The following is a 115,343-nucleotide window of genomic DNA, read 5'->3' as shown; positions in this document are numbered from 1 at the left end:
TGATCTACTTGACGATCCATCCATTCGGGAATGGCATGATGTCCATGCAGACTATTCAAGATTTGCTGCTTATTACTGTGTCTACTGGTATACAGCCCCGACAATATTTCCTCAGTAGGATACAACCCCAGTTCTTTGCCAAGTTCTAAATCGTGACAATGCCAATATCCCGACAACGTTGGCATATCATGGGTGGTTAATGTTGACATAGATTGAACCGGATAATCTGATGGAGAATAAAAACCGCCGTCTTTAGCTTGTTCAAAAAAGAACACACGGTAAGAGTAAACACCGTTATCAGCTAATTTACTGCGGATTTCTTCAGGTACGGTTCCTAAGTCCTCACCAATGACTAAACTTTGATGACGCTGGCTTTCAAGGGCTAAGATACCTAATAAATCATCTACAGGATAATAAACATAGCCGCCATCTTTTGCATTGTCACCTTTTGCTACCCACCACAAACGAAGTAACGCCATCACGTGATCAATTCTTAACGCTCCGGCAGACCTCATATTTGAATCAAACAAATCAATAATAGGTTGATATTGCTGATGATAGAGTTTCTCTGGATCCATTGGAGGCAAGCCCCAGTTTTGTCCTAACGGACCAAGCACATCAGGCGGCGCGCCTACGCTAGCATCTGTGCAATACAAATCTTTATTTCCCCATATCTCTGCGCTGCCTTCACTCACACCAACAGCCAAATCACGATAAATACCAATAGACATGTTATTTTGTGTTGCGACTTGATTAGCTGCTTCTAGTTGCAGCGCGGCTTGCCATTGCAAAAACAAGTAAAATTTGACACGTTTTGCATTCTTTTTAACAAATTTAGATACCGCTGGCGACTGAAAATCAGCATATTCTTTGGGAAAAACAGGCCATCCCCAAGAGGGTTTTCCTTGGTTAGCCAAGTGCTCTTGCAAAGCATCATATGTGGCTAACATTTGCAGACTATCCCCCCCCTCTTTCACAAACTGTTTAAAGGCTTTATTCTGCTTAGTATTTTTACTTAAAAAGTGGCTATTTTGATTATCAAATACACGCTCAAGGGCACCTAATTTTAATTGAGTGACCGCTTCGTAATCCACATATTCCAAACTGCGCACATGATCTAGGCGCGATTGAAATTCTGCATTATTCACCAATTCTTGTACATCAGGACAGTTATAACCATCAATAGCTGTCACATCTAGATATATAAAATTAAGCCAACGTCTGGAAGAAGGTCCATAAGGGCTGCACGCATCTGGATTTGCTGGATAAAGTGCATGAATAGGATTCAAACCAATAAACTGTGCACCGTTTTTAGCAGCAGACGCAATCAATTGAGCCAAATCAGAGAAGTCTCCAACGCCCCAGTTATTTTCGCTTCGAAGGCAGTAAAGCTGTACGCTTAACCCCCAGACTTTGCGGCCATCTAGAATCGATTGAGGATGATAACAAGAAGAAGGTGCCATTATCATTCGCATTGCTGCAATCTGATCACCGTCATCCGCCAACAGTTTGAGTTGATGGTAACCTAGTGGTAAAGAATGATTTAGTTTAATTAGGTATTCTTGAAACTCTATATCTTCAATAATAGTCGCGTTGATTAAATCACCATCTATAGGTACAAACTTTTGTTGTAATGTACTTTTGTCTTCACAGTCGATGGCGATGACAAAGTCATCATTAACTAATTCTATTGGAAGCCTAACCGTAATAAATAACTCATCCGTATCACGATTTACTTGAACTGGATTAAGTGGAGACATCCAAATTTGTTGAAACTCTGTTTCTACCTGAGCGATTAACGATTCCTCGTCATCAACTTGGTAACCCATGGCGCTCAATAATTTGCGTTTACTTTGTTGTTTAACTATTTCGGGTTTGCCCCATGCATCAATGTAGTTCGATTCTACACCTTTTATATCTACAAGCTTGTCGATAAGAGGAGAAGTCATGCCGCTTTGTGTCCTATTAATATAGTACTTTGACGAGTTTTAAGAATAGCCTCGTCTCATATAAAACTGAAATTTTACTTAATAAGTGGTAAATGTGCGTTGATATATTGTCAATTTTTTCATTTACTACCTAAGTAGCGAATTTAAAGACTCACCATCATGCTTGATTAAATCCCTATTCATTGATCTTCAAAGACTATTAAATAGAACTTCGTTTCTCAAGTCTATATGAAGTTAACAGACCAACAAGGTACTAATTTTACCCCACAGACTCTGTTATGATGGTGTCTACATTATCCGTCATAATGTTAATAAATCGTTATTGAATACGTTTGCAGTGAATATATCGTAATAAAACAACAAATTTCAGGGTTTTTTTTGCCTTATAGGCAATTATGATCCATAATTTTTGTAATTATCTTACAACCAAATGTGAAATTGAGGAACCTTCATGGCAATCAAAATTGGAATTAATGGCTTTGGCCGAATTGGACGGTTTGTATTTAGAGCTGCATGCGAACGCTCTGATATTGAAGTTGTAGCAATAAATGATCTTCTAGATCCTGATTATATGGCTTATATGCTTCAGTATGATTCTACGCACGGAAAATTTAATGGCACTGTTGAAGTAGTTGACGGTCATCTAGTCGTAAATGGCAATACAGTACGTGTAACTTCAGAGCGTGATCCTGCTGACCTTAAATGGAATGAAGCGGATGTTGATGTGGTAGTGGAATGTACAGGTTTATTCCTTACCGATGAAACTGGACGTAAACATATACAAGCCGGCGCTAAAAAAGTGGTCTTTTCTGCACCGTCTAAAGATGCGACTCCTATGTTTGTTATGGGTGTTAATCATGAGACATACGCAGGTCAGGACATTGTTTCTAACGCCTCTTGTACAACCAATTGTTTAGCGCCATTAGCAAAAGTACTGAATGATAAGTTTGGTATTGTTGACGGTCTAATGACCACTGTTCACGCAACAACAGCTACGCAAAAAACGGTAGACGGTCCATCGCACAAAGATTGGCGTGGCGGACGTGGTGCAAGTCAAAATATTATCCCATCTTCAACTGGTGCTGCTAAAGCAGTGGGGAAAGTAATTCCTGCATTGAACGGTAAATTAACCGGAATGGCATTTAGAGTACCAGTGGCTGATGTTTCAGTAGTTGATTTGACAGTTAATTTAGAAAAGCCAGCTACTTACGATGAAATTTGTGCCGCAATGAAAGAAGCTTCTGAAGGTGAACTAGCCGGAATTTTAGGTTACACCGAAGATGCAGTGGTATCGCAAGACTTTATTGGCGATGTTAGAACATCTATTTTTGATGCTAAAGCCGGTATTGCTCTAACCGACACTTTTGTAAAAGTCGTTTCATGGTACGACAATGAAATTGGCTACTCCAATAAAGTGCTTGATTTAGTGGCTCACATCAGTAAATAAGTTTAATAAAATTTTTAAACGTAATAAAGCGACCTTATGGTCGCTTTTTTTATGTTATTCCAATCTACTTTAGTTAATAATTCTTATAGATCATATTATTACCCATCCCAAGGGTATTAATAATTACAATGTTTAAAATAGGTATTTGAGTATGAACACACCATCTAGTATCTCCACCAGTAAAAGAGGTGAGAACGATATATTGGAAATCAACAATGATTTTGCGAAAGCGACAATTTCTTTATTTGGTGGGCATATTCTAAGTTACATTCCCAAAACAGATAATATAGACAGACTTTGGGTCAGCGACGCTGCGATATTTGATAACAAAACAGCAATACGAGGTGGGATTCCAGTATGCTGGCCTTGGTTTGGCGATGGGCATAAACAAAATAGAGATGACCTGCCCGCTCATGGATTTGTCCGCAACCAAATTTGGTCTTTGGACTCAGCCGAAGAAAATGACCAGGGTACACAATTGGTATTGACGCCCAAATCCACACAAGGGCCTGGATGGGCATTTAAAACCACTTTAAAACTCAAGGTTACTGTGGGTAAAACCTTGGTGCTAGAATTGATTACACGCAACATGGACGCTGAAGATATTCATCTTGGGTGTGCACTACATACGTATTTTAGTGTGGACGATATTGATGGGGTAACGCTAGCCGGATTAAGCGGTCCCTATTTAGACAAAACTCAAAACTATGAACAATTTGAAACACCAGAAACCTACCGAATAAAAGAAGAAACCGATCGTGTCCATTTACATCCAGCGGTATTGGTTGAAATCAACAATGGCCATCATATCAGCGTACGTTCAACAGGACACGACAGTATTGTAGTTTGGAACCCTTGGAAAGATAACTGCCTAAGGATGAAAGACATGCAGCCGGATAGCTATGAAACCATGATTTGTGTTGAAACAGCTATTACACAAGGCAAAATACTTAAAAGCAAAGAAGAAGTTATTATCAAGCAGCAAATAATTTAACTAACAGACTGGTAAGTAATGTTGTTGCTAAAAGGATTTGAGACTAAAACGGATTTAATATTAGAAAGGATTGTTCTTAGATGTGATTGTGCTTAGATGTGATTGTAACTAGATGTCTAGTGTTGTTTTAAATGGCGGAGTGGACGGGACTCGAACCCGCGACCCCCGGCGTGACAGGCCGGTATTCTAACCAACTGAACTACCACTCCGCATTTTAAAACAGAATAAATTTGCTGGCGGAGTGGACGGGACTCGAACCCGCGACCCCCGGCGTGACAGGCCGGTATTCTAACCAACTGAACTACCACTCCATTCGCAAATTTTCTTCAATATGTTGGCGGAGTGGACGGGACTCGAACCCGCGACCCCCGGCGTGACAGGCCGGTATTCTAACCAACTGAACTACCACTCCGCTGACCTATTGAAGCGCTGTTAACTAGTTTTGTATAACCCCCTAGTCAACCGCGGCGCAGATAATAAGGGTTCACTATTGGCGAGTCAACCAGTTTTTTCGTATATCCTAACCTTATCCATCTATTTGTTTTAATTTTGTGCAAAAGTGTCGAAGTTGCTCAATAATTACACGCCATTTATCGACCTACGGCGATAACGCATTTATTGGTTTAATCCTTTTTGGGAATAGAAAGATCGATAATTCCGCTTTCTTCACTATTCTCCTTGTTTGGAGTAATTTCTGGCTGTTGAACGTTTTTCTTCGAAAACTTATTTTTAATTTTATTAAGCATACCGACTTTTTGACTTTCAACTTGGGTGTTTTCTGGGTCTTTCGGTTTTTTAGGCGGTTTTAAATATAACCACAAAGTCACACAGCCAATAACAATGATGATGAAATTAATTCCAATAATTAGCCCCCAGAACATCAATTGTGACATTTGCTGTTCTTCAGGCTCTGGTTGACTAGATGGCGGAGATTGTTCTAACTGTGAGCTTGCATCAATATTATTTTGACCATCAGCCCCAGTCGTTTGCATTTGCGGCTCAATTACCACCTCAGGTTCTTCTACTAAATATGTATACTCTGGTACATCTAAGATGAAGTCCCGACCACTTTTGGTATTGCCATAAGCAGTTAGTTTGATGCGGTAGACGCCAGACTCATAATTAACAATTAAATATTCTCGTGCATTTGGCGTTTGTTCTGTTAATGAAAAGTTTTGTACATCACCATTTGGGAAACGTACTTTGCCATCAATCAACAGCGAATTCATATCTACGTATTCTCGCTCAGCATCAATCACCAATTTGTGATATCCATCCCCTCCTCCATCTTCGATCATACTAATCTTTATTGGATTTGGATAAAGCATCAGCGGCGGATCAACCTGTTCTCTGGTGAGCATGGGGGTATTTACCACAAACACCGGTGTCCACTCACCGTTGGCTACCGATAAATTAAATTGTCCAGTAAAGACTCCGTCTAGCGGCGTTTCATCCATACCGCGACCATTATCTTCAAAGGTCGCAATAGTCGCGACTTCAGCACCAAAATTGTTGTAGTTGGGATTATTTGTACTTACAAATTTGATTTCCAAGGAAACAACATCGCGAAATTCAGTGCTGTCAATAGGTTCACCGCCATTGGTTAAATGCGCGCTTTGCTTTAAGATTTCCCCTGAAAATAGCACATCAGGAAGCGGTTTTGCGTGAAGTTCAATATCGGTTATCACCATCACTCGGCTATCAGGCAATATTTGCCCTACAGCCTGCCATGGACCGGGAGTGGGATTTTTGATGTTGACCAGATCATAAGTCGCCGCGTCATACCAAAAAATATTCTCGCCATCGGCGTCCGCTTCAAATATTTTTGAGCCATCGGGTTTTACAAGAACAACAGGAGCGCTGCCAAATTCACGAAAAAATACCATTGTGATTTCATCTACTTGGTAATCTATCCGGAAGCGATTTTGCAATAGCTTTATACTATTGTGATATTGATCACCTAATTCATGAAGTGGTTGCTGATTTTCTGCCGCAGGGGTTTGGGCATAAATTTGAGTTATGCTAAAAAGTGACAGCAATACAATTGCTGTCCAATGACCGATTAACTTAATTTGGCTGACGCCAGATACAAGAACCACTGCTGTCCTCTACAAGTTTTAAACGTGCTTGATGTTGTTCTAATTCATCGGCAGATGCTTGAATAACCTTGAATGGTTTTCGGTTTGGATCTAGACGTTGAATGATGTTTGCATTGTTATTGTTATTTTCATTTGCTTTATTGCCACTTAAATTTAAATCTGTTTGCCCGCCGGTCATCAACAAATAAACATCAGCCAGAATTTCTGAATCCAGCAAAGCGCCGTGCAATTCACGATGGGAATTATCTATTCCATAGCGCTTACAAAGAGCATCCAAATTATTTTTTTGCCCTGGATGTAACTCTCTGGCCAAGGCTAAAGTATCCAGAACAGTACAGATTTCTCTGCTTTTAATTGGGTTGATAGCATTCATCAACTGAAATTCATGATCCATAAAGCCGATATCAAAAGGCGCATTATGAATAACTAACTGGGCACCACGAATAAAATCAACGAAGCCTTGGCATATTTCTCTAAATTTGGGTTTATCTGCGAGAAATTCATTCGTTATACCGTGAACTTCTATGGCTTCTGCTTCTACAATACGTTCTGGATTTATGTACACATGAAAATGGTTGCCGGTAAGTTTACGGTTAACGAGCTCAACACAACCTATTTCAATTACCCTGTGACCCTGTTTAGGATCGATACCGGTAGTTTCCGTATCTAAAACGATTTGACGCATTTATATCAACTCAAGTGGAATTAGTAGTAGCAATCATTATACTTGCCTGTAACTTTAAATCACGAATATTTCTATGAAGCATATTACAATTTATACAGATGGCTCTTGTCTTGGTAATCCTGGCCCTGGCGGTTACGGTGCAGTTCTTAAGTTTAATCAGCATGATAAAGAAATAAGCCAAGGCTTTAAGCATACAACGAATAACCGTATGGAGCTATTAGCCGCAATCGAAGCCTTGAACACCCTCACAGAGCCTTGTCAAGTGACGCTCACTACCGATAGTCAGTATGTTAAAAACGGCATAAATCAATGGATAAAAAACTGGAAGAAAAATGGCTGGCGCACGTCAGACAAAAAACCAGTTAAAAATGCAGATTTATGGAAGAGACTTGATGAGCAAGCGCAAAAACATACGATAAAGTGGGAATGGGTCAAGGGACACTCAGGACACCCAGAAAACGAACGCTGTGATGTGTTAGCCAGAACCGCTGCCGAATCCTCGAATTTACTGGAAGACAGCGGTTTTCAATAACCTAATGCGAATTGTCTAAGAAGCAGGGGCCGTCCCCTGCTACCAAGTACAAATTAATTTGCCAATAGTGTCATTGTCTTCCATTCGAGTATGCGCCTCAGTAATCTTCTCAACGGCATAAACGGTATCAATTACAGGCTTCAATTTTCCAGTCTTAAATTCGTCTAAAAATCTTTGGCTAAACTCCGTAATTAACTTCGTTTTATACTCATCGCTGCGATTTCTGAGAGTAGACCCTTGGATTTTCGCTCGCTTACCTAATAATAAGCCCATATCCAAGTTATCGCCAAAGCGACCATTTAGCATGGCTAACTGAATAATACAGCCATCCATATTTAGCACTTTCAAACTGCGATTAGTGTATTCAGCGCCGATAAAGTCGATAACCACATCGGCTTTAAACCCCGTAGACGATAGCGCATCGGCAAAGTCTTGCTGCTGATAGTTAACTAATGTACTTGCACCTAAATCAGCGCAGACTTGTAACTTTTCAGGAGAAGACGCAGTTACCGCAATGCTGGCACCGATCAAATTAGCCAGTTGAATTGCAGCAAGTCCTACTCCACTTGCGCCAGCATGGATTAATGCAGACTGACCTTGTTTAAGTTGACCAATATCACAAAGACTTTGATAAGCCGTTAAAAAGACTTCAGCAATGCCCGCCGCTTCAGCACAACTTAAGTTGTCAGGGGTTTTAAACACATGGTCACTCAGAATTTTGGCGTATTGCGCATAACCGCCACCTGCCACTAATCCAAATACCCGCTCACCTTCTTTTACCGTTGTGACATTACTGCCCACGGCCACCACAACACCGGCAATTTCCAAACCTAAAATTTCACTTTCACCTTTAGGCGGTGGATATTTTCCTTGGCGTTGCAAAGTGTCAGCTCTATTTACGCCAAAAGCATTAACTTTAACTAACACTTCGTTTGATTCAATTGTGGGGATAGTAGTGCTATTCATTTTAAGGGACTTCGGTGACTCACCTTTTTCAAAATCCACAAATGTCATGCTCTGTTGACTGTTCAAAAATTACTCCATATGTAAAAAATAGAATCGAATTTAGCTATCATATAGTGACTGCTGTACAATCTCAAAATTAGTCAATTTTGGAATTTTTATGAGTGCATCTGTCATTCTACACCCCGGCCGGGAAAAATCTTTATTACGTAGACATCCGTGGATATTTAACAGTGCTATCAAAGAACACAAAGGCGTTGTTCGTAATGGCGACACCGTAGATATATTCAGTGGTGAAGGTGAATTTCTTGCCAAAGGAGCATGGTCTACTGAGTCGCAGATCCAATTGCGGGTTTGGACATTTGATCGCCAAGAAGTGGTCGACAACGGTTTCTTTTTGCGAAAACTAGATCAAGCGATAGCATTGAGAGAGTCAATTGTATTAAAACACGGTTTAACCGGATATCGAATAGTCGCGGCTGAATCCGACGGTTTGCCGGGTATCACTATCGATAAATATGCCAACGTTATCGTCTGCCAATTACTCTCAGCTGGTGCTGAAAAGCACCGCAAAAAAATAGTTTGGGCATTAAACAAACGCTTTCCTGATTGCAGTATTTTAGAACGCAGTGATGTAGCAGTTAGAGCAAAGGAAGGCTTGCCAGAAATTGTTCAAACCTTACATGGTGATGTACCCGATGAGGTCATTATTGAAGAAAATGGGGTTAAAATCATTGTCGACCTCATTCAAGGACATAAAACTGGGTTTTATCTAGATCAACGAGATAACCGCGCCATTGCCGGAAGTTATGCTGACAATAAGAGTGTATTAAATTGTTTTAGTTATACTGGAACATTTGCCTGTTACGCCCTCAAAGGTGGTGCTAATAGCGTAGTCAATATGGATGTATCTGAAAATGCGTTAGCGACAGCCAAGCGAAATCTTGAAATAAATAAGCTAGATATATCTAAAGCGAGTTTCGTTAAAAAAGACGTGTTTGAAGCCTTGAGGGAATATCGTGACAATGGCACAACCTTCGACATGATCGTGCTTGACCCACCTAAATTTGTTGACTCTAAAGCATCTTTAAATAGAGCCTGTCGAGGATATAAAGACATTAATATGCTGGCAATGAAAATTCTCAATCCGGGCGGCATACTGTTAACCTTCAGCTGTTCAGGACTTTTGTCTTCCGATTTATTTCAAAAAGTGGTGGCAGATGCTGCTTTAGATGCGAATAAAACCGTACATTTTTTGGAAAGATTAGGGCAAGCTCCCGATCATCCAGTTGCCAGTAATTACCCAGAGGGTTTTTATTTAAAAGGGTTGGTTTGCAGAGTAAGTTAACTAAATTTGCAATATAAATAGCTAAAAGACCAAGTACATTATGCTGCTTGGTCGTTTAGCCAAAATGCTTGTTAATTCATTTCGATGATTTCAACACCAATAATACAACTACTATCTGTGCTGCTATCACAGCGAACAACTTTCGCTTTAGCACTTAGAGAAGGTATTTGACTGCTGGTCGATTCAATCGCGACGTCAACAAGTGTTCCTATTTCAACAGACTCTTCCTCAACTTCAAAAGACATGCCTGTGGCACTAATGTCCTTGCAAACTGCAGGCATAGAACGAGTCGATTCGTCATCGTGAACTGTCAACTCACAGGGTGAGTTCAACATCATCCGAAAAAAGTTTCGCTTGTCATCGTATCCCAACATCTTTTACCTCATCCTAACTATAAACACCTATCACTTTTATAGGGTGCATCTGCTATAAAGTCAACGAACATCGTTTAAAATGATAGCAATTGGTTTTCAATGCGCTTCATAGAAATCGGCATCGGTGTACCAAGTTGCTGCGCAAAAAAGGAAATACGCAACTCTTCTATCATCCAGCGAACAAATGCTAAGTCAGCAGGCACGGGTTTACCGTCTGGTATTTTGCTCAATGCGGCATTAAATCGAGATTGCACTTTTTCGATATTAAGCTGGTGCAACCGGTCTTTGTTAGGATCTATCGGTAATTTTTCCAAACGCCTAACAATACCTTTGATATAGCGATTCCAATCGTCAATTTTCTCAATACCAAATTGCGTGATAAAACCAGGGAAAACCAAAGAATTCAAATGTTGTTTTATATCCCCATGGGCACTAATCATATTAAGCGCTACATTACCTTTTAATTTCTTTTGGACCTGATGAGCTTGGGTTAAACCGACTTCCACTTTTTTGGCAATATCCAAGACTACATCATTGATGTCTTTTCTGACGTAATCTCGAGCTTGATTAAACACCTCGGGTGAACGGATTTGCACATTATTATCACTCTCAAAACGCGTTATCAGGTGATCTACTCCGGCCTCGATACAATCGTTAATTAGCGCTTGTATTTGCCCAAAAGGATTAAAGTACAAACCCAACTTAGCTTTATTTGGTAGTTTTTCTTTTAGATAACTTAGCGGCGATGGAATGTTCAACATGATTAAACGTCGAAGACCTTGTCGATGCATGTTTAATGCCTTTTCGGGGCTTTCGAACAACTTAATGGCGACACTCTTTTTATCATCCACTAATGCCGGATAGGCCTTTACTTCGTACCCCTGAGAGTTATCGATATATTCTTCTTCAAGCGCTGTAAAATCCCACTGAGTTAGTCCGCTTTTTTCAATTTCTGGAGAAGCCGCCTGTTTTAAGGTGCTACTTATCTTTTCTTGCAAACCATATTTGAGAACGTGTAAATCACGCCCCTGTTTAAGTAAATTCCCCTTGCCATCGACCACTTTGAAATTGAACTTTAAATGATTAGGCAACGACTGCCATTGCCATTCTTCTTCAGCAACATTCACCCCGGTCATTTTTAGTAGTTTTTTGCTTAACGCGGTCAAAAATGGCAATGGATGGCCTTTATTATCTTTTGACTGCATATCTAACATACAAGCATCGGCAAAATTAGGTGCAGGCACAAAATTACGCCTTAACCGTTTGGGGAGCGATTTAATTAATGTCACAATTAATTCATGGCGAAACCCAGGAATAAGCCAGTCGAAGCCATTTTCTTCAAGCTGATTTAAAATCGGTAATGGAATGATTAAGCTAACACCATCATCAATTTGATTGGGTTCAAAACAATAGGTTAATTTCAGATTTAAATTATTTTGCTGCCAACTATCAGGGAAGTTGAGCTCATTAACTTGTTCCGCTTGGTGTTTTTTTAGTTGCTCAGGATCGTACTTCAAACTTTCTTGAACGCTAGACTCAGCTTTGTTCCACCATTTTTTGAAGCCGCTTTCGCTACACACATGCTTTGGAATAGTTTGTTCGTAAAATGACACCAACTCTTGTTCATCGACTAATACGTCGCGACGGCGGGATTTTTCTTCGAGTAATTGTATGTCCTCGATTAACGATTGGTTATAGTGAATAAAGTTGTAAGACAACTTTGTATCCGCATTCACTAATGCTTCTCTAATAAAAATTTCACGACTGATATCAGGATCTATTTGACTAAAATTAACATGTCGATTGCTTACTATAGTCAAGCCAAACAGTAGCACTTTTTCCAGTGCTTGCACTGCCCCACGTTTTTTCGACCAGACAGGTTCACTATATTGATACTTGGTTAAATGTTTAGCTAGGGGCTCTATCCATTCAGGTTCAATTTTAGCGGCAACACGCCCAAATAATCGGGAGGTTTCCACCAGTTCAGCGACCATTGTCCATTTAGGTGGTTTTTTCGATAAGTTTGAGCCAGGGAAGATTAAAAACTTAGATCCCCTAGCCCCCTCAAATTCTCGTTCTTTATCTTTAAAACCAATATGAGATAAAAGCCCAGAGAGGATAGCTTTATGAACATCATCAAAATCAGCTTCTTGTTTATTTAACCTAAAACCAACTTCGACTATGGATTTTTTAAGTTGGCTGACGACATCTTGCCACTCACGCATTCTAAGATAATTAATAAAATGTGTGCGACACCACTTACGCAATTGATTCGCGGTTAACTCTTTTTGTTGTAATTTGAAGTCTTGCCATAAATTTAACAGAGCAACAAAATCAGACTGCTTATCTGCATACTTCTCATGTTGTTGATCCGCCGCTGCACGTTTATCTTGTGGTCGCTCTCTTGGGTCTTGAATACTCAAGCCTGCAGCAATGATGATTAACTCAGATACACAATTATTGTGACCTGCTTCGACTACCATTCTAGCGTAACGAGGGTCTACTGGTAACTTTGCAATTTGACGCCCAGTCTCGGTCAAACTCAATTTACCGTGACGCTTTTCAACCGCAGTGAGCTCTTCTAAGAGACGAAATCCATCGTTGATAAACCGATTATCTGGAGGCTGAACAAATGGAAAATCTTGTATATCTCCGAGCTTTAACGATAGCATTTGCAAAATGACGGATGCTAGATTGGTTCTAAGAATTTCCGGATCGGTGAACTCCGGACGCCCATTAAAATCGTCTTCTGAATATAAACGAATACAAATCCCTTCGGAGACTCGACCACACCGACCAGCACGTTGATTAGCAGAGGCTTGAGAAATGGCTTCAATTGGTAATCTTTGTACCTTGCTTCGGTAACTGTAGCGAGACAATCTTGCAAATCCGGGATCAATCACATATTTGATACCAGGCACAGTCAACGAGGTTTCAGCCACATTTGTCGCCAGAACTATTCGACGATTGCCATGAGATTGGAATATGCGATTTTGTTCCGCCACCGATAGTCGAGCATAAAGAGGCAGTATTTCTGTGGCTTTGTAATTCTGTTTACTCAGGGCGTCAGCCGTGTCTCGAATTTCTCGCTCACCACTTAGAAAAACCAGGATATCCCCTCGCTTTTCGCGACTTAATTCATCAACGGCTTGGATAATTCCTTGAATTTGATCACTGTCTTCATCATTGTCTTGAAGTGGGTTATAACGTATTTCAACTGGGTAACTACGTCCGCTAACTTGGATAATAGGGGCATTGTTAAAGTGTTTTGAGAAACGCTCAGGGTCGATAGTGGCTGAAGTTATGATTAATTTGAGTTCAGGGCGTTTGGGTAATAATTGTTTCAAATACCCCAAAATAAAATCTATGTTTAGACTGCGCTCATGAGCTTCATCAATGATTAATGTATCGTATTTACTTAAAAACCTATCCGCTTGCATTTCAGCAAGTAAAATACCATCCGTCATTAACTTGATGTAAGTATCATCACCAACCTGATCAGAAAAACGTACTTTAAATCCAACTTTTTCACCGACAGTCGTCCCCAACTCCTCGGCGATACGTCCGGCAACAGTTCTGGCAGCTAAGCGCCTTGGTTGAGTATGACCAATAAGGCCATCTACTCCGCGACCGAGTTGTAGACAAATCTTAGGTATCTGGGTGGTTTTCCCCGACCCTGTTTCGCCAGCAATAATAACAACTTGATGATTAGCAATAGCATCACTAATCGCATCTTTATGTTCGCTCACCGGCAAATCTGGATACTCTATATCCGGAATATTCTGCAATTTGAACTGGCGAACGCGTTTGGACTCCTCAATGGCAGTAGCAATTGCTTGCCACTGAGAGTCATTACTTTTGCCTGAAACTAAACGATTCAATCGTTTTTGAAGTCGAAAAATATCACTACCAAGGCAATCTTGTAACTGCTTTTGCAGCTCCTCGCGATTTGGAACGGCTGTATTTTGATTATTGGACAATATATTCTCAAAAAATTCGATGCTTTAAAACGCAACGGATCCTAGAAGAAACGCCAACAAATTTCCAGCAAAGTGAGCTATAAAACGGTTTTAAGCTCGTTTATATCCATCTCGCAGTTGCACATCGATAGCATAAAGGACATCAGCACGACTTATGGTGCCGATAAAATAACCATCATCGTCAACCACAGGATACAATTTAGTGCCTTCATTCAAAAAGCGTTGCGCCACTTCAATAATCGAATCATAGGATTTCACCGCCAAAACATCGGTTTTCATAATGTCTTTTACACGGGCTACTTGTTCTCGGTAATAACTCGAGGTAATCATACGAGCAATACAGTCTTTTTCCGACAAGAATCCGACTACTTTGTTGCGAGGATTGAGCACTGCCCCACCAGATTGCTTGCCTGTTAAAAGGCGTTCAACCGCCTCAGCGACAGGCATTTCATCGGTGAATGTAACAGGCCGCCGATTCATATAATGATTTACTTTTAATGATTCCACCCTTTCTCCTTAGCTTCGAAAGTGTTTTGTTTAGTTATCAATTTAATGATTAAACCGATCGCCTAATATAAAGATAGTCATAACCAATTAAAAAACATAACTTTTTTAATAATATTTAAATCTTTTTATAGTGAAAAACGAAGTAACTGCATTCTGCATAGCAGAACCTATTGGTTTCTGTATAATTCTTATTTTTCATATCTCGAATTCGACTCAAATAAAAACAGGTTGAAAATACGCCTTGTTTTAACGGTAGTTTCGAGTGAATCAATATTAGAGAGTGAGTACCTTGAACCCATCAATCCTTTGGCACGATTACGAAACATGGGGGGTCAACCCGCAAAAAGACTTTCCTTGTCAGTTTGCTGGGATAAGAACAGACCTTGAGCTAAATATTATCGATAAGCCGGTGAAATGGTACAGTCAAATACCCAATGATTATTTGCCTAATCCTCATGCAGCTTTAGTCACAGGTATTACTCCGCAATTAACCTTAAGAGACGGTTTGGTTGAAGCTGAATTTATCAAAAAAATTCTTCAACAGATGGCCACTCCAGGAACCTGCAGTGCTGGTTATAATAGTATTCGATTTGATGATGAAGTCACACGTTACACCCTGTATCGAAACTTATATGACCCTTACGCGCGAGAATGGCAAAATGGCAATAGCAGATGGGATATCATTGATTTAGTGCGAGCTTGTTATGCGCTAAGACCAGAGGGGATAAATTGGGTATATAAAGAAGATGGCACACCAAGCTTTAAATTGGAAGACCTTACCCAGGCGAATGATATTGCTCACGCAGATGCCCATGATGCCCTATCAGACGTATATGCAACTATTGCCATTGCCAAACTAATTAAACAGGCCCAACCTAAGCTTTATGACTACATTTTCAGTCTGCGCAATAAACGTAAGGTGGCTGAGCATATCAACATTGATGCACAAGTTCCCTTAGTGCATATTTCATCAAAATTACCGGCCAAAAATGGATGCTGTACCTGGGTACTGCCAATTGCTTACCATCCAACAAATAAGAATGCGATTATATGTTTGAATCTTGGGTTAGATCCCAGCCCCCTCTATGATTTAGATATTGAAGAAATAAAAGCTCGATTATACCAACGAACTGCAGATATGCAGGAAGGTCAGCAAAGACTTCCGATAAAGCTTATTCACTTGAATAAGTGTCCCATTATCGCACCAGCTAAAACCCTTACCGAAGAAAATGCAGAGCGCTTGGGCATTGATCGCAATCTGTGTTTGCAAAATTTAGCTAAGTTGAAAAATGAACCCAGTTTATCAACAAAACTTACTGCGGTATTTGATGAAGAACGTCAATCTGATCCAACGATTGATCCGGACTACGCACTCTATACTGGTGGTTTTTTAAGTGATTCGGACCGACAAAAACTCGATCAAATTCATCAAATCGACCCAAGCAATCTAGGTCCAAAAGATTGGCAGTTTAGCGATCCAAGACTTAACACCCTAGTATTCCGTTACAGGGCCAGAAATTATCCTTTAAGCTTAAATGAAGAAGAAGTCATCAAGTGGCAGCGACATAGACAGTACCGCCTGACAGATCCAGACTCGCCGGCGAGTATACAGCTTCCCGAATACCTTGATTTATTAGAGCAACTCACTTTTGAGTATCAGAATAATCCTGAAAAAAGAGCGATAATTAGAGCACTACACCATTACGCTGAAAGTCTGTAGTTATGAAAAACAGAAAACATTTTTTAGCGCCAAATATAAATTTGGCTAATGCGCAGAAAAATCAAAGTAAGCTGACGAACCTAATGGTATATTTTGTCTATAATTAATATATTCATAAATATAGTCGATACAGCAGTAACAAATAGATCGGATTAATTTCAGGTGGTAGTAATGAAAGGCATTAATTTTAGGCTTGATGACAGTGGAACGTTTTTAAGCTTACTCATAAATCCAAGCGAAGTAGCGCCCAATATAGACGTGAAATCCCTTATTAATAGTTTTAATAACAGCAACTATTCAGCTTTGTATTTATCTGATGAAAATGTCATTAATGCCAATGATTTATTGACCAAAGCCCGAAAAGAAGGCAGCTATGAGGTTATTAGCGAAGTTATTGCGGAGAAAAAAGATGCGACAGTGAAATTTCGCATTGAAGACAATGACATGGTGGCTTTTATCTCTGTCACTGCCGCATATGGAGGTCATTCCCCTACGGCTAGTGAATTAGTCAAAATAGCAAATGATAAAGGGGTTGTAAGAGGCCTAAGTGATAAAACCATCAATGAAATTGCAACAAAAGCAAAAGCGGCAAAACCGGGTTCAATCATTGAAGACTTAGTAGCAAAAGGCCTGCCGGTGAAAAATGGCAAAGATTCTAAATTGAACCCATTGGTCCCTAATGCACTAGAAAGAATTCTTAAACCACAGTCAAGTGGCTCTACTCGCGTAGACATGCGTAATTTAGGTGATGTCATTTGTGTCAAAGCCAATACAGAAGTGTTACGACGAATCGCTCCTACTAAAGGCCGCAGTGGATTTACCGTTAAAGGTGGAATAATTGCCCCTAAACCTGGCAATTGGATTAAATTCAAACCAGGTGAAGGTATCAAGAGTAGCGATCAGGATGAAAATTTATATCTAGCTGCTATAACCGGCATGCCAAAGTTTCAAAACGGCAAAATGTGGGTTGATGATACCTTCATTTGTAAAGGTGTAAATGTAGGCACAGGTAATATTAAATACGATGGTGCGGTGCTGGTAAATGGCGATGTTACTGAAAAGATGGAAATTACCGCCAGCGGTGATGTCACGATCAATGGCTTTGTTGAATCAGCAACCATCAAAGCAGGTGGCGATATCATCATAACGGAAGGAGCCATGGGCAAAGTCAATGAACATAGCACCGAATTTAGTACTAAGTTAATAGCCGAGGGCAGCGTCCATGTGCAACATGGTCAAGGTCTTAATGTGCAGTGTAGTGGAAATGTCACCATTGGTCGTCAATTGGCTTACAGTAAAATCAATTGCGGTGGTAGTGTCACTGTTGGTCCTATTGATAAACCAAATGGGAACTTATTCGCCTGTGATATTCAGTGCAAAGGTGCAATAACCGCAGGCACTCTTGGCGCTGTATCTGGAAGCCACCTGAATATTGATTTCAGCCACGGCTTTAATACTCTGCTGGAAAGAAAAGACACTGTTGATGAGCTTTTATTGCAACTGCGCGATAATAACCTTCGCCACAGGGGTAAATTCGAGTTAATGCGCGGCAAAAAAATCCATCCAGAATTACAACGTAAGTTTAAAGAAGCAGAGGAAATGTTCAAAAACGAGTCTCAATTATTGGAATGGTTAGAGGCTAAGTGTGAAAAAATGAAATTGGCAAAAGAATCCTATCAGCAGGATATTAAACTCATTGCCAATAAACGTTTGTACGCTGGTGTAGTGGTTAAACTCAATAACCGCACTTGGCGTGCTGAACGAGAATATGCAAAAGCGAAGGTCCATTATGCGGGACATCAATGGAATTACGAACCTCTTGTGTAATTCACATAAAAAGATGATTTAGGACGTTACCTAAATCATCTTTTAGTACGATAAAAACAGTACAAAATTAAACCTAAATAAAAATGCTCTATTGATCTGCTTCCTATCTATCACCATGATATATTACTTAAACAATGCTAGCTTAATACGCGAAATTTCAACCTAAGTATCCAATCCCTAGCGACATTAAAAATATAAACGAGAAAATTATGCCAAATACGATTTACGACTTTCAAATGCCCATGAATAACGGTGAAATAAAAGAGCTTTCCGATTATAAGGGCAAAGTTCTATTGATAGTCAACACCGCAAGTAAATGTGGCTTCACTCCTCAATATGATGGATTACAATCACTTTACACAAAATACAAGTCACAAGGATTAGAAATTCTTGGATTTCCATGCGATCAATTTGGTCATCAAGAGCCTGGTTCAGACTCTGAAATAGAACAGTTTTGTAGTTTAAATTTTAATGTCGACTTTCCGTTATTTAAAAAGTCAGATGTTAATGGTAAAGACGCATCACCACTTTATGAATTCCTCAAAGCTGAAGCTCCTGGGGTGTTAGGAAGTAAAAGTGTCAAATGGAATTTTACAAAATTTTTGGTCAATAAAGAAGGCAAAGTACTGGCAAGATACGCTCCCAAAACAAAACCCGAAGCGATTCAAAAAGACATCGAAGCATTATTGTAAATCGCTTTTTGTCATCCCAAAATCACAACTTGCGCACAAGGGACTAGCAGAATGAAAACACTTTTTTTCAGTAGTAAATCGCATGATATTAGTTACTTTAACAAACAAAATACGCTGTATAATTTCACCTTAGACTTTCAAGAAGCGAGGTTATCCATTGATACCGTTGCTTTATGTCAGGGATACGAAGCAATATGTGTTTTTGTGAATGACCAAGTTGACAGTCAAGTTATTGAACAGCTAAAAGAAATGGGTATAAAACACATTGCATTGCGCTGTGCTGGTTTCAATAATGTTGATCTACAAAAGGCAAAACAACTTGGAATAAGGGTATCTCGCGTTCCTGCCTATTCTCCTGAAGCTGTGGCTGAACATACTGTTGCGTTAATGATGACGTTAAATAGAAAATTGCATAAAGCTTACAACCGCGTTCGCGAGAACAACTTTAGTCTTAACGGATTAATTGGCTTCAACTTTCATGGCAAAACTGCAGGTATTGTGGGTTACGGAAAAATAGGAAAATGTACTGCTAACATACTTTTGGGACTGGGCTGCAAAGTAATCTGTTATGACCCCATCACGCAAACTAGCGACCAAAAGGACATCACTTTTGTTTCCCTCGACACCCTGCTGTGCGACTCAGATATCATAAGTCTGCATTGCCCGCTAACAAATGAAAGCCAACACATGATAAACGATGATTCAATTAGCAAAATGAAAGATGGTGTTATGCTAATTAATACTTCTCGTGGCGGTTTGGTAGATAGTAAAGCTGTGATCAGGGCTCTAAAGTCGCGAAAAATTGGTCAATTAGGCTTAGATGTATACGAAATGGAATCAGACCTCTTTTTTGAAGATAAATCTTGGGAAATAATGCAAGACGACGTATTTGATAGATTAGTAGGGTTTCCCAATGTTCTAATTACTGGCCATCAAGGTTTTTTCACCGACGAGGCATTACAACAAATTGCGCAAACGACCCTTAACAATATTGCGCTAATGGATAAACAACAATCAGATCCCCACACATTCTTAGTCTAAATCCGATTCATTGAGCATGGATGCTTAACATATGTGTTTTTGTTAAAGCCAACTTTAACAACGAACAATAAGGTGGAAATATTTACCTAACCATTTGTAGGGTTCGGTATGGCCATATTTTATTTCCGCTGCTTTTATATTTTCATATTCGTCTTGCTGTTTCGTTGTATCTTTCAAATAATCATGAAAACACCGAATCCCTGCACTGCTTATAATCTCTACTGGCAAGTTTTGTAAGTGACTTATGACTTTTTTTGGTTCTAACGCATTGTTAGGATTCAATCTCACTGTGTTTTTATTTTTCATGTCAGCAGCAACATAATCAAAATTACCATAAAGGAGATTACCGAAGCGGTGCGCATCTTTATTAAAAAAGCTTAACGACAAAATGCCACCTGGCTTGACTTGAGACACCAATGCGGTAATAGCTTCAAACGGTGAATTCAACCACTCTAAAACAGCGTGGCAAATCACCAAGTCATAGGTTTTGTTAGGTGGTAAGTCATTTAGAGAACCACAAACAAAAGTCACATCATCAAATTCAGCCAAGTTTTCCTTTGCCATTTCAACTGCTTCAGCCGACAAGTCATTAAACGTAAGGGTATGCCCCAACTCTAGCATTACCTTACTCATAATCCCTGTGCCACCACCAACATCGATTATATCGAGCGGTTTATTTGCAAGCTTGATATAATCGTGCAGGTTATTAACTAACAATTCATGGCGCAGTTTACCTTTACTCGAACCATAAATATTGTTGGCAAATTTATCCATCAACGAATCAAAGCTTTGATCTGAATTTTTACTCATAGGATTATAATATTGGGGTGAACGAGTTGCGTTCACTCTTAGTGACTTCATTGGAGATCATTTTACGTGGATTTGTTCTTAATTAAAAAGTTTATCGGTGTATTCTTAATGCCACTTCCGATTATTCTATTGCTTTTGTTAATCGCTATTTTCTATATCTGGCGGAAAAAATACGCTAAAGCCAATGTGTTTTTGAGTGCGGGAGTCATCGGTTTTATATTGGTTTCTTTTGCGCCATTGCCAAATACGCTATTGCATTCCTTAGAACGTCAATATCCACAATACGATCTTGCTAAAAAGGTCGAATATATCGTCGTACTCGGCTGTGGCCATGTCAATGATAGAGCTGTCCCTATTACGTCTCAACTTTCTCCTTGTTCGCTAATAAGAGCGACTGAGGCGATTAGAATATTGCAATATAATCCACAGGCAAAAATAGTGACGTCGGGAAATGTAGGACGCCAAACATTCAGTAACGCCTATATGAATGCACAATTTTTGATTGCAATGGGAGTCCCTTCAAATCGCATTATCGAGGTTTCGTTATCCAAAGATACCGAAGAAGAAGCGGCAAATTTGCGCGCCACCCTAAATAATAAAGCATTTGCCTTAGTCACATCAGCCTCTCACATGAAACGGGCAGTTAATTTGTTTGAACAACAAGGTTTAAAACCTATTGCCGCGCCAACGGAACACCTGGTGCGTGATTCTGAGGATGGCGACAGCGGATACTTGCTACCAAACGCCCAAAACGTATACAAGTTTGAGCGCTGGTGGTATGAATGGATGGGAAATACTTGGGTCAAAGTAAAAAGTTGGTTCTAACCTGTTGGTGACTATACCGGATTATCAATATCCACAAAAGTCACGTCTAAATCAAAGGATTTGGCCAAATACTCGCCTAAGGCTTTGGCTCCATAACGTTCCGTTGCGTGGTGGCCGGCGGCGATAAAATGGATCCCCATCTCCCTGGCGACATGCACCGTTTGTTCAGATATTTCGCCACTGATAAACGCATCTATGCCCTGCTCTGCTGCCATTTCAATATAACTTTGGCCGCCGCCTGTGCACCAACCAATTGATTTTATACTGTGCTCACCAGCACTAATGATTTGTGGTGTACGTTGTAATGACTGCTCAACAGTTTTAGCCAATTGCTGCAAGGTTAATGGTGTTTCGAATTGCCCATGCATGGCGACGCTTTGCGGATTTTGTTGTTCCAAACCTCCGATGACTTCTATATTTAACCTTTTTGCTAATTGCGCGTTATTACCTAATTCTGGGTGAATATCCAGCGGTAAATGATATCCGTAAAGATTAATATCGTGATTAATAAGCTGCTTAATTCTTTGACGTTTCATGCCAACAATACAGGGATTTTCACCACGCCAAAAATAGCCATGGTGAACAAAAATTGCATCTGCGTTCAACTCAACAGCACGGTCAATTAGTGCCTGACAGGCCGTTACCCCAGTAACAATCTTGCTAATTTCAGACACGCCTTCTACTTGTAACCCATTAGGACAATAATCCTTAACTTTTTCTGGTTTTAGCAGCTGATTAAGGTGGCTTAACAACGTTTGATTATTGATGCTCATATTCACTCTTTACAATTTAATAGCATTTTATACACATAAATGTCGAAATTAGACATCTTTCTGAAAACACGGTATAAAAGCATTTCAACAATATCAATTATTTTTAGCAAAAAAGGTGTAGACCCTACGATGAGCAAACTGGACAAAGAACAGGTTATCGAGAAATTTACCGAAGCATATAAATCCGCCCACGGCAAAGCGCCGACAATAGAAGCAAAAGGCGGTTGGTACAGTGTCGACGGCGGTAAAAATGTCCGTTTGTCAGCTCTCGAAGAAATGATTACTGAACTTGAATCAAGTGACTCTAAAGTTGAACCGGTTGAAAACAAAACGGCTAAACAACAAAAGCAACCTGCGGCAAAAGCAAAGGCAACCAAGAAAGCTAAATCAAAAAGCAGTTTCTCTGTTAAACAATATTGGCAAGATCAGATTATGGCGCAAAATCCTGGTTCAAAACTGCCACGTTAATTTGTACAATGCTAGGTGATAAACGATTTAGGCGGCTTATTAGCCGCTTTTTCATTTCTGTTTTTAAAAGGAAAAACACATGACTTTCAAACGCACTCAAAGTGCACTATTTGTTATTGCTGCCTTAGGTTTGGCTGCATGTGGGGATAAACAAGAAGCCTCCTCACAGTCTGAACCTCAAGCTTTAACTAAAAAAGATGCGCAGCAGTTTGTTGAAAAAGCGCAACAAGATCTTGCAGAAATGTTAGTACCTGCAGCTCAGGCTGAGTGGGCCTATCAAACATACATTAACCAAGATACTGCTGCGTTAAGTGCCTATTTTAACGAAAAAGTTACTTCCAAAGCGACCAGTTATGCCAAAGAGGCTGCAAAATTTAATTCTGTTGAAGTTGATGCAGATACACGACGTAAGCTTAATTTAATGTCTAATATCTTGGTGATGCCTGCCCCTGGAGATCCAGAGAAGTCTGCGCGTTTAGCCCAGATAGGGTCTGAGTTAGGAGGCATGTACGGCGCAGGTAAATATTGCCGTACTGAAGATGAATGTTTCAGTCTTCCTGAAATGTCTAACATTATGGCAACTGAGCGTGACCCTAAGCTACTTTTAGAAATGTGGGAAGGTTGGCGCCAAGTGTCTCCACCAATGAAAGCACTTTATGCGGAGCAAACTGAACTTGCGAACTTGGGTGCCCAAGAACTGGGTAAAAAAGATTTAAGCGAACAGTGGCGCGGCAGCTACGACATGGAAGCGGATGCATTTGGCCAAGAGCTTGACCGTTTATGGGGGCAAGTAAAACCATTCTATGAAGCACTTCATTGTCACGTTCGTGCAGAATTAGGCGAGAAATATGGTGAAGACATTGTTCCTCAAAATGAACCTATTCCAGCACATTTATTAGGTAACATGTGGGGGCAATCTTGGGGCAATGTTTATGACATCGTCAAACCCGAGCAAAAAATGGACGTAATTGATATAACCAAAGCCTTGGAAGAGCACAATTACGATGAAATTAAGATGGTTAAACAAGCAGAGTCTTTTTTCTCATCGTTAGGCTTTGATCCCCTACCAGAAACCTTTTGGGAACGCTCTATGTTCAAACAGCCAACTGAAAGAGATGCAGTATGTCATGCTTCGGCTTGGAACTTAGATAACGTAGAAGATCTGCGTATTAAGATGTGTATTCAGAAGAATGGTGAAGATTTCTCAACAATACATCACGAGTTAGGCCATAACTACTATCAACGAGCCTATAATAAGCAACCAGCGCTATACCAAGGGGCTGCCAATGACGGCTTTCATGAAGCAATTGGCGACACAGTTGCTTTATCCATTACCCCAAAATATCTAAAGGAAATCGGTTTAGTGGATACTATTCCAGATGCTTCGAATGATATAGGCATGTTACTTAAACTGGCCTTAGATAAAATAGCATTCGTACCTTTTGGGTTAATGGTTGATCAATGGCGCTGGAAAGTATTCTCAGGAGAAGTCACGCCAGAACAATACAACACAGCTTGGTGGGAACTACGTGAAAAGTATCAAGGTTTGAAGGCACCAGTTGATCGCCCTGCCGATGCATTTGATCCAGGTGCTAAATACCATGTACCAGCCAATACTCCTTATACACGCTATTTCTTAGCTCATATATTACAGTTCCAATTCCACCGAAGCTTGTGTGAAATTGCCGGTGATAAAGGTCCTATTCATCGCTGTTCGATATACGGTAGCAAAGAAGCCGGAGCAGCTTTGAATAATATGTTGGAAATGGGTCAAAGCAAACCTTGGCAAGAAGCCTTGGAAACCCTAACCGGCAAACCTGAAATGGATGCCACCGCCATTCTTGATTACTTTGAGCCTCTTAAAGCTTGGTTAGATGAACAAAACCAAGGTCGACAATGTGGTTGGTAACAGTTAAAAATTAAGCATAAAAAAGAGCGACCTAGGTCGCTCTTTTCATTTCCATCTCTGTACGATTATAATTTTAAGCAACTAGCTCTTATTTAAAAAGGGTCTGGCTTTTTGACCATAGCTTTACAAAGGCGGACTCAATCCCAGTAGATGCGGCTTTACCTAACTTTTCAGCTAGACCCTTTTTCTTACTATACTTAACTGAATAAATATTTCGGCTCTCTAATTTACTCATTAAAAAGTCATCAGAGGTTTGAATTGCATCAACCAAGCCTAGCTCTTTTGCACGACTACCATACCAGTATTCACCAGTAGCCACTTTATCAATGTCTAGCTCAGAGCGATGAGATGATACAAAGTCTTTAAACATCACATGCACTTCTTCAAGTTCTTGCTTAAACTTGTCTCTTCCCTGATCAGTGTTTTCGCCAAACAACGTCAATGTGCGCTTAAAATCCCCTGCGGTATGTTGTTCAAATTCAATATCGTTTTTCTTTAAAATCTTATTAAAGTTCGGTAACTGAGCAATCACACCAATTGAACCTATGATCGCAAATTTAGCACTTAATACGTTATCCGCCACACAGGCCATCATATAACCACCACTTGCCGCCACTTTGTCGACCGCAGCGGTGAGATGAATATTTTTATCTTTTAGACGCTGTAATTGAGATGCTGCCAATCCATAACCATGCACAACTCCACCACCACTTTCCAAACGCACCAACACTTCATCCTTTGGCTGAGCAGCGCATAAAATAGCCGTAATTTCTTCGCGTAAACTATCCACTTCGTGGGCATCCATTGAGCCTTTAAAATCCACTACAAATAAATTCGCCTTTTGGTCAGATTCATCTTTCTTTTTAGCGACTTTATCCGCTTTTTTCTGTTCTTTTTGCTTTTTCTTAAGTTGTTCTTTACTTAAAAGGAGATGTTGAGCATGTTCCTTTAACTCTTCAAACTGCTCAGAAACAGATTTAATTTCTAACTGTCCATTGCCCTGTTTTTGCTTTGAAGCAAGGGCAACGATACCGCCTACTGTCAGTAAAATTGCGACCACAATGGTGACTGCTTTGGCCACAAATAAACCATATTGAAATAAAAACTCCAAGCGTTACTCCTTTATCTTGATACAAGTATCAACTGAATAATATTACTAATTTGGGGATCAGCTCAAAAGCCGATCACAAGGTAATCCATCTATGTGGGGACAAAATGTGAGATTAAAAGCGCTTTATTTCCACATTCAGACACAGACCACGTATTTACAATTATCAGAATATAGCTGAGTTCGCAATTTAAGATAAGAGCAGGCAAAAAAAAAGCCAAGTCATAGACTTGGCTTTTCTAATCACTTTGGCTTAATTGGCAACCACCGATGTGTCAGTGACAACAATAGTCCCGCCGGTTGCAAAAAACGCAGCGGCTTGTTTTTGCATTTCAGTTGTTACATCTGCACTAGGCGAAGGGCTCAATAAACTGGAGTGAACACCAGCAATAAAACGCACCAGTCCATTACCATCTGTGGTAGTTGAAACTCCGCTCAAGCCAGCGAATTTTGCCAATGGCTCAGTTCCCGCAAAGGTCGGTGAATTTACCGTTGAATTAGGAATGACCTGATCTGGCAATGCAGTTGAACCATCATCATTAGTCCCGCCACCAATCACTTCTTGGAACATAAAGTTACTATTAGAAGCAAGTAATGCCGCAAAGTTATTAGGATCCGATGCATCTGTTATCGTTTGTGCTGCAAACACGAAACTCGCAAATGTAGCATTAATCTCAGCTAAACCAGCCTCATCAAGTTGCGCTTCATAAGCAATAAAGGCAGGAATGATAGCTTGCTCTGCTGGTATTTGATTTTCCGTTGCATATTCAACTAAATACCCTTGGAATTCAGCGGATGATGAAGCTAATAAAGAACCTTTAATTAGATTGCTAAAGCTAGGCGACTCGATTAAGAAACCACCAGTGCCACCTCCAGGTACATTGAATACCGCTGTTTCAAATGCATACATAGAATCAAACGCAGCAAGAGGACTGGTTTCCCCAAATGATTTATTTGACGAGGCTACGGATGGAATACCCGTTATAGAACCTAAGCTCTGTCCAATATATGAGACTTTACTGCTATCTAAATCAACGCTACCACCAGTTAAATCTACAACAGCGTTAAGTCCTAAACGCAATCCCATAGCATCTACAATACTCTGACGGTTGTTATCACGTGTGGTTAATAGCGACGCAAGATTCAAATAATCTGTGGTTGAACCACCAAAACCGGTGGAGGTATTCACAATTTGTCCGTCAATGGTAAATCCACGACTACCATGTAATGGATGGTCTATTGCTACTGTTGCGAAACCAGCTAGTGACAAAGCGCCAGTGATAGCTAAGAAGTCTTCTTTCTTAGAAGTGATACCATGCTGTAATATAACAACAGGCCAACCAGATTCCGGCTTACTAATAGCAGTTACACCAGAGTTAGGTAGCGCCGCTAACACAGCAATCACATTGGCATCTGGTACAGTAATCTGCACATCAAGAGTTTCAGTTCCATCGTCGTTAGACCCCTGTCTTGCAGGAATAGGACTGTAACGTGTTACGTGTCTTAAATCGTTCATACCTAAATTACTTAGGTCTAAATCTAATAACTGTCCGCCAGACGCAGCCTGACAAAGCTCATTATTAGGACCAGTGCTAATAGTACCATTGGCTAAAAGCGTGGCAATTTGCTCACTGCCCAAGGTTTGTAGCGCAAGACCATTGGTACAAGCAGCTTCCCATCGACCATTTAAAGGATCAGCCGGATCACTGTAATAAGGAAGGTCAATACTTCCTGTTTTCATGGATGCGGCACAAAACGCCCCTACCTGCGGAAAAACGGCAGCAGCTGTGGAGAATAGCGGAGATGAAGGATCAGAAATAGCAGAAATCATACCATCACAAGTATTTAATCCTACAGCAGTTAATCCCGCCAATTGATCTTCGCCCAAAATACTCGGCGCTAACATATCAAATGCCGTGGACACAGATGCTTCTGTTACTGGAATGACTGGCAAATATGCAGCGGCTTCGGCAGGTGAAAGACCCGCTTGCAGAGCTTGTGCAAAAGGTGCAATTTGCAGTTGTTTAACGGTATCAATAATTTGCGTAGTAGATTGAGTAGTAAAAGTATAGCTGAATATTATCTCGTCTTGACTCAGGCCTGCTTGACTGGTTAACACGGCTTCATAAGAGTTTATAATCCCTTGTAAGCTACGTTGTGAATCTGTTGCTAAAGGTAGCGTTGTCAGATCCTGACGAACCAATTCATAGGTGGTTGAAGGTTTCAACGCCTGTCCACCAGCAGTTAATTTATTTGTTGCCACCACATAGTAAGAAGTTGATTCTTTCAACGGTTTAAGTGGAATAATTGCAACGTCGTTACCACTTGCTTGAGTAATAAAGTCAACACCAAAGGTTAATTCATCGCCCACTTTACAACCGGTTATTGGTGGTGCAGTGGTGCAGTCGGGGTCATTCAAATCACCACCAATTGCGCCTTCAAATATACGCACAGCTCCGGCACTAGCGGCTGAGCTAGCATCTAAACTAACACCTGTAGGGTGTGAAGTAGAAAAAGTAAACGGATGTTGAGTAGACCAACCATCTAACGCGCCTAATGCAGCGGAAGGGTTTCCAAAATCAGGGGTAGCACCATTTGCCTGACCTGCTATCTCATCAGGCATTTCCAATGTGCCATCGTCAGTGATTTCCACTAAAGCGAAAAATAAGTCACTTGGAACATTCAATACACTATTGGCGGGGTCAAACATAATACGTGAAGCGGGAACTGTTTTAGTTGTATCCTGTTGGATTTCTTTCAGTTCGTCGCCACCACCGCAACCAGCGAGCACAAACACTGCAGCGATACTTGTGCTGATTAACAGTTTTTTCATTATTTCTCCCAAATACAGTTATTTCATTGATACACTTATAAAATGTGTTTTTTTTAGTCAACCTTCGTTCAAAGCTTGAACTGTCCACTATCTAACAAGTATGACCAGTTGTCATTGCCCCCATAGTATTGGCTTTGTTAGTTTTTTGCAAATAGGTTTGTTAATATTTTGTTAGGTAATAATTGCGGTGAACATGTAGGTTATAATTTTTGAATATAGGTCACCAAGCTAGAAACCTAGACAATATCGAAATCCCCCAGCCTTTCCCAATGCTATGCAGTTAACTCAAAAATGAATACCTCAAAAAGCCCTTAAATGTTAGAATTCGTTATCTTTGGTTTAACTCAATTTTTAAAATGCTCAATTATTCTGCACCATTAAATGCCTTACAAAATAAAACAATATTAATCACCGGCGCCGGCGCTGGTATCGGTAAAACAGCAGCAATAACGTTTGCCAAACATGGGGCAACTGTCATTCTGTTAGGTCGGACGGTAAAAAAACTGGAATCGGTTTACGATGAAATAGTCAATGCAGGATACCCAGAACCCGCCATAGTGCCCTTAGATATGCAAGGTGCCACTAAAAAACACTACCAAGATATGGCCAATACCATTATTAGTCAGTTTGGAAAGCTTGATGGTGTATTGCAAAACGCCAGCGTGTTAGGGCATTTAGAACCTTTTAAACAGATTGAAGAAGATATTTTCAATCAAGTAATGCAAATTAATTTAAACAGTCAATTTTTGATGACACAAGCATTATTAGAAGTCCTTGAGCTCGCTCCTAAAGCTTCAGTTATTTTTACCAGTTCCAGTGTTGGTAGCCAAGGCAGAGCCTATTGGGGAAGCTATGCAATATCAAAATTTGCAACAGAAGGAATGATGCAAGTCTTAGCTGATGAATACGCAGGCTCAAGTTTACGCTTTAACTGCATTAATCCAGGGGCTACTCGTACTTCAATGCGTTCAAAAGCATTTCCAGGAGAGGATGCAAGTACACTTAAAACGCCGGAAGATATTATGCCATTGTATTTATATTTGATGTCAGATGACAGTCAAGAAGAGAATGGAAAAACCTTTGTAGCCCAACCTAAATCGTAGCAAATTGAACTTATGCTTGGATGAAAATGAGTTTAAGCGAAGGTTCAAAAACAAAAGTGCGGCTAATGAAAGCCGCACTTTTAATACTGACGTTGAAACAAAATCAATCGCCGATTTTAGCCCAAGTATCACGTAAACCCACTGTACGGTTAAATACTAGATTAGATTCATTGCTGTCCTTGTCTTTGCAGAAATACCCCGTACGTTCAAATTGTACGGTTTGATTTATTTCAGCATCTAATAAGCTTGGCTCTACCCATCCATTTTTCACAATTAAAGAATCAGGGTTGATACAATCAACAAAGTTTTCTTCAGCTGCAGGATTAGGCACCGTGAACAAACGATCATAAAGTCGTATTTCAGCCGGTAAGGCTTTACTCGCACTTACCCAATGAATTACTCCTTTTACTTTGCGTCCATCAGCAGGGTCTTTACCTAAGGTATCGGGATCATAACTACAGTAAATCGTTGTGACCTCCCCTGCGTCATTCTTTTCAACTCGCTCAGCTTTAATCACATAGGCATTGCGCAAGCGCACTTCTTTACCCAATACTAAGCGTTTAAATTTCTTATTCGCTTCTTCACGGAAGTCATCGGCTTCGATTAGCACTTCTCGAGTAAACGGAATAGTGCGAGTTCCTTTACTTTCATCATTAGGATGATTAGCTGCGGTAAGTTCTTCAACCTGATCAGAAGGATAATTTTCAATCACGATCTTAACGGGAGCTAATACTGCCATAGCGCGATTGGCATTTTCATTAAGATCTTCACGTATACAGGCTTCAAGCATTCCCATTTCGACCATATTATCCATTTTGGTCACGCCAATACGCTTACAGAATTCACGCACTGAAGCAGGTGTATACCCTCTTCGACGTAATCCAGCGATAGTAGGCATCCGCGGGTCATCCCAACCGTTAACAAAATCTTCTTCAACTAATTGAATCAGTTTACGCTTACTTAAAACCGTATATTCTAGGTTTAAGCGTGAAAATTCGTATTGACGTGGTTGTGATTGAATATCGATATTGTCAATAACCCAATCATACAAACGACGATTATCTTGAAACTCTAGCGTACATAGTGAATGGGTAATCCCTTCAATGGCATCAGATATACAATGGGTAAAATCGTACATTGGATAAACACACCACTTATCACCCGTTTGATGATGATGGGCAAATTTAACGCGATAAATAACCGGATCACGCATACACATGAATGCGGAAGTCATATCAATTTTAGCCCGCAAAACACAATGGCCTTCAGCATATTCTCCGGCTGTCATTTTGCCAAACTCAGCTAAGTTTTGCTCAATTGTGGTGTCACGATAAGGACTATTTTGTCCAGGCTGAGTTAGCGTACCACGCATTTCTCGCATCGCTTCTTGACTAGAAAAGTCTACATATGCCAAGCCTTTTTCTATCAATTGCGTGGCATAAGCATGCAACTGATCAAAATAGTTTGAAGAATAACGGGCATCGCCTTCCCAATGAAACCCCAACCATTGAACATCGTTCTTGATTGAATTGACATAGTCGATGTCTTCTTTATCTGGATTGGTATCATCAAACCTGAGGTTACAGGTGCCTTGATAATCTTGTGCAATGCCAAAATTCAGACATATCGATTTCGCGTGGCCTATATGCAGATAACCATTAGGCTCAGGCGGAAAACGAGTATGTATTTGTTGGTGCAACCCTGCTTGCAAATCTTTATCAATAATTTGACGTATAAAGTTGGTCGGACGAATGTCTGTCTCGGCCATTAATAGTTCCCCTGTAACACATGTATTAGACACGAAAAAAGAAGGCATTATAGCACTTTGATACAAAGGCAAAATCTTTTTAATCAAATAATTTATAAAGCATTCACCTGAAAGCTGGTGTATAAAAGTAACGAATATAAGGTTTTCCATTTACCAGCATCGCTAAAGAATAATAAAAAGTTACCACTATGAAAGTAAAAGCGACCTCTTTTGATATTGCCCACCTCGCCGGCGTATCACAATCTACTGTTTCCAGAGCCCTTCGGGATAGCCCTCTGGTTAACCAACAAACTCGAGATAAAATCAAAGCGATAGCCACTGAGCTAAATTACAAGGTGGATAAAAATGCGAGTAATTTACGCCAACAACAAAGTAGAACCCTAGCCTTATTATTGTTTGAAGATCTGACCACCGATGACTCTCTAATTAATCCGTTCTTTTTATCGATGATAGGCAGTATTACCAAAGCAAGTTCAAATGCAGGTTATGATCTGCTCATATCTTTTCAGAATATGAGTGATGACTGGCACGCCGAATTCGAAGACACGAATAAAGCCGATGGTATCATTTTACTGGGGTACGGCGATTTTGTTGATTATCGAGATAAGTTAACTCAGCTGGAAGAACAACAAACCCATTTCGTCAGATGGGGAGCCGAAGATAAAGCTCACCCTGGACTTTCCATTGGCTGTGACAACTACCAAGGCGGATTTGATGTGACACAACACTTGATTAAGTCTGGACGTAAAACCTTTGGCTTTGTTGGTGGCGCAGATAACCATGCCCCTGAATTTCAGGCCCGTTACTTAGGTCATTGCCAAGCGTTAAAAGATGCCCAGCTGAAAGTAGATAAAAACTACCAAGTTGAAGCATTTTCTACTGAAAACTCTGGGTATGATGCCGCCAAACAACTTTTGACCGCTAGTCCAGAAATAGATGCAATCTGTTGTGCCAGTGATTTAATTGCGATTGGCGTAATGCAAGCCTGTAAAGATTTAGGTAGACACATCCCCAATGATATTGCAGTCGTAGGCTATGATAATATTCCGGTATCACGATTCACTCACCCTGCATTAACTACCGTTTCGCAAAACACGATTCGTGCAGGTGAATTATTAGTCGCCAGTCTATTGTCGCTTATAAACGGCGAAGAACCTAAGACACAATCCATGCAAGTAGAAGTGATTCAGCGTGAATCATGTGGATGTAAGAAGTAGATATAACGGCTTTAACTTGTTGCAGAAAGTAAAAAAACGCGCTAAATAAAGTCTCATATTATAGTAATAAGACGATAGATAGCGCGGCTAGCTGCTCATAAATTTATATAGTGTTATTCCACCGCGGTCACTGTTACCACAGCCGCTTCAGGGTCAGGTCCTGACACCTTAAATTGATACAAACCTGCACTCTCAATTTCTAACATTAAATTACTCGCATTATAAAACAGGCCTAAGGGTGTCCCTAAATCGATTGAAGTACTTTCTTCTGCAGCACCTAAATTAACAGTAGACCAATCAGCAGAAGCCACTTTAAATTCATAGCTTCCAGCTTCAAGGTTAATTTGCACGGAGTATTCTCCAGCACCGTCGTAGCTTAATACATCTACTTCGCCCCACCCATTCATGCTACCTCGAATATAAACAGACGTATCTGCAAAAAACTCCGTAGAAAACACAGAAACAGTGGGTTCCTCAATATTGCTTACATCAAAAACAAAGCTATATTCACCTTCCTGCTCAATCGTTAGCGCTAGATTACTACCACTTTTAGCTAAAAACTTTTGTTGGCCAATTACGATAGAAGTATTTGCCTCGGCACTACCGTAATCAACAGTCGACCAATCAGCTGATGCCACTTTAAACTCGTAATCTCCGGCGGCAATATTCATTGTAGTAGTGTAGATACCGCCAACATCATAAGACATTGGGTTATCTTCACTCCAACCATTCATAGCGCCACGAACAAATACCGTTGTTCCGAAGAAAGGTTCTTCGTGATCAACACTAAATACAGGAGCTTCTGAGTCACTTGCATCAATAACAAATTTCAAGGTAGCGTCTTGGGTTAGTGTCAATTGTAGATTCGAACCGCCTCTTGATAAGGTTTTTTCATCTCCTAACAACACAACTTGATCGGAAGAACCAAAATCAACTGTAGACCAATCGGCAGACGCCACTTTGAATTCATAAGTTCCGGCAGCAACAGCGATAACAGCTTCATAAATACCGTCACCGACATAGTTCATGCTATTACTTTCCCCCCAACCGTTGAATCCACCGCGGACAAACACGGAAGTACTGCCGTAGGGTACAACATCAGGAGCACCTGATGTGGCGTAAGCAGATAAGCCTGTGCCTTGAGCGCCCATTTGTGGTTTAACAAACACAGCAGTGGTTAAGGCTGGCACCGTAAAGGTCCCCTCTCCCTCACCTGCAGTAAAATAAGCGCCGCGAACCACAGGATCTGTAGAAGCCATTTGCACATTGTGCAATTCAAAATCAGTAGCAGTTGGGACAGTGTGGCTTTGCTCTTCGTAGCTGGTGTTAACTACCACCACTAAAGCATCGACCATAGGATCAAGATCAGCTCTGGGCATATCAGGATCGGCAGATACTCCATCATCAATACTCACCACAATCAAACCGTTAGTTTGACGGCGACCTATATTGTGAAACCCAAGACGGTCTATTATCTGTTCGCCAGAGGTTAATCTAAACAAAGGACTGCCCGAGCGTATCATTAACATCTCATCAAATATTGCAGAAGCAAATTCAATTTCAGTCATGCTTGCAGCACGTTCAGGTGCAGCAAAGAAAATTTGCATTTGCTGCCATTTATCTTGATTGTCCTCGGCTAATGGTAGACCAACATTCCAGTTATTCGATTGCATGCTGAAATCTACGTAGTTAAACCAATCTCCAGCATCATAGGTATTGCGGTCCATTGATTTAGAGCGTAGGAAATCACCGCCCATTTGTAAGAACGGGATACCCTGAGACATGAGTGGTAAAGTAGCACCTACATTTTGAGCACGCACACGCTCTGCCAATGTTAAGTCATCAGGCAAGGTATATTGGAAATTATCCCATAAGGTTTCATTATCATGCTTAGATACATAATTGATAATATCAGCAGGATCTGTCGCGTAGCCACCAATGCTGCTAGTGGTAGAAGCAACACCATTAAAATCTTCCAGGACGTAATCAGTTAAGGTGCCTGCCAATGACATTTTAATTCTATCCTGGTCGAGCATCGCGGCATTATCAGCTTCGCGCTTGAAGATGTGACCTTGTCGAACCGCTTCACGTATTCGGTCATTGTATGTACCTATTTCTGTACCAGCCATATTCCCTTGATTCGCTTGCTCGTAACCACGATCTTCACGAGTCCAGCCTTCACCATAGAAATAAGTATCTTCATCCACACTTTTAACCGCTTCAAACAACCGTACCATCGTATCTTTGCTGGCTTGACTCATAATGTCGAAACGGAAAGAATCAAACTTATATTCAGACGCCCACAACGTAAGTGAGTCTTGCATTAATTTTTCCATCATCACATTGCGGGGTTCTGTATCATCGCAACAGGTTTCACGAATAATCGCGCCAGTATCTACTGCATACCTGTGGTAATACCCAGGAACAACTTTATCTAAGACAGATTTTGTGCTGAGTTCTGACGCATTGGTATGGTTGTATACAACATCCAGTGCCACACGCAATCCTAGCCCATGCAATGCCATATTCATTGCGCGCATTTCCTTAATCCGAGCAACCCCTTCAGGGTCAGAGGAATAGCTACCTTCTGGCGCATTAAAGTGAAACGGATCGTACCCCCAATTAAACTGGTCGTGATTACGCATAGCTTGAGTCAACTCTTGGGCTTTTTGCCCTTCCCCAACACCAAAACTTTCAAATAGCTCAGCTAAGGTCATATCTTCACTAATTGAGCCATCTTTACAAATATCGGCACTGGTATTTAAACGACAAAGTTGACCAAAAGTACTGTTTAAATCCACGACTTTAGTTGTGTCTTCCTCGATTGAAGCAATATCGTTAGCGGGTAATAAATGGAAATGAGTGACACCCGCTTCAGCTAACTTGCGTAAATGCTCTACGGGCAAACTGCCGTCTTCAGTAAAGGCTAAGTACTTGCCACGATTAGCTGCCGAAGTACTTTGGTCACGCACACTAAAGTCGCGAATATGCCCTTCATAGATGACCGCCTCTTCAAAATTTTCAATAGTAGGAATCACATGTGAATCCCACCCATCCGGTTTAAGATCATCATCCTGCAAATTCACAAATTGAGAAAAGCGACTATTTGTGGAAAGACTAACCGAATAAGGGTCAGTGACATTTAATACCTGTATGCCGCTTGCCTTTGGATGATAAACAGTCACTTCATATCGGTATAATTGTCGATCTAATTCCGCACCGCCGGTATACGACCAAACACCAGTATCATCATCTACTGACATAGGTATGGTTGACGCCAGTGTTTTGTCCTGGTTATACAGTTTTAATTGTACATTTTGCGCAGTTGGCGCCCATACTGAAGCAGTGATTGTATCGCCATCATAGATTGGACCTAGCGTTGCTTCATCCGCATCCATATCCCCTGACGTATACACCTGATCAATTGCATTGGCCATTTGAATACCCGTTGCAGCAACTATCAGTCCCTCAGCGTTATAACCGGCCAAAACGGCTTGGGTTTTAAATACAGATTTAGCATCCTCTACAGACCAATCACCATAAAACGCGCCTAAATTCGCTAAATGAGGGGCAATGGCTTGCTGTTCATCGGTTAAGTCAGTTGCCGTCAATTCGATAGCAGTACCATTTAAACCAGTCTCTAAAGAAGCGACCAAATCAGCATCAGCCGAATAATGTAACTTCACCACAGCAACCGCGTCACTGGTATCCCAAAGTAAGGTATTAACGTCTAGCCAGTGAGCTTGTTGGCCTTCAATTTTAACTGGTTGAGGACCGAGCGAAACGATCGGATACTCGAATACGGCCTCTTCACCAGAGAACGTAAAATTCATGCGTGCGAATTTGGGATCATCTTGAGACAGCGGCATTCTTTTATCTGAGCCGCCCATTTCTTTACCGGCGTCATCAGTCCCAATATGGATAATGAAGTTTCCACACGCTCCTGCGCTACCCGCGTAGTTTTCAACAAGATCAATAACCCAATATGCACCATAATTAGGATCCACTCCGTCATGCACGCGACCATTAGCCCAATCGGTATCAGAGTCAGCATATGCACTACAAGTATCATTATTCCACGTGTGTAAACGATAGCCTTCATAGGAGGGATCAGTAGAGGAATTATCCGCTCCTACCGCTGCTCGGTTATAATACAAAACCGCCTGATCCGCTTCCGGGGTCACCATAGGTTCAGGAGCAGTTGGGTCAGCTCCCACCACACAGGCATCATTGGTCTCATTAGGTACAGTGGGCGCATCACACTGAATCGGCGGTGGTGCCACGCATGCAGTGCCCGTTGAATTAGGTACATTAGGGACACTACAGGTCAGCAAGTTATTGCTTCCCGATTTAACATCAGCTCCACCACAGCCAGTTAAAATCAGTGCGGTTGCTAGCAGCATCATCTTTATTAATGCGCTTAAATTAGTAAACATAGGTCTATACTCCAATGTTATTTTCTTTTGACAGCGACGATTCGATTTAAAAAGTTTGGTTAGTTTCATAGCGAGTACGTCACCCCAAGGAAGTATTGGGTTCCAAAGTATTGAATAGTGCCGGTTTGAGATTCTCGACCGAAATAACTTTTGGTGGGTGCATCCGTTAGATTATTAATTTGAAACAACACACCTAGATTGTCATTGATGTCGTATGATGCTTGATAGTCAATAATGAGTTCGTCATCGAAGTTAACAATTTGCTCATTTACAGCAACTTGTTTTGAGACAAACGCATCACGCCAGCGCACATTCACGCGAGTTTCGAAGTCTTCGTATTCCCAGAAAAGTGTGCCATTTACTACCGTTTCAGATAATCCGGGTAATTGTTGCGGAACACTTGTCCCACCTAAATTGGTTTGAAATTGAATTTCACTTTCAGTGTAGGAGTAACTCGCACTCACCCCTAAGCCGTCCCAAGGTGCAGGTAAATAGCTATAAACTTGGGTGTAAGCCAATTCGATACCACGAATATAACCGCCTTCTCTATTGTTAACGGCCGTTGTGTAGGGTCCATTCGTGGTTGGAACCGTAATGAACAATGGCTCACCATTGGCATCTGTGGCTTGCGTTGCTTCGGCGCTTGGATCATCAGAATCTAAGAACACAGGTACTTCAATAGAAGAAGGGGTTTGGAAGCCATTGCCAGCGAAATCAAAGGGGTCGATGGTAAAATCATTAATAAATGACTTAATATCTTTGTAAAATAACGCGACAACAATTGCTCCGTCGGTTTCATCAAAATAATGCTCATAAGAGATATCATATTGATTAGCATAAAATGGACGTAAATAAGGGCTGTTGGTTGAACTACCGGATAGCTCGGCATCACGATCAACGGAAATTTCCCCAGAATCTGGATTCATAGTCGCGTTGACATCAGCTACACGAACATTTGAATTGGCGAATAAGCGATTAATCGGAGGTCTACCCATCACTTTTGCCGCTGCAAATCTAAGTTGGTCTTGCTCGGTCAATTTAAAATTCAAGTTGAACGAAGGTAAATAGTCTGTGTATTTATCAACTAACAACTCTGGACGGTAAAAATTATTGATCAAGCCAACTTCATCGGTGATTAACTGCGCACCTAACTCAGGATCTCCCATAACTACATCAACTAAGATAGTCTCTCCGGTATCAGGATCAGTCCCTTCAATTTGAATACTGCGACTTACATCTTGTAAAAACGTAGATGATTGTTCTGTTTCAACACGACGAATACCAATGTTTCCTGTAATGGGTAAATCACCGACTTCAGTGTCAATATTTGCCATGATGTAGGCAGACAACACTTTTTCATAGACTTCGCCACTTTCTAACACCGACCATGCCGTATTAGTAGTGCCGCCTGGACTGTTGATCACACCAGGATGACCTGCTCCCCAGGTTTGAACTGGCTGTGGTGTTCCTTCGGGGAACCAAGCTGACAATGCGCTATCAAGATCCACAGAGAGATAACTTGGGAAATAACCAAAATCCCCTTCCCAATTGACCACAGAAGCCAACTGATCATTCAACGCCAAAGGTGGTTGACTGGCGGAAAATGAAGAGTCGCTGCCATATTCATATACTGAGCGATCATTAGAGTATTCGCGATCTGAATAACGAACCCCAACCTCAAATGAAGAAATAAATGGATTATCAACTTCATATGTAAGATCTAAACGATATGCAAATAATTCATCTTCATTTTCATAAGGATAGATACCATATTTGGTCACATAGACATTATTTACATCTGAAAAATCATCAAATTGACTAAAGCCGATATCCGGTAAATCCAATCCATTGAGCAAATATGAAATTGAAATATCGGTATCAAATCGAGGCGTTCCACTTTCATCTTCGGCCCCTACTAATGACCACAATAGACCGTTTCTAAATTCACTTTTGGCCTTTGAATATGAAAAATCGGCTTTGATATTCAAATTATCCGTAGCCTGCCAATCTGCATTTAATCCGAAATTCTGAATTTCATCAAAATCCTGATTGTCATCATTCACCAACTCAACACGAGTAAATGAATCTGTACCGCGACTAAATGTGCCGCCGATAACCGTATTATTATCCACAACAGGGTTAGTAATGACTGCGGTACCTGGTTCTAGCTTAACTCGAAAACCACGGGCAAATTCCTCAGAATCGAAACGGGAATAAAATGCATCGGTTTTTAATACAAAATTATCAGTGGGTGCCCATTCGATAGCGGCCATATAGCCATCACGGGTTTCTTCGCCACCTTTGTGCTGCATCTCGAATCCTTCGCTGACGAATTCACATTCGATACATTGCTGATCTTTAGGCACATCAGAGGTAGGGTCATAATTTTCCTCATCACCTTCGAGGAAATCTACATCACGCTCAGTATTGTAGGCCAAACCTATAAACTGAGTAGATACACTAGGCTGAAATAACCTTGCGTAACCTAGCGCCAGCCCTAAAGTGTCATCTAGCATTTTAGTTTGGAAAGAAAAACTAATGCGGTGACCAAATTCTTCTGCATCGGACACTTCACCTGCCCGATCGTTATACATGCCTCGCACATTCATATTGAACTTGTAATCTTCTGAAATAGACAATGGACTAGCTGTTTGCAACTCAACTGTGCCTGCTACTCCACCTTCAATTAAGGATGCTTTGGGAGATTTGTATACCGCTGCAGAGGAAATTAATTCAGACGGGTATTGATCAAATTCGATTGAGCGAGATCCGCTAGTGGATACTTGTTCTCGACCATTTAAAGTTGAAAAAACAAAATCACCAGATAATCCTCGGATATTTATTTCAGCAGCTTGCCCTCCCGTTCTCACCGCTGAAATACCGGGTAAACGCGTCAATGCATCTGCCATAGATACATCTGGTAAACCACCTAAATCATCAGCTGATAATTGCTCTGAAACAGTGTCACTGAAACGCTTTTGGTTAAGGGACTTTATTAGACTTGTTCTGAATCCTTTAACCTCTATTTTTTCGATTTGATCCACCTTTGCATCAGGCTGTTGCAACTCTGTTTCCTGAGCAAGGGCACTTATACTTGTGAGTGTCATACCGCTTGCAAGCAAAGCTGTTGTAATCAAACTGGGTCTGAATTTTTTCATGTGTGTTTCCCGTTCCCGTTTGTGGTTTCTATTTGAAAATTTTATCGACAATCTAAATACGATTGGCCAATAACACCAAAATTTACGATCATACAATGTTACATCTGTGTTAACAGAACACTCAATGCTGTGCATACGTATTCAATGCAGTGATGCATAGATTTTGGCTAAAAATGAAGATCTAATCAGGAAAGTTGGAACGAATGAAATGATCTTAAGCTTCTGTATTTATTTATAATATTTGAACGAGAAGATGGATTACTAGGTAACTAAAACAGATTTACTCTCATATTTAGGCACAATAATAGCAAAGGGAAAGTCAAGATCATGATTAACATTGAGACAACAGGATATTATTTAATAACGAGATTATTGTTAAATATTTGTGTTTTTTAGACGACTTTAAATAGCCATAAAAAGGTCGTTTTTTAGACTAAAATAAATAAAAAAAACCCGCCAAATGACGGGTTTTATCTAGCAAATTAAACGCAGATTACCAACCAGTAATTTCGCGTAGCCCTTTACCAATATCAGCAAGTGAACGAACCGTTTTAACACCGGCATCTTCAAGTGCTTTGAACTTCTCATCAGCTGTACCTTTACCACCGGCGATAATTGCGCCAGCGTGACCCATACGCTTACCAGCAGGTGCAGTAACACCAGCAATGTAAGATACAACAGGCTTAGTAACGTTAGCTTTGATAAATTCAGCAGCTTCTTCTTCTGCAGAACCACCAATTTCACCAATCATAACAATAGCTTCTGTTTCTGGATCTTCTTGGAACAATTTCAGGATGTCGATGAAGTTTGAACCTGGGATAGGGTCACCACCAATACCTACACAAGTAGATTGACCAAAACCTTCATCCGTAGTTTGTTTAACGGCTTCATAAGTCAATGTACCAGAACGAGAAACAATACCTACTTTACCAGGCTTATGGATATGGCCAGGCATGATACCGATTTTACATTCTCCAGGAGTGATCACACCTGGACAGTTAGGACCGATCATACGAACGCCCTTCACGGTCAAGTATTCTTTTACGAACAACATGTCGATTGTTGGAATACCTTCAGTGATACAAATAATCAATTCGATGCCCGCATCAGCAGCTTCGACAATTGAATCTTTACAGAATGCAGCAGGTACATAAATAACAGAAGCAGTTGCGCCAGTTGCTTCAACAGCTTCACGTACTGTGTTAAATACAGGCAAATCTAAGTGAGTTGTACCACCTTTACCAGGAGTTACACCACCAACCATTTGAGTACCGTAAGCAATCGCTTGCTCTGAGTGGAAAGTACCTTGACCACCAGTAAAACCTTGGCAGATAACTTTAGTATGCTTATTAATTAATACAGACATTATTTGCCCTCCGCAGCTTTAACAACTTGCTGAGCTGCGTCAGTTAGACTGCTTGCAGCTATGATATCTAGGCCAGAAGCAGCTAATACTTCACGTCCTAGTTCAGCGTTAGTACCTTCAAGACGTACAACTACAGGTACGTTTACACCTACTTCTTTAACTGCACCAATAATACCTTCAGCGATCATGTCACAACGTACAATTCCACCAAAAATATTAACTAATACTGCACTAACGTTGCTGTCAGAAAGAATAATTTTAAATGCTTCTGCTACACGTTCTTTAGTTGCACCGCCACCAACATCAAGGAAGTTAGCTGGTTTGCCACCGTGAAGGTTAACAATATCCATAGTTCCCATTGCAAGACCGGCACCGTTAACCATACAACCAACGTTTCCGTCTAGTGCTACATAGTTAAGTTCCCATTTAGCGGCTTCAGCTTCACGAGCGTCATCTTGTGATGGATCGTGCATAGCTTTAACTTTAGGCTGACGATATGCTGCGTTACCATCGATAGCAACTTTAGCATCTAGACAATGAATGTCGCCGTCAGCTTTGATTACTAGAGGGTTGATTTCGATCAGGGCAATATCAAGGTCAACAAACATTTTTGCTAAACCTAAGAATATTTGCGTGAACTGTTTAATTTGTACGCCTTTAAGGCCCAATTGAAATGCCATATCACGAGCTTGGTATGGTTGAGCACCAACGATAGGATCGATTTCAGCTTTTAAAATCTTTTCAGGTGTTTCTTCAGCAACAGTTTCAATTTCAACGCCGCCTTCAGTAGACGCCATGAAAACGATACGACGAGAAGTACGGTCTACAACCGCACCTAAATAAAGTTCATCGGCAATATCAGTACAAGATTCAACTAAGATCTTGCTAACTGGTTGGCCGTTTTCGTCTGTTTGAAATGTAACTAGGTTCTTACCTAACCATTTTTCAGCAAAAGCTTTTATTTCGTCTTTAGATTTAACTAATTTAACACCGCCAGCCTTACCTCGGCCACCCGCGTGTACTTGGCACTTAACTACCCATTCGCTTCCGCCAATTTTATCAGCCGCCGCTGCAGCTTCTTCTGGAGAATCTGTTGCAAACCCTTCAGATACTGGCAAGCCATATTCTTTGAATAATTGCTTACCTTGATATTCATGCAAATTCATGGTGTTTCTATCCGTTTAATTTAATATAAAAGCCGCACATCAGCGACTTGATTAAAGGTGTCGATAATATACCGACATTCGGATAGATGATAACTTCCGTTATCATCTATCAATTCGATTTAGACCAAGGTTTTAAACGTCCAATAATAGACGAGTTGGGTCTTCTAGCATTTCTTTTACCGTAACCAAAAAGCCTACGGATTCTTTACCATCAACGATGCGGTGGTCATAAGATAACGCCAAATACATCATAGGTAAAATTTCAACTTTTCCATTTACCGCCATTGGACGATCTTGGATTTTATGCATACCAAGAATCGCACTTTGTGGAGGATTAATAATTGGAGTTGATAACAATGACCCAAAAACACCACCGTTAGTGATAGTAAAGTTACCACCTTGTAGATCATCCATAGCAAGTTTGCCATCACGACCTTTAAGCGCAAGAGATTTAATACCGCTTTCAATCCCTGCCATTCCCAATGCGTCACAATCTCTTAATACTGGCGTTACCAAACCGCGAGGAGTAGAAACCGCAATAGAGATATCAAAATAGTTATGATAAACAATATCATCACCATCGATTGATGCATTTACTTCAGGGAAACGTTTTAACGCTTCAGTTACTGCTTTTACATAAAACGACATGAAACCTAAACGAATACCATGACGCTTTTCGAAGCTTTCTTGGTATTGCTTACGCAAATCCATAATTGGCTTCATGTTGATTTCATTAAATGTTGTCAACATTGCAGTAGAGTTTTTCGCTTCTAACAGACGAGTTGCAATGGTTTTACGCAAACGAGTCATTGGAACACGTTTTTCAGTGCGCTCACCGACTAAAGCAGCAGGCGCAGCTGGTGCGTCTTTGGCTGCAGGTTTAGAAGCACCTTTAAGATGTTTTTCTACATCTTCTTTAGTGATACGTCCGCCTTTACCAGTACCTTTGATGTTAGCCGCGTCTACGCCTTTTTCAGCTAATAAACGTCTAACCGAAGGACTAAGTGCATCATTTTCTTCTGCTGATTCTGCTTCTGCAGACTCTGCAGCAGTTGGGGCTGCAGCACCCGCACCTTCGATGAAATTAGCGATGACTTGTTCACCAGTAACTGTCTCGCCTTCAGGTGCCAATATGTCACTCAAAGAACCGTCTGCTGGAGCAACGACTTCTAACACTACTTTGTCAGTTTCGATATCCACTAGATTCTGATCCCGAGAAACAGCTTCCCCAGGTTGTACATGCCATGTTGCTATTGTTGCGTCAGCTACCGATTCTGGCAGCACAGGAACTTTAATTTCCACTGATTTACCCTTTGTACTTGATGTAGATGGTTGACTAGCGGCTGGAGCTGCAGATGCTTTAGTACTGCTAGCGCCATCGCCTTCTTCTAGTTTTGCAATTATTTGTTCACCAAGGACTGTATCACCCTCAGCATCCATAATTTCTGTGATTATACCCTCTTCTGGGGATACAACTTCTAGCACTACCTTGTCGGTTTCAATATCAACAAGATTTTGATCACGACTGACTTTGTCACCAACTTTGACATGCCATGTGGCAATCGAAGCATCTGCTACTGATTCTGGTAGCACCGGTACTTTAATTTCTATTGTCATACTGGTTCCTAATTATAAAGTAAGTGCATCATCAACCAACGCTTTTTGCTGTTGATTGTGAACCGCGTTATAGCCAACTGCAGGAGAAGCAGATGCAGTTCTACCCGCATAGGTCAATTTTGCGCCTTCTGGGATAGATGCCCAGAAATGATGCTGGCTACAATACCAAGCTCCCTGATTTTGTGGTTCTTCTTGACACCATACCCAATCTTTTACATGTGCGTATTTCTTGGTTATGTTTGCCACCATTTCCTCACTTGGGAATGGGTAAAGTTGCTCAATTCTGACTATAGCCACATCGTGTTGTTCATTTTTACGACGTTGTTCTAACAAATCGTAATATACTTTACCTGAACACATCACAACACGCTTAACGTCAGCTGGCTTAATTTCATCAATTTCGTCAATGACATTATGGAAGATACCATCGGTCAATTCATCAAAACTAGAAACAGCCAAAGGATGACGTAAAAGTGATTTTGGTGACATCACGATTAGAGGTCTACGCATCGGACGAATAGCTTGACGTCTGATCATATTGTAAACCTGTGCAGGTGTAGAAGGCACACAAACTTGCCAATTGTGATCTGCACATAATTGTAGAAAACGTTCTAATCTAGCTGAGCTATGTTCCGGACCTTGTCCTTCATAACCATGTGGCAACAATAATGTTAGACCACATAAACGTCCCCACTTAGCTTCGCCAGAACTTAAAAACTGATCAATAACCACTTGCGCACCGTTGGCAAAATCACCAAATTGTGCTTCCCATATGGTTAATGTGCCAGGTTCAGCGGTTGCATAACCAAATTCAAATGCGACAACTGCGGCTTCAGATAAAACCGAGTCGTAGATTTCCATTTTACCTTGAGATTCATCAATGTTTTGTAGAGGCATAAACTCAGCCCCATCAACTTGATTGTGCAATACAGCATGACGATGGAAGAATGTGCCGCGACCTGAATCTTGCCCTGTTAAACGAATATTCGTACCTTTAGATACTATATCAGCGTAGGCCAAATTTTCTGCCATACCCCAATCTATCAGTTTTTCTTCTTTTAACATGGCTTCACGATCGCCATATAGTTTCTTAACCCGAGATTGTAATTTGAACTCTTCAGGATATTTAACTATTGAGCGACCTAGCTCAAGTAACCTTTCTTTCTCAATTGATGCGTCATATTCAGCAGTCCAATCGTGCCCTAAGTAAGGAGTCCAATCAACAGAGTGCTCGGTCATTGGACGCCATTCAGGCACAACACATGCACCGTGATCTAACGCTGCTCTGTATTCACTGACCAATTTTTCCACTTCATGCGCTTCAATGCTGCCCTCAGTCGTTAATTGATCAGCGTACAATGCGCGTGGCACAGGATGCTTTTTAATTTTTTGGTACATCAACGGCTGAGTTGCATTCGGCTCATCGGCTTCGTTGTGGCCATGACGTCGATAACATACCAAGTCAATCATCACATCACGTTTAAATGTGTTGCGATAATCTAATGCTAATTTTGTCACGAATAAAACCGCTTCAGGATCATCAGAGTTAACGTGAAAAATAGGCGCCTGAACCATCTTCGCAATATCAGTACAATATTGAGTGGAACGAGTATCTTCAGTTTTAGAAGTGGTAAAACCAACTTGGTTATTTATCACTATTCTTACTGTACCACCTACTTTGAATCCCCGTGTCTGAGACATATTAAATGTCTCTTGCACAACGCCTTGTCCAGCAATGGCAGAGTCACCATGAATAGTAATTGGTAGTACGGTAGAACCATCAGCACAGTTGCGGCGATCAAGTCGCGCTCTTACTGAACCGATAACAACTGGGTTTACGATTTCCAAATGTGAAGGGTTAAATGCCAACGCTAAATGAACGTTGCCACCGCCGGTTGCGAAATCAGACGAAAAACCAGCGTGATATTTAACATCACCAGCGCCAAGCGATTCATCGTGTTTACCGGAAAACTCATCAAATAAAACTGATGGATTTTTTCCTAAAACGTTCACAAGTACGTTTAATCGTCCACGGTGAGCCATACCAATAACAACTTCTTTAGCGCCACTTTCACCCGCGTGGTTGATTAACCCTTTGAGCATAGGTACTAAAGCATCGCCGCCTTCTAACGAAAAGCGTTTAGCTCCAGGGAACTTAGCACCTAGGTATTTTTCCATACCATCTGCAGCAACTAAGCCTTTAAGAATATTGATTTTTTCATCACGACTAATTTCAGGTTTTGCCTGTACCGATTCGATACGTTGTTGTAACCAACGTTTTTGTTCGGTATCCGTTATGTGCATATATTCAGAACCAATAGAACCACAATAGGTTCTATTTAAAGAAGTGAATAAATCCTTCAATGTCATCGTTTCTTGACCAATTGCATAAGACCCCACATTAAAATGTGTGTCGAAATCTTTTTCGGTCAAATTATGATGAGATAATTCTAAGTCGCGAACTCTAGGCTGCTTCCATAAATCCAATGGATCTAAATTGGCATGTTGATGCCCTCTAAATCGATAGGCATTAATAAGCTGGAGTACTTTGACTTGCTTATCATCACTTGTTGAAGTTTTTGAAGGTGCACTGCTAGTTGCTCTAGCCGCTGGGCCTAGTGCTGCCAACGCTTTAAATTGTTCTCTAATTAAAGAATGGTTGGTATCTAATTCAACGCCTTCTACTTTAGGCAGGCTTTCGAAAATACTTCGCCACTGCTCTGAAACACTGTTGGGGTCTTCCAAAAATGTTTCGTAGAGTTCTTCTATATAAGCAGCGTTGCCGCCAGCCATGTGTGAAGAATCCCACCATGCTTTCATCACGCTTTGTTGCATTATTGTCCCTTTAAAAAGTAAGGCTAACAACCGGATATCTAGTATGCGTAAATATCCAAAAAATAAAAGTAAATAAACCTAAAAGGTTTGATTTTTTAAGTAAAAAAGCCATCCTGCAAAGGATGGCTATTTAGACTTGCTGTCACGAATAACACCACTGGTGTTAAATGACTAAACTAAACAGCCCGTTGTAGTAGCATCGACTTGATATGGCCGATGGCTTTCGTCGGGTTTAGTCCTTTGGGACAAACACTAACGCAGTTCATTATACCGTGACAACGGAACACGCTAAAAGCGTCGTCCAAATCACTTAGTCTAGCATCAGTTGCTGTGTCACGACTATCAATTAGGAATCGATAAGCATGCAGTAATCCAGCAGGTCCAATGAACTTGTCAGGGTTCCACCAAAATGACGGACATGATGTAGAACAACATGCACATAGAATACATTCATATAAGCCATCCAGCTTAGCACGCTCTTCAGGAAGTTGAAGATGTTCACGGGCTGGCGGATGATTGTCGTCATTGATCAAAAATGGTTTAATTTTTTCATATTGCGTATAGAACTGACTCATGTCAACGACCAGATCACGTACGACTGGTAAACCAGGTAATGGACGAACCACAATTTTACCTTTTCCTAAAGCGGAAAGCGGCGTGATACATGCCAAACCATTTTTACCATTCATATTTACGCCATCAGAACCACAAACACCTTCACGGCATGAGCGACGGAATGACAACGTAGGATCTTGTTCTTTAAGGGCGATAAGCGCATCAAGCACCATCATATCTTGCCCTTCTTCCACTTCAAGCGAGTATTCTTGCATGCGTGGTGCGTTATCAACATCCGGGTTGTAACGATATATTGAGAAAGAAAGATTCATCTTCGTTACTCCAATTAATAAGTTCTAGCTTTAGGTGGAAATGCTTCGCGTAATTTAGGTGTCATGTTCACATCACGTTTAAGCATTGATTCTGACTCTGGTAAATAAACAGAGTGACATAACCACTGTGAATCATCACGGTCAGGATAATCGAATCGGCTATGAGCACCACGACTTTCCGTTCTAAAGTTCGCTGCAACTGCCGTACTAAATGCAGTTTCCATTAAGTTATCTAGTTCAAGACACTCAATACGTTGAGTGTTGAAATCGCTACTCTTGTCATCTAAACGAGCGAATTTCAATCTTTCTCTAATTTCTTTCAATTCAGCAAGACCTTCGGCCATCGCATCACCTTCACGGAATACAGAGAAATTAAGCTGCATACATTGCTGTAAGTCTTTCTTAATTTGTACTGGATCTTCGCCTTTACCAACTTCTGAGCTTTCCCAGCGATTGAAACGAACCAGCGCTTCTTCAACATCAGTTTGCGATGCTTCAGCAAAATCAATCTTATCGATAGCTTCACCAAGGTGAAGACCAGTGGCACGACCGAATACAACCAAGTCTAATAGCGAGTTTCCACCAAGACGGTTTGCACCGTGGACAGATACACATGCAATCTCACCACAGGCAAACAACCCACCAATTGGTTTTTCGTTGCCATCTTTATCGATGCTGATAGCTTGGCCATCAACATTAGTTGGAATACCACCCATCATATAATGACAAGTTGGAATAACTGGAATTGGCTCTTTAACTGGATCCACGTGTGCAAACGTACGAGACAACTCAAGGATACCTGGTAATCTAGATTCTAGAACGTCTTTACCTAGGTGATCTAGTTTAAGTTTAATATGCGTACCCCAAGGACCTTCACATCCGCGACCTTCACGAATCTCAGTCATCATTGAACGGGCAACAACGTCACGACCAGCCAAATCTTTAGCATTTGGTGCATAACGTTCCATGAAACGCTCACCGTCTTTATTAAGGAGGTATCCACCTTCACCACGGCAACCTTCGGTTACTAGCGTACCAGCACCGGCTATACCTGTTGGGTGGAACTGCCACATTTCCATATCTTGAACTGGAACACCAGCTCTTAATGCCATACCAACACCGTCGCCAGTATTAATGTGTGCATTAGTGGTTGAAGCGTATATACGCCCTGCACCACCGGTAGCCAATACTACCGCTTTAGATTTAAAGTAAACGACTTCACCACTTTCAATGTCAATAGCAGTACAACCGACTACATCACCATTTTGGTTTTTGACGAGATCAAGGGCATACCATTCACTGAATACTTTTGTTTTATTTTTAACATTTTGCTGATAAAGCAAGTGCAATAATGCGTGGCCTGTACGGTCAGCCGCTGCAGCTGTACGAGCGCCTTGCTCACCGCCGAAGTTTTGAGATTGACCACCGAAAGGACGTTGATAAATGCGACCGTCTTCAAAACGAGAAAATGGCAAACCCATATTTTCCATTTCAATGATCGCTTCAGGACCAGTCTTACACATATATTCGATAGCGTCTTGGTCACCGATATAATCAGAACCTTTAACCGTATCGTACATGTGCCATTCCCAGTTATCTTCATGGGCGTTTCCTAAGGCTACAGTGATTCCGCCTTGGGCAGACACTGTATGTGAACGTGTTGGAAACACTTTTGAAAGTAACGCACAGGACTTGCCTGATTGAGAAATTTGTAAAGCTGCTCGCATTCCAGCGCCGCCAGCTCCTACTACTACTGCATCGAACTCATGAACCGGAATACTCACTTCACACCCCACAAAACAAATAAACCAACTGCAACATAAACAAAAGCAATAATGTTAAGTACATATTGTAACGTTGCTCTTAAACCTGGAGCCTTGACATAATCGGTTAAAACTTGCCATAGACCAATTCTTACATGGTACATAATTGCGACTAGCGTAATGAAAGTGAAAACTTTCATAAATATGCTAGAGAACAAATCTCTCCATACTTCAAAAGTCACCACAGGAGTGGCGATAAAGAAATATGTCATGTAAAAAGAAAATAAGGTAATGATAAGTGCCGTAGCACGCAGAGTAACAAAATCTTGCACTCCATTACGTTTCAAACTCGCTTGTTCCGTTACCACAATATCACTCCTATAACGATAGTCACTAACACCCACAAACCAATAGTGGCTTGTGCGCTTAAATTACCTGACTGAATTTCTTCCCAATGACCCATGTCCATAATCACGTGACGGATACCGCCAAGGATATGATAGGTCAATGCGGATAAAGTACCGATAGCCACGAATTTACCAAGGGGCCCTGCCATAACTTCTTGCACTGTATTAAACCCATCAAGGGAAGATACAGATACAGCCCAAGCCCAGATTACGAAAATCAGAGCGAAGAACATTGCGACACCGGTTGCCCGATGTAAAATAGAAACTATAGCTGAAGGGGGAAAACTTATCGTATTGAGTTGCAGATTGACTGGTCTTTGTTTTTTCACTTTATGTGCCTGTAATCATTGTTGAGGTTTGACGCATTTATTTAAAGTTATTTTATTGTATAGTGCATAAACGAAAACTGAGTTGAACAAGTTCAACTGTTAACACTTTGTTAATTAACTATTAAACCTTTAACAACTAAGCGTTTTTTTTCATTTAGTGGCACAAAGTATATCCAGCGTTGAGCTTAATTACAATTTTTGTTCTAGATAAAAAAACTGTTTATTCAAAGTTTTCGATATTAATAGGTATTCTGAATACATTATGAGAATAAATATTAAACATTCATGTATTAAAATTGACTTGCAGCAACTTTCTAAGTACAAATAGCACACTTTTTTTCATGGCTGTTATTATTTAAGATATTTATAACAGTTTAAGAACTTAGTCTAAGGAGAACATCTTATGGCAGAAACTAAAGCCATTTTAAAGGTAGGCGACAAAGAGGTAGAACTTCCGGTACTTTCGGGAACTGCTGGGAACGACGTAATAGATGTTCGAGCTTTAGGCTCTAGCGGTTACTTCACTTTTGACCCTGGTTTTATGGCTACTGGTTCTTGCGAATCATCCATCACGTTTATTGATGGAGCTAAAGGCGTATTGCTTCATAGAGGTTATTCAATCGAAGAGCTTGCCAGAGACGCTGATTATATTGAAGTTTGTTATATGTTGTTACACGACAAAACGCCAACTTCAGAAGAATATGCTGATTTCAAAAACACTATTACACGTCACACATTGGTTCACGATCAATTAACAAATTTCTTTAGAGGTTTCCGCAGAGACGCGCATCCTATGGCCATGTTATGTGGAACAGTAGGCGCACTTTCTAGCTTCTATCATGATGATTTAGATATTTCAGATCCTGAACAACGTCTTCGTAGTGCATATCGCTTAATCGCTAAAATGCCTACTTTAGTAGCCATGTGTTACAAATATAATGTTGGTCAACCCTTTGTTTATCCTCGAAATGATCTAAGTTATGCAGAAAACTTCTTAAACATGATGTTTTCTGTACCAGCTGAAGATTACAAAATCAGCCCTGCTGTTGCTAAAGCTATGGATCGTATCTTTACGCTGCATGCTGACCACGAGCAAAATGCATCGACTTCTACAGTAAGACTTGCAGGTTCTTCAGGTGCTAACCCATATGCGTGTATCGCAGCTGGTGTTGCATCTTTATGGGGACCAGCTCACGGTGGAGCTAATGAAGCTTGCTTAAACATGCTGCAAGAAATAGGCAGTGTTGACCGTATTCCAGAGTTTATCGACCGCGCTAAAGACAAGAATGACCCTTTCAGACTAATGGGATTCGGGCACCGTGTTTATAAAAACCACGATCCTCGTGCAACTGTTATGCGTGAAAGCTGTCACGAAGTGCTAGAAGAAATGAATATCGATGATCCTTTGCTAAATGTAGCTATGGAACTTGAAAAAATCGCCTTGAGCGACCCCTATTTCGCAGAGAAGAAACTTTTCCCGAATGTGGATTTTTATTCAGGTATCATTCTTAAAGCAATTGGCATTCCTACTAACATGTTTACTTGTATATTCGCATTAGCAAGAACTGTTGGTTGGGTTTCTCATTGGCATGAAATGCTTAGTCAACCTGGACAAAAAATTGGGCGTCCTCGTCAGCTTTATACTGGTGAGAACTTAAGAAAATACACCCCAATTAAAAAATAACTTTTAGTTATGTTCAAAAATAGCGCCTTTTTTGGCGCTATTTTTTTGTAAACTGAACAATCAATAAACAACTAAACAGGCATTAACTATAAATTTACACAATGTTGCCTAAATGTTTAATGATTGACAGTTTAAATAATCGATTGTTTTTTGAAAAACGATTGAACTAGCTAAGTTAAATTTACGTAAACATCGAATAAAACGAGTATAAGTGATAAAAAATGCTTAAATACCACGCCAAAATATTAGGGTACGCAGGCCTAATTCCATTTATCATGTTGCCTTTTTTCATTCTATGGGAAACCGTTTCTTACTTTGAAGGGGTCGGTTTCTTCATTCAATACTCCGCTATAATACTGTCGTTTTTAGGTGGGGTGTTATGGTTTGACGGAATTAATAACGAACGTTCTATTAGCTTGTTGTATATTGCCATGTTGCCGTCAATTTTAGCCTGGTTAAGTGTTATTTGGTTACCTCCAAAGATAGCCCTGATTGCTTTAGCCTGTGCTTTTACTGTGGTTATTTTCTACGAATTTAAACTTTCCACCTTGGCCGTATGGTATCGATCCTTAAGAATACGCTTGACCTCGATTACCGTTGGTAGCCATTTAATGATGATTTGGTTAATTCAGCAAACGTCTCAATAATTAAAATTCAAAATCCCAAAACAATTTTGAACATAAAAAAATAGCCCTAATGGGCTATTTTTGTTGTTTATATTATCAAAAATAAGAGGTTTTAAGCTCGAATGAGCTCCAATAATTCCGCTGTTTTTTGCTCCATCAAGGCAATATCACCTGAGGATTCAACATTTAGGCGAATAACCGGCTCTGTATTCGATTTACGCAAATTAAATCGCCAGTTGCCAAATTCCAAGCCAACACCATCGGTATCGTCAATAACCTCAGCCAGAGGCTGATATTTTGCGATAACTCTTTGTAAAGCAGCATCAGCGTCTTCAAGCAAGCTATTAATTTCACCCGAAGAAGGAAAAGCAGCTATTCGCTGTTTAACTAATTCAGATAAAGGTTGAGAGCTTGTGCAGATTAACTCAGCAACGAGTAACCATGGGATCATACCTGAATCGCAATATGCAAAGTCTCGAAAATAATGATGCGCACTCATCTCACCGCCATAAACAGCATCTTCTTTTCGCATTCTTTCTTTAATGAACGCATGACCCGTTTTACTCTTTATCGGGGTCCCGCCAGCTGCTTTAACAATATCTTCGGTATTCCAATAAACACGCGGATCATAGATGATTTTACTGTCTGCATTTTTATCTAAAAATGCTTTAGCTAACAAACCTACAATGTAATAACCTTCAACAAAGTCACCTTTTTCATCAAACAAGAAGCAACGGTCAAAGTCGCCATCCCAAGCGATACCCATGTCAGCTTTGTGGGCGATGACGGCATCGGCAGTATCCGCTCGGCTTTCTGGTAATAATGGATTTGGTATACCATTTGGAAAGTCACCATCTGGTTGATGATGAACTTTGATAAATTCAATGGCAACATTTAGCTCTTTGAGTTGTTGTTCAATGGCATCTAACGCTTTTCCTGCCGCACCGTTACCCGCATTTACAACTAGTTTTAAAGGCTTAAAGTTTTTCAAATCAACGTAAGACAACATATGTTCAACATAAGCGGGTAAACAGGTACGTTGAGAATACTTTCCTGAAGTGGCAAGCTTTTCTGTTGAAACACTACCCTGCCCCTTTAAAAATGCGTCGTCGCTACAGCGCTTATCCGAAAAAAAGTTTAAACGCTCATCGACAATGGCCTGCTCATATTGTTCTGCAATATCTTTTATTGCAAATAAGCCAGTATCACCGCTGATTGGACGAGATTCGCTTTTGACTAATTTCATACCATTATAATCAATGGGGTTATGACTGGCGGTAACTTCGATTCCGCCATCCACTTTTAAATGTTTAGTGGCGAAGTAAATTTCTTCGGTCCCTGTCATCCCAAGGTCAATAACGTTTGCCCCGCCATCAACTAAACCGGCGCTAAGTGCTAACTTTAATGGCGCAGAGGTATGACGAACATCTCCACCAACCACCACGTCTTTAGCTTTTAGGTATTCGGCATAAGCTCGACCAATACGATAGGCAACATTTTCGTCCAACTGTTGCAACAACTTGCCGCGAATATCGTACGCTTTAAAACAACTAATTTGCATCTTGATAAATCCTTATTTACTTAGCAGTACGACCATATCTATCGGAAAAGCGAACAATATCATCTTCACCTAAATAACTACCTGATTGCACTTCAATAAGCTCAAGAGGCACTTTGCCTGGATTTTCTAACGCATGAACAATACCAATTGGAATATATGTCGATTCATTTTCAGTAACTAAGAAGGTTTCTTCGCCATTAGTCACTTTTGCGGTACCTGAAACTACAATCCAATGTTCCGCGCGGTGATGATGCATTTGAACTGACAATTTTTCACCAGGATTAACGGTAATTCGTTTCACTTGGAAACGGCCACCATTATCTATGGAGTCATAACTTCCCCAAGGTCTGAATACTTCACGATGAAATTCAAACTCAGGTCGATGCTGTGCTTTAAGTTCGTTAACCACGGTTTTAATGTCTTGAACTTTATTTTTGTTGGCTACCAAAATTGCATCTTTAGTTTCTACAACTACCACATCGTCCAAACCAACCACTGCAATTAAACGCTGCTCTGAATTAATGTAACTATTATTCGTATTGGTTAGCATCACATCGCCCACACAAACATTGCCTTGGGAGTCTTTTGTATCTGAGGTTTCCCACAACGACGACCAACTGCCAACATCATTCCAACCTGCATCAAGTGGAACCATAGCGGCATCGTCAGTTTTTTCCATTACCGCGTAATCCACCGAATCATCTGGACAGGTAGCGAAAATGTCAGCATCGACTCTAACGAAGTCCAAATCTTTAGATTCAGATGAAATCGCGTCTTTACATACTTTAAGCATCTCAGGTGCGAATTTTTCCAGTTCCTGCAAGTAACGACTTGCTTTGAACATAAACATTCCGCTGTTCCAATAGTAATCACCATTAGAAACGTACTTTTTAGCGGTTTCCATATCTGGTTTTTCTACGAATTGAGAAACCGCAAATCCGGTTTCAGAATGGTTTAATTGCTCGCCTCTGCGAATATAACCGTAACCAGTGTGTGCACTGTCTGGAACAATACCAAAGGTGACTAGTTTACCCTGTTCAGCCAATGCATTGGCATGTTGTATCGCTTTGTGGAAGGCTTTATTGTCTTTAATTAAATGGTCTGCAGCCAACACTAATAAAACCGGATCTTGACCTTCGCTACATGCTTGCAACGCAGCTAAAGCAATAGCAGGCGCGGTATTTCGGCCAACAGGTTCAAGTAAAATACCACCATGTTTCCTACCTTGTTGACGTAACTGTTCAGCAACTAAGAAACGATGGGCTTCATTACAAATGTAAATAGCAGGCTCTACTTGCAAACCATCGAGTCGGCTAATCGTATTTTGCAGCATGGTGTTTTCATCGGTTAATGCCAAAAACTGCTTTGGTAATGCAGCTCGAGATTTTGGCCACAATCTACTTCCAGATCCGCCGGCGAGTACAACTGGTTTCATGTATTTTTCCTTTTTTATATTTTAATGATGTCTAGATTAGCAACTCGCTAATATTGGATACTTTGAAGCTCGCCTAATTCTAGAAATCACCCGTTCCACAAACATAGTTAAACGCATGCTATAAAAGCTGCGCTTAGTAATCAACAACTGAATGTCTATTAACTGTAAATCGTCCATTTAAAGCCAATTACAAGCACAATATTAACTTTTGCCTTTCATTTTTTTAACTTCTAAACAGTGTCATAAATTAGCAATATTGATAGTACTTGTTATACTGCGCGGCAATCGAAATATCGCGAACAAATTTCATCTATGCAGGAACAAAAATCTCGCTTTGGCGGCACTGAAAGACTTTATGGTTTAACCGAAACACAGCGTCTAAAAGACGCTCATTTTTGTGTGGTTGGCATTGGTGGTGTGGGAACTTGGGCAGCTGAGGCTTTAGCCCGCACAGCAGTAGGTAATATCACCTTAATCGACCTAGATGATATTTGTACCACTAACACTAATCGCCAAATTCATGCCCTAACCGACACCGTTGGCGAAGCGAAAGTGGAAGTAATGGCTGCACGAATAAAGCAAATTAACCCTGATTGTAATGTAAATTGCATTGAAGATTTTGTCACCCCAGACAACTTAAATGAATATATGAACAATAGATTTGATTATGTCATTGATGCAATTGACAGCGTGCCTGCAAAAGCCGCTTTGATAGCCCATTGTAAACGAAATAAAATTAAGATAATTAGCACCGGAGGGGCTGGCGGTCAAATCGACCCAACCAAAATCACCATCGCAGACTTGTCAAAAACCATTCAAGACCCCCTTGCGGCGAAACTTCGCAATCAGTTAAGGCGCTTTCACAATTTCAGTCAAAATCCCAAACGTCGATTTGCCGTAGAGTGTGTCTATTCCACCGAACAACTGCGCTACCCTCAAGGTGATGGCAGTGTGTCTTGCCAAAAATCTGAGACTCAAAATAGCGCAAGACTGGATTGTAATAGCGGCTTTGGGGCATCCGTTTCAGTGACCGCATGTTTTGGTTTTTTTGCTGCATCACGAGCAATTAATAAGTTTTTATCAAGCTAAACTGCTCATGTTAGCCGGTTGCTCACTCGGGCTTTTTTAATATCTAAAATAATAGCCACGAACAACCAAATTAATACAATCGACACCATTAACCAGGTGCTCTCCGCGACCTGCATTATTTCTTCGCTTAATAGTGCAGTTGAGGTTATCAATATTAAGTAATAGGGTAAATTAAGCAATCCCGCTAACCAAACCACTTTTGACGGTCGTTTGTTAGCGCCTTGATTAAACATAAAAAATGCCAGTGAATTAATATGTACCATGGCCAGTAATAATGAACGTAAATTAGTCGCGGAATCAGACGAACTTGACTTACTATTTAAGCGGCCTAATTGGTAGTTAAGAAAAGAGCCCAATGTTGCGGCTAAAACCATTGCTATGGTCAAATATAGAATATCCTCTAAATTAGGCTTGGATAAAATAACCAACACCACCGCGAAAAATTGACCTGGAAAATAGAACCCCACATAGACAATTGATTCAGCTAAAATAATGAAGAAAATGAGGGTGTAAAAGTACTCTCCAAAAGCTGATTTTAGATTTTCAAGAATGGTAATTCCCGCCGGAATAATATCAAAGTGCACTAGGCTAGCGATTAAACCTAACGCGAATAAAGCGGTTGTTGGCAATATAAAGGCATATTTCATATCAAAGATACGCCATCTAATCATTTTGAGATCAACACAACCACATTTCACCTTGATAAATGTTGGAATTCATTACTATTAAAGAAAAGAAATTAGGCATGTTGCCGATATCTAGATAACCGATGCTTAATTGGATTGGAAAATTAGACAAAAGGCAATTATGTCGCCACAATCAAGGTATTAGTTTAGCGACACGAATAATAATTAAGGATACTTCATGCGTATGACCCAAGACGAACTCAATCAATTAATGGCAGACAGTGCCCAAAACGCGATTGATACAACATTGGATGAATTTAAACTGGTTTTGGATGGCACAGTTGAAAGTATCGCTTTAGTGGACGATGTGATTTTAGCTTGGATTGAAAAATACAAAGATCAAGCATTGGAAAATGATGCTGTATTCACAATATCTAATATTTACGGTGCATATATAGGTGAAATATTTAAACAGCTTGTGGGTGGAAATTGGCGCTATGATGAATCTGACAAAGATGCCCCTTACGTGGTTATGGAATATTCAGGTAAGTCTTATGCATTTGCCGGCATCTGTTATCAAAGATTGGTCAATGACAGCCAAATCAGTGTGCAAGACTACTTTCAACAAGCCGTAGGAAATAGCGTACAATAAAATAATAAAGAAAGTCAGTTTAAGAAGATACGGGCTGGTTATCGGCCCAATCTGCAATCATGTAACGTAAATGACGACTTTTGAAAATCCAATATAACACCACTAAATCAAATAAAAACAAGGTCGCTACCGCCCAAGAAAATTGCCAATGTTGGCTCAAAGAAATTTGTATTTGATGGAGCAAATCCAAAGTCACGGTTAGAATCAAACAAGGTTTAATTAGTCGTCTGATAAATTGCCATTTTGTGTCCCACCACTTTTCTCTATAAGCCACAATAATTATCGCGAGCAGCGCGCCACCACCAATTCCGAAACCAATAAACAGTTCATTCTTTTGCGGGTAAAATATTTCTAATAAGCCATCAGCATCGCGGAAATTACTTAGAGACAAAATAAAAATCACGTAGCTTTTGGCAAGAAATAAACAGCACCACCAAAAGAACCGTGGAGGTCTAATGCGTCCAGCTTCATCGTATTGACTCAAGGGTAATAATAATTTCGACATGTTACCTATCTTTAATGCTAGACACAGGCATCGCAGCCAAATGCAACAACCCTTTATTCATTCTCAGTTTGAATACCCAATGACAGAAGCATGTCATCAAGCACTTCATCTAAATCATCGAAGGTGCCGCTAGATATATATATACTCATACTTGAACGTATACTCACTTGCTGACCTTGTTGATCACCTAAAATTGTGCTTTCCAAAGCGTATCTCATACGTTCAAAAAATGATTTGGCTGAATCTTCCTCTATGTCAGTTAAACACACAATAAATTGTTCAGGTGCAAACCGACCTAAAATATCTCTATCGCGAGTTACCTGACTAAGGGTTGACGAAATTTGTTGTAACGCCAATTCACTATTTGTCGCACCTATTTGACGATTTACATCTCGGAAGTTACCTAAATCAAATAACGCTAAAGCATTAGCGCGGCCAGGCGAAGGTTCAGGTACACGACGAATTTTTGCCAGCGCAGCTTTACTATTTAATAAATTGGTAACCGAATCAAAGGACAAACTATTGAGGTATCTGCGACGTAACCAAAACACAATTGCGATGACCACGATCAAAAGCACACAGACGACTATGACGATTGTTTGAATACGTTCGTTTCTCGATTCTTGTAGACTGGACTCCAAACTTTGTATTTGACTGTGTAAATTAGCCACACCCAATATTTTGCCTGATTCTTGCTGCTCAATAGTCTTATTAATCATCACATCTGAAAATGCTTCAAAGGCTTTTTGCGCGTTTTCAACATCACCTAAAAACAACTGTATTTGCACAATAAATTTTAAGTAATCTTTGTTTCTATTGATGAATATTTTATAGCCATCGCTGGTGTTTTTTTCATCTTCTAAAAACTGTTTTAAGCAATTGATATCTTCATCTTCATAACACACCACAGCACTATACCAACGAAATAAGCTGTTAAATGTTGAGCTGTTAATTGAGTCTAGGTAGATTTTCCACTTCGCCAAACTATAACGTAACTGCTCAATATTATTAGTTCTATAATGATATCCGGCCTCAGCAAAGTGCAACCATACGTTAGAAAGCGCGGTATCCACAGAGATATTTACTCTCTTAAACTCTTGGATTGCTTGTTCGGCTTTTTCAAAATTCCCGCTCGCCATTTGTGAAGAGATCACACTCATGAGAGTGGCCAACAAATTGGAACTGGTGTACGTGCTTAACCCCAATTCATAAGACTTTTGAAACTGTTCAGCGGCTAAAATTTGTTGTCCGAGTGAGGCATATAATAGCCCGATATTATTGTGAATATGCGCTAACGCCGCCTGATCATTCTTTACAGCATAGGTTTCTAATAAGGCATACATTTTACCCAGCTTTACACCTTCATCCATGTCAGCATGACAGACCGTAATCAAGCCTAATTGCGCGCTTAAATGAATGTCCTTAAATTTATTTTTGGAAAGTTGCTCCGCGCGTTCGTAAAGTTCGCATCTCTCCAAGTTTTCTTGGACATCATAGATAAAGCCCAACTGATAAGTAGCGGATGCGTAATAATCCATTTCTTCATTCACATCGGCATTATTAATCAGTTCGATTAACGCTTGTTTGGCTTCCTCATGTTTGCCAACACAAATTTGCCAATGAGTCTTCATAACGGTTAATTGAAAACGTTGTGTGTCGTTTATTTCAGGAAGGTTTAAGTGCTCACCAATAGAAATATTTGCATCGTCTTCAGGACAATCATATGTATTGACTTTTGAGGAAAAAATAAAATCAGCGACTTGTTTATTTTGATCAGCGAAAACGACAGCGGAATTAAGCAGGCCAAACATGAAGAAATAAAAGCACACGGATTTTATAATCAAGATAACGTCCAACCCGCACTCTTTAAGGGAAAAGCAATTTAGCATGATTCAATTATTCTTATTACATTCAACCCTGAATGTTCAGGTGTATGAAATCAATAACGCGAGTTTAAGTCTTTCTAGTTTTAAGCACAAGACAGAATGAATTAGTAAGAAAAAACCAGCCAAACAGAAATACAAAATTGAAACGAAAATGGTTATTAGCAAACCTAAACACTTAGGCACATATACTGGCCTAAAGCTTATAGCGATGATTGAACGCTATCACTATCACGACCAATGACATTCCTGTATAATCCCGCGTATTAAAGTACCGACTCGTCGAGACGACGTTTAGTCAGCTAAACATGAGTTAATCCACCATTTATTAGTCTTAAACCGAAACGTTTAAGCAATACCAGCTATAGCACAAGGCACAAGATGACCGTAGAAATTGTTAACCCCAAGCAAACCACTACCCTAGAAACACCAGTGAAAGTCTTGGAATCAAATACCGTAAATAAAGTGACTTCGGGAACGAAGATAGGGTTTGTTAGCCTGGGCTGCCCCAAAAATTTAGTTGACTCAGAACGTATCTTGACGCAATTACGCACCGAAGGTTACGACGTTGTACCAACCTACAATGACGCTGAATTAGTGATTGTAAATACCTGTGGTTTTATCGATTCAGCTGTACAAGAGTCATTAGATACCATCGGTGAAGCATTAGCTGAAAATGGTAAGGTCATTGTTACCGGTTGTTTAGGCGTCAAAGAAGACGAAATTCGCGAAGTGCATCCTAATGTTTTGGCTATTACCGGTCCCCATGCATACGAAAGTGTGGTGGAACAGGTGCATGCGCATCTGCCAAAACCCCAACACGACCCTTTCATGCAATTAGTGCCAGATCATGGGATTAAATTAACGCCAAAACATTATGCCTATTTGAAAATATCCGAGGGCTGTAATCACAGATGCACCTTTTGCATCATCCCATCCATGCGCGGTGACTTAGTCAGTCGTCCTGTGGGAGAAGTGTTAGATGAAGCCACACGCTTAAAAAATGCAGGTGTAAAAGAGTTATTGGTTATCTCCCAAGATACCAGCGCTTACGGCGTTGACGTTAAGTATCAAACAGGGTTCTGGGATGGTATGCCGGTAAAAACCGACATGTTGGGGTTATGCAAAAAATTAGCTGAAATGGGAATTTGGGTACGATTGCACTATGTATACCCCTATCCTTCTGTTGATAAAGTGATCCCGCTTATGGCTGAAGGCAAAATACTGCCTTATTTAGATATTCCTTTTCAACATGCGACGCCGCGAATTTTAAAGCTGATGAAGCGTCCTGCGGCTGCCGAAAAAACCCTCGAACGGATCAAAGCTTGGCGTGCTATATGTCCACAATTAATTATACGCTCAACCTTTATTGTCGGTTTTCCAGGTGAAACAGAAGAAGAATTTCAACAACTTTTAGACTTCTTAACCGAAGCTCAGCTAGATAGAGTTGGTTGTTTCAAATACTCCGACGTAGAAGGTGCCAAGGCTAACGATTTGCCTGATCCAGTTTCCGAAACAGTTAAACAGGAGCGTTTTGAACGCTTCATGGCGCTTCAGTCGCAAATTAGCGCTGAAAAACTACAACAAAAAATAGGTCTGGAATACCAAATTCTGATTGATGAAGTGACAAGTGAAGGAGCTGTAGGTCGCTGTTTCGCCGATGCTCCAGAAATAGATGGGCAAGTTTATTTAACAGATGAATTTGACGTCAATCCTGGCGATCTAATTTGGGGCCAAATTATTCACGCAGACGAGCACGATATGTGGGCAGTAAAGGTAGAAGACTAACCCTTCGAACGTAGTAACATTCTGATCCCAACAAAATTTTAAAATTAATTTGCGGGCTGTAAATCAGCCCTATCTATTTTTAATATTCATAAAATCTTGCGGTTAACTCAGTCTAATTAAATTCTCGTGATAGTGTTAATACTCGCCCTCCAAGCATATACCAAGTGTCATTATTTCAGCTAGATTGGCAGGCATTGCTTTCGTGATCAGACTCTCAGCAAAGTGCCTTGAGTAACACAGTAAATAGTGGTTTAGGATTATTTATTTTCGCAGACAGTAGCTAAATTAATGTCCCACAACAACATGCAAAAACATTATCAAAATTGCCATTTTGGTGGTTATTCATTATTGTGATTTCGCTACTCTGGATTGAGCGTAAATTCCAGCTGTAAACCTATCGCTAAAGTGCTTTGTTGCAACATTTAGGTTTCGTCTAAATCGTCTTCTGCCTGTTCTACTAATGCTTGATTGAGGCGTTTATTGGTTTGTACTCCAAGATGACGGAACTGTTCGATTTGGCGAACAAGGTTGCCTTTACCAGAGACTAACTTATTGGTTGCTGCATCAACGTGTTTTTGCACAGTCTCTACAGACTTACTAATTTTTTCAATATCGTCCACAAAGCCATGAAACTTGTCGTAAAGCTTACCAGCTTGAGTTGCGATTTTTTGTGCATTTTGGTTTTGGTATTCGTATTGCCAAATGTTATTTATAGTGCGCAGTGCCACCAATAAATTAGTTGGGCTAACTAACATAATATTATTATCCAGTGCCAGTTTTACCAGCTCTGGCGCTTGGTCGATGGCCACTAAAAATGCAGACTCTATGGGGATAAACATCAACACATAATCGAGTGTGCGAATGCCTTTTAAATCTTGATAATCCTTTTTCCCCAGCTCCTTAATATGATTACGAATAGAATTAGTATGAGCTTGCAAAAATTGTTTACGGGCAACCTCATCATCTTGACAATTAAAATAGCGTTCATAATCTGCAAGGGACACTTTAGAATCGACAACAATGTCTTTGTCGTTGGGTAAGTGCACCACTACGTCTGGCTGATACAGTTTTCCCGACTCATTTTTGAGGCTAACTTGGGTATCGAACTCGTGTCCCTCACGTAAACCAGATTCAGTCAAAATGCGCTCTAGAACAACCTCTCCCCAATTACCCTGTTGTTTATTATCGCCCTTCAAGGCCTTGGTCAAAGCTGCTGCTTCTTGGGTAATTTGTTGATTGAGTTCTTTGAGTCCTAAAATCTCAGTTTTAAGGGAAGCTCGCTCTTGCCCTTCTTTTACATACTGATCGGAAACTTGCTTTTTAAAACCTTCGATTTGCTCTTTCAGTGGCGTTAAAAGAGCGTCCAATCCGGCTTTACTTGATTGTGTAAACTTCTCTTGTTTTTGTTCAAATATTTTATTCGCCAAATTTTCAAATTGTTCCTGCAAACGCTTTTCAGCACTGGCAAGTAAATCTAGTTTGTCTTCTAAGGCTATACGTTCTTGAGCAAAGCTAGCCGCTTGAGACTCTAGTTGTGAATAGTACTTATTTGACTTGTCGTTGGCTTTTTGGGCATTTTCCTGCCAAGTAGCAAGCTGTATAGTTAATTGTTCTATTTGCAGGTTTTTTTGTTCGAGCTCACCAAATTTTCGTTGTGCCACAAGTTGTTGTTGGTGGGCCTCATCAATTCTTAACTGCATTTTTTCTAATTCGTCATGCTGTTGCAGTATTTGATTTTCTAGTTGTTGTCGATTTTGATCCTGTTGCAGTTGCTCTTGCTTCTTTTCAGCTAAATGCTTTTGACGATTAATAACATTGGTTATCAATGCCCCTAACAATAACCCTAAAAAAGCGGCACTGATTAACAGTAAAATGGTATTTTGATCTAAATCTAAATTCATATTAATGGATTCTAACTCTAAATGACTGGCTTAAATGACGAAGTTTTTGACAAGGTAGATTAAGTGCATCCTAGACAGGATGCACTTTTGTAGCTTTTATTTAGAGGATTCTAACTTCTTGTTTAAATCTTCTATTTTCACTTTCCAAATTGCAGGACCAGTCTCGTGAGCATTAGCTCCGGTACTATCCACGGCAACGGTTACTGGCATATCTTCAACATCAAATTCGTAAATTGCTTCCATTCCTAAGTCTTCGAAAGCAACAACACGGGATTTTTTGATCGCTTTTGATACCAAATAGGCCGCGCCGCCCACTGCCATTAAATAGACAGCTTTGTGTTTAGCAATACTATCAACAGTAGCAGGTCCTCGTTCGGCTTTACCTATCATCCCCATTAAACCGGTTTTTTCCAGCATCATGTCGGTAAATTTATCCATACGGGTGGCGGTTGTTGGTCCTGCAGGACCAACAGCTTCATCGCCCACAGCATCAACAGGGCCAACGTAATAAATAAAGCGATTAGTTAGATCTACCCCTTCAGGTAAACCTTCACCGTTATCCATCATAGTTTGAATACGCTTATGAGCCGCGTCACGGCCTGTTAACATTTTGCCTGAAAGTAACACGGTTTCACCGACTTTCCAGTCCAAAATATCTTCTTTAGTGACAGTATCCAGATTTACTCGGCGAGTATTTTCACCCACTTCCCAAGTAATATCTGGCCAGTCTTCTAATTTAGGTGGAGTCAACTCCGCAGGGCCGCTTCCGTCTAGATAAAAATGAGCGTGACGAGTAGCTGCACAATTGGGGATCATGGCAACAGGTTTTGATGCGGCGTGGGTAGGTACTGACTTGATTTTGATGTCCACCACTGTGGTCAATCCACCTAAGCCCTGTGCACCAATACCAAGATCGTTAACCTTTTTGAAAATATCCAAACGCAGTTTTTCTTCTGTGGTTTGCGCGCCCCGCTCCATCAATTCTTGAATATCCACGGGATCCATCAGGCTTTCTTTGGCTAAGACAGCAGCCTTTTCAGCAGTACCACCAATACCTATTCCTAACATTCCAGGTGGACACCAACCAGCTCCCATAGTTGGGAGAGTTTTAACCACCCAGTCAGCGATATCATCGCTTGGATTGAGCATAACCATTTTCGATTTGTTTTCAGAGCCGCCGCCTTTGGCCGCTATCATCACTTCAATACCTTCACCTGGCACCATATCGATGTGCACTACAGCGGGTGTATTATCTTTGGTATTTTTACGAGCACCTGCGGGGTCAGATACAATAGAAGCTCTAAGTGGATTATCAGGATTAAGATAAGCACGACGCGTACCTTCATCTACCATTTGCTGTACAGTCATGTCTGTTTTATCCCACTGCACTCCCATTCCAACTTTAACAAAACAGGTGACAATACCTGTATCTTGGCAAAGTGGACGTTTTCCTTCTGCAGACATACGAGAGTTAATCAGTATCTGAGCCATGGCGTCTTTTGCGGCCTGACTTTTTTCTCTGTTATAAGCAGCTTCAACTGCTTTTACGTAGTCTATTGGGTGGTAATAGGAAATAAATTGTAATGCATCTTCAATGCTATCAATTAAATCTTGTTGACGAATGAGTGCCATAGGTGCCTCTAAATCAATTGTAGGGAAGTTTTTTGTGTCTTAAATATCCGCCAATATGATACCCTCTTGGAAACAATTGCTCCATCGCTAAACGCGTATAATTTAAATTTGTTGGTAAAATTTCCATGCAGCATAGCGCTTGTAAAAGCTCTCGTATTCAAACACTTGCTATTCCTCCTTCTACAGACATAACGGAATTGTTTGCGCATTTCTGCCAATCTAAATGGTCGATTTTGCTGGATTCATCGAATAGCACACACAAAAATGCCCGCTTTGATATTTTTGTTGCCAACCCTATAGCGGCGATTACCGCCAAACAGCACTTGTGTGAAATAGAATACTTTTATGACCAAGAAAATGGGTATTCTGCTATTCAAAAAGTACTGAAAATTGAAGGTCAGCCAATTCACATTTTGCGTACTTTGCTAAAATCCACACTCCCCAAAGCGCTACCGATAGAGACTGAAACGCCAATAAGCTTACCTTTCACCAGTGGTGCTGTGGGCTTTTTCGGCTATGATTTAGGCCGATGTTATGAATCTTTGCCTAGCTTAGCGAAAAATAGCTACAGTAATTCTGATATGGCCGTGGGTGTGTACGGTTGGAGTGTTATAAAAGATAATCAAACTGGGCTTTTTTATCTGGCAGATATTCCCGGCTTACCAGCGCCTAGTAAAAGTGAAATAGAAAATCTGCTCAACACCCCAGCCCATCCTGAAACCCAGCAAAAATATAAGTTGGAAACACGCTGGGAAGCAAATATGTCGAAGGCCGAATATGTGACTAAGCTGCAAAGGATTCTGGATTACTTGCGCGCGGGTGATTGTTATCAGGTCAATTTAGCACAACGTTTTAGTGCCCGATTTAGCGGCTCTACTTGGCAAGCATATTTAAAATTAAGAAAATCCAATCAAGCTCCTTTTTCTGCTTACATTCAACTTTTAAACCGCACAGTTTTAAGTATTTCTCCTGAACGATTTTTAAAAGTGAAAGACAATCAGGTCGAAAGCCAACCCATCAAGGGCACTCGGCCTCGGGCAACGGAGTTGAAAACAGATCTACACAATATCGAAGAATTAAGAAACTCCGCCAAAGATCGTGCCGAGAATTTAATGATAGTAGACCTATTGCGAAATGATTTGAGTAAAACCTGTGAAGATCATTCTATTCAAGTACCTGAACTTTTCGCCATCGAAACCTTCGAAGCGGTGCACCATTTAGTCAGTACCGTAACTGGCACTCTAAAAGCAGATAATGATAGCTTGAGTTTATTAGAAGGTGCGTTTCCAGGTGGTTCGATTACCGGAGCCCCGAAAATCCGGGCAATGGAAATCATTGATGAATTAGAGCCAGATAGACGCAATATCTATTGTGGTAGCATTGGTTATATAGATAGAAACGGTGATATGGATACAAGTATCTGTATTCGCACTTTATTATGTGAAGATTCACAGATATATTGTTGGGCAGGCGGTGGAATTGTACTAGATTCAAATCCTCAAGATGAATATCAGGAAAGTTTAGATAAAGTGTCGAAAATTTTACCTATTTTGGACAACGACCAGTGAACAAAGAAGAGTTTATTCGTCGATTTCAACATATTAGACAAGTCAAACCTGAAGCGGATTTTCCCTTACTGAAAGCCGGTAAACCCGCTGCTGTGCTGATCCCGATTATTGAACGGGCTGATCAGTTAACCGTATTATTTACGCAGCGCGCGATGCACTTAAAGAACCACCCTGGACAAGTTAGCTTTCCCGGCGGAAAGCTAGAAGACAGCGATATTAATTTAGCACATACAGCGCTGCGAGAAACGCAAGAAGAGATAGGACTGACGTCCGATAAAATCACTTTGATTGGCAGCCTTCCCAAATTTCGCACCGTTAGTCGTTTTGAAGTGACGCCCTTTTTGAGCTTTGTTGAGCCTGAGTTCGACCTTGTTTTAGACCGAAACGAAGTAGACAACGTGTTTGAAGTACCGTTGTTGCACCTTATGGATAAACAAAATCATCTTATTCATTGGGTTAAACGTAACAATGCTAAACACCCTATTTATTTCATAACTTGGCAAGACAAGACCATTTGGGGCGCTACAGCTTCATTTGTGAGACTGCTGTCAAATCACATCGACTACTAGCACATTTAGCAAGCTGTATAAGTTTTGTTTACGCCCTCATTAACAATTCTCGGTTAAAAGTTGCCTGTAAACACTTGCCCTCCAGAGTAACTATCAGCATAGTAATATGACATTCATATTAACTAGGAAAATACAGCAATGATCAGCGTTTTTGACATGTTTAGCATTGGTATCGGTCCATCGAGTTCACACACTGTGGGCCCCATGCGTGCAGCAAATGCCTTCTGTCAGCAACTATCTTCAGACAATTTATTAACCAACGTTGATCAAGTCTGTGTGGAATTATTCGGCTCTCTCGGACAAACCGGTAAAGGTCATGGTACTGGAAAAGCGGTTATTTTAGGATTAATGGGGTTTGATCCGGAAACCGTCGACGTATCTAAGGTGGAGGATTGGCTGTCCGAAATTGCGAGCTCACAACAAATAAATTTGAACGCTACTCACAAAGTTAAATTTCCCCGTGAAGGCGCAATTGTTTTTCATCGTCGTAAAACCTTACCCTTGCATTCAAATGGCATGACCATTCATGCCTATCAAAATAAACAACTAGTACTAAGTCAGACTTATTATTCTATTGGTGGCGGGTTCATTGTAAAACAAGAAGACTTTCAATCAGTTAAAAACATGTCCCTTGAAAAAGAACAAAAACCTTTACCTTACCCGTTCGCAAGTTCTTTGGAATTGATTAAACAATGTAAAGATAACGGCCTATCGATAAGCGCATTAATGTTAGAAAACGAGTCGACAGTGCAGCCGAAATCGGAAGTCATTGATAAGCTCTGGAATATTTGGCAGGTTATGTTGGAGTCTGTGCACAACGGAATTCAAACAGAAGGTATTCTGCCAGGAGGCTTGAAAGTGACTCGTCGAGCTCCAGCCCTTTATCGTCGTTTAGAGACAGAACAAACGGCGGATCCGATGCAAGCAATGGATTGGGTTAACCTATTTGCGTTGGCTGTTAATGAAGAAAACGCGGCCGGAGGAAGAGTTGTAACCGCTCCGACCAATGGTGCTGCTGGCATTATTCCTGCGGTTTTATGTTATTTTGACAAGTTTGTTAGGAAAGTAGAAAAACCCACGGCGGCTCGTTATTTACTCACCGCTGCTGCTATCGGCATTTTATATAAGAAGAACGCGTCCATATCAGGAGCTGAAGTTGGATGCCAAGGAGAAGTCGGTGTTGCCTGCTCAATGGCTGCAGGAGCGTTGACGGAAATAATTGGTGGCTCAGTGGATGCGGTTGAAAATGCAGCTGAAATTGGTATGGAGCATAATTTAGGGCTTACCTGTGATCCTGTTGGCGGCTTAGTACAAGTACCTTGTATTGAGCGCAATGCGATGGGAGCCATCAAAGCAATAAATGCGTCAAGGCTGGCCCTAAGAGGCACTGGTCAACACAAAGTATCGTTAGACAAAGTGATTAAAACCATGTGGGACACTGGTAATGACATGAAGTCCAAATACAAAGAAACCGCACGAGGCGGTTTAGCAGTAAATATTATAGAATGCTGAAGTAATTTTCTAGCTTGTAATGCTTTACCCGTTTACTTAACGGGTAAAGTTAGTCCTTTAAACATTTTCTCTACTTCATCGTTATTCTTTTGCATCATCGCACGTTCAACAACATCTTTGGTTAGATGCGGCGCAAAACGTTCGATAAATTCATACATATAGCTACGTAAGAAAGAGCCTTTTCTGAAACCAATTTTGGTTGTGCTATATTCGAATAAGTGGCTGGCGTCTATTTTAACCAAATCACTATCTAATTTGTCATCGACTGCCATAGAGGCAATTACACCAACCCCGACTCCAAGCCTTACGTAGGTTTTAATTACATCGGCATCCGTAGCGGTAAAGACAATCTTCGGCTCTAATCCAGCACGGTCAAAGGCTTGGTCTAATTCAGAACGGCCAGTAAATCCAAAAACATAAGTCACTAAAGAATACTCAGCAATGTCTTGAATGGTGATCGTTGTCTTCTTAGCTAATGGATGATCACGATTGACAATAATACTGCGATTCCAGTGGTAACACGGCAACATCACTAAATCATTGTACAAATGCAGTGCTTCTGTAGCTATGGCAAAGTCAGCCTCACCTTTTGCTGCCAAGTCACTTATTTGTGAAGGTGTACCTTGATGCATATGCAGTGACACTTTTTTGTATTTACCCATAAAGCCTTTTATCACATCAGGCAACGCATAACGTGCTTGAGTATGAGTAGTAGCGATATTCAGTTTACCTTGATCCGGCAAAGTGTGCTCTCTCGCTACCGCTTTTATGCTTTCTACTTTCGCCAAGATTTCACGTGAAATATTGATCACATCTTGGCCAGCATCGGTGACATGAGTTAGATGTTTACCACTACGTCCGAAAATCTGGACGCCGAGTTCATCTTCTAACATGCGAACTTGTTTGCTTATCCCCGGTTGCGAGGTGTATAAATTTTCTGCCGTAGCCGAAACATTCAGATTGTTGTTTAAGACTTCAACAATATATCTTAGTTGCTGTAATTTCATTTTTATTAACCAAGTGCCTTTAAGTACATATGCATATATTCAAAATATATATACTGTAGGTTACATTAATTCCATAAAATTTTAATAAAAATCTGCTTTTTTATTCCAGTAATGCAAAAATTTTGGTAAATATCCCCTAGTTCAGGGATACTTAATTTTTTGTAGCCCAGTTCAACGAGTATTACAGTGACAGCAAAAGAGCAACAATTGATTGACTTTTCGACGGTACTGGCTGCGGCAGTGCACGATATGAAAAGCTCACTAAATCTTTTACAACAATCTATTGATGGTCTTAATAAAACCATCACAGCAGATAATCACTCAGCTCAGCAATTTTTATCGACAGCTCACTATGAATCTTCACGCTTAAATACGGGTTTAGTACAACTTTTGTCTTTATATAGGGCGGAAATGGAAAATCTGCCGATAAATGAAGATGAGTGTTTTATTGACGATTTATTAGAAAATATTTTTATTACCCATGAGCACTACCTGGGACATAGAAATATGACGCTGGAAATCGAACAAACTCCGGGACTAGTGCGTTATTTAGACCAAGATTTAATTACTCTTTTGTTAAATGACATTTTGGTCAATGCTATACGATACGGCAGTAAGAAATTGCGAGTTTCGGCTTATGAACAGGATGATTGGTTATACATCAAAGTCGAAGACGATGGTGAAGGTTATCCTTGTAAAATGTTAGCCAACAATGAACTCAAAATGCAGGATTTTAAAATAAGTAATGGGCGAACAGGTTTAGGATTGTTTTTTGCCAGATTGATAGCTTCTGCTCACCGTCGAGGTGATAAAAAAGGCGAAATAGCGTTATCTAATGGCGGAAATTTAGGCGGCAGTGTATTTACACTTAAGTTGCCTTAACATCCGGTTTTATCATTCAAAAAGTCAGTTGTTACAGGATTTAAAGGCTAAATGATTTTTCCTATCATAATAATATTAATTGTTTCATTAGTTGTGGTTGCAATTGTGGTGAACGCATTGCAACAGCACAAAGAAAAAGTTGAGGCTGAAAAACGGACTGAGATTGCCAAACAAAAATCGGTAATTGATGAGACTGAAGATATTTTAATGACGGTGGATACTATCCCAGTATCGCAACGCTTAGTTGCCGTGCTGCAAAACCGTATTCTTAACGCCTTGAAAGTTATTTATGAATTAAATCCAACCATGCCTGAATTAAAGCAACGGATTAAACAATCCCAAGATCGCTTAAAAATGGTTGATATGGACACACCTCCTCCGTCACACGAAAACTTCGTGTTACCCGATAGCGATAAAATGGTGATTCAGTATATTCAAGCGGTTAAAAAGTTTCGTTCCTTATTGCGCTCAGAACATGCCAAAGGAAAGGTAGATACTCAGTTATACACGTTAGAAGATCGACAACTTTCGGCTCTACAAATTAAAGTAAATGTTGAAACTTTAGCGAAACGAGGAAACTCGGCCTTGCAATCGAATATGTTGGGATCTGCTCGTCAGTATTTTGAAAAAGCCATTGCCGCTCTGGAAGCACAAAATCAGCCTGATCAATACAATATTGAGCGCAAAGCTTCCCTTGAAGAACGATTAAAAGTTATTCAAGACAATCTGCGCAACGCCAATGCAAAAGATAGACAGAAAAAGCAAGAAGAAGAACGAGACGAATTGGACGAATTGTTCGCCCCCAAGAAAAAGTGGTAAATCCCCTTTTATTATTTTTCAACCAGCAGTTGCCACAACGTTTCAGCAGGCACCGACAGGGACTTTCTTGACGCTTTAACCATGCCGATTCGGCGCACTAAGTTTTCTCCTGCAATGGGTAAACAGACAAGTTCGTTGTGGCTAAATTGCTGCTGACAAATTCCCGGCACTACTGATACCCCAAGATCTTGTTTAACACATTCGCCTAAAGTCGCCAGTTGATTCGCTTCAGCCACAATATGTAAATCGATTCCATTGTGTTGGGCAAAGGTTTCAATCCACTTACGCACAGATGATCCCCTGTTCAACACAACAAACGGATATTCACACAACTGCTGCCAAGTCACATCTGCACAACTTGAAAGAGGATGATTCGAGGCGACAACGGCGACAAATTTGTTATTCATCAAAGGATAAAAATCTAAACCATCCAATTGTTCATTTTCAAAGGTAAATCCAATTTCGGCGCGACCTTCTCGCACCGAATCAATCACATCTTCCATTACTACATCACGTATTGTCAGATTAATATCTTTCCACTTTTGGTGAAATGACTTCAAAACCCCAGGTAAAATGCTACTTGCAAAAGACGGCATCGCGGCAATAGTTAGTCGCCCCCGCTGCATAGCAAAGAGGTCTTGCATATCTGCAATGGCCGTTTCCCAATCATGCATTAAGCGCTTAGCCATAGGCACAAACTCGCGACCTTCATGACTTAATTGCACTTTACGTGTTGTTCGTGAAAACAACGCACCCCCTAAAAATGTTTCTAATTTTTTAATCGAGGTTGATAAAGCAGGTTGCGAAAGGTGCACTTTTTCTGCGGCTTCTGCAAAAGTGCTAGATTGGGCTAATGTTATAAAACACTGGAGTTGTTTATAAGACAACATGATTTACACCAATTGATAAATTTAATTTATTAATATGCATATTAAATCAATTTTACTTTAGTTCAAGTTGGATTAATACTAAGTTAAATTTATGTAAAAAAGAGGCTTTTATGAGCGGATTTAATAAAGTTGTTACCAGCTATGAAGACGCATTAGCCGGCTTAAAAGACGGTATGACCGTGATTGCTGGCGGATTTGGTTTGTGTGGTATACCCGAAGGGCTAATCGCACAAATAAAAGCGATGGGAACCAAAGACTTAACTGTTGTTTCCAACAACTGTGGAGTAGACGGTTTTGGTCTTGGATTGTTGCTTGAAGACAAACAGATTAGAAAAATGGTTTCCTCTTATGTTGGAGAAAACGCCCTATTTGAAAAGCAATTATTAGACGGAGAGTTAGAAGTAGAATTGACTCCACAAGGGACGTTAGCTGAAAAGATGCGTGCCGGCGGAGCTGGAATCCCTGCATTTTATACTGCTACCGGCTACGGCACTCCCGTAGGTGAAGGCAAAGAAGTCAAAGAGTTTAATGGGCGTCCTTATATTTTAGAAGAATCTATCACCGGCGACTTTGCCATCGTCAAAGCCTGGAAGGCTGATATTTTTGGTAATTGCATCTATCGTCATACAGCTCAGAATTTTAACCCTATGGCAGCAACAGCGGGAAAGATTACGGTTGTTGAAGTGGAAGAAATCGTTCCACCCGGAGCAATTCCACCCAGCCAAATTCATACTCCCGGTATTTACGTAAACAGAGTAATCCAAGGCAAATTCGAAAAACGAATTGAACGCCGTGTAGTTGCTAAAACCCAAGGAGAAATCTAATGGCTTTATCTCGAGATCAAATAGCTATGCGCGTCGCTCAAGAATTTCAAGACGGAGATTACGTGAATCTTGGTATTGGTATTCCAACACTTGCAGCCAACTATGTGCCTGAAGATATTGCTGTAATGTTGCAATCTGAGAATGGTCTATTAGGAATGGGGCCAAATCCAACTGAAGAGCAATTAGATGCCGACATGATCAATGCAGGCAAAGAAACTGTAACCGCAATTACTGGAGCATCCATTTTCAATTCAGCTGAAAGTTTTGCGATGATCAGAGGCGGTCATGTAGATTTTACGGTATTAGGTGCATTTGAGGTAGATACCAGTGGCAACATTGCTTCTTGGATGATCCCTGGCAAGCTAATAAAAGGCATGGGGGGAGCAATGGATCTTGTAGCGGGAGCGAAAAACATCATCGTCACTATGACCCACGCAGATAAATACGGTAACTCAAAACTGTTGGAAAGCTGCACATTGCCGCTGACTGGAGTGAACTGTATTAATAAAATTATTACTGATTTAGCTGTGGTTGAAGTGAAAGACGGTGCTTTTCATTTATTAGAGCTCGCTCCAGGGGTTTCGGTTGATGAAGTTAAACAGAAAACAGCTGGAAAACTCGTTGTGAGTAACGATGTAAAAGAAATGACATTTTAGTTTAGTTTTAGTGTGTAGTTGAAGGATATGTTCCCTGCCCTCAACTACACAGTTTTATTCGTATGAAACGTTTTTTAGATTTTTATATATCAGCTTTCAAAATTCCAAATAACTTTAAGTCATCACACTGAATGACAATTCCCCAGACTTTTTTAGACTTCACATAAAACTCCCCTTCAGTTGTTTGCATTTGTAGATTGATAGATTAAAATCACTTCAACTTGCTTCTCTATTTGTACAACACTGTTAATCAGAGATTCAAAGTAAAGAATGGCATTTTAAGCGCTGTAAAAATAACTCCGCGAACCGATTAGGATTTATGGTTAGCTTGCAATGACATAATCAAATAGGGTAACTGAGCACGGTAAGCGCATTCGCAAACTCAATACCCTAATTATCATTGAGATAAGTTTTCAGATGAAAATTACATCTGTGTGTTAATATCTCCATTTGATCAATTCCAAGCCCTAAAAGAGAACAAACTTTGCAATTTAATGACTTTCCCCTAGACCATCGAATTTTAAAAGCCCTAGAAATAAAAGGCTTTCAAGAAGTAACTGAAATTCAGGCGAAAGCCATTGGACAAGGCCTGCTTGGCAAAGATTTGCTAGCATCTTCTAAAACGGGTTCGGGGAAAACGCTCGCGTTTTTAATTCCTGCGCTACAACGGGTACTTAAACAACGAGCCCTGAGTCGAAAAGACCCAAGAGTGCTAATTTTAGCGCCGACAAGGGAATTGGCAAAACAAGTATTCATGCAGCTCAAATGGTTAATTGCCAATCAGAATATTTTTGCGACTCTCATTTTAGGTGGTGAAAATTTTAATGATCAAGTTAAGGCGCTAAAACGAAACCCGCAGTTTGTTGTAGGTACAGCTGGCAGAGTAGCTGATCATGTAAAAGGGAAAAGTCTATATTTGAATGGACTAGAGTTACTTATCCTTGATGAAGCAGATCGCATGTTAGATTTAGGTTTTGCGGAGGAATTAAAGTTAATTGACCGTTGTGCTGATCACCGCAAAAGACAGACAATGATGTTCTCTGCCACATTAGATTCAGCAGAATTACATTATCTAACCGAAAGAATGTTGAATGCGCCACAACGAATAAGTGTGGGTGACTCAAGAGAACAACACCTCGATATTGAACAGCAATTTTATTTGGCAGATCATTTAGATCATAAAATTTCATTGCTCAAAAAATTGCTGGAAAATACGGATAACAAACAAGTAATTGTTTTTACCGCAACCAGAGAAGACACTGAGAAACTGTCTCTATTATTAGCGGCAGATGGCATAGATAGCGCAGCTTTGAGCGCTAGTTTAACCCAGTCTCAACGAAGTAACATTATGAATGCCTTTAGTCGTGGTCAACATCAAGTATTGGTCACCACCGACGTAGCCTCACGAGGTTTAGATCTCCGAAAAGTCGAATGGGTAATCAATTTTGACTTGCCCAAATTGGCAGACGAGTACATACATCGCATTGGACGCACTGGACGAGCTGGTAGTAAAGGCAATGCAGCATCTCTTGTTGGTCCTAAAGATTGGCAGAGTTTTATTACCATCAAAGGAATTTTACAACAAAGTATTAGTTTCAGTGAGCTTGAGGGACTTGAAGGCAAATTCAAGGGACTTAAACCGCTTAAACAACGAGCTTTAAAAGGTGCGCCACAGAAAAAAGCCAAAAAAGTCGCGCCGCAAAATGCCCCTAAACCGCAAAAACGGATCCGCGCCCAAGAAGGGGTTGATGTGGGTCATATTCCCATGCGTAAGAAAGCTAGACCCGTAGAACCTGAAGATGAATAAAGCAGGAGCCCTATGCAAGTTGAAGATATCAAAGTATTTATACCCAGTTTAGATTATCAAAAATCGGTCAGTTTTTATAATCAATTGGGATTTACCAGTGAATACGTTACAGATGATCTCACCTTGTGCAAAAATGGCGAATGTGAATTTTTCATACAGCGTTTTTATAATCAACAATTAGCCGAAAATTTGATGTTACAGATATGCGTATCTGATATTGAGGAAGCCTACACTTTAGCCAAAAAGTCACAATACAAAACCAAATTATCAGAGATTCAAGCCGAATCGTGGGCCAAGGTTTTTTATCTGTGGGGCCCCGCTGGAGAATTACTGCACATAACTCAACTGAATCATTAAAGGGAATAGCTTAACCTAAATCAGTCCGTCGAAATTAATGCTCTTTGTCTGTTTTCGCAGCCAGTATCCTGCCAGAAACAGTCTTTCAAACTTAATTATTTATAGCTAGGTTGGTAAAGTTGGAAGAACATAGATCCCTCAAAGCTCCCTTTTGCACTCAAGCGACTGATACAACAATTTATTTCTACTTTGTGGCGTTTATAATTTTTGAAGCTTTGCGTTGCGAAGCTTTTTAGGGAAACCCATAACGTAACTAAAAAGAGCACACGCATATTCCAGCGTGTGCCCTTTGTCACTATCAGACTAACGTTTACTATTTACGGCGTTTAAGCATCAATAAACCGGATGCTAACAGCAATAAAACGCCTGGTTCAGGCACTTGACCTGGGTCCGATGGTGCAGCACCGGCTGGTAAATTCACATGAAAGTGAACAGCGCTCAGTGCATCTTGAAAGCCACTATGGGTCAAGTTAATAGTATTGCTGCCTAATGATAAGAAAGACGTTATATCAATCTCAACTAAATCCCAAAGACCGCCATTACCTACCGATGAGCCAGGTGTAGCGGGAACTGAAGCGCCATCGAAAAGACCTGCGATATCAACGCCATTAATGAAAAATTGGCCATCGTTGCCTATCCCAAAATCTTGTCCATCACTTACCCCCATTACTAGAGAAGCGGTTCCACCAGAATAATTAATACCAGGCAAAGTCACGTCCCATCCATCAGGATCATAAGAGTTTGGGAAATTCGCATCATTGCCATCGAATGTCACTATATCTCTGTTGTTTGTGGTATCACCATCGTCGTAATAAACGACCAAAGATGCTCCATTTGAATTGTCAGGCGAGAATCCTGACAAAGCATAGGTACCATCGCCACTGACTAAGCCAGTCACATCCGCGCGGTAGGCTTGGCTGTTATCCTGTCCCCAGAAATTATCATCAGAAAAACCGATATTAGTGCCTGAAATAGCACTGCCATTGAACATAACGTTAGCATTAAATGTTGAATCGCTTGATGATGTAGGACCATGCCAGTATAGATAGGCTTGACTGACCGTGCCTGACACACCAGATAGTGCAATATCACCTACTCCTGTGCCACGCAATCCCCCTACGCCAGCATAGGCGAAATCGGTTTCACGTTGAGTTTCGAATAGGTTGATTAAATTAGCTGAAGCAGCCGTACTGCAAGCCAATATAGCCCCCCCTATACTGAGTTTAGAGAAACGATTTATCATATTTTTATTCCTTGTTAATTACATAGGCTCACTTAGATCTACTACTTAACATTTGTAAAACTACGTAATTGCTTCAGCATACCTTGTGCCAAATTTTCAACCATGTTGAAAACTAAGCGTTTTAATTCCCCACTAGTTAACAAATTGTAAATTTTGTAAAAAACCCTGACAAAAAGAAGGGAGGAAAATATCTCAAATCTGGACAGCCACCTTTTTTCAAATATCTCAAATCTGGACAGCCACCTTTGAAAGTATTGAAAGATCGTGGCTCATAACTATTAATGGATTTTATCGAAAAGGTTTTAATACGCTCATTATCTAGATAAATACCTATGGAATCATCGGTTTCTGGGAAATGGGCGCTATTGAGCTGAATTTAGTGCAGGGGGAGGCCTGTCTCTTGTGCAAAGAAACAATTGAAATGAAAAGCGGCTTTAGTGGAATCGTTAGCCTACAGAATTCTTTTGCCGACGTTTTCGCTTATAGCGTTTCAAGGTGTCTGATTGCCCTGCAGCCACGCTAAAATTGGTTTCAAAGGTCAAAAACATATCTTGCCAGGTGTGTTCATCCACCCCTAAACGTTGCAATATGGGTGATTCATTCATATCAATTGCACCTCGTTTGTGAGGATTAATACTGCGACCAGATAGGTCAACCAACTTAAGATATTCGACTAAATCGAACATTAGCCCCTGCGGTTTTGGGTTGCCAACAAAGGGCATTAACGTAGAGGGCTGATAACCTTTCTTAAAATCATGAATACGGCGTTTAATACTGGTGTGGTTAGAAGACTCTGGGGTTGTTGCCATTTTTGCCCGGATAGGGTTTAAGTCTACGTACACCATACAGGCTGCTAAGGCATGTTCATCTAACAGTGCTTGTGACTTGAATCGCCCTTCCCAAAAGTGACCGGTACAGTCATCCTCTTGATTAGCTTGTCGAGCAATCGGCTCATTCAATTCTCGCATAAACCAGCTAATGTCGGTTAAGCGATTATGATAAACGGACAAGGTTGACTGGAGTGTGATTTGTTCAGCGTCTGTGAACACGGGAGCTTCTTTTGAGGTTAACCTTTGTGAGAGCAAGGTTCCTTTGTGAAGCTTGTGCCAGCGCTGAGCAATCTCTGTATCCGTCCAATGTTTAGCTTTGTCAGCATTCACATGTAACACCACATGGGTGTGATTGCTCATCACTGCATAGGCACAAACTTCGATGGCAAAGACGGTGGTCAAAAACAATAACCTGTCTTCTACCCACTGGCGACGATGCTCATAGCTTTTCCCTGTCAGTTCATCTTCACCACACAAAAAGGCACGCCGGACACATCGGGATACACAATGATAATAAGGGGTATCTGAAAGATTGATTTGTCGCTTCCTTGCCAGTGGCATAATTCACTCCCTGAATTAATCATACTAAAGCATAGTTGATTCTATTTTCCTAAGAGTCTAGTTCTAGTCTAGTTTGTGGCTGTCCATGTTGGCTCATGCTATATGGCTGTCCATGTTTAAAATATTGGCTCATGCTATATGGCTGTCCATGTTTAAAATAATATGGCTGTCCATGTTTAAAATAGTAAACCAAAAGGGATTTACTGCTGCCTAATCTCTGCGTATTTTGCATTGAGTAAGGTGATGATATCATCAGCAGCCAATTCAATTTCCAAGCCTCGACGGCCTGCACTGACATAGATTGTCGAAAACCTTTGAGCACTATCATCAATAATGGTTTTTAAGCGTTTCTTTTGACCTAAAGGGCTGACACCACCCAATACGTAACCGGTGGCTCGCTCCACATCAGCTTTGTCCGCCATGTTTACCTTTTTTGCACTTAACGCTTTTGCCATCAACTTCATACTCAGGCTAGTATTAACCGGTAAAATGGCCACTGCCAATTCCTTTCCATCAAATTCAACAACCAAGGTTTTAAATACTTGTTGTTGGGCTAATCCCAGCTTCTCTGCAGCCTCTAAGCCAAATGATTTAGTGTCTGAATCATGCTGATATTGATGGACGGTATATTGAATTTTACGTTTTTTGGCTAGATTAATTGCAGGTGTCATTTTTCAATACTCATTAATTAAAAGGTTTAGGTCTCACCATTACCCAGACTGCGTTCTTCCATGTATTCAGCCAATAGCTTAGCAACAGGATCCGCGCTATTATTTAAGCTCGAAAAGACCCCGAGTTGATCCTCATGTTTACGATGTTGGCCAAGTTTTTCTTTTCCCTGAATGTCATCTATTTCCAGTTTGAAACCTACCACGGCCTGACGAAGGCGTTGCTGGTAATCTTCAGGCATTGTGCTGTCATCTTTTAACAAACTAGGCTCATAGTGAGAAATCAATTGGCGCATTCTTAAGGCAGTATCATCTTCATCTAATAACTGCACCACCCCATAACAATGAACAGCCACATAATTCCAAGTAGGGACAGCGGGTTTTGTCGCATACCAGCTAGGAGAAATGTAAGCGTGCGGCCCATTAAAGACAACAAGCGCTCGGTTATTGTCGATAGTTTTCCAGTGAGGGTTGGCTTTGGCCATATGGGCAAACAAACATAGTTTACCATTTTCATCCACATCACAAACAAATGGCAGATGGGTAGAATTCAAATCAGTAGATACAATTAATCCAAAACTATTTTGTGCGATAAAACTTCGCATCGCATCCAAGTCTGATAACTGAAATTTTTTCTCAACATACATGGGCTTCTCCACAAATATCATCTTTGAACATAAAAAAGCCCCTTGCGGGGCTTTCAAAAACTGCAATTTGTAAATGGAATTAATATTCCCACCAAGCCTCTTGCCACCAATCTAGAAATTCTTCGAAGTCGATGAATCCATCATTGTTCTCATCAATCAATGAGAAGCCTTCTTGAACGTGACTCGCTTTTGTTTTTGGCGAAAGGATGGTTAAAAGCTCTATAAACTCAGGTAAATCAATTTGACCATTTTTATCGTGGTCAAAAAAGTCAAACTCTTTGCGAATCTCAGCAATTTTGCTGTCATCCAATGGTGTTTTGTCGGTCATATTTAAGTCTTATAATACTTTCTAATTTAATTCAAACGGCAGTTTAACGCGTTATAAGTGTGTCTGTCTACGCTGACTTACCTGCAGCTAAACGTCTTTCTCTGCGCTCAGCCGCTTTACGTTGTCGACGCAACTTTGTCGCCTTTCGAGCTTCAGATCCCACATGTTCTTCGTTGCGCTCTCTAGCTAAATTCACCTGCTTTTCACGTTCACGAAAACGCGCAATCTGCTCATCTGTGTGTTTACCAAAACATTTAGGACAACTCACGCCTGGTTCATATTCTGGTGTTTGTTTATCTTCTTCAGTTATGGGTAGACGACAAGCATAACAAGCTTCGTAGTGACTTTTTTGTAATTTATGATCAACTGCAACACGGTTATCAAATACAAAACAATCGCCTTTCCACATAGTATTTTGCTCAGGGACTTCTTCCAAATATTTTAAAATCCCCCCTTCTAAGTGATACACCTCTTCAAATCCCTGCTCCTTCATAAATGCAGTGGATTTTTCACAACGAATTCCCCCCGTGCAAAACATCGCTACTTTTTTATGCTTTTTAGGATCGAGATTATCTGCTACATACTGGGGAAACTCCCGAAAAGAGTCAGTTTTAGGGTTGACTGCATTTTCGAAAGTACCAATTTCAATTTCGTAATCATTACGAGTATCAATCAGTAAGACTTCAGGGTCAGATATCAATGCATTCCAGTCCGCAGGCTTCACATATGTGCCTACAGTTCTTTTTGGATCAATACCTTCTACTCCCATAGTGACAATCTCTTTTTTGAGTTTCACCTTGGTACGATAGAATGGCTGCACGTCATCTAGAGACTCTTTACAGGAAATTGGATTGATACGGGGATCACTGTTGAGGTACGCAATTAGACTGTCAATTGCTTCACGGGTCCCAGAGACAGTTCCGTTAATACCTTCACTAGCAAGTAACAAGGTACCTTTAATATTGTGACTTTCTAACACGTCAATGAGTGGCTGACGCATTTCTTTATAGTTTTCAAGCGCAACAAATTTATACATTGCGCAAACAATGAATTTAGACATATTTAACCTTTTTGCGAATTGGAACGTAAAACCAAAGCATTTTTTGCGGCGCGGATTATACCAACTACAGATAATTTTGCAAAAACCGTAAATTAATTAGGGTTAATAATTAGCTAATTAACTCATCTCATTTAAGATATCGTAGAGTTTGGTTTCATCTACATCTATTGTGTTGGCCGAGTGTGCAGCGTGGAATCGTTGTTGGGTATAATAACCACAATTAATTTTCACTTCAGGTTCAATTCGTTTGGCATCATTGAATATGGATAATGGTTGGGGATGCATTCGCTGCCAGAGGATAGCGTCACTCACATTTTGCGCCATTAATTCACTTGTTGTGCGTGCTAATGACCAGTCTTGCTGCTCTGCTTGGAGTGGAGTTTGTGGGTAGTAGTGTTTTGAAATGCTACTGGGAAAATGGCTAGGTTCATCAGCGCCACCGTTTACATTAGGCCGTTGCAGGTAGTCATCTTCCAACATCGCCAATAACAATGCGAATTTATCCCCTTGCTCTAGAGCACGATTAAGGGTTCCCGACCATTCGAGGTCAGAAATGGCCACTTTAGATTGTGGGGATATTTCAGCAGTCAAAGTATTTTCCTTTTAATCTATTTTTATCGTTAATTAAAAAAAAATCTTTAATTCTATTTACACACTGAAATTTCCTGTTAGTATACGCGCCTCTTTGGAGGGGTACCCAAGCGGTCAACGGGAGCAGACTGTAAATCTGCCGGCTCAGCCTTCGCAGGTTCGAATCCTGCCCCCTCCACCACATTTCTTTGAACGACATCCGTTCAAATCTAAACTCAATATAAAATAATCCCTGAAGGGGCTGGACGAGAAGCTGCGATTCGCAGTTCGACTATGTTGTCTGGAACAAAATAGAACATGCGCAGCATGGCCCGAAGGGCGAAGGACAGGATGTCCGAAGTCATCCTGCCCCCTCCACCACATTTCTTTGAACGACATCCGTTCAAATCTAAACTCAATATAAAATAATCCCTGAAGGGGCTGGACGAGAAGCTACGATTCGCAGTTCGACTATGTTGTCTAATAAAGGTAAGTTTTTTATTCGATAGCTTTTTGTACGCCACTCGGTTATGGTTAGTTATCGTGAAGTTTCTGATTGAATTCAATCAGCTGAGAGAACCCCATGCTTAATTCCCATGCCATTCAAAAAATGATTAAAACAGTAGGAACATGTGTTTGTTTCGTTTCACTATCAGCCTGTGTGAGTAACGATAATCCTTGTGAAGAAGTATTAGAAGTCAAACAACAGCATCAAGAATGCGAAAGATTACGTAAGACTATGCTTAAAACGGATTATCCCCAACAAGCACTTACCGCTAAAATCCAGTACGAAGAAGCATGCGTAAATTTGCGGTATTACCGAGATGAATTCGATACTATTTGTAAGAAAAACGAAACACCGATTGGTCAGAAACCCAAACAGAACTAATTAGGATTAGTTGACTATCTGCCAAATCTATCTAACAACGCGATGGTAAGTTAGATAGACCGGCAATTTAGCTCATTTGTGAGTAGCGCTAGCTAGGAATAGTAGTTACCTTCCCATCCATCCCCCATCGACTAATAATATTGAGCCATTCACATAACTAGAGGCATCTGACGCTAAGAATACCGCAGGTCCTTCGAAGTCCTCAGGCGTTCCCCAACGGCCCTGTGGAATGCGTTCTAATATGCTTGCTGCTCGCACAGCATCGTTGCGCAGAGCCTCGGTATTATCGGTATCGACATAACCTGGCGCAATGGCATTGACGTTAACACCTTTGCCTGCCCACTCATTCGACAAGGCTTTTACTAATTGTCCAATTGCACCTTTACTGGCAGCATAACCGGGAACCGTAATTCCACCTTGATAGGTCAATAGTGATGCAGTAAAGATAATTTTGCCTTTACCACGGGCAACCATCTCTTTTCCAATTTCTCGGCTTAGAATGAATTGCGAATTTAAATTAACATCTATGACTTTATCCCAAAGTTCATCACTATGCTCAGCGGCCGGTGCGCGCAATATGGTGCCCGCATTATTAACTAATATATCTATTTTAGGAAAATCTGCTTTGACCTCCTGAATGAATGCATACAAAGCTTTGCGGTCAGAAAAATCACATTGGTAACCTTTAAACTTTTTACCAAGGCCATTTACTTCCTTTTCTACTTCCGAGCCTTGTAATTCTAAGCTCGCTGAAACGCCAATAATGTCTGCCCCAGCAGCCGCAAAACCCAATGCGATTGCTTTACCTATCCCACGTTTGCAGCCGGTAACTAAAGCGACTTTTCCTTCTAAACTAAATTTATCTAACATTTTCTATTCCTAATAATAAGTGTAATCACAGGTAATACTTTCCAGAGATTTTGCTCAAACACCATCGTAACTTGTTGTTTTAACGATTTTTCCGGCCTTATCGCGCAAGATGGATATCCATTTCGATTGAGCATTAATATCACCATACTCGATTTTATTTTCACTGGAATATAAGAAGGTTTCAGCGAACTGCGGTGAGCTAATTTCAACACCTATGCAATTCTCACCTTTAAGGGATTGAACCGAAATATCCTTGCTCTTTTGTGATTGAATTGCGTCTTTAGGCTGAAAAACATTGAGGAAGTAAGTATTTTTCGTTTTTTCAGGATTTTCAATTAACAGTGTTTTTAAACTAATCCGACGAATATCATCTGGCCGTTGCGGGGTCATTATCTCTTCAACTAAGGTTTCATCTATTTTCGTTTGCCGTGCTTCAGGAAACGCGGTAAATACATTAAGTGCGCCGTTACCATTAACAATTTCAAACTGATTTTGACTTATTTTTTTAGCATATTTTTCAGAATGGATGCGCCAAGTATAAGTATGCTCTAAATGACTTTCCAATTCATCTAACAAGATAAAATAGCCACATTCACTATTAATAATATGCCTAGCATTACGGGTTAACTGCATTTCTGGATAGTACATACGACTTGATTCGCCAACCACATAGCAATAACCATCTTGATTAGAGAATGCCTCAACTTGGGCGACCGCACTTTCAGGAACATCGCGCCATACGTTATGAATACCTTTGCAGTTTAGGTCAAATAGTACGGGATCACTTAAGTCTCCCTCGTCCCATATTTTCTCACCAACACAGCCGGTACCATCAACGGTAACCAAATTATGAATTTCCGCTTTAGAAGTTCGGTTATAGCCTTCGTCGATGACCAGTGATGCGCCTTTATGAACAAGGATAAATTGATTAAAGTCTACGTGATAATGAGTAAGACTGCGGGTTTTCCAATCGTTCTTTTTATCCAGCTCCCAGCTCACCTTCCATTGTTTGTGGCCACCAGCAGGACTGCATTTAAATGATAAATGAGTCGCATCTGTATCCCAACTTGAACGCATTACCACTAAGCCAAGATCAGGGAAATATTTGGTGAGGGGTAAATTCTCCGGGGATTGCTGTTGTATTTCAGGGTTATACCAAATTAACTCAAGAAAGGCTTCTGGCAAGATACCTGGAAAAATTTTACTTTGATAGGCTTCTCTAAACAGGAATTTGGTGCGAACCATCTCCCCTAGCCACTGTGCCTGACCGTTGTTATACTCAGATGCTATCTTGTAGTATGCACAAATTGAATGAGAGCTGCGTTTATCGTGTACATCCGCAAAGTTAATGTTCTCTTCCCAATTCGGTGCAGACTGATAAAGTCGATAATCAAACGTATTCTGCATAAAGCCAGTTTTAAAATGATCAGTACCACCATCTTTACGAATCAAGTCTGCAGCAACTAAAAAGAAATTCATCGCAAAGCGCCAATACCCGGTGCCTTCGTAGTTGGAACCATCCTTAGGCAAATAATCAAATACTTTGTCAAAGTTATCTTTAATTTCGTCAATCCATACCTGTGCGCCCTCATGTTCAGAGCGAATCGCATAAGCGGTGGTTAACAGGCCAGAATAATTTATCCAATTATGGTTCTGCCAATAATTAGTAGACCAGCAATGTCCGAGGTTTTGTTGTCCATAGTCAAAAATTTTATTGCCTTGCAGGATCAATTTATTTAGAAACTTAGTGCGTTCATCGTCCGTGAGATCATCTTTGAGCCAGTCGTAAGATAAGCCTAAACCAAATAGCATCCATGAAGCACTGAGATCAACGTCCACCAGAAACCCATACCCCCAAACGTCATAATCAACTGCGGTAAAGATCCAGCGTTTAGCCTCAATCAAATAATGTTCTTGTTCAGTGAGTAGATATGCCAAACTTAAATTTGCCGCGGCCATCCCCATATAAGTAATACTAGTATGTGGATGCTCTTTTGAGAGCACTTCGTCTTCATATAAACGACACTGCTCAATAAGCCGAGTTAAATGCTCTTTGCGGGTGGTTTTAAGCTCCGCTTTAAGCACTTCAAGTTGGTCGTTAATAAGTAAGTAGTTCATGGTTAATCCCTGTATTCAAAAGTCATAATCGTTAATAAATTGCAATTCTTAGAGTAAATGAGTGCCATAATTTGAATTACGGTGTTACTGATTTAATCTCGGCTGCGGGCGGCTTACCGGCTTTTAGCATTAAGACACTGATTGCTCCTATTATTAGCGCAAGTACCAGTATCGATATTCTGCCTTCTATCGGATTAGGAATTATCAACATTAAGGCGATGAATCCTGTTACTGCCGCGCCAAACTGGCCAATAGCGGTTAATTGGCTAAGATCATTCCCCTCACCTATTTCCTTTTCAAAATCGATGGGGGTTTTCATATTTTTAAAGAACCTATCTACCATTTTCCGATGGGCGGAATTCGAAGCTGGTGCAAATAGCATAGATACCAAAAAGCCAAATGTGCCTGTACCTAACACACCAAAAAATTGTTGTTGAAAATTCCATTCAAAGGCATCGCTATAAGACTGCGAAAACCCTAAGTAGCTCAAAGGAACTTCGAAGAAAGCTAAACAAGAAAATAGCAACGCACAGGCGATAGATAAAAGCGCTGCCCACCAAGGTGTTTGCCGTATAAACATGCCCAATAATAGTGGAATCGTAATTGGCATTGACAACAACGTGCCCACTTGCAACATGATTTCGAATATCCCAGAACCATCTTGTTGGGCAAAATAAAGCGCCAAAAGTACAATTAAGAAACCCATAACCCAAGTTAAGGTGCGGCCATAATTTAAAAGCTCTGATTCGCCTTTAGATTGCCAGCGTAATTTGCGTGAGACCTTGGGATAAATATCTTTTATCAAAATCGCCACGTTGGTATTTAAGCCAGTATCCATTGAGCTCATAGTTGCCGCTAAAATAGCGACCACGATCAACCCTACTAGCCCCACAGGTAATAAGCTGATACTGGCAACCGCATAACTCGCTTCAGCGGGCTTAGCTATATCAAATGCCATAACTAGTTCAGGGTATAAAAGTCGTGCGGTGATTGGGGGTAAAAACCAAATTAAGCTACCTAACAACATTAATATTGAGCAGAACAAAGCGGCTTTGCGCGCTTCTCGCCCATCTTTTACCGAAAAGTATCTTGGTGCTGCATTCATGGAATTGAAAACGATGAATTGTTTGGCCATCATTGCGCTCGCCCAGCCCCAAGTATAAGCCCCTCCAAATAAGGTCGCAGAATTGACCATACTGTATTCTTCGGTTAAACCTTGCGCCTCAATCTCAGCAAACAAATTGTTGATTCCACCTAGGGCGTCCAAACACAACCAAGCAACGATTAAAGTTAAAGGAACGAGGATTAATCCTTGCAGAAAGTCAGTGGCCATCACAGCCCAACGTCCGCCGGTAGCAGAATAAAGCAGTACAACGACACCGCAGACTACAATCACATAGTTGATGTCATAACCAAACACTGCGGAACAAAAAATGCCAAGTCCATACAGCGCCATAGCAGAATACAAAATACGAATAGGCACTTCATAATAGGCGTAAAAATCACGGGTTGTTTCACCAAAGCGACTGGCAATGGCCTCAGGAAATGTTGTCACTCTCATTTGCCGTAACCAAGGGCCCATAAACAAAAAGTTTACGAAGAACCCCAGCACGTTACCGAAGAAGATAAACATCGCAGAAAATCCTGATTCGTAAGCAATGCCAGCAGCACCGGTAAAGGTCCACGCACTAAAAGCACTCATGAAGGCACTGCTACCAACAAGCCACCAGGTGCCCTTACAACCGCCTTTAAAATAGTCATCGGTATTAGCTGAGAATTTTTTAAAAACAAAACCAACGATAACAATCAACGCTAAATAGCCAATGATGACTAAGTATTCAATATTAGAAATTTCCACATTTTGCCTCTTGTTAGATTACCTAATATTATCAATAGGATACAAAAACAAAAACGTTTTACTAAAACGGTTTAGTTGATTAAGTTAACATATTGTTGCAGAATGTCAATATTCGACTAATCAGAACCTTTCAAGAAATATTTAAATGGCAAAAACTAAACTCATTGATGTGGCTGAACGAGCTGGGGTGTCAAATAGTACTGTCTCTCAGTACTTAAATGGCCGTTTCGACTACATGTCTGAAAAGACAAAGGAACGGATAAAAATAGCCGTTAGCGAATTGGATTATGTGCCTAACCCTATTGCTCGTAGCCTGAAAATGAATAAGACAAAAACCATTGGGGTGATAGTTAGGGACATAACAGGTTTCTATACGAGCCGTACCATTCGAGGAATTGACGATTTTTGTAAAACCAGTGAGTACAATTTATTAATTTATAACACTGACGTAGATCCAAAAGTTGAAGCGAAATCATTAGAGACATTATACCAACTGCGGGTTGATGGCATTATTATCGCTTCGTCGGGAAAGAATACTGATTTAATCAATAGATACAGTGACGGTGGCTTACCGATCGTGCATTTTCAACTTGAACATGATGGTAATGAAAAAAATATCATTATATCTGATTATCGAAAAGCGGCTTTTGAGGCAACTGAGTACCTAATACAATTAGGCCATAAGCGAATTTGTTTTGTCACTCAAGATTTTAAACATGTTAAATCACGAAAAGATCGTTATTTAGGATATTCTGATGCGCTGCAAAAACATGGTATTCCACTCGATGAACAACTCATTCAGTATTGGCGCCGTGAAACTGGATTTGAACACTCCCCCACCAGCTTACTAGATGCAGATAATCCACCAACTGTGTTTTTCACTCAACATCTGGCGATTACCACAGATATATTAACTGCGTTGAATGCCGAAAATATATCTATTCCCGATGACGTGTCGATTTTAGGTTTTGATGACATTCCTATGGCCGACTTCTTTAAAGTCCCCATCACAGTAATTACTCAAAATCCTTATGAAATAGGTCGACAAGCGACTAAGTTATTGTTGAACAACATCAACAATAAAGAGCCATCGTCAGAGAAGATAATGATCCCCTGCTCGTTGATTAAAAGGTTGTCCTGTAAACAGATTTAGAGTTCGAACTAATTCGACTAATACTGTTTAGTCAAAACCCTTAGTTAAACAACTGGTTTTACAACTTTACGTTTTGCTAAAGCCGTTGTCATGGAACCGCATACAACACAAATAGCCCCAAAAATGACATAACTATCTAGCTCAATTAAGCTAAATTGCTCAGGCAGAAGTTGTTGAGCGATCACCACACTCAAAAATGTAAACAATGGCCCTGTTGCAATCACTGCGCTCACTTTTGCTGCACTCCAAATATTCAATGCTTCGGTGAAACAGCCGTAGGCAATTACAGTATTCAAACAACAGAATAGCAAAGCGTAGTATTGCAGCTGATTTAAATCCGTGATGGCCGATAAGTGGATAAAAGGAGTAAGCGCAAGAATACCAATTAAATAAATCAGTAAGGTTAATTGCTTGGCAGTAAATGAGCGTAACAAGACTTTTTGCATCAGAGCATAGGCGACCCAAGTTACCGCGGCTAGAACAACCAACATGATGCCTGAATTATAAGAATTGATAGATGAAAAGAGTAAATCTAACTTGGGACTAAAAAATAAACCCAAACCCAAAAATAAAATTATCGCTCCGGTGATTTCAAGTCGATTAAGTCGTTCTTTGAAAAAAACGATGCCCCCTAACATCAATAAAATAGGAGCTATTTGCATCACCACTTGAACCGTTTCGGGATTTACATAATCTAGACTTTTTACATTAGAAACATAGTTAACAACCAGCGCTAATGCAGCGACTATTAAAATAAATTGTGCTCTAGGCACTTGTTTCCATATGCTCGGTAACGCATTTGTACTAAGTAGAAAGACAAAAACCACAAGCCCGGCGAATAAAAAACGAATCCATGTGATCGTCATACTATCCAAAGCTTGTAGACATATTTGCAAGAAAACCGGTAGAACACCCCAAAGAACAGCCGTAATTAGAGCTAGGAAAAATCCGTTTAACCTAATTCTCATAATTTTATTACCGTTGGCTATTCTTCGAGTTTCAATTTCACTATTTAACCGTATTATTATGGAAATTTACAGTTTAATTCTAATTATTAATAGTTTATTGAAAAGTCTATTCCGAAGGTTCTAGGGTCACCAGGATATATGGCTAAATTACCGGTAGTGCCTGATGCAGCGAACTCTTCGTCCAGTGCGTTTTTAGCCCATAATGCAACATTGTACTCTATGTCTGTACCCCACTTGTAAGCTACTCGCGCATTTAAAATGTCCGTTGCTTCGCGCTTAATAAGTTCAGTTGTAGCTAAATCGTTATACTGATCATCTGTATACGCATATTGCACATTGTAAATTAGTTGACCATCACCTACTTCTTTAACATAGTTGAAGTTAACACCATAACTAACTGGTGGCGCTTGTTTTAAATCAAAGTCTTCTTCAACAAAGAATGTTGCTTCTTCAGTAAGTGAAACATACTTAGCTTCTAACAATCCAACAAATGCATCTATGGTTAAATCTTCCGTAGCTTGCCATGTAATATTGGTTTCAATACCGTAAGTTTCTACGTCACCCGCATTAATTCGGGTAAAGCCATTAGCGGTTGAACCACTGGTTTGTAAATCGGTATAATCGTTGAAAAAAGCAGTTACGTTTAAACGAAAAGATTTAGATAAATCGCTTTTCATACCCATTTCATAAGTAATTACCGACTCTTCTTGTACTGGGTCAAAACTATCTGGTGACCAACCACCTGATTTGAAACCAGTGGTTATCGATGCGTAAGTCATCATATCGTCATTTACATCGTATGAAACTACCCCTTTCCATGAGAATTTACCCCATTGATCACTTTGTAGCCCAGCATTTTCTTGACCAAGTGAACTCCAATAATCTGCAGTTGGTGCGGCATCAAAATCTTTTTGTTCCCACGTATAACGAACACCACCAGTCACATGTAACTTGTCAGATACGTTATATGTATATTGACCAAACAAACCAGCCGATTCAGTTAACAAGTCGATATCTGCACCACCGAAAACAAATTCAGTATACTGATCGGCTTCTTCGCGGAATAAATAAACACCTGTAACCCAACTGTAATCTTCAGCGTCTTTAGCAAATCTAAATTCTTGACTCATCTGGTTTTGATGAACATCTTGAAAGAAAGGCAAAGTTACAATGGTTAACATTCTTTGATCTAAACGTCTGTAAGAGGTGATTGAATCAAACGAAATTTCATTGCCAAAAGTACGGTGTGCTTTAAAACTGGTGCCGCTTTGATATAAGTGATTATAATATTCACCCAACTCTGTTTCACCATTAACTAACCCACTTGTTGGAAACTCAGCTTGATTAATGGTGAATATATCACCATCATCGTCTAGCACTAACGAAGAGTAACCAGGTTCTGAGTTATCTCTCATGAAATCTGCTGACCAAGATAAATCCCAAACATCGCCATAGTAAGCAAGCGCTACACGCGCCCCTAGTTTGTCTACATCACCTAGGTATTCGCCGTTATCTGTGTTTTTTATGAATCCACGACGACTTTTACTGAATACTGACACTTGACCGGCTAGCTTGTCTGTTAGACCTTTGTTGACCATTAAATAACCATCGGTTAATTGATCTGAACCCAATGACATTTTTAAAATAGTTCGATCTGAAATACTCGGTTGTTTAGTGGTGACTCTGATTGCACCACCATTGGAGTTTCGACCATATAGTGTTCCTTGAGGGCCACGCAATACTTCTATAGATTCAATATCCGCTAAATCTAACAATGCCCCAGTCTGACGACCAATATAAACACCATCCACATAAATACCTACCGCAGGATCAACCCCCACACGAGATTCGTCTTCTCCGATACCTCGAAGGAATACTTTCATACCACTTGCTGAACCAACATTTTTAGCAATGTAAATATTAGGTACCGCTTCACCAATCGAAAGCGCGTCAGTCATATTACGCAATTCGATTTCTTCTTCATTCAATGCCGTAATCGCAATGGGAACTGTCTGTAAATCTTCTTCTTTGTATTGGGCACTTACTGTGATCCGTTCTAATTCCTGAGCATGAAGCGTTTGGCATGCAAAGATAATTGACGAAGCCAATAGCAATTTACGACCCGTAAAACTAGATTTTTTATTATTGTACTCTCTCATTTTTGAGTTCCCGTTGTTATGTTTTAGTGGAAGGTTTTGGATAGATATATAGATGTAATGTCATACTAATATAACATTGCAACTGCAACATCAAGAACTTTATAAGAAACTGGCTAACCAGTAAGTTAAGAAGAAAATCAGTCAAGGGTATGAAATTTCACCGCTTATTTAACAACTGTATACATTTGAAAAATAAGCAAAAAGACTACTCAAAGCAGTAAAAACACGACCTAAGGATTAAAATAAACACATTTTACTTTCAAAAAGTTAACACTCTAATCTTGAATTAGATCATCAATATCTTCGATTAAATCATTTAATTTATTTTTCATATGTTTCTTTTGTTTTTCAGTTAAGGTCATATTTAAGGCATTTAACAAATTGGCATATTTGATTCGATTATATTCGTTTGCTTGCAGATATTCGGAGCTTTTAAATTGATCTGGATTTTGCATCAACTGATTCAATTTACTCGCATAGTCATCAACTTGATGTCGAGATAACATTAAGGTTTTTGTAACGTTCTGAATTTCCCGTCGATATGACATCCAGTATTCAAAAGTAGGCTTAAAATCACTGACATATTCACTTATTAGCACTTTCTGAGGATTCGACAACTTGCCTAGCCACTCTTTAATTTGCTCTTGAGTATTTTCTATAGAGTCTTCTATGCGCTGCTGCTTAGACATTTTGTTGCGCTTTTTCTCTTGTTTCAGATTATCCTTTTCCAATGCAGCGAACATGTCATCGATTTGTTGGTCATTTAAGTGCAACGACAATTCTGACAACTCAGGGCTAATTTCACCTCTAAAGCGCTTCCAGTGGGCACTTCCTCGGTCGAAATGAGTTAACCACTGCTGAGAACTTAAAACGCCATTTTGTATGTCTGTTTTTAAATCTTCTAAATGTTGCCGATAGCGCAAAAGCTCATCTTGTCGATGCCAAAGCAACCACTTTTCTACTTTTGCGTCTAACATTTGCTTCTGAGACTTATCTAGATCAACATAATCATCCACGTACCAATACAACAACCAATCAATATTGTTATATGCGAATTTTGAAGTACAACCAGTGAGTAATAACACTGCCGCTAAGCAAAAAGTGCAAAATAAACGTTTAAACATAGTAAGTAACATCTCTAGTAGTACTAAGTATCTTTATTCTTATTTGCATCATTGCTTACTAGTGACAGTGAGGCAATAGTGAAACATCAATTCTTACAGTTTTAATAACTATGTCACTTATGACACCTGCTCTGCTAAATCTTTATAGTTTTCAATAAAAAGGCTATGTTTAGCAAAGGTTTAAATTATTAAGTCAGCTAAGGGGTATTATACATGCGTAAAATCGCGCTTCTCACTTCAGGCGGTGATGCACCCGGCATGAATGCTTGTATCCGTGCAATTGTTCTCACCAGTCTACGTTATGGACTAGAGGTTTACGGCTATCGTCATGGATACAATGGGTTGCTAGAGCAAGAATATTTAAACCTAAGAGCCAAAAATGTATTAAATATCATTCAACGAGGCGGCACGATTTTAAACAGCGCAAGGTGTTTAAGCTTTAAATCCAATGATTCTGCTAAAACGGCAGCGAAAAATTTGGATGCGCTTGGAATTGAAGCCTTATTGGTAATTGGTGGTGATGGCTCTTTTCGCGGAGCAAAGCATCTTGCTAAACATTGGTCAGGTCAAGTAATAGGATTACCTGGCACAATAGATAATGATGTAGATGGGACAGACGCCACTATAGGCTATTACACCGCAATCGAAACGGCCTTAGACTCCATCGATAAAGTTAGAGACACAGCCGATGCCTTTGAACGGATTTTTCTCATCGAAGTGATGGGACGTCACGCCGGTTTTATCGGTTTAAATGCCGCCATCGCCTCTGCCGCTGATCATATTATGCTGCCAGAAATATCCCGCAGTTGTGAGGATGAACTAGAAAACCTTATTGCCCATATCGAAGCGGTGAAAAAGCGCAGAGGGAATAGTAGTTATATTGTCGTAATAGCAGAAAACTTGTGGCCAGAGGGGGTAACAAAGTTAGCTGAGATACTGAGCCAAAAAACCCAAATAGAATGTCGCCCAGTGATTCTCGGTTACGTACAACGAGGGGGCTCTCCAGTGTCACAGGATCGAGTTCTAGCTACCAAACTCGGGGCTTTTGCTGTTGAAATGGCACTGGAAGGCAAGACAGGCGTAATGGTGGGCGAAATTAATCAACAGTTGGTATGCAGTGAATTAGAGACGAGTTGGCAACAGAAAAAACCATTAGATCCTTATTTAGTTAAAATTCAACAGGATCTATTCGACATATTAAAGCGACCTTAACTGATAATCGCCGTGTTCGACTTAGCCACATTTCACAATGTGGCTAGCTCTTCCAACTGCTCAGAAAAACGTACTTTCTGACCATCTTTTAGTCTTTCTGCGCCACGCACAACAACTGGCGAAATATGGTTAAGATCACCAAACACTTCAACCCTTTCTCCGACACCAATACCTACAGTTACTGCCACTTGTTTAACTTCATTGTCTCCGGCGATTTGATACACAAACGCCCCTGACTTTCTTAAAACTAACGCATCTCTTGGAACAGTCAATGCTTGATGAAACTCACTATGAGGCAATGCAACACGCACCGCACCACCAATTGCATATTCATCAGGGGTAAGTTGAACTCGAATTTCCATCATCCGCGAACGGGCATTTCCAACAGGTACAATGGCCCGAATTTGATGTGATTTTTCAAACTCTCCGACAACAACCTTCACCGCTAAACCTTGTTGGATAAAAGGAACAGCTGAAAGCGGTGCTTTAATAGAAGCTTCAATATTGCCTGTGTCGACCACTCTAAGTACTGTTTGCCCAGTTGAGATATATTCACCTGGGCTTTGGATTCGTTCCACTACCATTGCTTTGAAGGGGGCTTTGATTTGACTTTGTGTAATCCGATATTGGGTTAATTTTTGATCGACCTTAGCTTGATTTAACTCCTGTCTTGCAACTTCTAGTTCAGACACGATTTCATCAAGTTGATCTTTGGATGTATTCGCCTGTTGCGCCATACTACTGAACCGTTGTTGTTTACGACTCAAAAGATCGACTCGCGACTCCCACTTAGCAACGTTTGCTTGATTTTGCTCTAAATTGAGTTTCAGCATATGATCATCTACTTTCGCTAACACCTCTCCGACCTCAACTAAATCACCCACTTCGGCCATCCAGGTAATTCGTCCAGGTACTTCCGTAGCAATATTTGAGTCACTGCGACTGACCACAGTCCCCGGTACCCAAATTTGTTGTGAGATCATTTCACTATAAACCTCATCAACTTCCACTAAGGTATCTGAATCTTGCTGTGCCAATGTGTGACCGCTAAAAGTGAGTAGTAGCGAGAGCAAAAGCGCTTTATTATTTTTTATTATCATTTTGTTTTCCAATAAAATTGAGTATGGTTAATGACTGACTATCGGCTGTTCATCAGCCATTTTAGGATTGATTAAAAGCCTTTGGCTGCCCTGCCTTAAACACAACAATGTTGGTAATAGTAATAATGTAAATATTGTACTAACACACATGCCCCCTACGATAACGGCAGCAAGGCCTCTGTATATGACACTGCCAGCACCAGGCAGTAACAAAAGGGGCAACATGCCAAAAATACTGGTTAATGTACTCATGAAAATGGGTCGTAAACGCATTAACAAAGCCTGATGCACAGCTTGTTGTCTAGCTAGGCCTTGGCGCTCACCATTACGGGTTTGATGAACTAACAAAATGGCATTATTCACCACCAGACCAAGCAAAATAATAAAACCAATCATAGTGAGCAAATCCATAGGTTGGAAGCTAATCATGTTGAGCAATCGAACCGCTATCACGCCACCCACAGTTGCCAAGGGAATACTCAAAATCACCATTAAGCTATCGATGAGCGACTTAAATAGTCCAGCCATCAATACAAAGAGTAGCGCCATTGCAAATAGAAAATTCTGACTCATCGTTGCGATTGCTTTATTTAAACTATCCGCACTTCCGCCATAATTAATCGCGCCGTCAGAGGGCATCATTGCCATCAATTGAGGTTCTACATCCTGTTTAATTTTTGCCATAGCTTCTTCGAGCGACATACCTTCAGGAGGATTAACCGATAACGTTAGGGTACGACGCCTATCAACACGTTGAATTTGGCTTGGACCAACCGATCTCACTACATTGACCAATTCTCCTAACTGCACCATCTCTCCGCTAGGCGTGATGATTGGGGTAACGGCTAATTGTTCAGGGTTGCCCCAATCTTGGGATTTAAATATGATATTCATCCGTTTGATACCATCAAAATACTCCCCTACATACATACCATCCCCCATAGATCTCACAAGGCTGGCAACGCGTGTTAGATCCATTCCCACTTCCATCATTCTGTGATCGTTAGGGTAAAGCTGGAGCTCAGGCTCTGCTTGCTCAAGACTTGGGTTAGCTCGTACATTCGCATCAGGAAATGCTTCTCGAAGTAGATCTAATCCATGTTGAGCGGCAGCGGTAAGCCCTTCATGGTTAGTTGCTTGTAAGCGCATATCAATACTTCTACCATTACCAAAACCACCGAACAAGTTGCCTTGCATTGTAAAAGGCTCAGTATCCGGCAGATCTTTCAAAATTTCGTCTCTAACTAAACTCTCTAACGCTCTGACATTGTTTTGGTCTTTTGCTCGAATTCCCAATGTTCCGCCATTCGGCCAGGTAATAATGTAGTAATTTTTAAGTGCGGGCTCTTTCTCACCAGCCATATAAGGTTTGAGTCGCTCAACCACAATTGACATCACTTCTTGTTGAATAAAATTGTCACTTGCCCCTGCCGGAAAGTTAAAAAATGAATCAATGGCATCACGCTTAACTGGGGGTAAATAATCTAATTTTGGCATCAACACTAAAGTAAACGTGATTGGTACAACCATTAGTAAGCAAATGGTTATATAGCGCTTCTTAGCCGTTGCATTTAGCATCATGATTTTGTCAGTTATTTTAGCCCACACATTCGTTAATCTATCTGGTGGTAAATCAACCTGCAGCCAGCGGCTCGCAGCAACAGGCAGTACAGTAACTGCAACCACAAAAGAAATTATCACGGCAATGGCAATGGTAAGCGCCAAGTCGGCAAACAACTGGCCTTCTACATCTTGCAAAAAAATAACGGGAATAAAAATTGCGACCGTAGTAGCGGTAGATGCTAACAGCGCGCCAAAGACCTCTTTGGTTGCTCTTTGAGCGGTTTTTACAGCGTGTTCATTTTTCTGTTTGTGTCTAACAATATTTTCTAACACCACTATGGCTGCATCCAACACCATTCCAACGGCAAATGCTAATCCTGCCAATGAAATAACATTTAGCGAACGTCCAGTTAAGTGCAAAACGACAAAAGTACTGAGTAGTGATATAGGAATGGCTAACGCAACTATCAGTGTTCCGCGAACTTGTCCCATAAACCACCATAAAATAGCTATCGATAGCAAAATCCCAATAACTAAGTTACTGGTGACTAAGTTCACTGCGCGGTAGATAAAAACAGAAGCATCAAATGATTGTGCCATTGTTAGTTTTTCATCAATCAAAACCGTTTGATTCAGTTCGTCTACTTTTAATTTCACAGCTTCTAAAGTGGCTAAGACATTCGCTTCATTTTCCCTGTCTATGCGAATTGAAATAGCAGGGTTACCATTTTGCACACTGAAATTTGAAGCTTGCGCTCGTTGAATTTTTATTTCGGCAATATCGCTTAGCTTAATAGGACTGCCATCCCGCCACTCTAAAATCATATCGCCCATTTCTAATGGTGAATATTTACCTCTAAATCGAATGGTATATTTACGTCTGCCAACATCAACAAAACCACCAGAAACATCATTGGACGATCCTAAAATTCTGGAAATATTGGTAATATCCACACCTAACTCGGCGGCTAAATAGGGATCAAATACAATCTGGAACTCTTCATTGCCACCTACCCCACTTTCCATGCGAACTCTAGCCACGCCATTAATGGACTCAAGAGAAGGTCGAATAACATCTTCAAAATAAGTTACATATTGTGAAATTTCACGCTCATTTCCAGGAAGTTTTTGTAAGAAGAAATAAGTAAGTGCGGGAGTCCCACCACCGCCGCCACCCATCATTATATTTGGAGACAGTGCATCCCTAGGTAAAGGTGGAATGCGATTCATACGGCTAATCACTTCTATCAAAGTACGCTGCATGTCAGTTTCTAAACCAAATTCCAAGTTGATCCAAGCATTACCCTGGTTAGCCCATGCACGCATATTTTGTAATCCTGGAATACCTTGCAACACCTCTTCTTGGGGTTCTAGTATCTCAGACTCAATTTCTTGAGGAGAGGCTGCTCGCCAAAATGTTTGGATGGAAATAGTCGGCCGTTCTATATCGGGGAATAACTGAATCGGTAACTTAAATAGACTATAAAGTCCCAGGAACGCGATAATACCCACTAAAATAGCGACACCTGAGGCGTTTTTTAACGCAGATCTGGTTATGTCCATACACAAAACTTTTACATAATTAACGTACCGTTAACTATAAGTCGCTTTGATAGTGTAAAAAGTTTAAATCTGTTAGTAACAGAAAAAATACGACCAACAACAAGGCTAAAAATGAGCTACTTGTCAGTGCGATGAATAGCAGTATATGGGTAAAAAAAGCCTTCACTAAACGATGATTGTTTAGAATAGATTTAAAAATATTTAAAAGTAGTTTAGCCAAAGGTGTTTTTCTAATTGCGATAGCGTCGTGAATGTTAATTTCCGACAAAATATTTTACCCTTTACGAATTGCGACAAACCTTTGAATGATTGTCACTACATTCTATATAAATCATCTTTTACCGGTGGTTTAAAATTTATTAATGTTTTTGGAAAGGTTTAAGCGTATTTCTGGGCAGAGCAGAGTTTTAAAAATAACATAGGCAGCAAGTCTGTGCGCATTTTACTACGCCACTTAACGATAAAGTCAATTACTTATAAAAAGTCCTTTAACGAACTGCCGCTACATAAATTGTGTTTGAAACCAATAGAGCTGACGATTAAGCAAAAAGTGTCGTTATTAAACCCTGATCATTTCCTTCACTTTATCTCTATGACTGCGACTCACTTTTAATTCAGTGTCATTACTCAGTACGAGATGATACTCACCACTAACATGACTGACCATTTTAGTGACATATTGAATATTGACGATTGCTGAACGATGGGCCCTGACAAACTTTCTGGGATCCAATTCTTCCTCTAGTTCCTTCATAGTGCGGCGCATTATGTGAGTACCATCAGAAGCATGGACACACATATAGTCCCCTGCTGCATCAATCCATTGAATATCGTCAACGGCAACTCGCGTCACTTCGGAACCGTCTTTTATGGCTAAAATAGAAGGATAACGCTTGTTATCAATAGTTTCGCCTGATGCCAGACGTTGTAAAATATCTTCACAATCGTCTCCGGTAAATTCAGCGACGAGTTTAGCTAACTTAACTTTTTGTTCACCTTCACTATTTTGTCCAAATACCGCAGATACTTTTTCGATTGCTACCCGCAAGCGTTTTTCATCGATAGGCTTTAAAACATAATCTAAAGCATGAATATCAAAGGCTTTTATGGCGTAACTATCATAGGCGGTAACAAACACAATAATAGGAACCGGTTGCTGCAATTCTCTGAGTTTATTGATCACTTGAAAACCGTTTAAGCCTGGCATTTGGATATCCAAAAATACCAAATCGGGACGAAGTTGAGGTATCACTGAAACAGCTTCGAGGCCGTTTTGGCACTCCCCTAATACTTCAATATTATCAAATTCTTGCAACCTAACTGCCAAGCCTTTTCTTGCTAATGGCTCGTCATCTACAATCAACGCTTTAATTTTGGTTGTCATGTTCATTCACCTCAAAAGGAATTCGAATGCTCACTTTTATACCCGTAGGCTGATTGTGAGATACGACATAAGAAAAGTTATTTGAATACAATGAGTTGAGTCGTTCTTGGATATTCGGTAATCCAACACCATTGCTACGATTTAATTGACCATTTTCAATATTAGCACCTGGGCCATTGTCACTTACTTCGAGCATCAAATCGCGGCCAAACGATTTAGCGACAACTTTTATTTTACCGCCCTTTTCCATTTTAGAAATAGCATATTTAATCGCATTCTCGATGATTGGTTGCAAAATTAAACTGGGAACCAAGGCTTGGTTACAATCTTCAGCGATATCCCATTCAACGTCTAAGCGATCATCAAAACGTACTTTTTCTATCTCTAAATATAGCTCTAAGGCTTGTATTTCATGCTTAAGTGAAATCTTTTTAATCGGATCTTTATCTAGCGAATAACGCAAAAAGTCACTTAACCGGCTGACCATTGCCTCAGCAGTTTTATTGTCTTTAATTAAAATTAACGTGCTGATCGCATTTAAAGTATTAAACAAAAAATGCGGATTCAATTGATACCTGAGCATTTTCAAATGTGCTTGGTGGGCCATTGTTGACGCTTTGAGTGCATTTTGCTTTTCTTTTTGCAGCATTTGGAAGTTCTTAATCCCAAAATACAATCCACTCCAACATACCACCATGATCAATGAATTAATGGTGTTAGTGAAATACATAAACCAAGCTTCAGGTCGATAACCGTGTTTATAAATTTCCCAATAATTAATATTTTTCAGAACGGCCCAGAATAAGGCAATAAAATAAGCACTGACGGCTACAGTAAGTAGCATTTTCCATGCAGTTTGTTGATGAGCCCAACGGTATATGTAGCGCAAAGGTATGGTTAACAACCACCCTGCCATTGCATTTAGTGCAATGACAAAAATCCATATTCCGCGTACATCATGTAAGAATGAACCAATATAATAAACAATCGCGAAACCAGCCCACCCTCCGGTATGCAGGGTCCAGAATAGCCTCTCACGATTTTCGAACAGTTTTTGCCAATTGATCAAAGTAAATCTCAAGTGAACAGATTAAGCGTTTATTATACCCTTGCAGATAATCAAAAACTCGTTGTTAATCCCAACCATAGTTGTGTTTGTCGCAAAGTAAGTAATCCGTCGAACTTCCGCAGTTTTTCAACTTGCGATATTCAGTTAAAGACTAAATACCTGTGATTGAACGCCTCAATCAACTGGCTTTTTAAATGTCTCAAATCGGTGTTTTAATATTGAATATTAAAACGTTTTAACCAATGTACCCACCACCAAGCAGGACCGACTAATAAAAACTGAATATCTTTAAGAAAGGATGGTTTTTTTCCTTCGATTTTATGACCTACAAATTGCAAAATCCACATCACCACAAAAAGCGCTAAGCTAAATTGCCATACGGAAATATCCAAATAAGCTAACAGCCGGATTCCGCCAAAACATAAAATAGTGAACAACGTCATTGCAGCCCCAATTGGGCCAGACAATTTAAAGTAATACCAAAGCACAGGAATAGAAATCACATGGGCCCATGTGATATCGAAATGATTTAAAAATTCAGGGGTGGGAATAGACCAAATTAATGCAAATGTCACAAAATAAATTGCCGGAACGGCAATTCCGTGGATTAAAACATTAGTTTTATTTTGATGACTTTCGCCATATTCATTTAATAACGTTTCGACTCTTCGCATAGATACCTCGTAAATGGAGCAAAAGCTCTGCACATCTTAATTTTATTATTATTAATAGTGATGCCACTCAATTAGGAGTTATCCCCACGACAACGCCCATAATGTCACCCAGTAAAAGGTCAAGCTATCATCAGTTGATGCAACAAACCTTCGACAATTTTTTCTGAAGCCTCGAATTTAACACCTAAGTAAAAACGGGTTTCATCGACTTTTTGATTCATAACTATACCAGTTAATTCGGATATTTTTCCGTCTGGATTTTTAATCGCTAAGGTGATGTGTGTTTTTAGCGCCAATTTTTGTTTCACCAGTTGACGGTCTACTGAGACGCGACAGCCACTTGAAGACAAATCCACTATTAGACCATCAAATAACATCACATCAGATTCAGTTTCTACCACAGTCACAAATACGTGGGCTTGGGCTCGTTGCTCACTTCTCAGTGCATGACACTGAAGTGAAAGCGGAAACGAAGTAAATATATAGTTACCTGGTTTATTCAGTATGACATTAATCTTGACTTTAAATGCGACTACTTCGCCGGCATCTTCTTCGTGAATGTAACGCACGACTAAAACACTATCAGGATATATGACATCCCGTAAATTGCCCCAACGAGCTTCATCAGGAAATTTAATAATTAAACAGCGGCTGCCATCTAAACCAACAAATTCAGTCTTGATTCTTTTAACCCCAGAAGCAGCCATAACTTGAAGATCCAAAGAAAGTCCGGGTCGCATAGCACGCAATTTACGCAAATCCTCCCGCGTTAAGCCTACTTTGTCCTTTAATATTGCCACCTTTTCGAACTCTCCTAAAAGTTACCTTTTGATTGTCATCAAAACCATTAATCCTTACAAGTTGTATGTTTTTTATCATTTAAACTCTGACTCTACAACTTTTAACTGTCATAACTGAGATTAATATCAATGCTTTAACTGCTTTTAACTTAACTCAACAAAGGCTATCGGTTATGCTAAAGATATCTCGTCCCGTCACTTAATAAGTGATTTATCTGGCGGTTGATTAAATCAATAAAACTATAATAGAGCACAACTTTGCAAACATTTGAACAAGTACATTATTCCGTAACTGTTGACTCCATTGCTGGACACACATTCAAAATTATTCAAACCATCAACTTTGCTGATCAAGTTGATATCAAGATAAAGTTACCGGCATGGATCCCTGGAAGTTACATGATCCGAGATTTTGCTAAAAATATAGTATCTCTCAAAGCGTACGACGATAATCAAAACAGTTTAGATATTGAAAAATTAGATAAACAAACTTGGAAAGTAAAAGCTGGCAGTGGCAAGATTCATATCGAGAGTATTGTCTATGCCTTTGATTTGTCAGTAAGAAGCGCCTATATATGCGATGAATATGCTTTTTTTAACGGCACCAGCGTTTTCTTTGAAGTGGAGGGCTACTCTGGCCCTTGCAGCGTTGAGATCAACCTTCCTGCAACAAAGTTGGATACCTGGTCTGTTGCAACAGCAATGTTGGAAACCCAATCAAACAAATTAACCAAGAAATTTAGTGCCGATAATTATCAAACTCTGATTGATCATCCAGTGATAATAGGTGAACTGGATATTACTTATTTCAAGGTGCAGGAGGTTGAATTTGAATTTGTTTTGACCGGCTCTCATCAAGTTGATACCGATAGAATTTGTCGCGACTTGCCAAAAATATGTGAGCATCATTTGGCGCTGTTTAACGAAAACACGCCAATTAATCGTTATGTATTCATAACTTTACTCTGTCAATCTGGGTTTGGTGGTTTAGAGCATAGTCATTCGACTGTTTTACAATTCGCTCGCAATCAGCTTCCAAGCAAAGCACAACAACATAAAATGCCTGACGGTTATCGCACATTTTTAAGCTTATGTAGTCACGAGTTATTCCATACTTGGCACGTTAAACGAACCAAGCCTGCGGAATTTATCGATTTAGATTTAAGTAAAGAAACCTATTCTGAACAACTATGGATTTACGAAGGTTTTACCAGCTACATTGATGATCTCAGCTTGTTGCGCTGTGAATTAATCGATGTGCCTAGCTACTTTGAAGTTATTGGACAAACATTAACCCGACTCAAACGTAATCCTGGTTATCTAAAACAAACGGTTACAGAGTCGAGTTATGACGCTTGGACTCGCTTTTATCAACAAGATGCTAGTGCCGCAAATAATATTGTGAGTTATTACGCTAAAGGTGCAGAAATAGCACTATGCCTAGATTTGTTAATACGCAAAGAGTCAGCCAATCGTTTTACAATTTTCGACCTGTTAAAACGACTTTGGCAGCAATTTGGTTACGTCAATATTGGTACCCAAAACGACTCTATTCAAACGATTTTAAAGCAAAATTTAAACATCAATCTAGATGAATTTTTGGAAACGGCTTTATATACCACAACACCTCTCCCTACTGAGCAATTGTTGGCAGATTTCGGTGTTGATATGCACTACAGAGCAAGAAAAGATGCAAATGATAAAGGCGGAAAACCTGCAGATGAAACCCTCTCTATTGATTTTGGCGCAAGCTTCGAAGCTGCAGCAACGGGCATCTCTATTTTACAAGTTTTAGAAGGTTCACCTGCGTATTTAGCCGGTTTACAGATCAAAGATAACCTAATTGCCATTGAACAATGGCAAGTGAATAAAGATTCTGTATTTACCACGTTAGAAAATTATAGCGAGCAACCAACAGTGAAATTATTTGTGTTCCGTGACGGCAAACTTAAAACGTTTGACATGCCGATTAAAAATGCAGCCAAAGATACAATTTACTTAACGACTTCAAATCTACAAAAACAGGCTTTATGGTTAAACGCTCAGTAAGCCAGTTGTTGTTTGCTCATGTATTAAAAAGAAACACGCCAATTGGCATAACTTCGAATTACCTTAACAAAACGTTTTATGCCACTTGCCAGTGGCTTTAAAACTGCCAACTCTAAACTATTGGCATTTATTTAAACCTGGCTAGGTCGAATGTTCCCAGCAGATTCGCGTAATTGAGATTGAATTACCAATAACCGCCATTTTTATTCACAATTGCCGAAAGCATAAAACCAATAGTGGCACTGCACAAAACCAGACCAATTAAGAAAAATGGCGTAAATTTAGCGATTGCGAATCGTACATTCCGTCTTTCTATGCTGTCGATAACTTCATCTAGATCTGATTCATCGTAGTGATATCGATTAACGATATAGCGAGATGAATCACCTACTTCAGTGAAGTAAAAATGATATTTATCTAATAACTCTCTTAACCGCACGGGATCCATCTTCGTTTGCTTTAATACATCTTCAAAGGCAACGCCGTTTGGTTCAAATCCGTCCAATACTTGATGTATTTTCACCACTTCAGACGCCTTCATGGGTTTGATCCCGATAATCGTACTCATGTCTAAATCGTATTTCATTGCAGAAACCTTTGTTTATGACTCAATACAAAATATATCACCAAAACAAGTTAGCCATGGTACAGTTTTTAGCAAAGATTTTAGTTTATTCAGAAGGTCTTGCAGGGACGAGTAACGCTGGGTCTACTCGTTGATTTTGCCAATTCATTCGCCAATCCAAATGTGCTCCAGTAACTCGGCCAGTGGCACCAATTTCAGCAACCAACTGCCCTTGTTCAACCTGCTCCCCCACTTTCACATGACCTGCATGCAAATGTAAAAAAGTAGAAGAAACACCATGACCATGGTCAATAATCATAGTACCACCCGAATAATACATATCAGGTACCCAGAGTGTCACCACGCCTGCAGCCGGAGCATAAACAGGAGTGCCCGTAGGTGCTGCTACATCGAGTCCAAAGTGCGGTCTTTTGGGTTGTCCGTTTAACACCCGTTGACTGCCATAAACGCCACTAATTGGTCCTTCAGCAGGCCAAATAAACGATTGCATAAAATCGATGCGCGAGTCTCGAAGCGCACGGGCTTTTGCGACCTGTTGGTTATCTAGGCGAATTCTGGCTAACACATCTTCCGGAGGTGTCACCATTTTAGGAGGTAAGCCTTCAATGCGTTGAACATCATATTCACGCTTTTTTAAAATGATATCTTGTTGTTGTTTAGGTTGTTCTGGCGCCTGCCAACTTAGTTCATGCTCAAGGGCGGCATCACGCCCGAAACCAAAAACGAAATATCCTTGTTCCGAAACCTCTAAGCTTTTACCATCCAACCAAACTTGACTGCCTACGGGTGCTTTCCCTCGTATCAGTGCACCTTGCGAAAGCTCCCCTTGCAATTCAATAGCAAAGGCATGAACACTCAATATCAAACCCAAGAAACAACAAAACAACGTTTTAAGCATAAGCGATGGCTCCTTTTCCAACCCCTTCAAATGCGAATACTTTAAAATGACTTTGCGGACTCTGTTGTTTCAGATCCAATGCCATGTATTGGGCTAAACATTCTACCGTAGAGTCGGTGTTAACAATTTCGCATTCAGATTTTGGAATAGCTAATGAAAACTCACCTTGCGAGGATTCATAGGTGAAGAAAAAATGTGTTTCCGTGTTCTCTACTTGTCCAGCTAAAACACTTTGTTGGCCGTCAACAATATCTTCTTCACTCCCTATGTAGATGTCTTGCCATCGTTCAGCCCAATATGCCTGCCACGCTAGATTCAATTTATCATTTTCATAAATCACAACCTTTGAGCGGTGCCCATGAGCAATACGCTGACAGTTACCATCGTGTTTTTTTAGGCCATGAGTGTAGTGATAAAACGGTGTGTCTATTACTTCAGGACGCAAAATTAACTCAATACCATCAACATTGCTTGGCAGATGTGTGGCAATCACTTCTTTTAAATATTGGCCAACAGAATCTATATCTACCTCAGAAGCGTAAACAAAAGCATAAGCTTCTGCAGGACACAACAGATGGATCGACTTACCATTGGGCCGTAAAAAATCTACTTTTACTTCATCGGTATTGGGATCGCGTTTGATCTGGCTAAAAGCATGTTCGGCTGGTACGAGTAATTTGTGATCGACATATTCATCGATAAGAAATTTCAATTCTTTCTTAACTTTTCCGAAGTCTAGCACCATGCTTTCTTCATTAAGTTCACCATCTAAAATCACATCGACAATCCAACTTTCACCAACCATCCCTCTTTGTGCACAAAGATAGGAAAAATCCATTACGGTTAAGTCGTTGACAAAAAGCTGCATAGTGTAAAAAAGTCCTGTTATTTTGATGTTGTAAATATCGTTTTATGATTGCGTCAGTATATCGTATTCAAACTAAATCGGCATGTTTGAACACAACAAAGCTAACTATTATGTCGTGTTAACTGATCTTTCAAATTAGGTGGTACCCCTTTAATCAATAGGGTGTCAGAATTCGCATCGTATTGCACTCGATCGCCATACAAAACTCTATCGAAACTCAGACTAATACCGCCACCTTGACCACTAAACTTGGCAAGGGTTTTTAACGCACTGCGATCGGCCTGAAAGGAAGCTTCCAAAGGCGTTTCTGCTTGTTGGTTAAAATCAACAAAATTGCGACCATCTTCTTGGGGTAGGCTTTGCGACAATTCTTCAATTTGAATATCATCTCCTTGCTCCAATTTAGCTTTATAGTAGTCAGAAACGATTTGCCGTGTTTGCTGCTGCTCTTCTTTGTCTAATTGCTCAGAGGCGATAAACTCGTCTACCGTTTTCAGCAGTTGCTTATTTTGCTGTTTGATATCAACAAGTTCTTCGCAACCGATAAAGTGCATGAAAAAATCAGAGACTTTTCTGCCCATTCGCCCCTTAATAAAACTAATATAACGGTTTTGCTCGGGTTGAGTTTTTAATTGGGTTAAATCGATTCTTACCGCTAATTGCATTTTGGCTAGATCTAGATGATCACTGTAGGTCAATTCTAATCTTTCAGTGATTTCAACGTGCTGTTTAGTATTCAACAACGCAATCATTAAGTATTCGGTGGCTAAAAATTCATAATGGCTGAAGATAACAAAACCGGTTTCCACTGTTGCCATTTCGACCATACTCTTTTTGAGTTTTTCACAACTGGCAACACTAAAATCAATAAAGCTTTCAGGTTCTGCAATCATCGCCAGCAATTCTGAACGAAATTCATCGTTAGCTTTAACCGTATCTTGTTCTGCCGAATCGGTTGACTGAGAAGCTTGATCAATAAAACTACCGACCCCTTTGCCGGGTTTTTGATTGAATACTTGATTAATTTGCTGTGCAAGTGTTTCAATATCTGGAGTGACGTCAAAACAGGTGCTTTTGGGAACAACGGTTAACTCTTGTTGTTCATTAATCCCTAATTGATGTACTACAAAGTGTTGAATAACAGCGCTCATGAAAATCTAACCTTCTAAAAGTTATGGAAAATAAGAAAACCGACTATTGAAAAAACGGCACCTAGTTACTATCTGTTCGAATACTTGTTACTATTCACAAAAATCGGTTTAAAGGTTCAAACATGCCTCAACAATCCAAATATTCAGACGCTCAATTTGAAGCGCTAATGAATGACATCGTATTTGCCCTTGAAAAAAACCAAGCAAATCGAGACTTATCTTTAATGGCGTTGGGTAATGTGATCACCAACATCTTTTTGCATCAAGTAAACGATAACCAGCGCGAAAAAATGGCCGCTCAGTTTACACAAATCTTGATGAAAAGTATCAATGGAAATCAAAAATAAATGATACTCTCAGAAACGCCTCGGCGCATCATGTTAACCAAGCTAGTAGCTTGGGGACATTGGTTTACCCTTTCAAATATTGTCGTTGCTTTGGTGATTGCAGGAATTTACGTTTTTGCATCGCCTTTGCCAGATTCTTTGTTGGGAATAACATTTTTATTAGTCAATTGGGTCAGTCATATTGGCTTTTTAACTTTTTTCGCTTTTGTCATTTTAGTTTTACCTCTGATATATGCTTTCCCTAAGTCTCGGCTTATACGTGGCGCGGCTTCAACGATAGCCGCCATAGGCTTAGCGCTCTTAGCATTTGATGCATTGCTCTACACTAAATATGGATTGCACCTAAATTTCGGCTCTGCGGATCTGATTAAAAGTGAGACTCAACCGGTTATTAATGCATTTGGCTGGCAACAATGGGGGTTTTTACTCCTTTTATTTGTAGTTTGGCTGTCATTTCAACTTATTTTAGCCAATGCTCTGTGGAAAAGAATTGAACGATTACAAAAATTCCGCTTAGGTATGCCCATTAGCAGTGTATTTGTAACCTGTTTTGTATGCAGTCATGCTTTACATATTTGGGCCGATGCAAATCTCTATCAACCTATTGTAAAACAAGATAATTTGTTTCCTTTATCATACCCAGCAACAGCTAAAGCGCTGATGTCAAAATATGGGTTATTGGACATAGAAAATTATAAGCAACGTAAAGCCTTGCAGTTTGATCGAAGTGTCCATGGCATTAATTATCCTGCTAATCCAGTGTATTGCAGTATTAATACCAACAAACAATTTGTTTTACTTATCCAAACTGACGATGCAGATCTGAATCTGCAAAACAGGGCATTAACCGCCTACAACGATCACTATGATTTAAGCTCGAACCACCACTCTTCTCAATTTTCGAGTTTGTTTGGCTTACCGGAAATTTATACGTCGGAGTTAACCAATAAAACCCCACTAATGGTAGAACTTCCTCAAAAGTTAGGATTGCCGGTATTTTTATATTCTGATTTATCTTTAGAAAATTCAAAATTGACTGAGCTAAGCACAAATTTTGAAAGCTTTGTTGCCGCAAGTATTTCCGATAAACCGAAATTAGCCATAGGATTTGTATCCAATGCAAATATTCAACAATTGATAAAATCAGGTGTGTTGAATGGCAACCAAGTGATAATCTCGAAGCTTGCTTCAAATCGAGACGATATTCAGCAAGTGCCGCTATATGCTAATTTCAAACTCGACAAAACCTTATCTAGCCATTTGGACTTCCCTGCTACTGTGTTAGAAAACTTAGGCTGTAAAGCCCTTTCTGATGATTACTCCATCGGACAATCAATGCAGGCACCTCGTCGCAATTGGTTGGTTGGCACTAAAGGCAGTAAAGTCATTGTGATGCAAAACAGCAATCGCATAGAAGTATTGTCTAACGGTAGCTATAAGATTTTTGACCGTGAGACGGGTGAAGAAAGTATTGAGACGCTTAACACCGGACTGTTAAGTCAGGCAATTAAACATTTAATGCATTTTTATTGAGTTACGCAGGGGAAACTCGATTTAAGCTATCAATGCATTCAAATCCAATATTGGTGTCATCAGCGATTTCTGAAGTTGTATAAAGAAAACGCTTGGTGACCCCAGCTCTAGCCGCCGCCAACATGTCCGTCTTGTTATCACCAATCATGAACGACTTTGCCATATCGATATTGTATTTTTGCTTAGCTTGTTCAAACATGCCAGGGTTTGGTTTACGACAATGGCATTGTTGTAAATAATCTCCTTTTGCCTTTAATGGATGATGGGGACAATAGAAAAAATCATCTATCGTGATCCCCCGCGTTGCAAACTCTGACTGCATCCATTTCGATAATAGTAAAAAATCCTCTTCGCTGTAATATCCGCGGCCTATCCCAGATTGATTGGTCACAACCAGAATTAAATAGTCCTGCTGTTGGAAGCGTCTGCACAACGCAAATACATCATCAATAAAGTCGATTTCATCTGGGCGGGATGCATAACCATGGTCAACATTAATGACACCGTCTCTATCTAAAAATAACGCTTTAGATGTCACTATTTTTCCTCAATACTTGAATATCAAATTCCGTTTGACAATCAATCTGGGATTGCAAAAACTGGGCTTTATTTTGTTCACTGGTATGCCAAAAATAAGGCGTCATTTTAAGTAAAGCCAAACGCTGTTCAGGTTGACTAAAACTCAAATCAAAACCAAGTGACTCTCTACTTTGAACCGTGAAATTGTTTGTGTCTACTTGGGTTAGTGTGTGCGGCTTTGATACGTCATAAATGGATTCTTTTAGTTGCTGCAAGTGTTTAGGTCCAGGGTTAACTAGAATCCATAATCCATTTGGCTTTAAAATCCTAGCCACTTCTTGTTCGCTAGAAGGTGCAAAAACTTGAATGACGACATCCAAGCTTTCACTCCCAACAGGAATTTTAAATGTACTAGCAACTGCAAATTGACATGCTTTATGAGTCTTTGCAGCGCGCTGTATCGCCACTTTGGATATATCACACCCTGCTGCAATACATTGATGCTTGGCACTTTCTAATTGTCTGCGTATTTGTTCTAAATAATACCCTTCACCGCAACCTGCATCGAATAAATGTATCTCAGGACTGAGGCATTGGGCTTGAATTAAATCAGCTATACGAGCGATAAGTGGATCGTAAAATCCTTGTTGCAGAAACTCACGACGAGCCAAAATCATATCTTTGTTATCGCCGGGCGCTTTGCTGCTGCGTTCCTGTGCCAACTGCAGGTTTACGTAACCTTCTTTAGCTCTATCATAACTATGTTTAGCTTCACAACGCCAAGTACCACTTTCCAATGACAATGGAAGACGACAAGCTGGACAAATCCACATGTAAAAAGACTACCTTAAATTTTCAGCCAAACTAGATTAAAGCCCAGCGGTTTAGAGAATGGGGGTATTAAACCCTTGTTCCACCATCCAATTCAAGTGTACGCCCGGTAAAATAGTCATTCTCGAATATAAATTTTGCCGCATGGCCCAATTCTTCCACTTCCGCTAGGCGTCCAGCAGGAACGGTAGATAAGAATCGCTCGATCATTTCCGGCCGCATTTGCGCTGCCATGGCGGTGTTCACTAATCCAGGGGCGATACAACCGGTACGAATGTTATAACGAGCTAGCTCTTTGGCCCAAGTCACTGTCATGGTGGCTACCGCTGATTTAGAGGCAGAATAGTTGGTTTGTCCCATGTTGCCACCGCGAGACACTGAAGATAGATTAATGATGACACCAGAGCTGTTGGTTTCAATCATTGTAGAGGCTGCCTCTCGAGCACACAAAAAGGTACCTGTAACATTCACATCAATAACAGATTGAAACTGTTGCTTTGACATTTTATCAACGACTTTTCCATCCTTTATCTTTAACAACATACCGTCACGCATTATACCTGCGCTATTGATTAAGCCATTCAATTGACCAAAGTCATTCTTAATCTGTGAAAACACGTATTCCACATCCGATTCATCGGTAACATTAACAGCGTAGCCTCTAGCGGTTACGCCTAACTCAGAAATTTGTTCAGCTGCAGATTTAACCACAATATCTTGCATATCTAGCATCGCAACATGGGCACCAGCATCGGCGAAGGTTTTAGCCATTGCCAACCCGAGTCCTTGGGCTGCACCTGTAATTGCAATTACTTTATTTTTCAGTTCCATAGTTCACCTTTCAATCTTTATCGTTACAATTAATGACAGTCGAAGAATTTATTACCCCATCACTGTTAAACATTTTTGAGCACTAAGCACAGATTAACAACAATCAATATATTTAACTTGCTAACTGCAAATCATTTAATGGATTCCCATTATTTGGCCACATAGAGGTGAAAAACTGATTAAGTGTTTTTTCATCAACTTCAGCAATATTTGCAAATGCCCATTTTGGCTTACGGTCTTTATCAATTAATAACGCTCTAACCCCTTCTTGAAATTCGCCATAGGTACCGCATCGGCAAGACATAATTAGTTCCATCTGAAAACATTCAGCTAGAGATAAGTCGACTCCTCTGTGAAGTTGTTGAAACACTAAGTGCATCGATATTGGTGAATTGTATGCAATTGCATCTTGTGCTTTTTTGAACCACTTATCATCAGAAATTGAAACTGCTGTTAAAGCATCTATGTAGTCTTGTAAAGTAGTAGTGTCTGCCAAACGTGCTAATAGATCAGCGTGTTTGTGCAAATTACAAACTCCTGAGGTTTGTGCAAATTCAGCACACAGCGCAGTTAAGAGTTGACCATTTTGCGCGAAATTTTCAGTCCAATCAGTAGTTTTGATTTGACGTAAAACCTGCAGTTTATTTTGATGTTGAATAACAAAGTCAGCTAAGTTTGCAAATTTAGCATCGTGACAATTGATTTTCGCCCCTGTGACACCTAAAAACTGCCCCACACCTTTTGGCATTTTATTTAAGAACCAACTACCACCGACATCAGGGTACAAACCGATGGCTGCTTCAGGCATGGCAATCAAGGCATCTTCGGTTACGACTCTATGACTCGCCCCAGCCAACAATCCTAGTCCGCCCCCCATTATGATGCCGTTGCCCCACGCTAAAATAGGTTTCGGATAAGTATGGATTAGATAATCCAAACGGTATTCTTGGCTAAAGAATGTTTCGAGTAATTCAGGAACCATAGCCGGATTATTTTGTTCTGTTTTAGAGTCTTTCATTGCATTGTACATTGAAACCACATCGCCACCGGCGCAAAAAGTGCTATCTCCGCGACTGTCTAGAACCACAATGGCAATGTCGTTATTGTGCTGCCAAGACTGTAATTGTAATAGCAATAAATTAACCATTTCCAAATCTAATGCATTTAACGATTTAGGTCTGTTGAGCGTTGCGATTCCAATAGATTTGCCATTTTTACAAGTCTGAATATCAAAAACTACAGGTAATTCCATAATCTAAACTCCTAAAGGATTTGGCTATCACTGTTTGATAATAAACGTCGACCGATGATGACGCGCATAATTTCATTTGTACCTTCTAAAATTTGATGTACACGCACATCCCGCACATGACGCTCAAGTGGGTACTCTTGAATGTAACCATAACCACCGTGAATTTGTAGCGCTTCATTACAAACTTGAAAACCCACGTCTGTTGCAAATCGTTTAGCCATGGCACAGTAAGTCGTTTTATCTGGGCTTTGGCTATCAATCTTAAACGCAGCCAATCTTACCATTTGACGGGCCGCGACTAATTCGGTCGCCATATCAGCCAATTTAAACTGTAGCGCTTGAAATGCCGCAAGGGGTTTACCAAACTGAGTGCGAGTTTGCATATATTCAGTAGCAGTTTCCAACGCCCGTTGCGCAGTACCAATGGAGCAAGTTGCAATATTTACCCTGCCACCATCGAGTCCCATCATGGCGAATTTAAACCCTTCCCCTTCTTCTCCGAGAAGATTATCAACGGGTATTAAAACATCTTGAAACGTAATCAACCGAGTAGGTTGAGCATTCCAGCCCATTTTTTCTTCTGCTTTACCATAAATGACCCCTTCAGCATCAGCAGGGATCACCACGGCTGAGATACCGCCAGGGCCTTTGTCACCTGTTCTGACCATAACCACCAGAACATCGGTTTCTCCCGCACCAGAGATAAACATCTTAGAGCCATTAATACGGTAATGGTCACCTTCTTTTACCGCAGAGGTGCGCAATGATGCTGCATCTGAGCCAGATCCCGGCTCAGTTAAACAATAGGATGCTAAATGTTCGCCCGTCACTAACGTTGGGCACCAGGCCGACTTGACT

Annotated in this window: 92 protein-coding genes, 4 tRNA genes and 1 other RNA gene (2 of these 97 cut by a window edge); 35 read left to right on the top strand and 62 right to left on the bottom strand. The window is 40.3% G+C overall.

Annotated features, from left to right (window positions below):
- Positions 1-1,949: the 5' portion of a 4-alpha-glucanotransferase gene (gene malQ, locus VUI23_RS09840; RefSeq protein WP_303499824.1), read on the bottom strand. It extends 247 nt beyond the left edge of the window; only the first 1,949 of its 2,196 coding nucleotides appear in the window; its start codon is at positions 1,947-1,949; its stop codon lies beyond the left edge, outside the window.
- Between the two features lie 451 nt (positions 1,950-2,400).
- Here malQ and gap point away from each other — a divergent pair, with 451 nt between their 5' ends.
- Positions 2,401-3,396 carry a type I glyceraldehyde-3-phosphate dehydrogenase gene (gene gap / locus VUI23_RS09835; protein WP_216046457.1) on the top strand — a complete coding sequence of 332 codons (996 nt, stop codon included), beginning with the start codon at positions 2,401-2,403 and terminating at the stop codon, positions 3,394-3,396.
- 151 nt (positions 3,397-3,547) lie between these two features.
- The gene (locus tag VUI23_RS09830) at positions 3,548-4,390 is read left to right on the top strand and encodes a D-hexose-6-phosphate mutarotase (RefSeq protein WP_216046456.1); all 843 of its coding nucleotides are present in this window, start codon (positions 3,548-3,550) and stop codon (positions 4,388-4,390) included.
- A gap of 132 nt (positions 4,391-4,522) precedes the next feature.
- Here VUI23_RS09830 and VUI23_RS09825 read toward each other — a convergent pair.
- From VUI23_RS09825 to dnaQ, 5 genes are all read right to left on the bottom strand, one after another.
- Positions 4,523-4,599 (bottom strand) — tRNA-Asp (locus VUI23_RS09825).
- A gap of 25 nt (positions 4,600-4,624) precedes the next feature.
- Positions 4,625-4,701, bottom strand: a tRNA-Asp gene (locus VUI23_RS09820).
- A 24-nt stretch (positions 4,702-4,725) separates the two neighbouring features.
- Positions 4,726-4,802, bottom strand: a tRNA-Asp gene (locus VUI23_RS09815).
- Between the two features lie 211 nt (positions 4,803-5,013).
- Positions 5,014-6,411, bottom strand: coding sequence for a TIGR03503 family protein (locus VUI23_RS09810; RefSeq protein ID WP_342808271.1), 1,398 nt, complete (start codon positions 6,409-6,411; stop codon positions 5,014-5,016).
- Between the two features lie 46 nt (positions 6,412-6,457).
- Positions 6,458-7,174, bottom strand: a complete 717-nt coding sequence (dnaQ, locus tag VUI23_RS09805) for a DNA polymerase III subunit epsilon (protein WP_216046455.1) — start codon at positions 7,172-7,174, stop codon at positions 6,458-6,460.
- Between the two features lie 73 nt (positions 7,175-7,247).
- Here dnaQ and rnhA point away from each other — a divergent pair, with 73 nt between their 5' ends.
- Complete coding sequence (rnhA, locus tag VUI23_RS09800) at positions 7,248-7,706, top strand: ribonuclease HI (protein WP_216046454.1); 459 nt, start codon at positions 7,248-7,250, stop codon at positions 7,704-7,706.
- A 39-nt stretch (positions 7,707-7,745) separates the two neighbouring features.
- Here the strand turns inward: rnhA and VUI23_RS09795 are convergent, their stop codons facing one another.
- Positions 7,746-8,720: an NAD(P)H-quinone oxidoreductase gene (locus VUI23_RS09795; RefSeq protein ID WP_342808269.1), complete on the bottom strand. Its 975-nt coding sequence runs from the start codon at positions 8,718-8,720 to the stop codon at positions 7,746-7,748.
- 109 nt (positions 8,721-8,829) lie between these two features.
- Between VUI23_RS09795 and VUI23_RS09790 the strand changes: the two genes are divergently transcribed.
- Positions 8,830-10,017 carry a class I SAM-dependent methyltransferase gene (locus VUI23_RS09790; RefSeq protein WP_342808080.1) on the top strand — a complete coding sequence of 396 codons (1,188 nt, stop codon included), beginning with the start codon at positions 8,830-8,832 and terminating at the stop codon, positions 10,015-10,017.
- Positions 10,018-10,088: 71 nt separating this feature from the next.
- On the opposite strand, the gene VUI23_RS09785 is transcribed toward VUI23_RS09790, so the two are convergent.
- From VUI23_RS09785 to VUI23_RS09775, 3 genes are all read right to left on the bottom strand, one after another.
- Positions 10,089-10,391, bottom strand: coding sequence for a PilZ domain-containing protein (locus VUI23_RS09785; RefSeq protein WP_216046452.1), 303 nt, complete (start codon positions 10,389-10,391; stop codon positions 10,089-10,091).
- A gap of 74 nt (positions 10,392-10,465) precedes the next feature.
- Complete coding sequence (hrpA, locus tag VUI23_RS09780) at positions 10,466-14,371, bottom strand: ATP-dependent RNA helicase HrpA (RefSeq protein WP_342808078.1); 3,906 nt, start codon at positions 14,369-14,371, stop codon at positions 10,466-10,468.
- 90 nt (positions 14,372-14,461) lie between these two features.
- The gene (locus VUI23_RS09775) at positions 14,462-14,878 is read right to left on the bottom strand and encodes a CBS domain-containing protein (protein ID WP_216046450.1); all 417 of its coding nucleotides are present in this window, start codon (positions 14,876-14,878) and stop codon (positions 14,462-14,464) included.
- A gap of 280 nt (positions 14,879-15,158) precedes the next feature.
- On the opposite strand from VUI23_RS09775, the gene sbcB reads away from it, so the two are divergent.
- The 4 genes from sbcB to VUI23_RS09755 all read left to right on the top strand — a co-directional run bounded on the left by sbcB (position 15,159) and on the right by VUI23_RS09755 (position 20,158).
- Positions 15,159-16,598 carry an exodeoxyribonuclease I gene (sbcB, locus tag VUI23_RS09770; RefSeq protein WP_342808076.1) on the top strand — a complete coding sequence of 480 codons (1,440 nt, stop codon included), beginning with the start codon at positions 15,159-15,161 and terminating at the stop codon, positions 16,596-16,598.
- Between the two features lie 171 nt (positions 16,599-16,769).
- Entirely contained in the window at positions 16,770-18,425 is a 1,656-nt protein-coding gene (locus VUI23_RS09765; protein ID WP_216046448.1) for a FapA family protein, read from the top strand.
- A gap of 209 nt (positions 18,426-18,634) precedes the next feature.
- Complete coding sequence (locus VUI23_RS09760) at positions 18,635-19,117, top strand: glutathione peroxidase (RefSeq protein ID WP_216046447.1); 483 nt, start codon at positions 18,635-18,637, stop codon at positions 19,115-19,117.
- A gap of 51 nt (positions 19,118-19,168) precedes the next feature.
- Positions 19,169-20,158, top strand: coding sequence for a 2-hydroxyacid dehydrogenase (locus VUI23_RS09755; protein ID WP_342808074.1), 990 nt, complete (start codon positions 19,169-19,171; stop codon positions 20,156-20,158).
- Positions 20,159-20,212: 54 nt separating this feature from the next.
- Here the strand turns inward: VUI23_RS09755 and VUI23_RS09750 are convergent, their stop codons facing one another.
- Positions 20,213-21,019, bottom strand: a complete 807-nt coding sequence (locus VUI23_RS09750; protein WP_342808072.1) for a methyltransferase domain-containing protein — start codon at positions 21,017-21,019, stop codon at positions 20,213-20,215.
- 15 nt (positions 21,020-21,034) lie between these two features.
- Between VUI23_RS09750 and elyC the strand changes: the two genes are divergently transcribed.
- A complete protein-coding gene (gene elyC, locus VUI23_RS09745; protein ID WP_342808070.1) occupies positions 21,035-21,793 on the top strand; it encodes an envelope biogenesis factor ElyC in 759 nt (252 codons plus the stop codon).
- 11 nt (positions 21,794-21,804) lie between these two features.
- Here the strand turns inward: elyC and VUI23_RS09740 are convergent, their stop codons facing one another.
- Entirely contained in the window at positions 21,805-22,566 is a 762-nt protein-coding gene (locus tag VUI23_RS09740) for a Nif3-like dinuclear metal center hexameric protein (RefSeq protein ID WP_303501054.1), read from the bottom strand.
- 129 nt (positions 22,567-22,695) lie between these two features.
- Between VUI23_RS09740 and VUI23_RS09735 the strand changes: the two genes are divergently transcribed.
- Both VUI23_RS09735 and VUI23_RS09730 read left to right on the top strand, forming a co-directional pair.
- Complete coding sequence (locus VUI23_RS09735; protein WP_303501052.1) at positions 22,696-23,034, top strand: hypothetical protein; 339 nt, start codon at positions 22,696-22,698, stop codon at positions 23,032-23,034.
- 79 nt (positions 23,035-23,113) lie between these two features.
- The gene (locus VUI23_RS09730; RefSeq protein ID WP_342808068.1) at positions 23,114-24,943 is read left to right on the top strand and encodes a M2 family metallopeptidase; all 1,830 of its coding nucleotides are present in this window, start codon (positions 23,114-23,116) and stop codon (positions 24,941-24,943) included.
- An 88-nt stretch (positions 24,944-25,031) separates the two neighbouring features.
- Here VUI23_RS09730 and sohB read toward each other — a convergent pair whose 3' ends face one another.
- Together sohB and VUI23_RS09720 are read right to left on the bottom strand one after the other, a co-directional pair.
- Positions 25,032-26,054 carry a protease SohB gene (gene sohB / locus VUI23_RS09725; protein WP_342808066.1) on the bottom strand — a complete coding sequence of 341 codons (1,023 nt, stop codon included), beginning with the start codon at positions 26,052-26,054 and terminating at the stop codon, positions 25,032-25,034.
- A gap of 250 nt (positions 26,055-26,304) precedes the next feature.
- Positions 26,305-28,884 carry a VolA/Pla-1 family phospholipase gene (locus tag VUI23_RS09720; RefSeq protein ID WP_342808064.1) on the bottom strand — a complete coding sequence of 860 codons (2,580 nt, stop codon included), beginning with the start codon at positions 28,882-28,884 and terminating at the stop codon, positions 26,305-26,307.
- Between the two features lie 356 nt (positions 28,885-29,240).
- On the opposite strand from VUI23_RS09720, the gene VUI23_RS09715 reads away from it, so the two are divergent.
- On the top strand, positions 29,241-29,987 hold the full coding sequence (locus VUI23_RS09715) for a YciK family oxidoreductase (RefSeq protein ID WP_342808062.1): 747 nt from the start codon (positions 29,241-29,243) through the stop codon (positions 29,985-29,987).
- 103 nt (positions 29,988-30,090) lie between these two features.
- On the opposite strand, the gene glnS is transcribed toward VUI23_RS09715, so the two are convergent.
- On the bottom strand, positions 30,091-31,755 hold the full coding sequence (gene glnS / locus VUI23_RS09710; protein ID WP_342808061.1) for a glutamine--tRNA ligase: 1,665 nt from the start codon (positions 31,753-31,755) through the stop codon (positions 30,091-30,093).
- A gap of 188 nt (positions 31,756-31,943) precedes the next feature.
- Here glnS and VUI23_RS09705 point away from each other — a divergent pair, with 188 nt between their 5' ends.
- Positions 31,944-32,972 (top strand): LacI family DNA-binding transcriptional regulator, encoded by a 1,029-nt coding sequence (locus tag VUI23_RS09705; protein ID WP_216046437.1) that lies wholly within the window; start codon positions 31,944-31,946, stop codon positions 32,970-32,972.
- 113 nt (positions 32,973-33,085) lie between these two features.
- On the opposite strand, the gene VUI23_RS09700 is transcribed toward VUI23_RS09705, so the two are convergent.
- The 10 genes from VUI23_RS09700 to sdhC form a co-directional block, all read right to left on the bottom strand.
- Positions 33,086-37,408 carry an alpha-1,6-glucosidase domain-containing protein gene (locus VUI23_RS09700; RefSeq protein WP_342808060.1) on the bottom strand — a complete coding sequence of 1,441 codons (4,323 nt, stop codon included), beginning with the start codon at positions 37,406-37,408 and terminating at the stop codon, positions 33,086-33,088.
- A 65-nt stretch (positions 37,409-37,473) separates the two neighbouring features.
- On the bottom strand, positions 37,474-40,566 hold the full coding sequence (locus VUI23_RS09695; protein ID WP_342808059.1) for a TonB-dependent receptor: 3,093 nt from the start codon (positions 40,564-40,566) through the stop codon (positions 37,474-37,476).
- Positions 40,567-41,059: 493 nt separating this feature from the next.
- Positions 41,060-41,932 (bottom strand): succinate--CoA ligase subunit alpha, encoded by an 873-nt coding sequence (sucD, locus tag VUI23_RS09690; RefSeq protein ID WP_216046434.1) that lies wholly within the window; start codon positions 41,930-41,932, stop codon positions 41,060-41,062.
- Positions 41,932-43,098 (bottom strand): ADP-forming succinate--CoA ligase subunit beta, encoded by a 1,167-nt coding sequence (gene sucC, locus VUI23_RS09685; protein WP_216046433.1) that lies wholly within the window; start codon positions 43,096-43,098, stop codon positions 41,932-41,934. Before sucC ends, sucD begins: the two co-directional genes overlap by 1 nt.
- Before the next feature lie 132 nt (positions 43,099-43,230).
- Positions 43,231-44,715 (bottom strand): 2-oxoglutarate dehydrogenase complex dihydrolipoyllysine-residue succinyltransferase, encoded by a 1,485-nt coding sequence (odhB, locus tag VUI23_RS09680; protein WP_303501040.1) that lies wholly within the window; start codon positions 44,713-44,715, stop codon positions 43,231-43,233.
- Positions 44,716-44,727: 12 nt separating this feature from the next.
- Complete coding sequence (gene sucA / locus VUI23_RS09675; protein WP_216046431.1) at positions 44,728-47,550, bottom strand: 2-oxoglutarate dehydrogenase E1 component; 2,823 nt, start codon at positions 47,548-47,550, stop codon at positions 44,728-44,730.
- A 176-nt stretch (positions 47,551-47,726) separates the two neighbouring features.
- Positions 47,727-48,437: a succinate dehydrogenase iron-sulfur subunit gene (locus tag VUI23_RS09670; RefSeq protein ID WP_216046430.1), complete on the bottom strand. Its 711-nt coding sequence runs from the start codon at positions 48,435-48,437 to the stop codon at positions 47,727-47,729.
- A gap of 14 nt (positions 48,438-48,451) precedes the next feature.
- Entirely contained in the window at positions 48,452-50,221 is a 1,770-nt protein-coding gene (gene sdhA, locus VUI23_RS09665) for a succinate dehydrogenase flavoprotein subunit (protein WP_216046429.1), read from the bottom strand.
- Complete coding sequence (gene sdhD / locus VUI23_RS09660; protein WP_216046428.1) at positions 50,218-50,568, bottom strand: succinate dehydrogenase, hydrophobic membrane anchor protein; 351 nt, start codon at positions 50,566-50,568, stop codon at positions 50,218-50,220. The genes sdhA and sdhD overlap by 4 nt, the downstream gene beginning before the upstream one ends.
- Positions 50,562-50,936 (bottom strand): succinate dehydrogenase, cytochrome b556 subunit, encoded by a 375-nt coding sequence (gene sdhC, locus VUI23_RS09655; RefSeq protein ID WP_216046427.1) that lies wholly within the window; start codon positions 50,934-50,936, stop codon positions 50,562-50,564. The genes sdhD and sdhC overlap by 7 nt, the downstream gene beginning before the upstream one ends.
- 403 nt (positions 50,937-51,339) lie before the next feature.
- Between sdhC and gltA the strand changes: the two genes are divergently transcribed.
- Positions 51,340-52,620: a citrate synthase gene (gene gltA / locus VUI23_RS09650; protein WP_216046426.1), complete on the top strand. Its 1,281-nt coding sequence runs from the start codon at positions 51,340-51,342 to the stop codon at positions 52,618-52,620.
- Between the two features lie 221 nt (positions 52,621-52,841).
- The gene (locus tag VUI23_RS09645) at positions 52,842-53,267 is read left to right on the top strand and encodes a DUF3429 domain-containing protein (protein WP_216046425.1); all 426 of its coding nucleotides are present in this window, start codon (positions 52,842-52,844) and stop codon (positions 53,265-53,267) included.
- Positions 53,268-53,358: 91 nt separating this feature from the next.
- Here the strand turns inward: VUI23_RS09645 and VUI23_RS09640 are convergent, their stop codons facing one another.
- Both VUI23_RS09640 and VUI23_RS09635 read right to left on the bottom strand, forming a co-directional pair.
- Complete coding sequence (locus tag VUI23_RS09640; protein ID WP_216046424.1) at positions 53,359-54,807, bottom strand: phosphomannomutase CpsG; 1,449 nt, start codon at positions 54,805-54,807, stop codon at positions 53,359-53,361.
- A gap of 16 nt (positions 54,808-54,823) precedes the next feature.
- The gene (locus VUI23_RS09635) at positions 54,824-56,242 is read right to left on the bottom strand and encodes a mannose-1-phosphate guanylyltransferase/mannose-6-phosphate isomerase (protein WP_342808058.1); all 1,419 of its coding nucleotides are present in this window, start codon (positions 56,240-56,242) and stop codon (positions 54,824-54,826) included.
- A gap of 312 nt (positions 56,243-56,554) precedes the next feature.
- Here VUI23_RS09635 and tcdA point away from each other — a divergent pair, with 312 nt between their 5' ends.
- Entirely contained in the window at positions 56,555-57,331 is a 777-nt protein-coding gene (tcdA, locus tag VUI23_RS09630; protein WP_342808056.1) for a tRNA cyclic N6-threonylcarbamoyladenosine(37) synthase TcdA, read from the top strand.
- A gap of 5 nt (positions 57,332-57,336) precedes the next feature.
- Here tcdA and VUI23_RS09625 read toward each other — a convergent pair whose 3' ends face one another.
- Positions 57,337-57,978, bottom strand: a complete 642-nt coding sequence (locus VUI23_RS09625; protein WP_342808054.1) for a hypothetical protein — start codon at positions 57,976-57,978, stop codon at positions 57,337-57,339.
- Between the two features lie 217 nt (positions 57,979-58,195).
- On the opposite strand from VUI23_RS09625, the gene VUI23_RS09620 reads away from it, so the two are divergent.
- On the top strand, positions 58,196-58,609 hold the full coding sequence (locus VUI23_RS09620; protein WP_216046420.1) for a hypothetical protein: 414 nt from the start codon (positions 58,196-58,198) through the stop codon (positions 58,607-58,609).
- Positions 58,610-58,628: 19 nt separating this feature from the next.
- On the opposite strand, the gene VUI23_RS09615 is transcribed toward VUI23_RS09620, so the two are convergent.
- Complete coding sequence (locus tag VUI23_RS09615; protein ID WP_342808052.1) at positions 58,629-59,114, bottom strand: DUF2919 domain-containing protein; 486 nt, start codon at positions 59,112-59,114, stop codon at positions 58,629-58,631.
- Positions 59,115-59,167: 53 nt separating this feature from the next.
- Complete coding sequence (locus VUI23_RS09610; protein ID WP_342808050.1) at positions 59,168-60,958, bottom strand: GGDEF domain-containing protein; 1,791 nt, start codon at positions 60,956-60,958, stop codon at positions 59,168-59,170.
- Between the two features lie 420 nt (positions 60,959-61,378).
- On the opposite strand from VUI23_RS09610, the gene rimO reads away from it, so the two are divergent.
- Entirely contained in the window at positions 61,379-62,785 is a 1,407-nt protein-coding gene (gene rimO, locus VUI23_RS09605) for a 30S ribosomal protein S12 methylthiotransferase RimO (protein ID WP_342808048.1), read from the top strand.
- Between the two features lie 422 nt (positions 62,786-63,207).
- Here the strand turns inward: rimO and rmuC are convergent, their stop codons facing one another.
- Positions 63,208-64,686: a DNA recombination protein RmuC gene (gene rmuC / locus VUI23_RS09600; protein ID WP_342808046.1), complete on the bottom strand. Its 1,479-nt coding sequence runs from the start codon at positions 64,684-64,686 to the stop codon at positions 63,208-63,210.
- A gap of 96 nt (positions 64,687-64,782) precedes the next feature.
- A complete protein-coding gene (locus tag VUI23_RS09595) occupies positions 64,783-66,318 on the bottom strand; it encodes a fumarate hydratase (RefSeq protein ID WP_303501006.1) in 1,536 nt (511 codons plus the stop codon).
- Between the two features lie 125 nt (positions 66,319-66,443).
- Here VUI23_RS09595 and pabB point away from each other — a divergent pair, with 125 nt between their 5' ends.
- The 3 genes from pabB to VUI23_RS09580 all read left to right on the top strand — a co-directional run bounded on the left by pabB (position 66,444) and on the right by VUI23_RS09580 (position 69,967).
- On the top strand, positions 66,444-67,886 hold the full coding sequence (pabB, locus tag VUI23_RS09590) for an aminodeoxychorismate synthase component I (RefSeq protein ID WP_342808043.1): 1,443 nt from the start codon (positions 66,444-66,446) through the stop codon (positions 67,884-67,886).
- The gene (locus tag VUI23_RS09585; protein WP_216046413.1) at positions 67,883-68,455 is read left to right on the top strand and encodes a CoA pyrophosphatase; all 573 of its coding nucleotides are present in this window, start codon (positions 67,883-67,885) and stop codon (positions 68,453-68,455) included. Before pabB ends, VUI23_RS09585 begins: the two co-directional genes overlap by 4 nt.
- Before the next feature lie 138 nt (positions 68,456-68,593).
- Positions 68,594-69,967, top strand: a complete 1,374-nt coding sequence (locus tag VUI23_RS09580; RefSeq protein WP_216046412.1) for an L-serine ammonia-lyase — start codon at positions 68,594-68,596, stop codon at positions 69,965-69,967.
- A gap of 32 nt (positions 69,968-69,999) precedes the next feature.
- On the opposite strand, the gene cysB is transcribed toward VUI23_RS09580, so the two are convergent.
- Positions 70,000-70,974 carry an HTH-type transcriptional regulator CysB gene (gene cysB / locus VUI23_RS09575; RefSeq protein ID WP_216046411.1) on the bottom strand — a complete coding sequence of 325 codons (975 nt, stop codon included), beginning with the start codon at positions 70,972-70,974 and terminating at the stop codon, positions 70,000-70,002.
- Positions 70,975-71,160: 186 nt separating this feature from the next.
- On the opposite strand from cysB, the gene VUI23_RS09570 reads away from it, so the two are divergent.
- On the top strand, positions 71,161-71,856 hold the full coding sequence (locus tag VUI23_RS09570) for a HAMP domain-containing sensor histidine kinase (RefSeq protein WP_303501002.1): 696 nt from the start codon (positions 71,161-71,163) through the stop codon (positions 71,854-71,856).
- A gap of 51 nt (positions 71,857-71,907) precedes the next feature.
- Positions 71,908-72,675, top strand: coding sequence for a hypothetical protein (locus VUI23_RS09565; protein WP_216046410.1), 768 nt, complete (start codon positions 71,908-71,910; stop codon positions 72,673-72,675).
- 11 nt (positions 72,676-72,686) lie between these two features.
- Here the strand turns inward: VUI23_RS09565 and VUI23_RS09560 are convergent, their stop codons facing one another.
- A complete protein-coding gene (locus VUI23_RS09560) occupies positions 72,687-73,565 on the bottom strand; it encodes a LysR family transcriptional regulator (RefSeq protein ID WP_342808041.1) in 879 nt (292 codons plus the stop codon).
- A gap of 110 nt (positions 73,566-73,675) precedes the next feature.
- Here VUI23_RS09560 and VUI23_RS09555 point away from each other — a divergent pair, with 110 nt between their 5' ends.
- The 4 genes from VUI23_RS09555 (at position 73,676) to VUI23_RS09540 (ending at position 77,209) form a co-directional block, all read left to right on the top strand.
- Positions 73,676-74,389 (top strand): CoA transferase subunit A, encoded by a 714-nt coding sequence (locus VUI23_RS09555; protein ID WP_216046409.1) that lies wholly within the window; start codon positions 73,676-73,678, stop codon positions 74,387-74,389.
- Positions 74,389-75,045 (top strand): CoA transferase subunit B, encoded by a 657-nt coding sequence (locus tag VUI23_RS09550; RefSeq protein WP_216046408.1) that lies wholly within the window; start codon positions 74,389-74,391, stop codon positions 75,043-75,045. The genes VUI23_RS09555 and VUI23_RS09550 overlap by 1 nt, the downstream gene beginning before the upstream one ends.
- Positions 75,046-75,529: 484 nt before the next feature.
- Positions 75,530-76,852, top strand: coding sequence for a DEAD/DEAH box helicase (locus tag VUI23_RS09545; protein ID WP_303501000.1), 1,323 nt, complete (start codon positions 75,530-75,532; stop codon positions 76,850-76,852).
- A gap of 12 nt (positions 76,853-76,864) precedes the next feature.
- Positions 76,865-77,209: a lactoylglutathione lyase gene (locus tag VUI23_RS09540; protein WP_303500998.1), complete on the top strand. Its 345-nt coding sequence runs from the start codon at positions 76,865-76,867 to the stop codon at positions 77,207-77,209.
- A 313-nt stretch (positions 77,210-77,522) separates the two neighbouring features.
- Here VUI23_RS09540 and VUI23_RS09535 read toward each other — a convergent pair whose 3' ends face one another.
- From VUI23_RS09535 to VUI23_RS09505, 7 genes are all read right to left on the bottom strand, one after another.
- The gene (locus VUI23_RS09535; protein ID WP_342808039.1) at positions 77,523-78,452 is read right to left on the bottom strand and encodes a PEP-CTERM sorting domain-containing protein; all 930 of its coding nucleotides are present in this window, start codon (positions 78,450-78,452) and stop codon (positions 77,523-77,525) included.
- A gap of 446 nt (positions 78,453-78,898) precedes the next feature.
- A complete protein-coding gene (locus tag VUI23_RS09530; RefSeq protein WP_342808037.1) occupies positions 78,899-79,843 on the bottom strand; it encodes a transposase in 945 nt (314 codons plus the stop codon).
- A gap of 200 nt (positions 79,844-80,043) precedes the next feature.
- Positions 80,044-80,514, bottom strand: a complete 471-nt coding sequence (gene ybaK / locus VUI23_RS09525; protein WP_216046404.1) for a Cys-tRNA(Pro) deacylase — start codon at positions 80,512-80,514, stop codon at positions 80,044-80,046.
- Between the two features lie 26 nt (positions 80,515-80,540).
- Positions 80,541-81,158, bottom strand: a complete 618-nt coding sequence (locus VUI23_RS09520) for an FMN-binding negative transcriptional regulator (RefSeq protein WP_342808035.1) — start codon at positions 81,156-81,158, stop codon at positions 80,541-80,543.
- Positions 81,159-81,237: 79 nt separating this feature from the next.
- Positions 81,238-81,486 (bottom strand): EF-hand domain-containing protein, encoded by a 249-nt coding sequence (locus VUI23_RS09515; protein WP_216046402.1) that lies wholly within the window; start codon positions 81,484-81,486, stop codon positions 81,238-81,240.
- A gap of 67 nt (positions 81,487-81,553) precedes the next feature.
- The gene (locus tag VUI23_RS09510; RefSeq protein ID WP_216046401.1) at positions 81,554-82,546 is read right to left on the bottom strand and encodes a rhodanese-related sulfurtransferase; all 993 of its coding nucleotides are present in this window, start codon (positions 82,544-82,546) and stop codon (positions 81,554-81,556) included.
- Between the two features lie 117 nt (positions 82,547-82,663).
- A complete protein-coding gene (locus VUI23_RS09505; RefSeq protein ID WP_342808033.1) occupies positions 82,664-83,137 on the bottom strand; it encodes a VC2046/SO_2500 family protein in 474 nt (157 codons plus the stop codon).
- Between the two features lie 96 nt (positions 83,138-83,233).
- On the opposite strand from VUI23_RS09505, the gene VUI23_RS09500 reads away from it, so the two are divergent.
- From VUI23_RS09500 to VUI23_RS09490, 3 genes are all read left to right on the top strand, one after another.
- Positions 83,234-83,318: transfer RNA gene (locus VUI23_RS09500), tRNA-Tyr, on the top strand.
- A 43-nt stretch (positions 83,319-83,361) separates the two neighbouring features.
- Positions 83,362-83,497: non-coding RNA, RtT sRNA (locus VUI23_RS09495), on the top strand.
- A 202-nt stretch (positions 83,498-83,699) separates the two neighbouring features.
- A complete protein-coding gene (locus VUI23_RS09490) occupies positions 83,700-84,005 on the top strand; it encodes a hypothetical protein (RefSeq protein ID WP_216047666.1) in 306 nt (101 codons plus the stop codon).
- A 105-nt stretch (positions 84,006-84,110) separates the two neighbouring features.
- On the opposite strand, the gene VUI23_RS09485 is transcribed toward VUI23_RS09490, so the two are convergent.
- The 3 genes from VUI23_RS09485 to VUI23_RS09475 form a co-directional block, all read right to left on the bottom strand.
- Entirely contained in the window at positions 84,111-84,875 is a 765-nt protein-coding gene (locus VUI23_RS09485) for a 2,5-didehydro-3-deoxy-L-galactonate 5-reductase (protein ID WP_342808030.1), read from the bottom strand.
- 54 nt (positions 84,876-84,929) lie between these two features.
- On the bottom strand, positions 84,930-86,993 hold the full coding sequence (locus VUI23_RS09480; RefSeq protein WP_342808028.1) for a DUF4962 domain-containing protein: 2,064 nt from the start codon (positions 86,991-86,993) through the stop codon (positions 84,930-84,932).
- Positions 86,994-87,069: 76 nt separating this feature from the next.
- On the bottom strand, positions 87,070-88,851 hold the full coding sequence (locus tag VUI23_RS09475) for a hypothetical protein (RefSeq protein WP_342808026.1): 1,782 nt from the start codon (positions 88,849-88,851) through the stop codon (positions 87,070-87,072).
- A gap of 145 nt (positions 88,852-88,996) precedes the next feature.
- On the opposite strand from VUI23_RS09475, the gene VUI23_RS09470 reads away from it, so the two are divergent.
- The gene (locus VUI23_RS09470) at positions 88,997-90,004 is read left to right on the top strand and encodes a LacI family DNA-binding transcriptional regulator (RefSeq protein ID WP_216047662.1); all 1,008 of its coding nucleotides are present in this window, start codon (positions 88,997-88,999) and stop codon (positions 90,002-90,004) included.
- 44 nt (positions 90,005-90,048) lie between these two features.
- On the opposite strand, the gene VUI23_RS09465 is transcribed toward VUI23_RS09470, so the two are convergent.
- The 3 genes from VUI23_RS09465 to VUI23_RS09455 all read right to left on the bottom strand — a co-directional run bounded on the left by VUI23_RS09465 (position 90,049) and on the right by VUI23_RS09455 (position 94,255).
- Entirely contained in the window at positions 90,049-90,972 is a 924-nt protein-coding gene (locus VUI23_RS09465; RefSeq protein ID WP_216047661.1) for a DMT family transporter, read from the bottom strand.
- 86 nt (positions 90,973-91,058) lie between these two features.
- Positions 91,059-93,131: a TonB-dependent receptor gene (locus tag VUI23_RS09460; RefSeq protein ID WP_342808024.1), complete on the bottom strand. Its 2,073-nt coding sequence runs from the start codon at positions 93,129-93,131 to the stop codon at positions 91,059-91,061.
- 275 nt (positions 93,132-93,406) lie between these two features.
- Positions 93,407-94,255 (bottom strand): DUF6279 family lipoprotein, encoded by an 849-nt coding sequence (locus tag VUI23_RS09455; RefSeq protein ID WP_216047659.1) that lies wholly within the window; start codon positions 94,253-94,255, stop codon positions 93,407-93,409.
- A 213-nt stretch (positions 94,256-94,468) separates the two neighbouring features.
- Between VUI23_RS09455 and VUI23_RS09450 the strand changes: the two genes are divergently transcribed.
- The gene (locus VUI23_RS09450) at positions 94,469-95,467 is read left to right on the top strand and encodes an ATP-dependent 6-phosphofructokinase (RefSeq protein WP_303501940.1); all 999 of its coding nucleotides are present in this window, start codon (positions 94,469-94,471) and stop codon (positions 95,465-95,467) included.
- A gap of 32 nt (positions 95,468-95,499) precedes the next feature.
- On the opposite strand, the gene VUI23_RS09445 is transcribed toward VUI23_RS09450, so the two are convergent.
- The 6 genes from VUI23_RS09445 to VUI23_RS09420 all read right to left on the bottom strand — a co-directional run bounded on the left by VUI23_RS09445 (position 95,500) and on the right by VUI23_RS09420 (position 103,620).
- Positions 95,500-96,567, bottom strand: a complete 1,068-nt coding sequence (locus VUI23_RS09445; protein ID WP_342808022.1) for an efflux RND transporter periplasmic adaptor subunit — start codon at positions 96,565-96,567, stop codon at positions 95,500-95,502.
- A gap of 27 nt (positions 96,568-96,594) precedes the next feature.
- On the bottom strand, positions 96,595-99,693 hold the full coding sequence (locus VUI23_RS09440; RefSeq protein ID WP_342808020.1) for an efflux RND transporter permease subunit: 3,099 nt from the start codon (positions 99,691-99,693) through the stop codon (positions 96,595-96,597).
- 559 nt (positions 99,694-100,252) lie between these two features.
- Positions 100,253-101,077, bottom strand: coding sequence for a LytTR family DNA-binding domain-containing protein (locus VUI23_RS09435; protein ID WP_216047649.1), 825 nt, complete (start codon positions 101,075-101,077; stop codon positions 100,253-100,255).
- Complete coding sequence (locus VUI23_RS09430; protein WP_216047648.1) at positions 101,061-102,146, bottom strand: histidine kinase; 1,086 nt, start codon at positions 102,144-102,146, stop codon at positions 101,061-101,063. Before VUI23_RS09430 ends, VUI23_RS09435 begins: the two co-directional genes overlap by 17 nt.
- A 212-nt stretch (positions 102,147-102,358) precedes the next feature.
- Entirely contained in the window at positions 102,359-102,820 is a 462-nt protein-coding gene (locus VUI23_RS09425) for an Mpo1-like protein (RefSeq protein WP_303501926.1), read from the bottom strand.
- Between the two features lie 119 nt (positions 102,821-102,939).
- Positions 102,940-103,620, bottom strand: coding sequence for a PilZ domain-containing protein (locus VUI23_RS09420; protein ID WP_342808018.1), 681 nt, complete (start codon positions 103,618-103,620; stop codon positions 102,940-102,942).
- A 258-nt stretch (positions 103,621-103,878) separates the two neighbouring features.
- Between VUI23_RS09420 and VUI23_RS09415 the strand changes: the two genes are divergently transcribed.
- Complete coding sequence (locus VUI23_RS09415; RefSeq protein ID WP_342808016.1) at positions 103,879-105,669, top strand: PDZ domain-containing protein; 1,791 nt, start codon at positions 103,879-103,881, stop codon at positions 105,667-105,669.
- Positions 105,670-105,853: 184 nt separating this feature from the next.
- On the opposite strand, the gene VUI23_RS09410 is transcribed toward VUI23_RS09415, so the two are convergent.
- From VUI23_RS09410 to yejK, 4 genes are all read right to left on the bottom strand, one after another.
- The gene (locus VUI23_RS09410) at positions 105,854-106,255 is read right to left on the bottom strand and encodes a hypothetical protein (RefSeq protein WP_216047644.1); all 402 of its coding nucleotides are present in this window, start codon (positions 106,253-106,255) and stop codon (positions 105,854-105,856) included.
- An 85-nt stretch (positions 106,256-106,340) separates the two neighbouring features.
- Positions 106,341-107,153 (bottom strand): M23 family metallopeptidase, encoded by an 813-nt coding sequence (locus tag VUI23_RS09405; RefSeq protein WP_216047643.1) that lies wholly within the window; start codon positions 107,151-107,153, stop codon positions 106,341-106,343.
- Positions 107,146-108,021: a 6-carboxytetrahydropterin synthase gene (locus VUI23_RS09400; RefSeq protein WP_216047642.1), complete on the bottom strand. Its 876-nt coding sequence runs from the start codon at positions 108,019-108,021 to the stop codon at positions 107,146-107,148. Before VUI23_RS09400 ends, VUI23_RS09405 begins: the two co-directional genes overlap by 8 nt.
- A 101-nt stretch (positions 108,022-108,122) precedes the next feature.
- Entirely contained in the window at positions 108,123-109,172 is a 1,050-nt protein-coding gene (yejK, locus tag VUI23_RS09395) for a nucleoid-associated protein YejK (protein WP_342808014.1), read from the bottom strand.
- 122 nt (positions 109,173-109,294) lie between these two features.
- Between yejK and VUI23_RS09390 the strand changes: the two genes are divergently transcribed.
- Positions 109,295-109,519, top strand: coding sequence for a DUF1414 domain-containing protein (locus VUI23_RS09390; protein WP_216047640.1), 225 nt, complete (start codon positions 109,295-109,297; stop codon positions 109,517-109,519).
- On the top strand, positions 109,520-111,052 hold the full coding sequence (locus VUI23_RS09385) for a DUF3413 domain-containing protein (RefSeq protein ID WP_216047639.1): 1,533 nt from the start codon (positions 109,520-109,522) through the stop codon (positions 111,050-111,052).
- Between the two features lies 1 nt (position 111,053).
- Here the strand turns inward: VUI23_RS09385 and gmhB are convergent, their stop codons facing one another.
- The 5 genes from gmhB to VUI23_RS09360 all read right to left on the bottom strand — a co-directional run.
- Positions 111,054-111,590: a D-glycero-beta-D-manno-heptose 1,7-bisphosphate 7-phosphatase gene (gene gmhB / locus VUI23_RS09380; RefSeq protein ID WP_342808012.1), complete on the bottom strand. Its 537-nt coding sequence runs from the start codon at positions 111,588-111,590 to the stop codon at positions 111,054-111,056.
- A complete protein-coding gene (locus VUI23_RS09375; RefSeq protein ID WP_303501915.1) occupies positions 111,580-112,404 on the bottom strand; it encodes a putative RNA methyltransferase in 825 nt (274 codons plus the stop codon). The genes gmhB and VUI23_RS09375 overlap by 11 nt, the downstream gene beginning before the upstream one ends.
- A 67-nt stretch (positions 112,405-112,471) precedes the next feature.
- Positions 112,472-113,233 carry an SDR family oxidoreductase gene (locus VUI23_RS09370; protein WP_216047636.1) on the bottom strand — a complete coding sequence of 254 codons (762 nt, stop codon included), beginning with the start codon at positions 113,231-113,233 and terminating at the stop codon, positions 112,472-112,474.
- Between the two features lie 112 nt (positions 113,234-113,345).
- Positions 113,346-114,485, bottom strand: coding sequence for an enoyl-CoA hydratase/isomerase family protein (locus tag VUI23_RS09365; protein ID WP_342808010.1), 1,140 nt, complete (start codon positions 114,483-114,485; stop codon positions 113,346-113,348).
- Between the two features lie 11 nt (positions 114,486-114,496).
- Positions 114,497-115,343 carry the 3' portion of an acyl-CoA dehydrogenase family protein gene (locus tag VUI23_RS09360; RefSeq protein ID WP_342808008.1) on the bottom strand. It continues 311 nt past the right edge of the window, so the window shows 847 of its 1,158 coding nt (coding positions 312-1,158); the start codon falls outside the window, past its right edge; its stop codon occupies positions 114,497-114,499.

The sequence above is a fragment of the Alteromonas sp. M12 genome, assembly GCF_037478005.1.
GTDB classification, from domain to species: domain Bacteria; phylum Pseudomonadota; class Gammaproteobacteria; order Enterobacterales; family Alteromonadaceae; genus Aliiglaciecola; species Aliiglaciecola lipolytica_A.
The sequence above is the reverse complement of the archived record's forward strand: the minus strand, read 5'-3'. Positions and strand labels throughout refer to the sequence as shown.

Coding starts and splice junctions, on each gene's coding strand:
- VUI23_RS09750 (WP_342808072.1), bottom strand. CDS start 21,019: ATGAAGTCACTAAGAGTGAACGCAACTCGTTCACCCCAATATTATAAT.
- rimO (WP_342808048.1), top strand. CDS start 61,379: ATGACCGTAGAAATTGTTAACCCCAAGCAAACCACTACCCTAGAAACA.
- VUI23_RS09550 (WP_216046408.1), top strand. CDS start 74,389: ATGGCTTTATCTCGAGATCAAATAGCTATGCGCGTCGCTCAAGAATTT.
- VUI23_RS09565 (WP_216046410.1), top strand. CDS start 71,908: ATGATTTTTCCTATCATAATAATATTAATTGTTTCATTAGTTGTGGTT.
- yejK (WP_342808014.1), bottom strand. CDS start 109,172: ATGAGCGCTGTTATTCAACACTTTGTAGTACATCAATTAGGGATTAAT.
- VUI23_RS09735 (WP_303501052.1), top strand. CDS start 22,696: ATGAGCAAACTGGACAAAGAACAGGTTATCGAGAAATTTACCGAAGCA.
- VUI23_RS09555 (WP_216046409.1), top strand. CDS start 73,676: ATGAGCGGATTTAATAAAGTTGTTACCAGCTATGAAGACGCATTAGCC.
- VUI23_RS09510 (WP_216046401.1), bottom strand. CDS start 82,546: ATGTCTAAATTCATTGTTTGCGCAATGTATAAATTTGTTGCGCTTGAA.
- VUI23_RS09440 (WP_342808020.1), bottom strand. CDS start 99,693: ATGGACATAACCAGATCTGCGTTAAAAAACGCCTCAGGTGTCGCTATT.
- VUI23_RS09635 (WP_342808058.1), bottom strand. CDS start 56,242: ATGAAACCAGTTGTACTCGCCGGCGGATCTGGAAGTAGATTGTGGCCA.
- VUI23_RS09405 (WP_216047643.1), bottom strand. CDS start 107,153: ATGCTTAAAACGTTGTTTTGTTGTTTCTTGGGTTTGATATTGAGTGTT.
- VUI23_RS09760 (WP_216046447.1), top strand. CDS start 18,635: ATGCCAAATACGATTTACGACTTTCAAATGCCCATGAATAACGGTGAA.
- VUI23_RS09695 (WP_342808059.1), bottom strand. CDS start 40,566: ATGAAAAAATTCAGACCCAGTTTGATTACAACAGCTTTGCTTGCAAGC.
- VUI23_RS09790 (WP_342808080.1), top strand. CDS start 8,830: ATGAGTGCATCTGTCATTCTACACCCCGGCCGGGAAAAATCTTTATTA.
- VUI23_RS09485 (WP_342808030.1), bottom strand. CDS start 84,875: ATGTTAGATAAATTTAGTTTAGAAGGAAAAGTCGCTTTAGTTACCGGC.
- VUI23_RS09520 (WP_342808035.1), bottom strand. CDS start 81,158: ATGTATGTTGAGAAAAAATTTCAGTTATCAGACTTGGATGCGATGCGA.
- VUI23_RS09370 (WP_216047636.1), bottom strand. CDS start 113,233: ATGGAACTGAAAAATAAAGTAATTGCAATTACAGGTGCAGCCCAAGGA.
- VUI23_RS09470 (WP_216047662.1), top strand. CDS start 88,997: ATGGCAAAAACTAAACTCATTGATGTGGCTGAACGAGCTGGGGTGTCA.
- VUI23_RS09625 (WP_342808054.1), bottom strand. CDS start 57,978: ATGAAATATGCCTTTATATTGCCAACAACCGCTTTATTCGCGTTAGGT.
- VUI23_RS09670 (WP_216046430.1), bottom strand. CDS start 48,437: ATGAATCTTTCTTTCTCAATATATCGTTACAACCCGGATGTTGATAAC.
- VUI23_RS09455 (WP_216047659.1), bottom strand. CDS start 94,255: ATGTTTAAACGTTTATTTTGCACTTTTTGCTTAGCGGCAGTGTTATTA.
- VUI23_RS09460 (WP_342808024.1), bottom strand. CDS start 93,131: ATGAGAGAGTACAATAATAAAAAATCTAGTTTTACGGGTCGTAAATTG.
- pabB (WP_342808043.1), top strand. CDS start 66,444: ATGCAGCATAGCGCTTGTAAAAGCTCTCGTATTCAAACACTTGCTATT.
- VUI23_RS09645 (WP_216046425.1), top strand. CDS start 52,842: ATGCTTAAATACCACGCCAAAATATTAGGGTACGCAGGCCTAATTCCA.
- VUI23_RS09595 (WP_303501006.1), bottom strand. CDS start 66,318: ATGGCACTCATTCGTCAACAAGATTTAATTGATAGCATTGAAGATGCA.
- tcdA (WP_342808056.1), top strand. CDS start 56,555: ATGCAGGAACAAAAATCTCGCTTTGGCGGCACTGAAAGACTTTATGGT.
- dnaQ (WP_216046455.1), bottom strand. CDS start 7,174: ATGCGTCAAATCGTTTTAGATACGGAAACTACCGGTATCGATCCTAAA.
- VUI23_RS09740 (WP_303501054.1), bottom strand. CDS start 22,566: ATGAGCATCAATAATCAAACGTTGTTAAGCCACCTTAATCAGCTGCTA.
- VUI23_RS09560 (WP_342808041.1), bottom strand. CDS start 73,565: ATGTTGTCTTATAAACAACTCCAGTGTTTTATAACATTAGCCCAATCT.
- VUI23_RS09720 (WP_342808064.1), bottom strand. CDS start 28,884: ATGAAAAAACTGTTAATCAGCACAAGTATCGCTGCAGTGTTTGTGCTC.
- VUI23_RS09540 (WP_303500998.1), top strand. CDS start 76,865: ATGCAAGTTGAAGATATCAAAGTATTTATACCCAGTTTAGATTATCAA.
- sucC (WP_216046433.1), bottom strand. CDS start 43,098: ATGAATTTGCATGAATATCAAGGTAAGCAATTATTCAAAGAATATGGC.
- VUI23_RS09425 (WP_303501926.1), bottom strand. CDS start 102,820: ATGCGAAGAGTCGAAACGTTATTAAATGAATATGGCGAAAGTCATCAA.
- VUI23_RS09490 (WP_216047666.1), top strand. CDS start 83,700: ATGCTTAATTCCCATGCCATTCAAAAAATGATTAAAACAGTAGGAACA.
- VUI23_RS09400 (WP_216047642.1), bottom strand. CDS start 108,021: ATGCAGCTTTTTGTCAACGACTTAACCGTAATGGATTTTTCCTATCTT.
- VUI23_RS09615 (WP_342808052.1), bottom strand. CDS start 59,114: ATGTCGAAATTATTATTACCCTTGAGTCAATACGATGAAGCTGGACGC.
- gap (WP_216046457.1), top strand. CDS start 2,401: ATGGCAATCAAAATTGGAATTAATGGCTTTGGCCGAATTGGACGGTTT.
- VUI23_RS09515 (WP_216046402.1), bottom strand. CDS start 81,486: ATGACCGACAAAACACCATTGGATGACAGCAAAATTGCTGAGATTCGC.
- VUI23_RS09715 (WP_342808062.1), top strand. CDS start 29,241: ATGCTCAATTATTCTGCACCATTAAATGCCTTACAAAATAAAACAATA.
- VUI23_RS09535 (WP_342808039.1), bottom strand. CDS start 78,452: ATGATAAATCGTTTCTCTAAACTCAGTATAGGGGGGGCTATATTGGCT.
- VUI23_RS09445 (WP_342808022.1), bottom strand. CDS start 96,567: ATGATAATAAAAAATAATAAAGCGCTTTTGCTCTCGCTACTACTCACT.
- sucD (WP_216046434.1), bottom strand. CDS start 41,932: ATGTCTGTATTAATTAATAAGCATACTAAAGTTATCTGCCAAGGTTTT.
- sucA (WP_216046431.1), bottom strand. CDS start 47,550: ATGCAACAAAGCGTGATGAAAGCATGGTGGGATTCTTCACACATGGCT.
- VUI23_RS09480 (WP_342808028.1), bottom strand. CDS start 86,993: ATGAACTACTTACTTATTAACGACCAACTTGAAGTGCTTAAAGCGGAG.
- odhB (WP_303501040.1), bottom strand. CDS start 44,715: ATGACAATAGAAATTAAAGTACCGGTGCTACCAGAATCAGTAGCAGAT.
- VUI23_RS09795 (WP_342808269.1), bottom strand. CDS start 8,720: ATGACATTTGTGGATTTTGAAAAAGGTGAGTCACCGAAGTCCCTTAAA.
- VUI23_RS09375 (WP_303501915.1), bottom strand. CDS start 112,404: ATGTGGATTTGTCCAGCTTGTCGTCTTCCATTGTCATTGGAAAGTGGT.
- VUI23_RS09640 (WP_216046424.1), bottom strand. CDS start 54,807: ATGCAAATTAGTTGTTTTAAAGCGTACGATATTCGCGGCAAGTTGTTG.
- VUI23_RS09785 (WP_216046452.1), bottom strand. CDS start 10,391: ATGTTGGGATACGATGACAAGCGAAACTTTTTTCGGATGATGTTGAAC.
- cysB (WP_216046411.1), bottom strand. CDS start 70,974: ATGAAATTACAGCAACTAAGATATATTGTTGAAGTCTTAAACAACAAT.
- VUI23_RS09700 (WP_342808060.1), bottom strand. CDS start 37,408: ATGTTTACTAATTTAAGCGCATTAATAAAGATGATGCTGCTAGCAACC.
- rnhA (WP_216046454.1), top strand. CDS start 7,248: ATGAAGCATATTACAATTTATACAGATGGCTCTTGTCTTGGTAATCCT.
- VUI23_RS09435 (WP_216047649.1), bottom strand. CDS start 101,077: ATGACAACCAAAATTAAAGCGTTGATTGTAGATGACGAGCCATTAGCA.
- VUI23_RS09705 (WP_216046437.1), top strand. CDS start 31,944: ATGAAAGTAAAAGCGACCTCTTTTGATATTGCCCACCTCGCCGGCGTA.
- VUI23_RS09410 (WP_216047644.1), bottom strand. CDS start 106,255: ATGAAATACGATTTAGACATGAGTACGATTATCGGGATCAAACCCATG.
- VUI23_RS09620 (WP_216046420.1), top strand. CDS start 58,196: ATGCGTATGACCCAAGACGAACTCAATCAATTAATGGCAGACAGTGCC.
- VUI23_RS09530 (WP_342808037.1), bottom strand. CDS start 79,843: ATGCCACTGGCAAGGAAGCGACAAATCAATCTTTCAGATACCCCTTAT.
- VUI23_RS09730 (WP_342808068.1), top strand. CDS start 23,114: ATGACTTTCAAACGCACTCAAAGTGCACTATTTGTTATTGCTGCCTTA.
- VUI23_RS09755 (WP_342808074.1), top strand. CDS start 19,169: ATGAAAACACTTTTTTTCAGTAGTAAATCGCATGATATTAGTTACTTT.
- glnS (WP_342808061.1), bottom strand. CDS start 31,755: ATGGCCGAGACAGACATTCGTCCGACCAACTTTATACGTCAAATTATT.
- VUI23_RS09580 (WP_216046412.1), top strand. CDS start 68,594: ATGATCAGCGTTTTTGACATGTTTAGCATTGGTATCGGTCCATCGAGT.
- VUI23_RS09365 (WP_342808010.1), bottom strand. CDS start 114,485: ATGGAATTACCTGTAGTTTTTGATATTCAGACTTGTAAAAATGGCAAA.
- VUI23_RS09390 (WP_216047640.1), top strand. CDS start 109,295: ATGCCTCAACAATCCAAATATTCAGACGCTCAATTTGAAGCGCTAATG.
- gltA (WP_216046426.1), top strand. CDS start 51,340: ATGGCAGAAACTAAAGCCATTTTAAAGGTAGGCGACAAAGAGGTAGAA.
- VUI23_RS09450 (WP_303501940.1), top strand. CDS start 94,469: ATGCGTAAAATCGCGCTTCTCACTTCAGGCGGTGATGCACCCGGCATG.
- VUI23_RS09465 (WP_216047661.1), bottom strand. CDS start 90,972: ATGAGAATTAGGTTAAACGGATTTTTCCTAGCTCTAATTACGGCTGTT.
- rmuC (WP_342808046.1), bottom strand. CDS start 64,686: ATGAATTTAGATTTAGATCAAAATACCATTTTACTGTTAATCAGTGCC.
- VUI23_RS09385 (WP_216047639.1), top strand. CDS start 109,520: ATGATACTCTCAGAAACGCCTCGGCGCATCATGTTAACCAAGCTAGTA.
- VUI23_RS09830 (WP_216046456.1), top strand. CDS start 3,548: ATGAACACACCATCTAGTATCTCCACCAGTAAAAGAGGTGAGAACGAT.
- ybaK (WP_216046404.1), bottom strand. CDS start 80,514: ATGACACCTGCAATTAATCTAGCCAAAAAACGTAAAATTCAATATACC.
- VUI23_RS09765 (WP_216046448.1), top strand. CDS start 16,770: ATGAAAGGCATTAATTTTAGGCTTGATGACAGTGGAACGTTTTTAAGC.